Annotated in this window: 92 protein-coding genes and 4 tRNA genes (2 of these 96 only partly in view); 21 read left to right on the top strand and 75 right to left on the bottom strand. The window is 67.6% G+C overall.

Annotated elements, in window-relative coordinates; translation table 11 throughout:
• The 17 genes from tuf (V7Z98_RS08945) to V7Z98_RS09025 all read right to left on the bottom strand — a co-directional run.
• Window positions 1-203, bottom strand: partial view of an elongation factor Tu gene (gene tuf, locus V7Z98_RS08945; protein ID WP_334157704.1) — the 5' portion only. 988 nt of this gene lie to the left of the window's left edge; only the first 203 of its 1,191 coding nucleotides appear in the window; its start codon is at window positions 201-203; the stop codon falls past the left edge of the window.
• Between the two features lie 29 nt (window positions 204-232).
• A complete protein-coding gene (fusA, locus tag V7Z98_RS08950; protein ID WP_334157705.1) occupies window positions 233-2,329 on the bottom strand; it encodes an elongation factor G in 2,097 nt (698 codons plus the stop codon).
• A gap of 22 nt (window positions 2,330-2,351) precedes the next feature.
• The gene (gene rpsG / locus V7Z98_RS08955; protein WP_054619994.1) at window positions 2,352-2,822 is read right to left on the bottom strand and encodes a 30S ribosomal protein S7; all 471 of its coding nucleotides are present in this window, start codon (window positions 2,820-2,822) and stop codon (window positions 2,352-2,354) included.
• A gap of 33 nt (window positions 2,823-2,855) precedes the next feature.
• Window positions 2,856-3,233, bottom strand: coding sequence for a 30S ribosomal protein S12 (gene rpsL / locus V7Z98_RS08960; RefSeq protein ID WP_334157706.1), 378 nt, complete (start codon window positions 3,231-3,233; stop codon window positions 2,856-2,858).
• A gap of 151 nt (window positions 3,234-3,384) precedes the next feature.
• Window positions 3,385-7,602 carry a DNA-directed RNA polymerase subunit beta' gene (rpoC, locus tag V7Z98_RS08965; RefSeq protein WP_334157707.1) on the bottom strand — a complete coding sequence of 1,406 codons (4,218 nt, stop codon included), beginning with the start codon at window positions 7,600-7,602 and terminating at the stop codon, window positions 3,385-3,387.
• Window positions 7,603-7,715: 113 nt separating this feature from the next.
• Window positions 7,716-12,080, bottom strand: coding sequence for a DNA-directed RNA polymerase subunit beta (gene rpoB, locus V7Z98_RS08970; protein ID WP_334157708.1), 4,365 nt, complete (start codon window positions 12,078-12,080; stop codon window positions 7,716-7,718).
• A 246-nt stretch (window positions 12,081-12,326) separates the two neighbouring features.
• Window positions 12,327-12,704 (bottom strand): 50S ribosomal protein L7/L12, encoded by a 378-nt coding sequence (gene rplL / locus V7Z98_RS08975; protein WP_334157709.1) that lies wholly within the window; start codon window positions 12,702-12,704, stop codon window positions 12,327-12,329.
• A 63-nt stretch (window positions 12,705-12,767) separates the two neighbouring features.
• A complete protein-coding gene (gene rplJ, locus V7Z98_RS08980; protein WP_334157710.1) occupies window positions 12,768-13,271 on the bottom strand; it encodes a 50S ribosomal protein L10 in 504 nt (167 codons plus the stop codon).
• A gap of 280 nt (window positions 13,272-13,551) precedes the next feature.
• Entirely contained in the window at window positions 13,552-14,250 is a 699-nt protein-coding gene (gene rplA, locus V7Z98_RS08985; RefSeq protein WP_334157711.1) for a 50S ribosomal protein L1, read from the bottom strand.
• Window position 14,251: 1 nt separating this feature from the next.
• Complete coding sequence (gene rplK / locus V7Z98_RS08990; RefSeq protein WP_334157712.1) at window positions 14,252-14,683, bottom strand: 50S ribosomal protein L11; 432 nt, start codon at window positions 14,681-14,683, stop codon at window positions 14,252-14,254.
• Window positions 14,684-14,814: 131 nt separating this feature from the next.
• The gene (gene nusG / locus V7Z98_RS08995; RefSeq protein WP_334157713.1) at window positions 14,815-15,348 is read right to left on the bottom strand and encodes a transcription termination/antitermination protein NusG; all 534 of its coding nucleotides are present in this window, start codon (window positions 15,346-15,348) and stop codon (window positions 14,815-14,817) included.
• Window positions 15,345-15,698: a preprotein translocase subunit SecE gene (secE, locus tag V7Z98_RS09000; RefSeq protein ID WP_334157714.1), complete on the bottom strand. Its 354-nt coding sequence runs from the start codon at window positions 15,696-15,698 to the stop codon at window positions 15,345-15,347. Before secE ends, nusG begins: the two co-directional genes overlap by 4 nt.
• A gap of 19 nt (window positions 15,699-15,717) precedes the next feature.
• Window positions 15,718-15,793 (bottom strand) — tRNA-Trp (locus V7Z98_RS09005).
• A 63-nt stretch (window positions 15,794-15,856) separates the two neighbouring features.
• Window positions 15,857-17,047 carry an elongation factor Tu gene (gene tuf, locus V7Z98_RS09010; RefSeq protein ID WP_334157704.1) on the bottom strand — a complete coding sequence of 397 codons (1,191 nt, stop codon included), beginning with the start codon at window positions 17,045-17,047 and terminating at the stop codon, window positions 15,857-15,859.
• Between the two features lie 40 nt (window positions 17,048-17,087).
• Window positions 17,088-17,162: transfer RNA gene (locus V7Z98_RS09015), tRNA-Thr, on the bottom strand.
• Between the two features lie 28 nt (window positions 17,163-17,190).
• A tRNA-Gly gene (locus tag V7Z98_RS09020) sits at window positions 17,191-17,264 on the bottom strand.
• A 93-nt stretch (window positions 17,265-17,357) separates the two neighbouring features.
• Window positions 17,358-17,442 (bottom strand) — tRNA-Tyr (locus V7Z98_RS09025).
• Between the two features lie 315 nt (window positions 17,443-17,757).
• On the opposite strand from V7Z98_RS09025, the gene V7Z98_RS09030 reads away from it, so the two are divergent.
• The 4 genes from V7Z98_RS09030 to V7Z98_RS09045 all read left to right on the top strand — a co-directional run bounded on the left by V7Z98_RS09030 (window position 17,758) and on the right by V7Z98_RS09045 (window position 27,130).
• Window positions 17,758-19,164, top strand: a complete 1,407-nt coding sequence (locus V7Z98_RS09030; protein WP_334157715.1) for an FAD-binding oxidoreductase — start codon at window positions 17,758-17,760, stop codon at window positions 19,162-19,164.
• Between the two features lie 58 nt (window positions 19,165-19,222).
• The gene (locus V7Z98_RS09035) at window positions 19,223-22,150 is read left to right on the top strand and encodes a bifunctional diguanylate cyclase/phosphodiesterase (protein ID WP_334157716.1); all 2,928 of its coding nucleotides are present in this window, start codon (window positions 19,223-19,225) and stop codon (window positions 22,148-22,150) included.
• Window positions 22,151-22,408: 258 nt separating this feature from the next.
• Window positions 22,409-26,035 (top strand): indolepyruvate ferredoxin oxidoreductase family protein, encoded by a 3,627-nt coding sequence (locus V7Z98_RS09040; protein WP_334157717.1) that lies wholly within the window; start codon window positions 22,409-22,411, stop codon window positions 26,033-26,035.
• Window positions 26,036-26,251: 216 nt separating this feature from the next.
• Window positions 26,252-27,130, top strand: coding sequence for a class I SAM-dependent methyltransferase (locus tag V7Z98_RS09045; RefSeq protein WP_334157718.1), 879 nt, complete (start codon window positions 26,252-26,254; stop codon window positions 27,128-27,130).
• A 70-nt stretch (window positions 27,131-27,200) separates the two neighbouring features.
• Here V7Z98_RS09045 and V7Z98_RS09050 read toward each other — a convergent pair whose 3' ends face one another.
• Window positions 27,201-27,851 (bottom strand): response regulator transcription factor, encoded by a 651-nt coding sequence (locus V7Z98_RS09050; protein WP_293263487.1) that lies wholly within the window; start codon window positions 27,849-27,851, stop codon window positions 27,201-27,203.
• 128 nt (window positions 27,852-27,979) lie between these two features.
• On the opposite strand from V7Z98_RS09050, the gene V7Z98_RS09055 reads away from it, so the two are divergent.
• Complete coding sequence (locus tag V7Z98_RS09055; RefSeq protein WP_293263488.1) at window positions 27,980-28,510, top strand: PhaM family polyhydroxyalkanoate granule multifunctional regulatory protein; 531 nt, start codon at window positions 27,980-27,982, stop codon at window positions 28,508-28,510.
• Window positions 28,511-28,696: 186 nt separating this feature from the next.
• Here V7Z98_RS09055 and V7Z98_RS09060 read toward each other — a convergent pair whose 3' ends face one another.
• From V7Z98_RS09060 to V7Z98_RS09100, 9 genes are all read right to left on the bottom strand, one after another.
• Window positions 28,697-29,596, bottom strand: coding sequence for an AEC family transporter (locus V7Z98_RS09060; protein WP_334157719.1), 900 nt, complete (start codon window positions 29,594-29,596; stop codon window positions 28,697-28,699).
• Window positions 29,597-30,001: 405 nt separating this feature from the next.
• Window positions 30,002-31,204: a CaiB/BaiF CoA transferase family protein gene (locus tag V7Z98_RS09065; protein ID WP_334157720.1), complete on the bottom strand. Its 1,203-nt coding sequence runs from the start codon at window positions 31,202-31,204 to the stop codon at window positions 30,002-30,004.
• A 94-nt stretch (window positions 31,205-31,298) separates the two neighbouring features.
• Complete coding sequence (locus tag V7Z98_RS09070) at window positions 31,299-32,531, bottom strand: phenylacetate--CoA ligase family protein (RefSeq protein WP_334157721.1); 1,233 nt, start codon at window positions 32,529-32,531, stop codon at window positions 31,299-31,301.
• Window positions 32,532-32,691: 160 nt separating this feature from the next.
• Window positions 32,692-33,522 (bottom strand): ABC transporter ATP-binding protein, encoded by an 831-nt coding sequence (locus V7Z98_RS09075; protein WP_293263492.1) that lies wholly within the window; start codon window positions 33,520-33,522, stop codon window positions 32,692-32,694.
• Window positions 33,523-33,592: 70 nt separating this feature from the next.
• Window positions 33,593-34,915 (bottom strand): ABC transporter substrate-binding protein, encoded by a 1,323-nt coding sequence (locus V7Z98_RS09080; protein WP_334157722.1) that lies wholly within the window; start codon window positions 34,913-34,915, stop codon window positions 33,593-33,595.
• 120 nt (window positions 34,916-35,035) lie between these two features.
• Window positions 35,036-36,112 carry a branched-chain amino acid ABC transporter permease gene (locus V7Z98_RS09085; RefSeq protein WP_334157723.1) on the bottom strand — a complete coding sequence of 359 codons (1,077 nt, stop codon included), beginning with the start codon at window positions 36,110-36,112 and terminating at the stop codon, window positions 35,036-35,038.
• Window positions 36,113-36,142: 30 nt separating this feature from the next.
• Entirely contained in the window at window positions 36,143-37,057 is a 915-nt protein-coding gene (locus V7Z98_RS09090; RefSeq protein WP_293263495.1) for a branched-chain amino acid ABC transporter permease, read from the bottom strand.
• 24 nt (window positions 37,058-37,081) lie between these two features.
• Window positions 37,082-37,864: an ABC transporter ATP-binding protein gene (locus V7Z98_RS09095; RefSeq protein WP_293263496.1), complete on the bottom strand. Its 783-nt coding sequence runs from the start codon at window positions 37,862-37,864 to the stop codon at window positions 37,082-37,084.
• 105 nt (window positions 37,865-37,969) lie between these two features.
• Window positions 37,970-39,937, bottom strand: coding sequence for an AMP-dependent synthetase/ligase (locus tag V7Z98_RS09100; protein ID WP_334157724.1), 1,968 nt, complete (start codon window positions 39,935-39,937; stop codon window positions 37,970-37,972).
• A 294-nt stretch (window positions 39,938-40,231) separates the two neighbouring features.
• On the opposite strand from V7Z98_RS09100, the gene V7Z98_RS09105 reads away from it, so the two are divergent.
• On the top strand, window positions 40,232-40,906 hold the full coding sequence (locus V7Z98_RS09105; RefSeq protein WP_293263498.1) for a Crp/Fnr family transcriptional regulator: 675 nt from the start codon (window positions 40,232-40,234) through the stop codon (window positions 40,904-40,906).
• Window positions 40,907-40,916: 10 nt separating this feature from the next.
• Here V7Z98_RS09105 and V7Z98_RS09110 read toward each other — a convergent pair whose 3' ends face one another.
• The 7 genes from V7Z98_RS09110 to V7Z98_RS09140 all read right to left on the bottom strand — a co-directional run bounded on the left by V7Z98_RS09110 (window position 40,917) and on the right by V7Z98_RS09140 (window position 49,740).
• Window positions 40,917-42,659, bottom strand: a complete 1,743-nt coding sequence (locus V7Z98_RS09110; protein WP_334157725.1) for a GGDEF domain-containing protein — start codon at window positions 42,657-42,659, stop codon at window positions 40,917-40,919.
• Window positions 42,660-42,978: 319 nt separating this feature from the next.
• Window positions 42,979-44,007 carry a TRAP transporter substrate-binding protein gene (locus V7Z98_RS09115; protein ID WP_293263500.1) on the bottom strand — a complete coding sequence of 343 codons (1,029 nt, stop codon included), beginning with the start codon at window positions 44,005-44,007 and terminating at the stop codon, window positions 42,979-42,981.
• Window positions 44,008-44,115: 108 nt separating this feature from the next.
• Window positions 44,116-44,955: an HpcH/HpaI aldolase/citrate lyase family protein gene (locus V7Z98_RS09120; RefSeq protein ID WP_334157726.1), complete on the bottom strand. Its 840-nt coding sequence runs from the start codon at window positions 44,953-44,955 to the stop codon at window positions 44,116-44,118.
• Between the two features lie 24 nt (window positions 44,956-44,979).
• A complete protein-coding gene (locus tag V7Z98_RS09125) occupies window positions 44,980-46,170 on the bottom strand; it encodes a CaiB/BaiF CoA transferase family protein (RefSeq protein WP_334157727.1) in 1,191 nt (396 codons plus the stop codon).
• A 28-nt stretch (window positions 46,171-46,198) separates the two neighbouring features.
• Entirely contained in the window at window positions 46,199-47,560 is a 1,362-nt protein-coding gene (locus tag V7Z98_RS09130; protein WP_334157728.1) for an MmgE/PrpD family protein, read from the bottom strand.
• Between the two features lie 22 nt (window positions 47,561-47,582).
• On the bottom strand, window positions 47,583-48,779 hold the full coding sequence (locus V7Z98_RS09135; RefSeq protein ID WP_334157729.1) for an acyl-CoA dehydrogenase family protein: 1,197 nt from the start codon (window positions 48,777-48,779) through the stop codon (window positions 47,583-47,585).
• A gap of 103 nt (window positions 48,780-48,882) precedes the next feature.
• Entirely contained in the window at window positions 48,883-49,740 is an 858-nt protein-coding gene (locus V7Z98_RS09140) for an FAS1-like dehydratase domain-containing protein (protein WP_293263508.1), read from the bottom strand.
• Between the two features lie 154 nt (window positions 49,741-49,894).
• Here V7Z98_RS09140 and V7Z98_RS09145 point away from each other — a divergent pair, with 154 nt between their 5' ends.
• The 3 genes from V7Z98_RS09145 to V7Z98_RS09155 all read left to right on the top strand — a co-directional run bounded on the left by V7Z98_RS09145 (window position 49,895) and on the right by V7Z98_RS09155 (window position 53,238).
• Complete coding sequence (locus V7Z98_RS09145; RefSeq protein ID WP_293263510.1) at window positions 49,895-50,863, top strand: LysR family transcriptional regulator; 969 nt, start codon at window positions 49,895-49,897, stop codon at window positions 50,861-50,863.
• Window positions 50,864-51,088: 225 nt separating this feature from the next.
• Window positions 51,089-52,468 (top strand): DUF1615 domain-containing protein, encoded by a 1,380-nt coding sequence (locus V7Z98_RS09150; protein ID WP_334157730.1) that lies wholly within the window; start codon window positions 51,089-51,091, stop codon window positions 52,466-52,468.
• Window positions 52,469-52,560: 92 nt separating this feature from the next.
• Window positions 52,561-53,238 (top strand): acyl carrier protein phosphodiesterase, encoded by a 678-nt coding sequence (locus V7Z98_RS09155; protein ID WP_334157731.1) that lies wholly within the window; start codon window positions 52,561-52,563, stop codon window positions 53,236-53,238.
• A 785-nt stretch (window positions 53,239-54,023) separates the two neighbouring features.
• Here V7Z98_RS09155 and V7Z98_RS09160 read toward each other — a convergent pair.
• Complete coding sequence (locus V7Z98_RS09160; protein WP_334157732.1) at window positions 54,024-55,061, bottom strand: serine/threonine protein kinase; 1,038 nt, start codon at window positions 55,059-55,061, stop codon at window positions 54,024-54,026.
• A gap of 154 nt (window positions 55,062-55,215) precedes the next feature.
• Between V7Z98_RS09160 and V7Z98_RS09165 the strand changes: the two genes are divergently transcribed.
• Window positions 55,216-56,073, top strand: a complete 858-nt coding sequence (locus V7Z98_RS09165; RefSeq protein WP_334157733.1) for a D-hexose-6-phosphate mutarotase — start codon at window positions 55,216-55,218, stop codon at window positions 56,071-56,073.
• A gap of 40 nt (window positions 56,074-56,113) precedes the next feature.
• On the opposite strand, the gene V7Z98_RS09170 is transcribed toward V7Z98_RS09165, so the two are convergent.
• Entirely contained in the window at window positions 56,114-56,344 is a 231-nt protein-coding gene (locus V7Z98_RS09170) for a hypothetical protein (RefSeq protein WP_293263520.1), read from the bottom strand.
• 112 nt (window positions 56,345-56,456) lie between these two features.
• Between V7Z98_RS09170 and ylqF the strand changes: the two genes are divergently transcribed.
• A complete protein-coding gene (gene ylqF, locus V7Z98_RS09175; protein ID WP_334157734.1) occupies window positions 56,457-57,407 on the top strand; it encodes a ribosome biogenesis GTPase YlqF in 951 nt (316 codons plus the stop codon).
• 112 nt (window positions 57,408-57,519) lie between these two features.
• Here the strand turns inward: ylqF and V7Z98_RS09180 are convergent, their stop codons facing one another.
• Window positions 57,520-58,551 carry a class I SAM-dependent rRNA methyltransferase gene (locus tag V7Z98_RS09180; RefSeq protein WP_293263524.1) on the bottom strand — a complete coding sequence of 344 codons (1,032 nt, stop codon included), beginning with the start codon at window positions 58,549-58,551 and terminating at the stop codon, window positions 57,520-57,522.
• A gap of 132 nt (window positions 58,552-58,683) precedes the next feature.
• On the opposite strand from V7Z98_RS09180, the gene V7Z98_RS09185 reads away from it, so the two are divergent.
• Window positions 58,684-59,544 (top strand): class I SAM-dependent methyltransferase, encoded by an 861-nt coding sequence (locus V7Z98_RS09185; RefSeq protein WP_334157735.1) that lies wholly within the window; start codon window positions 58,684-58,686, stop codon window positions 59,542-59,544.
• Window positions 59,545-59,568: 24 nt separating this feature from the next.
• Here V7Z98_RS09185 and V7Z98_RS09190 read toward each other — a convergent pair whose 3' ends face one another.
• From V7Z98_RS09190 to V7Z98_RS09205, 4 genes are all read right to left on the bottom strand, one after another.
• On the bottom strand, window positions 59,569-60,666 hold the full coding sequence (locus tag V7Z98_RS09190; RefSeq protein WP_334157736.1) for a GGDEF domain-containing protein: 1,098 nt from the start codon (window positions 60,664-60,666) through the stop codon (window positions 59,569-59,571).
• Between the two features lie 121 nt (window positions 60,667-60,787).
• Entirely contained in the window at window positions 60,788-61,399 is a 612-nt protein-coding gene (locus V7Z98_RS09195; protein ID WP_334157737.1) for a YitT family protein, read from the bottom strand.
• A 63-nt stretch (window positions 61,400-61,462) separates the two neighbouring features.
• Complete coding sequence (locus tag V7Z98_RS09200) at window positions 61,463-63,250, bottom strand: GGDEF domain-containing protein (protein WP_334157738.1); 1,788 nt, start codon at window positions 63,248-63,250, stop codon at window positions 61,463-61,465.
• A complete protein-coding gene (locus tag V7Z98_RS09205) occupies window positions 63,250-64,329 on the bottom strand; it encodes an extracellular solute-binding protein (RefSeq protein WP_334157739.1) in 1,080 nt (359 codons plus the stop codon). The genes V7Z98_RS09200 and V7Z98_RS09205 overlap by 1 nt, the downstream gene beginning before the upstream one ends.
• A 352-nt stretch (window positions 64,330-64,681) precedes the next feature.
• Here V7Z98_RS09205 and V7Z98_RS09210 point away from each other — a divergent pair, with 352 nt between their 5' ends.
• Window positions 64,682-65,191, top strand: a complete 510-nt coding sequence (locus tag V7Z98_RS09210; RefSeq protein WP_293263536.1) for a hypothetical protein — start codon at window positions 64,682-64,684, stop codon at window positions 65,189-65,191.
• Window positions 65,192-65,291: 100 nt separating this feature from the next.
• Complete coding sequence (locus tag V7Z98_RS09215; protein WP_293263538.1) at window positions 65,292-65,492, top strand: SlyX family protein; 201 nt, start codon at window positions 65,292-65,294, stop codon at window positions 65,490-65,492.
• Window positions 65,493-65,904: 412 nt separating this feature from the next.
• On the opposite strand, the gene V7Z98_RS09220 is transcribed toward V7Z98_RS09215, so the two are convergent.
• Window positions 65,905-67,848 carry a peptidase U32 family protein gene (locus tag V7Z98_RS09220; protein ID WP_334157740.1) on the bottom strand — a complete coding sequence of 648 codons (1,944 nt, stop codon included), beginning with the start codon at window positions 67,846-67,848 and terminating at the stop codon, window positions 65,905-65,907.
• A gap of 196 nt (window positions 67,849-68,044) precedes the next feature.
• Window positions 68,045-69,127: an acyltransferase family protein gene (locus V7Z98_RS09225; protein ID WP_293263542.1), complete on the bottom strand. Its 1,083-nt coding sequence runs from the start codon at window positions 69,125-69,127 to the stop codon at window positions 68,045-68,047.
• Window positions 69,128-69,519: 392 nt separating this feature from the next.
• On the opposite strand from V7Z98_RS09225, the gene V7Z98_RS09230 reads away from it, so the two are divergent.
• The 3 genes from V7Z98_RS09230 to V7Z98_RS09240 all read left to right on the top strand — a co-directional run bounded on the left by V7Z98_RS09230 (window position 69,520) and on the right by V7Z98_RS09240 (window position 71,150).
• The gene (locus V7Z98_RS09230; protein WP_293263544.1) at window positions 69,520-69,804 is read left to right on the top strand and encodes a hypothetical protein; all 285 of its coding nucleotides are present in this window, start codon (window positions 69,520-69,522) and stop codon (window positions 69,802-69,804) included.
• Window positions 69,805-70,005: 201 nt separating this feature from the next.
• Window positions 70,006-70,461, top strand: a complete 456-nt coding sequence (locus V7Z98_RS09235) for an HIT family protein (protein ID WP_293263546.1) — start codon at window positions 70,006-70,008, stop codon at window positions 70,459-70,461.
• On the top strand, window positions 70,461-71,150 hold the full coding sequence (locus tag V7Z98_RS09240; protein WP_334157741.1) for a phosphatase PAP2 family protein: 690 nt from the start codon (window positions 70,461-70,463) through the stop codon (window positions 71,148-71,150). Before V7Z98_RS09235 ends, V7Z98_RS09240 begins: the two co-directional genes overlap by 1 nt.
• Window positions 71,151-71,223: 73 nt before the next feature.
• On the opposite strand, the gene ettA is transcribed toward V7Z98_RS09240, so the two are convergent.
• From ettA to V7Z98_RS09260, 4 genes are all read right to left on the bottom strand, one after another.
• Window positions 71,224-72,888, bottom strand: a complete 1,665-nt coding sequence (gene ettA, locus V7Z98_RS09245) for an energy-dependent translational throttle protein EttA (RefSeq protein ID WP_293263550.1) — start codon at window positions 72,886-72,888, stop codon at window positions 71,224-71,226.
• Window positions 72,889-73,172: 284 nt separating this feature from the next.
• Window positions 73,173-73,382 (bottom strand): zf-HC2 domain-containing protein, encoded by a 210-nt coding sequence (locus tag V7Z98_RS09250; RefSeq protein ID WP_293263552.1) that lies wholly within the window; start codon window positions 73,380-73,382, stop codon window positions 73,173-73,175.
• Window positions 73,376-73,963, bottom strand: a complete 588-nt coding sequence (locus V7Z98_RS09255) for a sigma-70 family RNA polymerase sigma factor (RefSeq protein WP_334157742.1) — start codon at window positions 73,961-73,963, stop codon at window positions 73,376-73,378. Before V7Z98_RS09255 ends, V7Z98_RS09250 begins: the two co-directional genes overlap by 7 nt.
• On the bottom strand, window positions 73,960-74,478 hold the full coding sequence (locus V7Z98_RS09260; protein WP_334157743.1) for a peroxiredoxin-like family protein: 519 nt from the start codon (window positions 74,476-74,478) through the stop codon (window positions 73,960-73,962). Before V7Z98_RS09260 ends, V7Z98_RS09255 begins: the two co-directional genes overlap by 4 nt.
• A 250-nt stretch (window positions 74,479-74,728) precedes the next feature.
• Between V7Z98_RS09260 and V7Z98_RS09265 the strand changes: the two genes are divergently transcribed.
• Window positions 74,729-75,517: a hypothetical protein gene (locus tag V7Z98_RS09265; protein ID WP_334157744.1), complete on the top strand. Its 789-nt coding sequence runs from the start codon at window positions 74,729-74,731 to the stop codon at window positions 75,515-75,517.
• Window positions 75,518-75,549: 32 nt separating this feature from the next.
• Here V7Z98_RS09265 and V7Z98_RS09270 read toward each other — a convergent pair whose 3' ends face one another.
• The 4 genes from V7Z98_RS09270 to V7Z98_RS09285 form a co-directional block, all read right to left on the bottom strand.
• Entirely contained in the window at window positions 75,550-76,215 is a 666-nt protein-coding gene (locus tag V7Z98_RS09270) for a bactofilin family protein (protein WP_334157745.1), read from the bottom strand.
• Window positions 76,216-76,590: 375 nt separating this feature from the next.
• On the bottom strand, window positions 76,591-79,857 hold the full coding sequence (gene icmF / locus V7Z98_RS09275; RefSeq protein WP_334157746.1) for a fused isobutyryl-CoA mutase/GTPase IcmF: 3,267 nt from the start codon (window positions 79,855-79,857) through the stop codon (window positions 76,591-76,593).
• Window positions 79,858-80,054: 197 nt separating this feature from the next.
• Entirely contained in the window at window positions 80,055-80,345 is a 291-nt protein-coding gene (locus V7Z98_RS09280) for a hypothetical protein (protein WP_293263564.1), read from the bottom strand.
• A gap of 233 nt (window positions 80,346-80,578) precedes the next feature.
• On the bottom strand, window positions 80,579-81,271 hold the full coding sequence (locus V7Z98_RS09285; protein WP_334157747.1) for a pyridoxamine 5'-phosphate oxidase family protein: 693 nt from the start codon (window positions 81,269-81,271) through the stop codon (window positions 80,579-80,581).
• Between the two features lie 98 nt (window positions 81,272-81,369).
• Here V7Z98_RS09285 and pdxR point away from each other — a divergent pair, with 98 nt between their 5' ends.
• Window positions 81,370-82,881 carry a MocR-like pyridoxine biosynthesis transcription factor PdxR gene (pdxR, locus tag V7Z98_RS09290; RefSeq protein ID WP_334157748.1) on the top strand — a complete coding sequence of 504 codons (1,512 nt, stop codon included), beginning with the start codon at window positions 81,370-81,372 and terminating at the stop codon, window positions 82,879-82,881.
• A 16-nt stretch (window positions 82,882-82,897) separates the two neighbouring features.
• Here the strand turns inward: pdxR and V7Z98_RS09295 are convergent, their stop codons facing one another.
• Complete coding sequence (locus V7Z98_RS09295) at window positions 82,898-83,314, bottom strand: hypothetical protein (RefSeq protein WP_334157749.1); 417 nt, start codon at window positions 83,312-83,314, stop codon at window positions 82,898-82,900.
• 214 nt (window positions 83,315-83,528) lie between these two features.
• Here V7Z98_RS09295 and V7Z98_RS09300 point away from each other — a divergent pair, with 214 nt between their 5' ends.
• The gene (locus V7Z98_RS09300; RefSeq protein ID WP_334157750.1) at window positions 83,529-84,968 is read left to right on the top strand and encodes an aminotransferase-like domain-containing protein; all 1,440 of its coding nucleotides are present in this window, start codon (window positions 83,529-83,531) and stop codon (window positions 84,966-84,968) included.
• Window positions 84,969-84,973: 5 nt separating this feature from the next.
• On the opposite strand, the gene V7Z98_RS09305 is transcribed toward V7Z98_RS09300, so the two are convergent.
• From V7Z98_RS09305 to V7Z98_RS09415, 23 genes are all read right to left on the bottom strand, one after another.
• Window positions 84,974-85,552, bottom strand: a complete 579-nt coding sequence (locus V7Z98_RS09305; RefSeq protein WP_334157751.1) for a chemotaxis protein CheW — start codon at window positions 85,550-85,552, stop codon at window positions 84,974-84,976.
• A gap of 237 nt (window positions 85,553-85,789) precedes the next feature.
• A complete protein-coding gene (locus tag V7Z98_RS09310; protein WP_293263576.1) occupies window positions 85,790-86,362 on the bottom strand; it encodes a chemotaxis protein CheW in 573 nt (190 codons plus the stop codon).
• A gap of 10 nt (window positions 86,363-86,372) precedes the next feature.
• Window positions 86,373-88,526, bottom strand: coding sequence for a HAMP domain-containing methyl-accepting chemotaxis protein (locus tag V7Z98_RS09315; RefSeq protein ID WP_334157752.1), 2,154 nt, complete (start codon window positions 88,524-88,526; stop codon window positions 86,373-86,375).
• Window positions 88,527-88,637: 111 nt separating this feature from the next.
• Window positions 88,638-90,809 carry a chemotaxis protein CheA gene (locus tag V7Z98_RS09320; protein WP_334157753.1) on the bottom strand — a complete coding sequence of 724 codons (2,172 nt, stop codon included), beginning with the start codon at window positions 90,807-90,809 and terminating at the stop codon, window positions 88,638-88,640.
• Window positions 90,796-91,116, bottom strand: coding sequence for an STAS domain-containing protein (locus V7Z98_RS09325; RefSeq protein ID WP_334157754.1), 321 nt, complete (start codon window positions 91,114-91,116; stop codon window positions 90,796-90,798). The genes V7Z98_RS09320 and V7Z98_RS09325 overlap by 14 nt, the downstream gene beginning before the upstream one ends.
• A gap of 10 nt (window positions 91,117-91,126) precedes the next feature.
• Complete coding sequence (locus tag V7Z98_RS09330) at window positions 91,127-91,495, bottom strand: response regulator (RefSeq protein ID WP_334157755.1); 369 nt, start codon at window positions 91,493-91,495, stop codon at window positions 91,127-91,129.
• Between the two features lie 10 nt (window positions 91,496-91,505).
• Window positions 91,506-92,684: a methyl-accepting chemotaxis protein gene (locus tag V7Z98_RS09335; protein WP_334157756.1), complete on the bottom strand. Its 1,179-nt coding sequence runs from the start codon at window positions 92,682-92,684 to the stop codon at window positions 91,506-91,508.
• The gene (locus V7Z98_RS09340) at window positions 92,681-93,040 is read right to left on the bottom strand and encodes a response regulator (RefSeq protein ID WP_293263588.1); all 360 of its coding nucleotides are present in this window, start codon (window positions 93,038-93,040) and stop codon (window positions 92,681-92,683) included. Before V7Z98_RS09340 ends, V7Z98_RS09335 begins: the two co-directional genes overlap by 4 nt.
• Before the next feature lie 222 nt (window positions 93,041-93,262).
• Window positions 93,263-93,892: a response regulator gene (locus tag V7Z98_RS09345; protein WP_293263589.1), complete on the bottom strand. Its 630-nt coding sequence runs from the start codon at window positions 93,890-93,892 to the stop codon at window positions 93,263-93,265.
• The gene (locus tag V7Z98_RS09350) at window positions 93,889-95,436 is read right to left on the bottom strand and encodes a hybrid sensor histidine kinase/response regulator (protein WP_334157757.1); all 1,548 of its coding nucleotides are present in this window, start codon (window positions 95,434-95,436) and stop codon (window positions 93,889-93,891) included. Before V7Z98_RS09350 ends, V7Z98_RS09345 begins: the two co-directional genes overlap by 4 nt.
• Window positions 95,437-95,639: 203 nt before the next feature.
• Entirely contained in the window at window positions 95,640-97,487 is a 1,848-nt protein-coding gene (gene glmS, locus V7Z98_RS09355) for a glutamine--fructose-6-phosphate transaminase (isomerizing) (protein ID WP_334157758.1), read from the bottom strand.
• A gap of 15 nt (window positions 97,488-97,502) precedes the next feature.
• Entirely contained in the window at window positions 97,503-97,955 is a 453-nt protein-coding gene (locus V7Z98_RS09360) for a hypothetical protein (RefSeq protein ID WP_293263592.1), read from the bottom strand.
• Window positions 97,956-98,019: 64 nt separating this feature from the next.
• Window positions 98,020-99,414 (bottom strand): bifunctional UDP-N-acetylglucosamine diphosphorylase/glucosamine-1-phosphate N-acetyltransferase GlmU, encoded by a 1,395-nt coding sequence (glmU, locus tag V7Z98_RS09365; protein ID WP_334157759.1) that lies wholly within the window; start codon window positions 99,412-99,414, stop codon window positions 98,020-98,022.
• Window positions 99,415-99,555: 141 nt separating this feature from the next.
• Window positions 99,556-100,263 carry a YEATS-associated helix-containing protein gene (locus tag V7Z98_RS09370; protein ID WP_334157760.1) on the bottom strand — a complete coding sequence of 236 codons (708 nt, stop codon included), beginning with the start codon at window positions 100,261-100,263 and terminating at the stop codon, window positions 99,556-99,558.
• A 176-nt stretch (window positions 100,264-100,439) separates the two neighbouring features.
• Window positions 100,440-101,912, bottom strand: coding sequence for a glutamate synthase subunit beta (locus V7Z98_RS09375; protein WP_293263595.1), 1,473 nt, complete (start codon window positions 101,910-101,912; stop codon window positions 100,440-100,442).
• Window positions 101,912-106,600, bottom strand: coding sequence for a glutamate synthase large subunit (gene gltB, locus V7Z98_RS09380; RefSeq protein WP_334157761.1), 4,689 nt, complete (start codon window positions 106,598-106,600; stop codon window positions 101,912-101,914). Before gltB ends, V7Z98_RS09375 begins: the two co-directional genes overlap by 1 nt.
• A 271-nt stretch (window positions 106,601-106,871) precedes the next feature.
• Window positions 106,872-107,957: a 3-dehydroquinate synthase gene (gene aroB / locus V7Z98_RS09385; protein ID WP_334157762.1), complete on the bottom strand. Its 1,086-nt coding sequence runs from the start codon at window positions 107,955-107,957 to the stop codon at window positions 106,872-106,874.
• Window positions 107,939-108,505, bottom strand: coding sequence for a shikimate kinase (locus V7Z98_RS09390; protein ID WP_291488182.1), 567 nt, complete (start codon window positions 108,503-108,505; stop codon window positions 107,939-107,941). Before V7Z98_RS09390 ends, aroB begins: the two co-directional genes overlap by 19 nt.
• 70 nt (window positions 108,506-108,575) lie before the next feature.
• Window positions 108,576-110,654 carry a type IV pilus secretin PilQ gene (pilQ, locus tag V7Z98_RS09395; protein WP_334157763.1) on the bottom strand — a complete coding sequence of 693 codons (2,079 nt, stop codon included), beginning with the start codon at window positions 110,652-110,654 and terminating at the stop codon, window positions 108,576-108,578.
• Complete coding sequence (locus V7Z98_RS09400; RefSeq protein ID WP_334157764.1) at window positions 110,654-111,205, bottom strand: pilus assembly protein PilP; 552 nt, start codon at window positions 111,203-111,205, stop codon at window positions 110,654-110,656. Before V7Z98_RS09400 ends, pilQ begins: the two co-directional genes overlap by 1 nt.
• Window positions 111,202-111,861, bottom strand: a complete 660-nt coding sequence (locus V7Z98_RS09405; RefSeq protein ID WP_291488188.1) for a type 4a pilus biogenesis protein PilO — start codon at window positions 111,859-111,861, stop codon at window positions 111,202-111,204. The genes V7Z98_RS09400 and V7Z98_RS09405 overlap by 4 nt, the downstream gene beginning before the upstream one ends.
• Complete coding sequence (locus V7Z98_RS09410; protein ID WP_334157765.1) at window positions 111,858-112,448, bottom strand: PilN domain-containing protein; 591 nt, start codon at window positions 112,446-112,448, stop codon at window positions 111,858-111,860. The genes V7Z98_RS09405 and V7Z98_RS09410 overlap by 4 nt, the downstream gene beginning before the upstream one ends.
• Window positions 112,445-113,524, bottom strand: coding sequence for a pilus assembly protein PilM (locus V7Z98_RS09415; protein WP_334157766.1), 1,080 nt, complete (start codon window positions 113,522-113,524; stop codon window positions 112,445-112,447). Before V7Z98_RS09415 ends, V7Z98_RS09410 begins: the two co-directional genes overlap by 4 nt.
• A 239-nt stretch (window positions 113,525-113,763) precedes the next feature.
• Between V7Z98_RS09415 and V7Z98_RS09420 the strand changes: the two genes are divergently transcribed.
• Window positions 113,764-115,343, top strand: the 5' portion of a protein-coding gene (locus V7Z98_RS09420) for a penicillin-binding protein 1A (RefSeq protein ID WP_334157808.1). 655 nt of this gene lie beyond the right edge of the window; only the first 1,580 of its 2,235 coding nucleotides appear in the window; it begins with the start codon at window positions 113,764-113,766; its stop codon lies beyond the right edge, outside the window.

A 115,343-nucleotide genomic window follows, 5' to 3' on the forward strand; every position in this document is an offset into this window, starting at 1 on the left:
ACGTGAGCGGTGTTGATGGTGATGCCCCGGGCCTTTTCTTCCGGAGCAGCGTCGATCTGGTCGTACGCCTTTGCTTCGCCACCGAACTTCTTCGACAGAATGGTGGTGATCGCCGCCGTCAGCGTGGTCTTGCCGTGGTCAACGTGACCAATCGTGCCAACGTTCACGTGCGGCTTCGTACGTTCGAACTTTTCCTTAGCCATTACGCTTCCTTATCTTTCAATAAACTGGATTACTTCTTGTTGCTGATGACAGCATCAGCAACGTTCTTGGGGGCTTCCACGTAGTGCTTGAACTCCATGGAATAGGTGGCGCGGCCCTGGGTCAGGGAGCGCAGCTGGGTGGCGTAGCCGAACATTTCGGCCAGCGGCACTTCGGCCTTGACTTCCTTGATCCCGCCCGGCAGGTCGTCCATACCCTGGACGATGCCACGGCGGCTGGACAGGTCGCCCATCACGTTGCCCATGTACTCTTCGGGGGTTTCCACCACCACGGCCATCATCGGCTCGAGCAGAACCGGGCTGGCCTTGCGCATGGCGTCCTTGAAGGCCATCGAAGCCGCCATCTTGAAGGCGTTTTCGTTGGAGTCCACGTCGTGGTAGGAACCGTCGAACAGGGTGACCTTGACGTCCACCACCGGGAAGCCGGCCAGCACGCCGTTCGGCAGGGTTTCCTGCAGGCCCTTGTCCACCGCGGGGATGTACTCGCGGGGCACCACACCACCCTTGATGGCATCGACGAACTCGTAGCCCTTGCCGGCTTCGTTCGGCTCCAGCTTGATCCAGACGTGGCCGTACTGACCGCGGCCGCCGGACTGCTTGACGAATTTACCTTCCTGTTCCACCGCCTTGCGCACGGCTTCGCGGTAGGCCACTTGGGGAGCACCCACGTTGGCTTCCACGCCGAATTCGCGCTTCATGCGGTCGACGATGATCTCGAGGTGCAGCTCGCCCATGCCGGAGATGATGGTCTGACCGGACTCTTCGTCGGTGCGCACGCGGAAGGACGGATCTTCCTGAGCCAGACGGTTGAGGGCCAGGCCCATCTTTTCCTGGTCGCCCTTGGTCTTCGGCTCGACAGCCACGTGGATCACGGGGTCGGGGAATTCCATGCGCTCGAGGATGATCGGAGCGTCCGGATCGGACAGGGTCTCCCCGGTGGTCACTTCCTTCAGGCCCACGCAGGCGGCGATGTCGCCGGCGCGCACTTCCTTGATCTCTTCGCGATCATTGGCGTGCATCTGCAGCAGACGACCGATCCGCTCCTTACGACCCTTGATCGGGTTGTAGATGGTGTCGCCGGAGTTCAGCACGCCGGAGTAGACGCGGATGAAGGTCAGCTGGCCGACGTACGGGTCGGTCATCAGCTTGAAGGCCAGAGCGGAGAACTTGGCGCCATCGTCAGCCGGACGGGTGTCGGGATCGCCGTTTTCCTTTTCGCCCTGCACCGGGGGAATGTCCACCGGAGACGGCAGGAACTGGATCACCGCGTCGAGCATGCGCTGCACGCCCTTGTTCTTGAAGGCGGTGCCGCACAGCATCGGCTGGATTTCGCAGTTGATGGTGCGGGTGCGCAGGCCGATGACCACGTCCTCCTCGGAGAGCTCGCCCTCTTCCAAGTACTTGTTCATCAGGTCTTCGCTGGCTTCGGCAGCCGCTTCAACCATCTGGGCGCGCCATTCCTCGGCCTTCTCCTTGAGGTCGACCGGGATGTCTTGGTACTCGAACTTCATGCCCTGGGAAGCTTCGTCCCAGATGATGGCCTTCATCTTGAGCAGATCGACCACACCGGCGAAGGTATCCTCAGCGCCGATCGGCAGCACGACGGGCACAGGATTCGCCTTCAGGCGCATCTTCATCTGGTCATAGACCTTGTAGAAGTTGGCACCGGAACGGTCCATCTTGTTCACGAAGGCGAGACGGGGCACCTTGTACTTGTTGGCCTGGCGCCACACGGTCTCGGACTGGGGCTGCACACCACCTACGGCGCAGTACACCATGCAGGCACCGTCCAGGACGCGCATGGAACGCTCCACCTCGATGGTGAAGTCCACGTGCCCCGGAGTGTCGATGATGTTGAACCGGTGCTCAGGGAGGGACATGTCCATGCCCTTCCAGAAACAGGTGGTGGCGGCGGAGGTGATGGTGATACCCCGCTCCTGCTCCTGCTCCATCCAGTCCATGGTGGCGGCGCCATCATGCACTTCACCCAGCTTGTGGTTCACGCCGGTGTAGAAAAGAATCCGCTCGGTAGTGGTGGTCTTGCCGGCGTCGATGTGGGCGCTGATACCGATGTTGCGGTAGCGCTCGATGGGAGTCTTGCGAGCCACGATTTAACCCTAGTGGTAAAGATTAGAAGCGGAAGTGGGAGAAAGCCTTGTTGGCTTCAGCCATCCGATGCACTTCGTCGCGCTTCTTCACGGCGCCGCCACGGCCTTCGGCCGCTTCGAGCAGCTCGTTAGCCAGACGCTGACCCATGGACTTCTCTGAACGCTTGCGAGCAGCGTCGCGCAGCCAGCGCATGGCCAGGGCCATACGGCGGGACGGACGGATTTCCACGGGGACCTGGTAGTTGGCACCGCCGACGCGGCGGCTCTTCACTTCGACCATGGGACGGGCGTTGCCGAGGGCCGCCACGAACACTTCGACCGGGTTCTTGCCACCCTTGGTCTCGATCTGGGAGAAAGCACCATAGACGATGCGCTCGGCAACAGACTTCTTGCCGGACTGCATGATGGTGTTGATGAACTTGGAGACGTCCTGATTACCGAACTTGGGATCGGGCAGAATCTCACGCTTGGGGACTTCGCGACGACGAGGCATCTTGCTTCCTTCGATTGAATATGAACCGACCGCTTAGGCGGCTTTCGGGCGCTTGGCACCGTACTTGGAGCGGGACTGCTTACGGTCCTTGACGCCCTGGGTGTCGAGGGAACCGCGCACGGTGTGGTAACGCACACCCGGCAAGTCCTTCACACGGCCGCCACGGATCAGGACCACGGAGTGCTCCTGCAGGTTGTGGCCTTCACCGCCGATGTAGGAGATGACTTCGTAGCCGTTGGTCAGACGGACCTTGCACACCTTACGAAGCGCGGAGTTCGGCTTCTTCGGGGTGGTGGTGTAGACACGGGTGCAGACGCCACGCTTCTGCGGGCAGGACTGCAGCGCCGGGACCTTGCTCTTGGTGACTTCCGCCACGCGCGGCTTGCGCACGAGTTGGTTAATGGTCGGCATAGTTCAATTCCCAAAAAGCCGCGCGGCGGCAGACACCGCACGGCACAGGCTTATTTTCCTAAGCAGAAGCAATGGTTAGCCTCTGCCGACAAAGACCGCAGATTCTATTTTTTTTCAACCCCCCAGTCAACGAAGGGACTGGGGGCCGAAATCATACATCCATCTGCGGAGCGTCTCCAGCGGTAGTTTCCACCGCCGCGGGAGTTTCCTCTTCGAGGGAACGGTCCGCCGCCAGGTCGTCCCCGGCGGACTGAGCCTTCCGGGTACGGTGGTAAGCGAGACCGGTGCCGGCCGGGATGAGACGGCCGACGATAACGTTTTCCTTGAGGCCGCGCAGCTCGTCGCGCTTGCCCATGATGGCCGCCTCAGTGAGCACCCGGGTGGTTTCCTGGAAGGACGCCGCCGAGATGAACGAGTCGGTGGACAGGGAGGCCTTGGTGATACCGAGCAGAACCGGCTCGAAGACCGCGGGCTGCTTGCCCTCGGCCATCATGCGGTCGTTGGCGATCAGCACCTCGGAACGCTCCACCTGCTCGCTGCGGATAAAGCCGGTGTCACCCGAGTCGGTAACCTGGACGCGACGCAGCATCTGGCGGACGATCACTTCGATGTGCTTGTCGTTGATCTTCACACCCTGCAGACGGTACACGTCCTGCACTTCGTCGGTGATGTAGCGTGCCAGCTCCTCGACACCCTTGAGGCGCAGGATGTCCTGCGGATCGGGTTCGCCGTCCACGATGGACTCGCCCTTGTTCACCACCTGGCCATCGTGCACCAGGACATGCTTGTCCTTGGGGATCAAGTAGTCGTGGGCCTGGCCTTCCAAGTCGGTGATCACCAGGCGCTGCTTGCCCTTGGTGTCCTTACCGAAGGAGATGGTGCCGGTGACTTCCGCCAGCATGCCGGCGTCCTTGGGGGTACGGGCTTCGAACAGCTCGGCCACCCGCGGCAGACCACCGGTGATGTCACGAGTCTTGGCCGATTCCTGGGGAATACGGGCCAGCACCTCGCCGCCGCCCACCAGCAGGCCGTCGGTCACGGTGATGATGGCGCCTACCGGGAAGGAGATAACCACCGGCTGCTCGGAGTTGGCGATCTTGACTTCCTCGCCGTTGCCGTCGATCAGCTTGACCTGGGGACGCAGCCCCTTGGACTGGGCCTTGCCGCCGCGCTTCGGATCGATCACCACCAGGGTGGACAGGCCGGTCACGTCGTCGATCTGCTTGGCGACGGTGACGCCCTCTTCCACGTTCTCGAACTTGGCGGTACCGGAGTACTCGGTGATGATGGGACGGGTGTGGGGGTCCCAGGTCGCCAGCTTGGTGCCGGCCTTGACCTGCTTGCCTTCGTCCGCCTGCAGCACGGCACCGTAGGGCACCTTGTGGCGCTCGCGCTCGCGGCCCATGTCGTCGGCGATGATGATTTCGCCGGAACGGCCGACCACCACTTTTTCACCCTTGTTGCTGGTGACGTAGCGCATGGTCGAGGTGAAGCGCACGGTACCGTTGGACTTGGCTTCGACGTTGTCGGCCACAGCGGCACGGGAGGCCGCGCCACCGACGTGGAAGGTCCGCATGGTCAGCTGGGTGCCCGGTTCGCCGATCGACTGGGCAGCGATCACACCCACGGATTCACCGGTGTTCACCAGGGAACCGCGGCCCAGGTCGCGGCCGTAGCACTTGGCGCACAGGCCGTAGCGGGTTTCGCAGGTGAGCGGAGTGCGCACCTTGACCTCGTCGATGCCCAGGCGATCGATCAGATCGCAGGTATCCTCGTCCAGCAGCGTGCCGGCAGCGATGGCAACTTGCTGGGTCTCGGGATCGAGCAGGTCGTCGGCGGTGACGCGGCCGAGGATGCGCTCGCGCAGCGGCTCGATCACTTCACCGCCCTCGATCAGGGCCTTCATGACGAAGCCGTTGGCGGTGCCGCAATCGTCCTCGGTGATCACCAGATCCTGGGTCACGTCCACCAGACGGCGGGTCAGGTAACCGGAGTTGGCGGTCTTCAGCGCGGTATCGGCCAGACCCTTACGGGCACCGTGGGTGGAGATGAAGTACTCCAGCACGTTCAGGCCTTCGCGGAAGTTCGAGTAGATCGGCTCTTCGATGATCGAGCCGTCCGGCTTGGCCATCAGGCCCCGCATACCGGCCAGCTGCTTGATCTGGGCGGCGGAACCCCGGGCGCCGGAGTCGGCCATCATGTAGATGGAGTTGAAGGACTCCTGCTTGACCTTGGCGCCGGCGCGGTTGATCGTCTCTTCGAAGGAGAGCTGGTCCATCATCACCTTGGCGACCTGGTCGCCGGCACGGCCCCAGATGTCCACCACCTTGTTGTAGCGCTCGCCCTGGGTCACCAGGCCGTTCTTGTACTGCTCTTCGATCTCGCGCACTTCCTCACGGGCGGCGCCGATGATCTCGTGCTTCTGGGTCGGCACGCGCATGTCGCCGGCGCAGAAGGAGATACCGCCGCGGGTAGCGAGGCGGAAGCCGTTCTGCATCAGCTTGTCGGCGAACACCACGGTTTCCTTCAGGCCGCAACGGCGGAAGGATTCGTCGATCAGCTTGGAGATCGCCTTCTTCTTCAGCGGCTGGTCGATGGCCTTGAAGGGCAGGCCCTTGGGCAGGATCTGGGAGAGGATGGCGCGGCCGACGGTGGTCTCGACGCGCACCAGGCGCTCGGACCAGCCGCCTTCGGCGGTCTTGTCGTAGTGCTTGAGGCGCACCGCAATCTTGGAGTGCAGCTCCACTTCCTTGGCCGCGTAGGCACGCTCGACTTCGGCCACGTCGGCGAAGAACATGCCCTCGCCCTTGGCGTTGATGCGCTCACGGGTGGCGTAGTAGAGGCCGAGCACGATGTCCTGGGAGGGGACGATGATCGGGTTGCCGTTGGCGGGGGACAGCACGTTGTTGGAGGCCAGCATCAGGGTGCGGGCTTCCATCTGCGCTTCCAGGGACAGCGGGACGTGGACGGCCATTTGGTCGCCGTCGAAGTCGGCGTTGAACGCCGCGCACACCAGCGGGTGCAGCTGGATGGCCTTACCTTCGATCAGGGTCGGCTCGAAGGCCTGGATGCCCAGACGGTGCAGGGTCGGCGCCCGGTTGAGCATGACCGGGTGTTCGCGGATCACGTCTTCCAGGATGTCCCACACCACGGGTTCCTGGGATTCCACCATCTTCTTGGCTTGCTTGATGGTGGTGGCCAGGCCGAGCACTTCCAGCTTGTGGAAGATGAAGGGCTTGAACAGCTCCAGGGCCATCAGCTTGGGCAGGCCGCACTGGTGCAGGCGCAGCTGCGGGCCCACCACGATCACGGAACGGCCGGAGTAGTCGACGCGCTTACCGAGCAGGTTCTGACGGAAGCGGCCGCCCTTGCCCTTGATCATGTCGGCCAGGGACTTCAGCGGGCGCTTGTTGGCACCGGTCATGGCCTTGCCGCGACGGCCGTTGTCGAGCAGGGAGTCCACGGATTCTTGCAGCATGCGCTTTTCGTTGCGCACGATGATGTCCGGGGCCTTCAGCTCGAGCAGGCGCTTCAAGCGGTTGTTGCGGTTGATGACGCGGCGGTACAGATCGTTCAGGTCGGAGGTGGCGAAGCGGCCGCCGTCCAGGGGCACCAGCGGACGCAGGTCCGGGGGCAGCACGGGCAGCACTTCGAGGACCATCCAGTCGGGCTTGATGCCGGACTTCTGGAAGCCTTCGAGGATCTTCAGGCGCTTGGCGATCTTCTTGTTCTTGGCCTCGGAACCGGTGGTTTCCAGTTCCTGGCGCAGCCTCTCGACATCGCGGTCCACGTCAATGGTGCGCAGCAGCTCGCGCACGGCCTCGGCGCCCATCAGGGCCTGGAATTCGTCGCCGTATTCCTCGACCTTGGCCAGGTAGTCATCCTCGGTCAGCAGCTGGCCGCGTTGCAGCGGGGTCATGCCGGCCTCGACCACCACGAAGGCTTCGAAGTAGAGGACGCGCTCGATGTCGCGCAGGGTCATGTCCAGCACCATGCCGAGACGGCTGGGCAGGGACTTGAGGAACCAGATGTGGGCGACCGGCGAGGCCAGCTCGATGTGGCCCATGCGCTCGCGGCGCACCTTGGCCAGGGTCACTTCGACGCCGCACTTCTCGCAGATCACGCCGCGGTGCTTGAGGCGCTTGTACTTGCCGCACAGGCACTCGTAGTCTTTGATCGGTCCAAAGATCTTGGCGCAGAACAGGCCGTCCCGCTCCGGCTTGAAGGTGCGGTAGTTGATGGTTTCCGGCTTTTTGACTTCGCCGAAGGACCAGGAACGGATCTTCTCGGGGGACGCGAGACCGATGGTGATCGCGTCGAATTCCTCTTCCTGGGTTACCTGTTTGAACAGATCCAGCAGTGCTTTCATTGCTCACTCCTTGGAGGGGTGAATACTACAAATCCGGTGCCAATCAGGCCTTGTCGGTAGACAGGGCGGTACGGGCCGGCGTTCTTGGCTAAAACGCCGGCCCGGGGCGATGCTTAGTAGCGCTCCAGGTCCATGTCGATCGCCAGGGAGCGGATTTCCTTCACCAGCACGTTGAAGGATTCCGGCATGCCCGCATCGATGCGGTGCTCGCCCTTGACGATGTTTTCGTAGACCTTGGTCCGGCCGTTCACGTCGTCCGACTTCACGGTCAGCATTTCCTGCAGCACGTAGGACGCGCCGTAGGCTTCCAGGGCCCACACTTCCATTTCGCCGAAACGCTGGCCGCCGAACTGGGCCTTGCCGCCCAGGGGCTGCTGGGTCACCAGGCTGTAGGGGCCAGTGGAACGGGCGTGCATCTTGTCGTCCACCAAGTGGTGCAGCTTCAGGAAGTGCATGTAACCGACGGTCACCGGACGGTCGAAGGCTTCGCCGGTGCGGCCGTCGAACAGCACCAACTGGGTCTTGTCGGTCCACTCGCGGCCGGTCTGGGGATCGACCATCTTGCGGAAGCCCAGGCGCTCGGTGCGCTCGTCATCACTCGGGAAAGCGAAGTCGAGCATGGTGCGGATGTCCTGCTCCTTGGCGCCGTCGAACACCGGAGTGGCGAACGGCAGGCCACCCTTGAGGTTCTCGGCCAGCTCCAGCACTTCGGCGTCGTTCAGAGACTTGATCTCCTCGGACTTGCCGCCGGCGTTGTAGACCTTGTCCAGGTAGGCGCGGACCTCGGCAGCGTTGCGCTCTTGGCGCAGCATCTCGTCGATGCGCTTGCCGATGCCCTTGGCCGCCCAGCCCAGGTGGACTTCGAGAATCTGGCCCACGTTCATCCGCGACGGCACGCCCAGCGGGTTCAGCACGATGTCGACGGGGTTGCCGTCGGCCATGTGCGGCATGTCTTCCACCGGGGTGATCTTGGAGACCACGCCCTTGTTACCGTGACGGCCGGCCATCTTGTCGCCGGGCTGCAGGCGGCGCTTGACGGCCAGGTAGACCTTGACCATCTTCTGCACGCCCGGGGGCAGCTCGTCGCCCTGGGTGAGCTTCTTGCGCTTCTCTTCGAAGGCGACGTCGAAGTCCTTGCGGGTCTGCTCGATGCCTTCGCGCAGGCCTTCCAGCTGCTGGGCGACTTCTTCGTCGGCCATGCGGATGTCGAACCAGTGGTGCGGATCGATGGTGTCCAGGTAGGCCTGGGTGACCTCGGTACCGCGGGCCAGCTTCTTCGGACCGCCGTTGGCGACCTTGCCCATCAGCAGGCGGCCGACGCGCTCGAAGGTGTCGCGTTCGACGATGCGCATCTGGTCGGCCAGATCCTGCTTGTAGTGGCGCAGGTGCTCGTCGATGATCGACTGGGCGCGCTTATCGCGCTCGATGCCCTCGCGGGTGAACACCTGGACGTCGATCACCGTGCCGGCGATGCCGGAGGAAACGCGCAGGGAGGTGTCCTTAACGTCGGAGGCCTTCTCGCCGAAGATGGCGCGCAGCAGCTTCTCTTCGGGGGTCAGCTGGGTTTCGCCCTTCGGCGTCACCTTGCCCACCAGCACGTCGCCGGCTTCGACCTCGGCACCGATGTAGACGATGCCGGACTCGTCCAGGCGGGACAGCTGGGCTTCGCCCAGGGACGGGATGTCGCGGGTGATTTCCTCGGGTCCGAGCTTGGTGTCCCGGGCGACCACGGTCAGTTCCTCGATGTGGATCGAGGTGTAGCGGTCTTCGGCCACCACGCGCTCGGAGATCAACACCGAGTCTTCGAAGTTGAAGCCGTTCCAGGGCATGAACGCGATTAGCATGTTCTGCCCCAGTGCCAGCTCGCCCTTGTCGGTGGAGGCGCCGTCGGCCACCACGTCGCCCTTGGCGATACGATCGCCGCGCTTGACCATGGGCCGCTGGTTGATGTTGGTGTTCTGGTTGGAACGGGTGTACTTGGTCAGGTTGTAGATGTCCACGCCGACTTCGCCCGGCACGGTTTCATCGTCGTTGACCCGGACCACCACGCGGGAGGCATCCACGTAGTCCACCAGACCGCCGCGCAGCGCCTGGACGGCGGTGCCGGAGTCCACAGCCACGGTGCGTTCGATGCCGGTGCCGACCACGGGCTTTTCCGGGCGCAGGCAGGGCACGGCCTGACGTTGCATGTTGGCGCCCATCAGCGCGCGGTTCGCATCGTCGTGCTCGAGGAACGGCACCAGGGAGGCGGCCACGGACACGATCTGGGACGGGGCCACGTCCATGTACTGGACCTGGTCCGGCGAGGCCAGCATGAATTCGCCACGGTTCCGGCAGGACACCAGTTCACCGATCAGGGTGCCCTTGGCATCGACTTCGGCGTTGGCCTGGGCGATCACGTACTGGCCTTCCTCGATGGCGGACAGGTACTCGATCTCGTCGGTGACGCGCAGATCCACCACCTTGCGGTAGGGGGTCTCCAGGAAGCCGTAGTCGTTGGTCCGGGCGTAGATGGCCAGGGAGTTGATCAGGCCGATGTTCGGGCCTTCCGGCGTTTCGATCGGGCAGACGCGGCCGTAGTGGGTCGGGTGCACGTCGCGCACTTCGAAGCCGGCACGCTCCCGGGTCAAGCCGCCCGGGCCAAGGGCCGACACGCGGCGCTTGTGGGTAATCTCGGACAGCGGGTTGGTCTGGTCCATGAACTGGGAGAGCTGGCTGGAGCCGAAGAACTCCTTGATCGCGGCCGAGATCGGCTTGGCGTTGATCAGGTCATGGGGCATCAGGTTGTCGGACTCGGCCTGGGACAGGCGTTCCTTGACGGCGCGCTCGACGCGGACCAGGCCGGCGCGGAACTGGTTTTCGGCCAGTTCGCCGACGCAGCGCACGCGGCGGTTGCCCAGGTGGTCGATGTCGTCGATGTCGCCGCGGCCGTTGCGCAGTTCCACCAGCAGCTTGATCGATTCGACGATGTCGCGGGGCGACAGGGTCAGCTGCTCGCGCACCTCGTTGGCCACGCCCAGACCCTTCAGCTTGGCGGCCAGGGCGTCGGCCTCTTCCCGGGTCAGGTTCTCGGCAGCGGCACGGGGGCCGTACTGCATCTCGGCCAGGGTGTCGCGGATGTTGCCTTCCTTGGCGCCGGTGGCTTCGACCAGGGCGTTCACCACGGCGGTCTGGGCGTCAGCCTTGCCCGGCACATGGGTCATCATCACCTTGTATTCGACCACGTCCTTGCGGCTGAGGCGGCGGTTGAACTTCATGCGGCCGACGGCGGACAGGTCGTAGCGCTCGTCGGAGTAGAACAGGCCCTGGAACAGAATCTCGACGGCTTCCTCGGTGGGCGGCTCGCCGGGGCGCATCATGCGGTAGATGGCGACGCGGGCGGCCTGCTTGGAGGCGGTTTCGTCGGAACGCAGGGTCTGGGAGATGAAGGCGCCCCGATCCAGGTCGTTGGTGTACAGGGTCGGGATGGCGTCGATGCCCGACTCGAGCAGCTTGGCGAGCAGGGACTCGGTGATCTCGTCGTTGGCGTTGGCCACCACTTCACCGGTCTCGGTGTCGACCACGTTGCGGGCGACGGTGCGGCCGACCACGAAGTCCTCGGGCACGGCGATGCGCTTGATGCCGGCGGCGTCAAGGTCGCGGATGTGCTTGGCGGTGATGCGCTTGTCCTTGGGGACGATGACCTTGCCGGTGCGGTCCACGAAGTCGAAGCGGGCCACTTCGCCGCGCAGGCGCTCGGGTACCAGTTCGAATTCCAGGCCGCCCTTCTTGGTGACGTGGAAGGTGTCGAATTCGAAGAAGTTGGCCAGAATCTCCTCGGCGTTCATGCCGATGGACTTGAGCAGGGTGGTCACCGGCATCTTGCGGCGACGGTCCACGCGGAAGAACAGGGTGTCCTTCGGATCGAACTCGAAGTCCAGCCAGGAGCCGCGGTAGGGGATCACGCGGGCGGAGAAGAGCAGCTTGCCCGAGGAGTGGGTCTTGCCGCGGTCGTGCTCGAAGAACACGCCGGGGGAGCGGTGCAGCTGGGAGACGATGACCCGCTCGGTGCCGTTGATGACGAAGGAGCCGGTGGTGGTCATGAGCGGCAGTTCGCCCATGTAGACTTCCTGCTCCTTGACTTCCTTGATGGTGTCGGGGGTTTCCCGGTCCATGATCACCAGGCGCACGCGGGCGCGCAGGGCGGAGGCGAAGGTCAGGCCGCGCTGTTGGCATTCCTTGACGTCGAAGGTCGGCTCGGCCAGGTTGTAGCTGACGAACTCCAGACGAGCGTTCCCGGAATGGGAGACGATCGGGAAGATGGAGGAGAAGGCGGCCTGCAGACCCTGGTTGAGGCGTTTGCCGGGATGCACGTCCGCCTGCAGGAAGGACGTGTAGGACTCCAGTTGCGTCGCGAGGAGGAAGGGCACATCGAGCACGCCGGAACGCTTGGCGAAGCTCTTGCGGATGCGCTTTTTCTCGGTGAAGGAGTAGGTCATGGTCGCTCCGAGAGACTGAAATCGGGAATCCGCCGACGGCTTGCACCGCCCTGCGGCCGGCCCGCAAAGGGCCGCTCATGGTGAAACAGACAAACGGGAGAGCGTGGCACGGGCTGCTCCGCCCTCTCGTTTAACCGCTCGTACTGCACCTGCTGCTGCAAAAACCGCTTCCGGGAAAAATCTTTTCCAGAAAGCGCAAAAGGGCTGACGGCAAACGCCGCCAGCCCAAACACCCGGAAAGCGAGATTACTTGATCTCGACCTTCGCGCCGGCGTCTTCCAGCTGCTTCTTGATCGCTTCGGCGTCGGCCTTGGCGATGGCTTCCTTGACGGGCTTCGGAGCGCCGTCCACCAGGTCCTTGGCTTCCTTCAGGCCCAGGCCGGTCACAGCACGCACCACCTTGATCACTTCAACCTTCTTGTCGCCGGCGCCGGTCAGGACCACGGTGAACTCGGTCTGCTCTTCAGCAGCGGCAGCGGCACCGCCGCCAGCGCCCGGAGCGGCCACGGCCAGGGAGGCAGCGGAAACGCCGAACTTCTCTTCGAACGCCTTGACCAGGTCGTTCAGGTCCATAACGGTCATCGCGCCGACGGCTTCGAGGATGTCTTCTTTGGTGATAGCCATTTAAATCACTCCTAATTCGGAATTCAGTTGAGTTCTGTCGATAAGCTGAACAAGGGCCGGCCGTTAGGCGGCGGCGCCTTCTTCTTCGCGCTTCTTGGCGAGTGCGGCCAGGGCGCCGGCGAAGCCGGAGACCGGGGCCTGCATGATGCCCAGCAGCTTGGCCAGCAGCTCTTCGCGGCTGGGGATGGAGGCGAGCGCCTGCACACCGGCCTTGTCGAGCGCGTTACCGGCGTAGCAGCCAGCTTTGAGCACGAGCTTGTCGTTGGTTTTTGCGAAGTCGTTGAGCACCTTCGCCGCAGCGACCGGATCCACCGAGATGCTATAGATCAGCGGGCCGGTCATCTGGTCGGCGAGCGGGGCGAACGAAGTGTCCGCCACGGCGCGGCGCACCAAGGTGTTCTTCAGCACACGCAGGTACACGCCAGACTCGCGGGCCTTCTTGCGCAGCACGGTGAGATCGCCCACCTCGATGCCACGGTATTCAGCCACGACGATGGTCTGGGCGTTGGCAACCTGGGCCGACACCTCAGCTACGACGGCTTTCTTTTCGTCGAGATTCAGACTCAAGGTCTTTCCTCCTTTCAAGTCCACACACGGCAGGGTTCGCAAGAACCGCCACCGCACCCACGGCGACCTGAACCAGGAGCGCTGCCGGGGCGTCGCTGCCACGGCAAAAATCCTGTTTCGGGAACACCGTCTGCGCAGGCCGCGGGTCTTACGACCCGCCATTAAGCAGTCCCGTCGCCGGGCCCGCGCCTGCGGTCTTTGACGATCTGCCGCCCAAAAGGCGACAGCCCAAAGTACAAAACGGAGCTGCCTTCCGGCAGCTCCGCACAATCGTTACAGCTTACTGCGCCAGCAGGGAGGCGGCATCGACGCGAACGCCGGGGCCCATGGTGCTGGAAAGGGCGATCTTCTTCAGGTACACGCCCTTGGCGGCAGCGGGCTTGGCCTTTTGCAGCGCATCGATCAGCGCGCGCAGGTTCTGCTCCAGCTTGTCGGCTTCGAAGGAAGCGCGGCCGATGGTGGCGTGCACGATACCGGCCTTGTCGGTGCGGTACTGAACTTGACCGGCCTTGGCGTTCTTCACCGCAGTGGTCACGTCCATGGTCACGGTGCCAACCTTCGGGTTCGGCATCAGGCCACGGGGGCCGAGAATCTGGCCCAGGGCGCCCACCACGCGCATGGCGTCGGGGGTGGCAATGACCACGTCGAAGTTCAGGTTGCCAGCCTTGACCTGCTCGGCCAGGTCGTCAAAACCGACGACTTCGGCACCAGCGGCCTTGGCGGCCTCGGCCTTGTCGCCTTGGGCGAACACGGCGACGCGCACGGACTTACCGGTACCGGCGGGCAGCACCACGGAGCCACGGACCACTTGGTCGGACTTACGGGGGTCCACACCCAGGTTCACGGCCACATCGACGGACTCGTTGAACTTGGCGGTGGCGGTTTCCTTGACCAGGGACAGGGCGTCGGCCAGGGCATAGGCCTTGTTCCGGTCGATCTTGCCCGCCAGGGCTTTTTGCTTCTTGCTCAGCTTGGCCATGTTAGAGACCCTCCACCGTGATACCCATGGACCGGGCGGAGCCGGCGATGGTGCGCACCGCCGCTTCCAGGTCGGCGGCGGTCAGGTCGGGCGACTTGGTCTTGGCGATTTCTTCGCATTGGGCGCGGGTGATCTTGCCCACCTTGTCGGTATGGGGCTTAGCAGAACCCTTCTGGATGCCGGCGGCCTTCTTGATGAGGATGGTGGCCGGCGGAGTCTTCATCACGAAGGTGAAGGACTTGTCCGCATAGGCGGTGATCACCACGGGGATCGGCAGGCCGGGCTCGACGCCTTGCGTCTGGGCGTTGAAGGCCTTGCAGAATTCCATGATGTTGAGGCCGCGCTGACCCAGCGCGGGACCGATCGGGGGCGAGGGGTTCGCCTTGCCCGCCGGCACTTGCAGCTTGATAAAGCCGACGATCTTCTTGGCCATGATGGCTCCTGTTTCGTGAGTCTTAACGCGACTTCAGCCCCATACGGGGCTTACTCTCGCTCCTCTTCCGGGAACTTGCCGGCGCCGATTGCTCGACGCCGCGGGGGCCCGGCCCCAAATCCTTACTGCGGTCAGGCCTTTTCGACTTGGCCGAAATCCAGTTCCACCGGGGTGGCGCGACCGAAGATGGTGACCGAGACGCGCAACTTGCTCTTCTCGTAGTTCACATCCTCGACGCTGCCGTGGAAGTCGGTGAACGGGCCTTCCTTGACGCGAACCACTTCGCCGATCTCGAAAAGGATCTTGGGACGGGGCTTCTCCACCCCTTCCTGCATCTGCTGCAGGATCTTCTCCACTTCCTTCTCGGTGATCGGGGTGGGCTTAGTGGCCGTACCGCCGACGAAACCGGTGACCTTGGCGGTGCTCTTCACCAGGTGCCAGGTGTCGTCGTTCATTTCCATTTCGACGAGCACGTAGCCGGGGAAGAACTTCCGCTCGGTGATGCTTTTCTGGCCACCCTTCATTTCCACGACTTCTTCGACGGGAACAAGAATCTGACCAAAGAGGTCCTGCATGCCGCTACGGGCGATGCGGTCCACCAGCGCCCGCTGAACGCTCTTTTCGAAGCCCGAATAGGCGTGAACCACGTACCAGCGCTTGCTCATGATTTCTTCCATCCCAGAATCAGGTCGTACAGCGCCCATTCCAGGCTTTTATCCGTCACCCAGAGGAAGATCGCCATGACGACGACAAAGGCGAACACCGCCCCAGTCATCTGCAGGGTTTCCTTGCGGGTCGGCCATACCACCTTGCGGGCTTCGAGGGCCGCCTCTTGGGCAAAAACGAAAAAACGCTGCCCCGGTTCGGTATACCAGGCCAGCGCAGCAGCGGCAGCCACACCGACCAGCACCGCCAGGATGCGGATGATCAGCGCCTGCTCGGCCAGCAAATAAAAGCCGACCACGCCGGCCGCGAGGAGCGCGATCGCCAGCGCAAATTTGAGCTTATCGGCCATTGTGATCGTTCTGTAAAGTTGGCAGGGGCAGAGGGTCTCGAACCCCCAACCTTCGGTTTTGGAGACCGACGCTCTGCCAATTGAGCTATGCCCCTGCAGCAGAGACTACAAAGCGCCCCGGGGTTGGACCGGGACGCTTACTAACTACCGATCAGCGATTACTCGATGATCTTGGAGACGACGCCGGCGCCGACGGTGCGGCCGCCTTCGCGGATGGCGAAGCGCAGACCTTCTTCCATGGCGATCGGGCAGATCAGCTTCACGGTCATCTGGATGTTGTCGCCCGGCATCACCATCTCGGTGCCTTCCGGCAGGCTGATGGCACCGGTCACGTCCGTGGTCCGGAAGTAGAACTGGGGACGGTAGTTGTTGAAGAACGGGGTGTGACGGCCACCTTCGTCCTTGGACAGAACGTACACTTCACCGGTGAAGTGGGTGTGCGGGGTGATGGAGCCCGGCTTGGCCAGCACTTGGCCGCGCTCGACTTCTTCACGCTTGGTGCCGCGCAGCAGCACGCCGACGTTGTCACCGGCCTGACCTTGGTCCAGCAGCTTGCGGAACATTTCCACGCCGGTGCAGGTGGTCTTGACAGTGGGCTTGATGCCGACGATTTCGATTTCTTCGCCAACCTTGACGATGCCGCGCTCGACACGGCCGGTCACCACGGTGCCGCGGCCGGAGATGGAGAACACGTCTTCGATGGGCAACAGGAAGGGCTTGTCCACAGCGCGCTCAGGCGTCGGGATGTAGCTATCCAGGGCGTCGGCCAGGGCCAGGATGGCGGGCTCGCCGATTTCGGACTGGTCGCCTTCCAGGGCCTTCAGGGCGGAGCCCTTGACGATGGGGATGTCGTCGCCCGGGAAGTCGTACTTGGACAGCAGGTCGCGCACTTCCATTTCCACCAGCTCGAGGAGCTCGGCGTCGTCGACCATGTCGCACTTGTTCAGGAAGACGATGATGTAGGGCACGCCGACCTGACGGGCCAGCAGGATGTGTTCGCGGGTCTGCGGCATGGGGCCGTCAGCAGCGGAACAGACCAGGATGGCGCCGTCCATCTGGGCGGCACCGGTAATCATGTTCTTCACGTAGTCGGCGTGACCCGGGCAGTCCACGTGGGCGTAGTGACGGGTCGCGGTTTCGTACTCGACGTGAGCGGTGTTGATGGTGATGCCCCGGGCCTTTTCTTCCGGAGCAGCGTCGATCTGGTCGTACGCCTTTGCTTCGCCACCGAACTTCTTCGACAGAATGGTGGTGATCGCCGCCGTCAGCGTGGTCTTGCCGTGGTCAACGTGACCAATCGTGCCAACGTTCACGTGCGGCTTCGTACGTTCGAACTTTTCCTTAGCCATTTCAGCCCCTCAAATTTCGAGACAAAAGAGTGAAAAACCGTGGTGCCCATGGGCAGGATTGAACTGCCGACCTCTCCCTTACCAAGGGAGTGCTCTGCCACTGAGCTACATGGGCGATCCAACAAAACCTTGTTACCGCGCGCTGGAGCGGGTGAAGGGAATCGAACCCTCGTCATAAGCTTGGAAGGCTTCTGCTCTACCATTGAGCTACACCCGCCCAATTTCCAGCTTGGTTCCGAGAGAGCCTGACAACGGGCTTTTCGGTCTTCACCCTGCAACACGATCGACACCGATCGCGCCGCAAGCGGTTTGGTGGAGGAGGAAGGATTCGAACCTTCGAAGGCAGTGCCGTCAGATTTACAGTCTGATCCCTTTGACCGCTCGGGAACTCCTCCGGATCGAAACGGCTAATTGCATCTACCTGGCTTTGCAGCCAAGTAGTCGTTCGAGCCGAGAGGCAGAATTATAGCAACAATTCCTCCGACGTCTACTCTTTTTTGGCTTTCCTTCCCTTCCCGGGGCAGCGCTCCCCTTTTTGTCGCTTTTCCCCATGCGGAAGACGTCGGACACCCGTTGCAACCACCTTTCGGACACGTCCTTTTCAATCCTCGTAGAATGGCGCCCATAGCCAACGCGGCGCGGACGGGTGGCCGAAAGTACACCTTCCCGGCGACGCCGCAGCTCCCCCAACAAGTTGAAACGCTTCGATTATGACCTCGCACCAGCAGAATCCCGCTTCTCCGCCCCCGGAAGCCCTCATCGCCGCCCTGCGCGCCCGTTTCGGCGAACGCTTTTCCCAGGGCGAATCGGTCCGCCTCCAGCACGGCCGCGACGAGTCGGTGCACACGCCGATGCTGCCCGACGGCGTCGTCTTCGCCCAAAGCACCTCCGAGGTGGCCGACGCCGTGGCCCTGTGCCACGCCCATGGCGTGCCGGTGATCCCCTACGGCACCGGCAGTTCGGTGGAAGGCCACGTCCTCGCCCCCCGCGGCGGTATCACCATCGACCTGGCCGGCCTGAGCCAGGTCAAGCACATCCACGCCGAAGACCTGACCGCCACGGTGGAAGCCGGGGCCACCCGCACCCAGTTGAACGCTGCCCTCAAGGGCACCGGCCTGTTCTTTCCCATCGACCCGGGGGCCGACGCCTCCCTGGGCGGCATGGCCTCCACCCGAGCCTCCGGCACCAACGCCGTGCGCTACGGGACCATGAAGGAAAACGTGCTGCAACTCACCGTGGTGCTGCCCGACGGCCAGGTCATCAAGACCGGCAGCCGGGCGCGCAAGTCGTCGGCGGGCTACGACCTGACCCGCCTGTTCGTCGGCGCCGAAGGCACCCTGGGCATCGTCACCGAACTGACGGTGCGCCTGTACCCGGTGCCCGAAGCCATTTCCGCCGCGGTGTGCGCCTTCCCCAGCGTGGATGAGGCGGTCAACACGGTGATCGAGACCATCCAGCTTGGGGTTCCGGTGGCCCGGGTCGAACTGCTCGACGCGGTGACCATGGGTGCCATCAACCGCTTCTCCAAGACCGACTACCCGGAATCCCCCACCCTGTTCTTCGAGTTCCACGGTTCCGAGGCCGGGGTGGCCGAACAGGCCGAGACGGTGCAGGCCCTGGCCGCCGAGCACGGCGGGCAGAACTTCCAGTGGGCGGCTCGCCCCGAGGACCGCACCCGCCTGTGGCAGGCCCGCCACGACGCCTACTTCGCCTGCCTGCAGATGCAGCCGGGCTGCCGCGCCTTCCCCACCGATGTGTGCGTGCCGATCTCGCGCCTGGCCGAGTGCATCCACGCCACCAACGAGGATATCGCCCAGGTCGGCCTCAAGGTCGCCCTGTTCGGCCACGTCGGCGACGGCAACTTCCATCTAGTGGTACTGGTCGATCCGGACAGCGAAAAGGACATGGCCGCCGCCGAATGGCTCAACGAGCGGGTGGTCGGCCGCGCCATCGACATGGAAGGCACCTGCACCGGCGAGCATGGCATCGGCCTGGGCAAGCAGCAGTTCATGGTGCGGGAGCACGGCCAGGGCGCCGTGGACCTGATGCGCGTACTCAAGCGCGCCATCGACCCGGCCGACCTGATGAACCCGGGCAAAATCCTGCCCGCCGCCTGAACGGCTGCCGTCAGCTCCATACTTCGACACTCCAACGCGCCGACACGCCACCACCGCCGTGAAGCCCACCCGCCTCCAGCCGATCCTCCACCCGGCCGCCCTCCAGGTCGCGGTGGGTTATGCGTTGGCGGCCCTGGCCTGGATCGCATTGTCGGACTATGTGGTGGACCTCTTCGCCCCCCCGACCGCCAGCGGCGGCTGGCAAAGCCTCAAGGGCGGCGCCTTCGTCCTGCTCACCTCCCTGCTCCTCTACCGGCTGGTCCGCCATCAGTTGGTCCGGCGCGACGAGGGGGCGCCCCTGCCGCCCCAGCAACTGTGGCGCCCGGTGCTCTACTACCTGGTGTTCGCCGCCGCCCTGGGCGGGCTGGCCTTCAGCGTCTACCGCACCGCCGAGCAGGCCATCGACGATACCGTGGCCCGGGACCTGGAGGCGGTGGCCCAGCTCAAGACCAGCCAGCTCGTCCGCTGGCTCGACGAGCGGCAGCGCGACGCCCAGAGCATCGCCCTCAACCCTTTGTTCGTCGCCGCCCTGGAGCGCTGGCGCCACACCCCTGGCGGCCCCCGCCAGGCGGTGGACGACACCCTGCGAATGCTGCGCGACACCCTGGGCTACCAGGAAATCCACCTGTTCGCTCCAGACGGCCGAACCCTGCTGGCCAGCACCGGCAGCGAACCCCCAGGCCCCGACGATCTGCCGGCCGGCCTTCCCGGCCTGAACCGGCACCGTGCGGCGCTGACCGACTTCCACTACCGCGGCAGTGGCACGACCCGGCGCATCGCCCTGGACCTGTCGCTGCCCATCGCCGCCACCGACGGCCGGCCCCTGGCCATTCTCCAGCTGGAAATCAATCCCGAACGGGATCTGTACCCGGTGCTGCGCCAATGGCCCACCCCCAGCCGCTCGGCGGAGACCTTGCTGGTGCGGCGCGACGACGGCGACGACATGGTCTATCTGGGCGACACCCGCCTCAGCCACGACACCGCCCTGCGCTTGCGCCACTCGCTCAAGGACGACTGGCTGCTCGCCGTCCGGCTGCTCCTGGGCGCCACCGGCCCCCAGCGGGCCCTCGACTACCGCCGCGTGCCGGTGATCGGCGTCGGCAGCCTGATCCCCGACACCCCCTGGCTGCTCATCACCAAGATCGACATCGGCGAGGCGTTCGCCCACCTCACCCTGGTCGGGCGCATCACCGGGCTGGTACTGGCCTCCCTGCTGCTCGCCGCCGCCCTGGTCGGCATCGCCTCCTGGCGCAGCCTGCTGGCCCGCCACCATACCGCGCAGGAGCGCCAGCGCCTGCAACAGGAAGCCCTGCGCAAGCACTACGACCTGCTCTCCAAACACGCCAACGACATCATTTACCTGGCCGACAGCCAGGGCCGCCTGGTGGAATGCAACGACCGGGCCCTGGCCGCCTACGGCCGCAGCCGCGAAGAGTTCCTCACCCTCAACCTGAGCGACCTGCGCACCGAGCAGACCCGCCCGGAACTGACCGGGGTGCTCGACCGGCTGTGGCGCGAGCACCACCTGCTCTACGAAACGGTGCACCAGCGCCGTGACGGCACGCCCTTCCCGGTGGAAGTCAGCGCCCGGGCCCTGGCCATCGAGGGCGAGACCTTCCTCCACGCCGTAGTGCGCGACATCAGCGAGCGCAAGGCGGCCGAGGCGCGCATCGACTACCTGGCGGGCCACGACCCCCTCACCGGCCTGCCCAACCGCAGCCTGCTGGCGGACCGGGCCAGCCTGGTGCTGGACCTGGCCCACCGTTCCGGCAGCCAGGTGGCCCTCGTCTACCTGGACCTGGACCGTTTCCAGGCAATCAACGACACCCTGGGCCACAACCTGGGCGACCGGCTGCTCCAGGAAGTGGCCCAGCGCCTGGAAGCCCAGATCCGCTCGGCGGACACCCTGGCCCGCCTGGGAGGCGACGAGTTCGCCCTGCTCCTGCCCGACACCGACGCCGACGACGCCGCTCACATCGCCGGCAAGCTGCAACAGGCTCTGCGCACCCCCATCGCCCTGGACGGCCACACCCTGCGGGTGTCGATCAGCCAGGGCATCAGCCTCTACCCCCTGGACGCCGACGCCTACAGCGACCTGGTGCGCAACGCCGACGCCGCCCTGCTCGCCGCCAAGAACGCCGGCCGCAACGGCTACCGCTTTTACGAGGCGGCCATGAACGCCCGCATCGCCGAGCAGCTGGCCCTGGAGATGGACCTGCGCGACGCCCTGGAGCACGACGCCCTGCACCTGCACTTCCAGCCCCAGTTCGACCTGGACGACGGCCGCCTGGTGGGGGCCGAGGTGCTGGCGCGCTGGACCCACCCGGACCACGGCCCGATCTCGCCGGCCCGCTTCATTCCCCTGGCCGAGGAAACCGGCCTGATCCTGCCCCTGGGCAACTGGGTGCTGCGCCAGGCCTGCCGCCAATGGCGCACCTGGAGCGACGCCGACCTGATGCCGCCGCCCCTGGCGGTGAACCTCTCCGCCGCCCAGTTCCAGTCCCAGGGACTGCCCGAGGAAGTGGGCGGCATCCTGGCCGACGCCGGCATGGCCGCCGCCAACCTGGAACTGGAACTGACCGAGAGCATCGTCGCCGAGGACGCGGCCCGGGCCGAGGCCACCATGCGTCGCCTCGCCGCCCAGGGCATCCGCCTCTCCATCGACGATTTCGGCACCGGCTATTCGAGCCTGGCCTACCTGCGCCGCTTCCCCCTCGACAAGCTGAAGATCGACCAGTCCTTCGTCCGCGACCTGGCCAATCCCGGCGGCAGCGACGTGATCGTCATCGCCATCATCCAGCTGGCCAAGGCTCTGGGCCTGGCGGTGATCGCCGAGGGGGTGGAGACCCCCGCCCAGGGCGATTTCCTGCGCCTGCACGGCTGCGACGAGGTGCAGGGCTACCTGTACGGGCGCCCCATGCCGTCGGCCGACTTCGCCACCCTGCTCGCCGCCCGCCGACCGGCCGCCCGCACCACCGCGCCCTGACCCCGCCGGGGCGTTTCCAGCGGCTCCTGCCGCCCCCCCATCCCGGGCCGCGACCGGCGCGAAGTTCTACCCATAAGTCCCCTCCCCGTCTCCCCCTGCTGCGACGCAACGTTACGGCGCCGGCGAAGTCCAATAAAGTGATCCCCGCCGCACACCCGCGGCATCCACACAATGGCCGGCGGGGCCCACAAGGCCCCGACCGAATCGCTAACCCCCGCCGCCCGTCGCTCACGGGACGGATCACCGGAGGAGACACCCATGAGCGATCTCTCGTCCTTCACCCTCGAGGACAAATACACCGCCACGTCCGGCCGGATCTACTTGACCGGCATCCAGGCCCTGGTCCGCCTGCCCATGTTGCAGCGGCTGCGCGACGAGGCCGCCGGGCTCAACACCGCCGGTTTCATCTCCGGCTACCGGGGCAGCCCCCTGGGCGCCCTCGACCTGACCCTGTGGAAGGCCCGCCCCCACCTGGAACGGCACCACGTCGTCTTTCAGCCCGGCATCAACGAGGACCTGGCCGCCACCGCGGTGTGGGGCAGCCAGCAGGTCGGCCTGAGCCCGGGGGCCCGCTACGACGGGGTGTTCGGCATGTGGTACGGCAAGGGGCCCGGGGTGGACCGCTGCGGCGACGTGTTCCGCCACGCCAACGCCGCCGGCAGCTCCCGCTACGGCGGGGTGCTGGTGGTGGCCGGCGACGACCACGCCGCCAAGTCATCGACCCTGCCGCACCAGACCGAACACCTGTTCAAGGCGGTGATGATGCCGGTGCTCTACCCGGCCAACGTCCAGGAGTACCTGGAGCTGGGCCTGCACGGCTGGGCCATGAGCCGCTACTCGGGCTGCTGGGTGGCCTTCAAGGCCCTGGCCGACACGGTGGAGACCTCGGCCTCGGTGAACGTGGACCCGCTCGGCGTGGACATCCGCCTGCCCACCGACTTCGCCCTGCCCGAGGGCGGCCTCAACATCCGCTGGCCCGACCCGCCCCTGCTCCAGGAAGCCCGCCTCACCCAGCAGAAGCTCTACGCCGCCCTGGCCTACGTGCGCGCCAACAAGCTCAACCGGGTGGTGCTCGACTCCCCGGCGCCGCGCCTGGGCATCCTCACGGCCGGCAAGTCCTACCTGGACGTGATGCAAGCTCTCGACGAACTGGGCATCGACGCCGAACTGGCGGCCCAGATCGGCCTGCGCGTGTTCAAGGTGGCCATGGTCTGGCCCCTGGAGTCCGACGGGGTGCGGCGCTTCGCCGAAGGGCTGGAAGAGATTCTGGTGGTGGAAGAAAAGCGCCAGATGCTCGAATACCAGCTCAAGGAGGAGCTGTACAACTGGCGCGAAGACGTGCGCCCGCGCATCGTCGGCAAGTTCGACGAAAAGGGCGAATGGGCCCAGATTCCCAAGGCCAACGGCATCGTGGACCACGGCGAATGGCTGCTGCCGGCGGCCGGCGAGCTGTCGGTGGCGCGCATCGCCCAGGTGATCGCCCAGCGCATCGAGCGCTTCTTCACCTCACCGGTGATCGAGGCGCGGCTGAAGCTGATCGAGGCCAAGCAGAAATCCCTGGAAACTCCCCTGGTGCTGGCCGAGCGCAAGCCCACCTTCTGCTCCGGCTGCCCGCACAACACCTCGACCAAGGTGCCCGAGGGCTCCCGCGCCGTGGCCGGCATCGGCTGCCACTACATGGCCACCTGGATGACCGACCGGCCCACCACCACCTTCACCCACATGGGCGGCGAGGGCGTGCCCTGGGTCGGCCAGGCGCCCTTCACCAACGAGAAGCACATCTTCGCCAACCTGGGCGACGGCACCTACTTCCACTCCGGGATTCTGGCGATCCGCCAGGCGGTGGCAGCCAAGGTGCCGATCACCTACAAGATCCTCTACAACGACGCGGTGGCCATGACCGGCGGCCAGCCCCTCGACGGCACCCTGACCGTGCCCCAGCTGACCCGCCAGCTGGAGGCCGAGGGCATCGCCAAGATGGTCATCGTCACCGACGAGCCGGAGAAGTACGACGGTGTCACCGACCTGGCCACCCCGGGCGGGCAACCGATCCCGGTGCGCCACCGGGACGAGCTGGATGCGATCCAGCGCGAACTGCGCGAGTATCCGGCCCCCTCGATTCTCATCTACGACCAGACCTGCGCCACCGAGAAGCGCCGCCGGCGCAAGCGGGGCAAGATGATCGACCCGCCCAAGCGCGCCTTCATCAACGAGCTGGTGTGCGAAGGTTGCGGCGACTGCTCCCGGGAATCGAACTGCATGGCGGTGGTGCCGGTGGACACCGACTTCGGCCGCAAGCGGGCCATCGACCAGTCCGCCTGCAACAAGGACTTTTCCTGCCTGCGCGGCTTCTGCCCCTCGTTCGTCACCGTGGAAGGCGGCACCTTGAAGAAGGGCCGCGCCGTGGCCGGCACCGAAGCCCCTTTCCCCGAGCCGCCCCAGCCGACGCTGCCGGACACCACCCGGCCCTTCAACCTGCTGGTGACCGGCGTCGGCGGCACCGGGGTGGTGACCCTGGGCGCCCTGATCGGCATCGCCGCCCACCTGGACGGCAAGGGCATCTCGGTGCTCGACATGACCGGGCTGGCGCAAAAGTTCGGCGCCGTCTTCTCCCACATCCGCATCGCCGACCGGCCCGAGGACATCCACGCCACCCGCATCGCCACCGGCGAGGCGGATGCGGTGCTGGGCGGCGACCTGATCGTCACCGCCGGCAGCGAGGCCCTGGCCAAGATGCTCAAGGGCACCACCCGGGTGGTGGCCAACGTGGCCGAGACGCCCACGTCCGACTTCCTGCTCGACCCGGACTGGCAGCCCCCCACGGAAAAGCTCGACCGGCGCCTGGAAGACACGGTGGGCGAGGACAACGTCTGGTTCCTCGACGCCCAGAAGCTGGCCACGGCCCTGATGGGGGACGCCCTATACACCAACATGTTCCTGCTCGGCTACGCCTGGCAGAAGGGCCTGATCCCCCTGACGCTGCCGTCCCTGCGCCGGGCCATCGAGTTGAACGCCACTACGGTGGACAAGAACCTGTCCGCCTTCCTGTGGGGCCGCCGCGCCGCCACCGACCTGGCGGCGGTGCAGCGCATCGCCGAGCCGCCGGAGGTGGTGCACCTGCATCCGTCCCAGTCTCTGGACGACTTGGTGCAAAGCCGCGCCGCCTTCCTCACCGCCTACCAGAACGCCGCCTACGCCGAGCGCTACCGTCGCCTGGTGGAACGGGTGCGCGCCCTCGAAGGGCCCCTGGGCGGCAGCGCCCTGAGCGAGGCGGTGGCCCGCTACTACTTCAAGGTGCTGGCGATCAAGGACGAGTACGAAGTGGCCCGGCTGTACACCGACGGCACCTTCACCGAGCGCCTCCAGGAAGTGTTCGAGGGGGTACCGGGCAAGGACTACCAGGTGCATGCCTACCTGGCTCCGCCCCTGTGGGCCAAGCCCGACCCGATCACCGGCAAGACCCGCAAGCACCGCTACGGCCCGTGGATCTGGCCGGCGCTGCACGTCCTGGCCCGGCTGCGCTTTCTGCGCGGCACCGCCTTCGACGTCTTCGCCCGCAGCGAGGACCGGCGCCAGGAACGGCAGCAGCTGGCCGACTACGAGGCCGACGTGGAACTGATCCTGGAGCGGCTGGCCGGTGCACGGGGCGACGGCGCGGCGGAGGCGCGGGAATCGTCCTGGGAAAGCACCCGAGAAAGCGCCCAGGCCGCGGCTCTGGCCCTGGCGCGCCTGCCGGAAAAAATCCGCGGCTACGGCGCGGTGCGCGCCGCCAGCGCCAGGCCGGTGGCCGAGGAGCGGGTCCGGCTGCGGGCCGCCCTGACGGCGCCGGCCCAGCCCCAATCCCGGACCGGCCGGCCGGTGCCGGTGCGGGTGGTGGCGGCCTGACCCCGCCGCAACGGGCTCCCCGGCCGGCGCCGGGGAGCCCGGGCCCGCATCGTCCGCCGGATTGTCGGGCGAAAGCGTCGGGCGGTGTCGTGACCGGCCCTGCGGATGTGGGATCGCCCATCGGCAGAGCACACCGGGTAGCGCCGCCCGGCTTCCGCCTTCTCCGCCGACGGGGCACGCACGGTCCGCCAAGCGGCCCGGGTACAATCGCCCCCCATGTCCGCCCCTCCCCTGCCCCCCGCCGACGCGCCCGCTACGTCCGACGCCTCTGCGTCGCCTGACGCCCCCGACGCTGTCGAAACTGCCGAAATCGCCGACGGCGCCTCCGCCGAGGCCGCCCCCTACCCGACGCCGCGCCGCCAGCTGGCGCTCCAGGGCGGCGCCATCTTCCTCGTGCTGTGCATCGCCGTGCCCGCCTTCGGCCTGGGGAGCACGCCCTGGCCCTGGGGCGGCATCGCCCTGGCCATTGGCGCCACCGCCTTCGTCCTGGCGGTACTGACCCGCCAGCCCTGGTGGTGGAAAGCCATCCACGCCGTGTTCTTTCCCCTGGCCTGGAGCGTGGCCCACCTGGGCATCGACCCGGGCTGGTTCCTGCTCGCCGCCATCCTGCTGCTGCTCGTCTATCGCGGCGCCCTCACCGGCCAAGTGCCCCTGTTCCTGTCCAACCGGGCGACGGTGCACGCCCTGGCCGAGCGTCTGCCGCAAGGCGCCCGGGTGGTGGACCTGGGAGCCGGCATCGGCAGCGTGGTCTTTCCCCTGGCCCGGCTACGCCCGGACCTGCGCCTGACCGGCATCGAGAACGCGCCCCTGACCTGGTTCGCCGGCCGCCTGCGCCGCACCCTGTCGCCCCGCACCCGGGTGGACTGGCGCTATGGCAGCCTGTGGGATGCCGCCCTAGGCGACTACGACGCGGTGTACGCCTTTCTCTCCCCCGCCCCCATGCCGGCCCTGTGGGACAAGGCGCGGGCGGAGCTGCCCCCGGGCGGGCTCCTGGTATCGAACAGTTTTGCCGTGCCGGACGTGGCCCCGGACGAAGAGATCGTGGTGGCCGACGGCAGCCGGCAGCTGTTCGTGTACCGGGTGGCCCCCGCCTGAGCGGGCCGGCGGCATGCAATAAGAAAAGGGGGCCTCGGCCCCCTTTTTCATTGTGCAGCGACGGTCTGGCCTACAGGCGGATGCCGTAGCGGCTGGCGGTAACCAGGGCCTGGGTGCGGCTGGAGACGCCCAGGGCCTTGAAGATGGCGGTGATGTGAATCTTCACCGTGCCCTCGGAGAGGCCGAGGATCTGGGCGATGTCCCGGTTCGACTTGCCCCGGGCCATCAGGCCGAGGACCTCGGCCTGGCGTTCGGTGAGGCCGTAGTCGGCCGGCGAGGCATCCTTGCCCACCTGGCCGGGGGGCACGTCCACCTGGCCGCGCTGCACCGGCGGGCGGCTGGGGGTGAAGATCTGGCCTTCGAGCACCAGGCGCAGGGCGGCCAGCAGGGCCTCGGAAGAATAGGACTTGGGCACGAAGCCGGAAGCGCCGACCTTGAGCGCCCGGGTGACGGTGTGGGTGTCGTCGTAGGCCGAGACGATCACCACCGGCAGGGCCGGGAAGCGATCGCGGAACATGGTCAGGCAGCTCAGGCCCTCGACCCCGGGCAGGGCCAGGTCGAGCAGCACCAAGTCCAGGTCAGGGTTGGACTCGACCAGGGACATGCCGAGCACGCATTCGCCGGCCTCCAAAACCTTCACTTCGTCGTCGAGCTGGCGCACCACATTGGCCAGTCCTTCACGGACGAGAGCGTGGTCTTCGATGACGAGCAACTTGAGCATGGTTCCCCCGGGACGGCCTATTCATGACGTTCGGCTGGCCGCGATTGTATCACCTCGCACACCCCATGCTCGGCCCCGTAATGGTTGGGTTAATATGACAATTCCCATCACAGAGGAGGCCCGTCATCATGTCAGACCCCATCTCCGCTTCGGATCCCATGGAGTTCATGCGCAACATGTGGGGGCAGCTCGGCTTCTCCCTGCCCGGCATGGTCGCACCGACCCTGGATGTGGACGAACTGGAAAAACGCATCAAGGACCTCAAGGCGGTCGAAGGCTGGCTGCGCATGAACCTGTCGATGCTGCAACTGACCATCCAGGGCCTGGAAATGCAGCACTCCACCCTGGGCGCAGTGCGCGCCATGGGCACCATGGCCAAGGCCAACACACCCCAGTCCACCGGCGAGAACGGCGCCGGCGGCGAGGCCGCCCAGGCCTTCACCGCCGCCGCGACCCAGGCCGCCCTGTGGCCCCTCAACCTGATGAGCCAGATGCAGGCCCAGGTCCAGGACCACCTGGAACAGCACTTCGCCAACGAGCCGGCCCCGGCCGAGCCCGCCGCCGCCAAACCGGCCCAGGCCGCCAGCGCCAAGAAGGCGGCGCCGCGCAAGCCTGCCGCCAAGGCGGGCAGCAAGTCCGGAGGCGGCAAGGCCGGCTGAATCCGCCGCCACGGCGGCACCTGCGCAATGACGAAAGCCCGGGCGTGCCCGGGCTTTTGCTTTGGCGGAACCGATACCCGCCGGCGCCCAGGCCAACGCCTCAGGCCGCTGCCGGGCATGGCACATGACACGGCGGAGGTCGACAACGACGGCGGACGGCGGACGACGGCGTCCGCCGTACTCCCCTCAGCTCCCCGCCAGCCAGCCGGCCCACAGGGGCATGGTGAACATGGAGGCCACGGTGGTGGCGGAAATCAGCCAGGCCACGCTCTGGCCGTCACCGCCCATGCGCATGGCCAAGATGTAGGCCGACGAGGCGGTGGGCAGGGCGGCGAACAGCACCGCCACTTGCAGGTTGAGGCCGTCCAGGCCCAGGGCCCGGCCGAGCAGCAGGGCGGCCACAGGCAGGGCGAACAGTTTGACCGCCACCAGGTAGACGCCGGCGCCGCGCAGGGGCGTGCCGCCGCGAAAGCGCAGCGCCGCCCCCACCGCCATCAGGCCCAGGGCCACTGAGGCGTCCCCCAGGCGGCCGAGGAAGACCTGCAAGGGCTTGGGCGGGACGAAACCCAGCAAGTTGAGGGCCAGGCCGGCCAGGGTGGCCCAGATCAGGGGGTTGCGGGCGATCTCGCGCCACACGTTGGCCTCGGCGTGGCGGGCCAGCATCCACACCGCCACGGTGTTGGCCAGGGGCACGGCGCAGCCGGTGACCAAGGCCATGGTGGCGATGCCCGGGGCGCCGAACAGCAGCCCGGCGCTGGCCAGGGCCACGTAGGTGTTGAAGCGGAAGCTGCACTGGAAGACCGAGGCGAACACCATCGGCGTCGGGCGGAACACCGGCCGCACCAGGGCGCCCAGCACCATCCCCACCCCCATCGCCAGGTAGGCGGTGAGCACCAGGGGCGCGGCGGCCCCCAGGTCCAGGGGGGTCTTCATCACCGCGTTGACCAGCAGGGCGGGGAAGAGGACGTAGTAGACGACCTTTTCCAGGCCGGTCCAGAAGTGGTCGCCCAGGTGCAAGTGGCGGCGCAGGCCGTAGCCGAGCAGGATCAGGGCGAAATCGGGAAGGAGCAGGAGAGCGGCGGACATGGGGCGATTCTACGCAATGCGCGTCCCGGGGACACACCGGCCGATGGACGGAGATCGGCCATGGGCGCGGCGTTCGGCCAGGTCGGCGCACCACGGGGGGCATCCGCCCGGCTGACGGTGCGGGCCTGTGGTGGCGGTGACAAGCGGTGACAAGCGGTGGCAGCCGGTCCGGCGGCCCGGGCCTGTGCTGCCGGACCGGCGGCGCCATGCAGGCGTGGCGCCGCACCGATCCATTAATTTTCTTCAAGTGTCGTGAAGCGCCAGCCGCCGAACTCAGCGACTGGCGCGGACCTTTGATTTCCTCCCGACCGGATACTTGAATATTTTTAATATATCGCCCGGCCGGGCGGGTAATCCGGCACTGAGCGACCGCCAACCTCTGGCGTCCTACCGCCGACCGGCGTCCTAAAGGATGCCCTGGGCCAGCAGGCCGTCCACCTCGTCCATGGCGAAGCCGGCGTCGAGCAGGATGGCCCGGCTGTCCTGGCCCGGGGCCGGCGGTTCCCCTCCGGCGGTCAGGCGCATCCCGTCCATGACGAAGGGGGAGGCGGCGGCGCCGCTGCGCAGCTCGTCCCCGGCCAGCCCCCGGGCCTGGAACTGGGGCAGGTGCAGGGCTTCCTCCGGGGTCAGCACCGGGGTGACGCAGGCGTCCACCGTGGCAAAGCGTTCGGCCCAGTGGGCCAAGGGGCGGCTGGCGATCAGGTCGGCCACCGCGGCGCGCAGGGCGTCGCGCTCGGTCCCGTCCAGATGCTGCTGGCCGGCCCACTCGGGCCGCTCCACGGTGGCGCAGAAGGCCGCCCAGAACTTGGCTTCCAGGGCGCCCACCGCCAGGTGGCGGCCGTCCTGGGTGGCGTAGACGCCGTACCAGGGCAGCCCGCCGGTGAGCATTTCCTCGCCCCGGGGCGCGGCGGCGCCGGCCTCGGCGAGCAGGGGGGTCATGTGGTGGGTGAGCACCACCTCGGCCATGGCCACGTCGAGCATCCGCCCCTGGCCGCTCTGCCGGGCGCCGTAGAGGGCGGCGACGATGGACAGGGCGGCCGGCAGGGCGCCGCCGAGCAGGTCGCCGATTTGCAGGCTGGGAATGGCGGGCTGGACGGCGCCGGTGCTGGCGGTGCGCTCCAACACGCCGCTCACCGCCAGGTAGTTGAGGTCGTGGCCGGCCAGGTCGCGCCAGGGGCCGTCCTGGCCGTAGCCGGTGATGGCGCAATAGACCAGGCGCGGATTGACAGCCTTGAGCGCCTCGTAGCCCAGGCCGAGGCGGTCCATCACTCCGGGGCGGAAGCTTTCCACCAGCACGTCGGCGGATTCGGCCAGGCGGCGCAGCACGGCCTTGCCCAGGGGATGCTTGAGGTCCAGGCGCAGGGCGCGCTTGCCCCGGTTGAGGGCGCGGAAGAAGCGGCTGTCGGCATCGCGCAAGCCAGGAGGCGGCGGGCCCATTTCCCGGGCGTAGTCGCCGGCGCCAGTGTCCTCGATCTTGACGATCTCGGCCCCCAGGTCGGCCAGGTGGCGGGTGGCCAGGGGGCCGGGCAGCAGCCGGGTCAGGTCGAGGACGCGCACACCGTGCAGCGGGGCGGCGGCGGATGATGTGGGGGAGGAAGGGCGGGTCACGGCAGCGACTCCAGGCAGGGCCGGATGAAAAACCCCGGGACCGCAGCGATGACGGGCCCGGGGTTGCGGAAAGGCATGGAAGGGCGGAGCGGGATCAGTCGTACTTGCGGGCGTCCTCGATCACCTTGCCGTCGTTGGGCAAGGCGCCGGGGGCGGCCAGGACGACCTCGCCGCGCAGCTTGGTGATGTCGCGCACGCTGCCCACCAGGGCTTCGGCCAGGCCGTCGGGCCGGCTGTCGACCTCGCAATGCACCACCATGTTGTCCTGCCCCGTGGCGTTGTCCACCACGATGCGGGCGCGGCGCACCTCGGGGTGGCGCTTGACCAGGGCCGCCACCTGGGAGGGATGGACGAACATGCCCTTGATCTTGGTGGTCTGATCGGCGCGGCCCATCCAGCCCTTGATGCGGGTGTTGGTGCGGCCGCAGGGAGAGACGCCGGGCAGCACCGCCGACAGGTCGCCGGTGGCGAAGCGGATCAGCGGGTAGTCCGGGTTGAAGGTGGTCACCACCACCTCGCCCACCTCCCCTTCGGCCACCGGGTCGCCGGTGCCGGGGCGGACGATCTCGACGATGATGTCTTCGTCGATGACCATGCCTTCCATGGCCGGGGTCTCGTAGGCGATCAGCCCCAGGTCGGCGGTGGCGTAGCACTGCAACACCTGCAATCCCCGCTCCTGGAAGCTCTTGCGCACCGCCGGCAGCAGGGCCTCGCCGGACACCAGGGCCGTCTTCAGGCTGGAGATGTCGGCGCCCTGCTCGTCGGCCTTGTCGGCAATGATCTTGAGGAAGGACGGGGTGCCGACGTAGCCGGCCGGGCGCATCAGGGTGATGGCCTCGACCTGCTGGTCGGTCTGCCCCACCCCGGCGGGGAACATCGGACAGCCCAGGCGGGCGATGCCGCCGGCGAAGATGAAGGCCCCCGGGGTGAAGTGAAAGGAAAAGCAGTTGTGCACCAGGTCGCCGGGGCGAAAGCCGGCGGCGTAGAGGGCCCGGGCCATGCGCCAGGGGTCCTGGCCCTTGCCTTCCGGCTCCAGGATCGGCCCGGGGGAGCAATAGACGTGGCGCAGGTTGCCAAGCGGCGTGGCGGCCAGGCCGCCAAAGGGCGGGGCCGCCTTCTGCCGCTCGATCAGGTCGGACTTGTGGATCACCGGCAGGGCGGCCAGGGCCGCCCGGTTGTGGATATCGGCCGGGTCGATGTCGGCCAGGATCTCGGCGAAATAGGGGGCGTGGGCCTTGGCATGGGCCACCTGGCGTGGCAGGCGGTCGAACAGGGAACGCTCCCGCTCGGCGAGGTCGCGGGTTTCGAGAGAGTCGTAGTGGGGCATGGCAGCCTCGCGAAACGAAAGGGTTGGGCCGGTGCTGGTTGGGGGATGCGGGGTCTGGCGACGGCTTTCGCGGCGAACCGGGTCCGCTCCGGCGGCAACAGGGGAGCCACGGGCCGGCCGCTGCCGGACCCGGGGCGCTGCGCCGTGCCGCGGGAGGGGATCAGGAAAGCCAGCGCTTGCGCCGGCGGTAGTGCTTGACGTCGCGGAAGCTCTTGCGCCCGGCGGAGGACAGGCCCAGATAGAACTCCTTGACGTCCTCGTTGCTGCGCAGCTCTTCGGCGGCGCCTTCCATGACGATGCGCCCCGATTCGAGGATGTAGCCGAAGTCGGCGTAGCGCAGGGCCACCATGGTGTTCTGCTCGGCGAGCAGGAAGCTGACGTTTTCCCGGGCGTTGAGGTCCTTCACGATCTCGAAGATCTCCTCGACGATCTGGGGCGCCAGGCCCATGGAGGGCTCATCGAGCAGGATCATTTCCGGGCTGGCCATCAGCGCCCGGCCGATAGCGCACATCTGCTGCTCGCCGCCGGAGGTGTAGCCGGCCTGGGACTTGCGCCGGGTCTTGAGGCGCGGGAAGTAGTGGTAGACCTTCTCCAGGCTCTCGTTGAGCTGGCCCCGGGAAATGGACTGGGTGTAGGCCCCGGTGAGGAGGTTCTCCTCGATGGTCAGGTGGCCGAAGCAGTGGCGCCCTTCCATCACCTGGATGACGCCCTGGCGCACCAGGTCGGAAGGCGTCAGCTGGTCCACCCGGGAGCCCTTGAATTCGACGCTGCCCTTGGTGACGTCGCCCCGTTCGGCGCGCAGCAGGTTGGAGATGGCCTTCAGGGTGGTGGTCTTGCCCGCGCCGTTGGCGCCGAGCAGAGCGACGATCTTGCCCTTGGGCACGGTCAGGGAAACCCCCTTCAACACCAGGATCACGTGGTCGTAGATGACCTCGATGTTGTTGATGCTCAGGTAGTCGGCACCGGGTACTGCGGCAATGTGTGCGGTCATGTGTCGTCCCGTTTCACAGGTGGCGGGGCGGGCGCGGCGCCCGGGGGCGCCGCGCCGCTTTCCTCGCGGCTTACTTTTCCTTGGAGCAGTCGCGCGGGGTGATGCCCTTTTCCTTGGCGTACTGCTTGGCCGAGGCTTCGAACAGCGGGTGGATCAGGGACTTGTTGCCCTCGATCCAGTCGGACACGGGTACCCACTTGGCGCCGTCCCACTGCTGGATCTTCACCTTGCCGGAACCCTCGTGGTTGCTGCAGGAGGTCTTCACCTCGGGCAGCAGGCCGGTGGCGCCCAGGGTCTTGATGCGGGCGTCGGTGACGTTGAGGTTCTCAAGACCCCAGCGCACCTGCTCGCCGCTCATGGACTTGCCCTTGCCGTACTTTTCCTGGGCCTTGTAGATGGCCTCCACCGACACCACGGCGGCGGATACGCCGCGGTTGTAGAGGATGGTGCCGAGCTTGGACTTGTCCTTCAGGTTGCCGTGGCCGCCGGCATAGACCACCTTCTCGATGTCGGCGATGAGGGGCACGCTCTTGCCGGCCACGTTCCAGGTGGCGGACATGTAGCCCTTGGCGGCGTCGCCGGCGGGCACGGTGTCCTCCTCGGAGCCGGCCCACCAGGAGCCGACGATCTTGTCGCGGGGGTAGCCCACCTTCTGGGCGGCCTTCAGGGCGGTCTGGTTCATCACGCCCCAGCCCCAGAAGATCACGTAGTCGGGCTTTTCCTGGCGGATCTTGAGCCACTGGGCGCCCTGCTCGTTGCCCGGGTGGGCCACGGGGATCTGCACCAGGTTGAACTTGTTCAGGCGGCTCTCGGCCTCCAGGGCGACGATCGGCTCCTTGCCGTAGGCGGAGTCGTGGTACAGGAAGACGATCTTCTTGCCGTCCAGGCTGCCCTTTTCCTTGTCCTTGAGGAACTTGACGATGGCCGAAGCCTGCATCTGGTAGGTGGTGATCAGGGGGAAGGCGTAGGGAAAGACCGAGCCGTCCACCGCATCGGTACGGCCGTAACCCATCATCGCCAGGGGCAGCTTGTCCTGGGCGGACTTGTCCACCAGGGCGTAGGAGATGCCGGTGGACATGGTGTGGATCGGACCGGCAGAAACCTTGGCCTTGGACTTGAGGCGCTCGTAGCACTCGACGCCCTTGGCGTTGTTGTACTCGGTTTCGCACTCTTCCCAGGTGATCTTCACCCCGTTGATCCCGCCGTTCTTCATGTTGACGTAGTTCAGGTAGTCGATGAACCCGCCGTAGAAAGCCTCGCCGTTGGCGCCGTAGGGGCCGACGCGGTAGGAGGGGATGGGGAAGAACTGGTCGTCGGCCATAGCAGCGCCGGGAGCAGCAAACACGGCGGCCACGGCAGCGGCGCAGGCAACGGATTTGAATTGCTTGAACATGATGTGTCTCCTCTTCGTTGGTATGGAACTACACGGCGGAGGGGCCGCCCCTTCGATACGGATTCGCTTTCGGCCGGCCAACGCGGCGGTGCGACGCCGGCCGGTTGAAGCGAAGCCGTATCAGTGGGGGAAAGGCCACAGCCGCAGTTTCTCCTTGGCGATCTGCCACAGACGGGCCAGCCCGTGCGGCTCGACGATCAGGAAGAACATGATGAGCGCGCCGAAGATCATCGTCTGGATGTGGGAGATGGACGCCCCATCCACCGGCAGGCTCAGGGTTTCGGACAGGGCCGGCAGCAGCACGTCGAGCAGCACCGGCAGCAGCAGGATGAAGGCTGCGCCGACGAAGCTACCGAGGATGCTGCCCACCCCGCCGATGATGATCATGAACAGGATCTTGAACGACAGCTCCAGGGAGAAGCCGTCCGGCTCCACCGAGCCCAGGTAGCAGAAGGCGTACAGGGCGCCGGCCACGCCACAGTAGAAGGAACTGACGGCGAAGGCGGTGAGCTTGGTGCGCATGATGCGAAAGCCGATCACCTCGGCGGCCACGTCCATGTCGCGCACCGCCATCCAGGAGCGGCCGACGTTGCCGCGCACCAGGTTCTTGGCGGCCAGGGCCAGCACCACGACGATGCCCAGCACCAGCAGGTACTTGTCCTGGGGCGAGTTGAATTCGTGGCCGAAGATGATGATCTTCTGCGCCGAGATCACACCGGAGGAGGAGTTGTTGGACAGCCAGGGGAACTTGGTCAGGCACCAGACGATGAAGAACTGGGCCGCCAGGGTCGCCACCGCCAGGTAGAAGCCCTTGATGCGCAGGGACGGCAAGCCGAACAGGATGCCCACCCCGGCGGCGACGACGCCGCCGAGCAGGAAGGACACCAGGATCGGAATGCCCTCGATGCGCAGCTGGAAGTTGTAGGCGGCGTAGGCGCCCACCGCCATGAAGGCGGCGGAGCCCAGGGACAGCTGGCCGGCGTAGCCGGTCAGGATGTTCAGCCCCAGGGCCGCCAGGGCGAAGATCAGGAAGGGAATGAGGATGGCCGAGAACCAGTATTCGCTGGCGAACATCGGCACCCCGAGGAAGGCCACGGCCAGCAGCACGGCCATGCCGATGCGGTCCTGGCGGATGGGCAGAATCTGCTGGTCGGCCCCGTAGCTCGTCTTGAACTGACCGGCTTCACGATAAAACATGGGTTGTCTCCGTCTTGTTCTGGGGGTCGATCACACGCGGTCGATGTGCTTCTCGCCGAACAGGCCCTCGGGCCGCACCAGCAGGAAGAGCAGGGCCAGCACGTAGGGGAACCAGCCTTCGATGCCGCCGAAGTTGCCGCCGAACATGGCCTGCATCACCGGAGGGATGTACACCTCGGCGAGCTTCTCGCTGGCGCCGATGATCAGGCCGCCGACGATGGCGCCGGGCACCGAGGTGAAGCCGCCCAGGATCAGCACCGGCAGGGCCTTCAGGGCAGTGAAGGTGAGGGCGAACTGGACGCCGTTGCGGGCACCCCAGAGCATCCCCGCCACCAGGGCGACGAAACCGGCCACGCCCCAGACGATGGCCCAGATGCGTTCCAGCGGGATGCCGATGGACAGGGCGGCCTGGTGGTCGTCGGCCACGGCGCGCAGGGCGCGGCCGACCCGGGTGTATTGGAAGAACAGGGCCAGGCCGGTGACCAGCAGGCCGGCGATCAGCGCCGCCACCAGGTCGAAGCGGGAGACCACGATGCCCAGGCTGTCGAGCACGCTCTCGATCGGCTCGTCCACGATGCCGATGTCCAGGCCGCGCACCGAGTGCCCCCACACCAGGGGCGCGAAGCCCTCGACGAAAAAGGTCAGGCCGATGGTGGCCATGAACAGGGAGATGGGCGTCTGGTTGACCATCTTGCGCAGCACGAACTTCTCGGTGGCCATGCCGAACAGCAGCATGATGAAGAAGGCCAGGATCAGGGCCAGCCACAGGGGGGCGCCCTTCTCCATGCAGCCGACCACCGACAGGGCGGCGAAGTACACCATCGCCCCCTGGGCGAAGTTGAACACGCCGGATGCCTTGTAGATCAGCACGAAGCCCAGGGCCACCAGGGAGTACATCACCCCGGAGAGCAGGCCGCCGATGAGGATTTCAAAAAAGAACTGCATGGTGTCCGTCCTCTTTCCTATGTCTCAGTGCTGGGTGCCCAGGTAGGCGGCGATCACCTCGGGATTGTTCTTCACCTCGTCGGGCACGCCGTCGCCGATCTTCTTGCCGTAGTCGAGGACCACCACCCGGTCGGAGATGTCCATCACCACGCCCATGTCGTGCTCGATCAGGACGATGGTGGTGCCGAACTGGTCGTTCACGTCGAGGATGAAACGGCACATGTCCTGTTTCTCTTCCACGTTCATGCCGGCCATGGGCTCGTCGAGGAGCAGCAGGTTGGGCTCGGCGGCCAGGGCCCGGCCCAGTTCGACCCGCTTTTGCAGGCCGTAGGGCAGGCGGCCCACCGGGGTCTTGCGGATGTGCTGGATTTCGAGGAAGTCGATCACCTCTTCCACCTTCTTGCGGTGCTCCAGCTCCTCGTTGCGCGCCCGGCCCCAGAAGAAGGCCTGCTCCACCAGGGTGGCCTTCATCTTCAGGTTGCGCCCGGTCATCAGGTTGTCGAGCACGCTCATGCCCTTGAACAGGGCGATGTTCTGGAAGGTGCGGGCGAAGCCCTGGCCGGCGGCCTCGTAGGGTTCCATCTTGCGACGCTCCTCGCCCCGGTAAATGATCTTGCCCTCCTGGGGGTGGTACACGCCGTTGATGACGTTGAGCATGGAGCTCTTGCCCGCGCCGTTGGGGCCGATGATCGAGCGGATTTCGTGCTCGCGGATGTTGAAGCTGATGTCGGTCAGCGCCTTCACGCCGCCGAAGCGTAGCGAGATGTTCTGCAGGTCAACAATGACCTCGCCGATTTGTCGAGCCACTGTGGTGTCTCCTCCGTGGCGGCGGTAGCGGCCGTCCCCTTTGGGCCGGCCGGTCCGCCGTGATGAACTCGGATGTGCGGATCGGGAAAGGATCGGAAGGGGCGCTCAGGCGGCCTGGCGCTGCGGCACCGCGAACACCTTGGCGTCGCCGATGCGCAGGTCGGCGGCCACCATGCCGGTGCGCCCGTCCTCGAACTTGACCTGGGTTTCGATGTACTGGCTGGCGCGGCCGGCGTAGAAGGCCTCCACCAGCACCCCGTACTTTTCGGCGATGAAGCCGCGGCGCACCTTGCGGGTGCGGGTCAGCTCGTCGTCGTCCGGGTCCAGCTCCTTGTGCAGCACGAGGAAGCGGGCCACCTGGGAATCGGCCAGCATCGGGTCGTGGATCAGCTCCGCGTTCACCTTCTCGATGCACTCCTGGATCAGGGCGTACACCTCGGGCTTGGCCGCCAGGTCGGTGTAGCCGGCGTAGGCAATGCCGCGCTTCTCGGCCCAGTTGCCCACCGCCTCCATGTCGATGTTGATGAAGGCGCACACCTGGCCCCGGTTGTGGCCGAAGCACACCGCTTCCTTGATGTAGGGGAAGAACTTGAGCTTGTTCTCGATGTAGTTGGGGGCGAACATCGCGCCGTTGGCCAGCTTGCCCACGTCCTTGGCCCGGTCGATGATCTTCAGGTGGCCGTCCTCGTCGAAGAAGCCGGCGTCGCCGGTGAGGAAGTAGCCGTCGGCGTCGATCGACTCGGCGGTGGAATCGGGCCGCTTGTAGTACTCCTTGAGCAGCATCGGCCCCTTGACCAGGATCTCGCCCTTGTCGGAGATCTTCACTTCGACGAAGGGCCCGGGCTTGCCCACGGAATCGAGCTTGATCTCGCCGCTGGGCTGGAGGCAGACGTAGGCGCAGGTTTCGGTCTGGCCGTAGAACTGCTTGAGGTTGATGCCGATGGAGCGGTAGAAGCGGAACAGGTCCGGGCCGATCGCCGCGCCGGCGGTGTAGCCGACCCGGATGCGGCTCAGGCCGAGCACGTTCTTGAGCGGGCCGTAGACCAGCACGTTGCCCAAGGCGTAGAGCAGGCGGTCGCCGCCGCCCACCGGCTTGCCGTCCAGGATGTCGGCGCCGCAGCGCTTGGCCACGTCCATGAAGAAATGGAACATGCGGCGCTTGATCGCTCCGGCGTCCTCCATGCGGATCATCACCTGGGTGAGCAGGTTCTCGAAGATGCGCGGCGGGGCGAAGTAGTAGGTGGGCCCGATCTCGCGCAGGTCGGACATGACCGTGTCGGACGATTCGGGACAGTTGATGGTGAAGCCCGCCACCAGCGCCTGGGCATAGGAGAACAGGTGGTCGCCGACCCAGGCCATGGGCAGGTAGGAGAGCACTTCCTCGTCGGCGGTCAGCGCGTCGAACTGGCAGGCGCCCTTGGCGGCGCTGATGAAGGCGTGGTGGGTCTGGCAGACGCCCTTGGGCTTGCCGGTGGTGCCCGAGGTGTACAGCATCACCGCCGTGTCGTCGCTCCGCCCCTTGTCGATCTCGGCGGCGACCACCCCGGCGTGGGCGGCGTTGTACTCGCGGCCCAGGTCCATCGCCGCTTCGACGAAGTGCAGGTAGGGCTGGTCGTAGTGGCGCATGCCCCGGGGGTCGTCATAGACGATGTGGGCCAGGGCCGGCAGGCTGTCGCGGATCTCCAGCAGCTTGTCCACCTGCTCCTGGTTCTCGGCGAAGGCGAAGGTCACGCCCGCGTCCAGCAGGGCGAACTGCATCTCGGTGGCCACCGCGTCCTGATAAAGGGGCACGGGCACCGCGCCCAGGCACTGCACGGCCAGCATGGCCTGGTACAGGCGCGGCCGGTTGTCGCCGATGATGGCGACGTTGTCGCCGCGTTGCAGGCCCAGCTTAGCCAGGCCGCCGGCCAGGGCCACCACCTGTTCCCGGGCATCCTCCCAGGTCCAGGTCTGCCAGATGCCCAGGTCCTTTTCCCGCATGGCGGGCTGGTTGCCCCGGACCCGGGCATGGTGCATCAACAGTCGGGGAAAGGTGTCGAGCCCTTCCACTGCCTTGCTCGCCTTGTCAGGCATGGTCGTCTCCTCCGTTGCCACCTCACCGCGCCAGACCTCGCCGGGCGGTTGGAACAATTCGGGGGCGGGTGGGGCGGCTTGTCTGCCGCGCCGGCCGTTTTCGGTCTCACCCGCCGGTGTCGTTGCTGCCGGAAGCCTGTATCCGTGCCGGTCCTGCCTTGGGCCATGTTAGGCGCGGGGCCTGACACGGCACTTACGGCATAGTAAAACCATTTACCGAAACAGCTTCTGGGAACGCAGTCTAGTGACAAGTGGCGCCTATAATTGTCGTCTGGCTGACATTTGCGAAAAAAAATGCAAACGCTCAAAGAAGCAATCCGAGGTGCCGTCTGGGCGAGGGAACTGGACGAGGAAGCCCTGGCCCGCGTCGAGGCGGGCACCGTCGAACGCAAGATTCCCGCCGGCGGTTTCGTCTGCCATCGCGGCGAACCCACCGAGCACTGGATCGGCGTGGTGGAGGGGCTGGCCAAGATGAGCAGCCACTGGATCACCGGCAAGACCATGACCTTCACCGGCGTGCCCACCGGTGGCTGGTTCGGCGAGGGCTCCCTGCTCAAGCGCGAAATCCGCAAGTACGACGTGCTGGCCCTGCGCGAATCCCGGGTGGCCTACATGGGGGCGGGCACCTTCTACTGGCTGCTCGACCACAGCATTCCCTTCAACCGCTTTCTGCTCACCCAGCTCAACGAGCGCCTCGGCCAGTTCATCGGCATGGTGGAGTACGAGCGCATGCTCGACACCGATGCGCGCATCGCCCGCTGCATCGCCGCCCTGTTCAACCCGGTCCTGTACCCGGGCACCGGCGCCGAGCTGGGGATTTCCCAGGAAGAAATCGGCTACCTGGCCGGGGTTTCCCGGCAGCGGGTGAACCAGGGACTGAAGGTCCTGGAGGACGCGGGCCTGCTCTCCCTCAACTACGGCAAGGTCACCGTCCTCGACGTGGACGGCCTGCGCCGCTTCGGGCTCTGAAGCCCCCGGATCAGCCGGCCGGGCCGGCCACCTGGACCCGGTTGCGGCCTTCCGCCTTGGCGGCATAGAGGGCCTCGTCGGCGGCCTGGAAGAGGCGCCGCCAGGCCCCTTCCCCGGGCGGGCATTCGGCCACGCCGAAACTGCAGGTGACCGGCACCGCCAGCCCCTCCTCCACCGCCACCGGGCGGGACTCCACCGCTTGGCGCAGCTTTTCGGCCTTGGCCCGCAGGGTGGGCAGCCCGGGGCTGGGCTGGGCGAGGAAGGCGAATTCCTCGCCGCCGTAGCGCACCAGGATGTCCGAATCCCGGGTCAGGGCCTGGATGCGCCGCGCCACCTCCTGCAACACCCGGTCCCCGGCCAGGTGGCCGTGGGTGTCGTTGATGCGCTTGAAGTAGTCGATGTCGAACAGGATCAGCCCGGCCGGCGGCCCTTCGGCCTCGGGCAGGGACAGGTCCTCGCCGAACTGCTCCAGGGCGCGGCGGTTGAAGAGGCCGGTCAAGGCGTCGGTCTCGGCCTGACGGCGCAGCCGCTCGCTCAGCACCTGCCGTTCCCGGTCCCGGGCCAGGGCCTCGCGCTGGCGCAGGCGCAGCACGGCGATAGCCTCGAACAGGGCCGACATTTCCCGCCCGGGCGCCGGCGACGCCGGCACTTCCCGGGTATCGCCGGCGGCCAGGGCAATGATTTCCTCCCGGGCGCGCAGCAGCGGGCGGAACACCTGGCGGTCGGCACCGAGCAGCAGCACCAGCAGCACCACCAGGCTGACCAGCGCCGCCAGCAGGGACAGCAGCATCTCGTTGCGCGCCGCGTCCCGGGCCTCCACAGCCCGGGCCATAGTGAGAACGATGACCCGGTCGCGCAGGGTTTCCAGGGGGCGGAAGTCGGGCACGATGCGCTCGGTGAACTGGCCGGCGCTGAGCGGATAGGGCCGCCCCGCCATGCTCGCCTGCAGTACCTCGTCCACCAGCCCCAGGGCCGTGCCCAGGCGACGCCGCACCTGATCCAGGAGGCGCACCGCGCCGGCGTCGTGGAGCAGCACGTCCACGTGCTGATCGAGGGTCGTGCCGATCTGCTCGACCCGGCCGCGCAGACGGCTCACCGCATGGCGCTGCACGGGGTTGAGGGGCTGGGCGGTGATCAGGGCCGGCACCAGCTCGGAGCCGATGCGCCCGGCGTTCTCGCGCAAATCGCCCATCAGGCGGGCGATGATCACCGAGCCGGCCATGCGGCTGTCGTTGTCGATGACCCGGGCGCCGGTGGCGTTGACCACGGGGGCCAGGGCATCCACCACGGCGAACATGCCGCCGATGGCCTGGCGGATCTGCTCGGCACTGCGCTCGCGGCGCGACAGAGCGGCCACCCGGTCCACCTCGCGGCGGGCCTCCGTCAGTTGCTCGCGCAGCCGGGGCAGTGCCTCCAGGGCGGCGCGGCCGGCCTCGTCGCGGCCGTCGATGTTCTCGGCCAGATCCCGCGTCAGTTCGTTCAGGGCCAGGTCGGCGCTTTCCCGGTAAGTATGCAGGCGCGCCAGGTAGGCGCTGTCGGGATCGTTGCCGTCGCCCATGACACTGTTGGACGGTCCCCGCTCGGCGGAGATCAGGTTGGCGACCCGCAGGGCGGCGTGGAACACTTGGAGGCGTTCGAGGCTGCGGGCGTTACGGCGGTAATCCTGGAACGAGGGTGATACGACCTGGGCGGCCAGCGTCAGCGCCCCGAGCACGATCACCGCGGCTCCCAGGCGAAGCTTGCGGCTGAGCATTGCGAATCCGATTCCGGTATCCACCTCCCCGGGTGGTCTTGGCCCTGTGGGCTCTTCTTTGGCTAGGTGCATCTGTCTAATTTCGGGCGCCATTCTCCCTGAAAACCACTGCGTTCCCCTGACAAAAAAGAGCCCCCACACTCGCTCACTGCGCTTCGCTCGCGGCCCCCCAGGGGGCGTTTTTGTCTTGGGGCGGCCCGGCGATAAAAAAAACGGCCCCAGGGGGGCCGGGCGCCAGCGAGGCGCGGAGGGGTAGGTCGTCGGCGCGGCGCGCCGGAAAACCCGGCCCGCCGCCGCCACACCGTTCTACCGGAGGAAACTACTGTTTGAAGCCCAGGGCGGCGGATTCCTTGTAGATCGCCTCGATGGTGTCCTTGCCGACGCGGCCGGCCATTTCCTTGTGCACCGGCAGCAGGGCCTGGCGCCAGGCTTCCCGCTCCTTGTCGGTCAGGGTGATCACCTTGACCCGGCCGGACGCCTGGATCTTGCGCAGGGCCTCGTCGTTCTCCTGCTGGGCGATGGCGTTGGTGTACTTGGTGGCGTCCTTCATCGCGCCTTCGAGGATGGTGCGGATGTCGGGCGGTAGGCCGTCCCAGAACTTCTTGTTGGTGATCACCGCGTAACCGATGTAGCCGTGGTTGGACACGGTCATGTCCTTCTGCACCTCGTGGGTCTTCTGGGTCCAATAGTTGGACGGGGTGTTCTCGGTGCCGTCCACCACGCCGGTCTGCAAGGCCTGGTAAACCTCGGAGAAGGCCATCACCTGGGGCAGGGCGCCCAGGGCGCGCATCTGGGCCTCGAGGATTTTCGAGGACTGGATGCGCATCTTCAGGCCCTTGAAGTCCTTCACTTCGCGCAGGGGCCGGTTGGCGCTCATTTCCTTGAAGCCGTTGTCCCAGTAGGCCAAGCCGACGATGCCCTTGGGTTCGAGCTTCTTGAGCATGGCCTGGCCCACCGGGCCGTTGGTCACCCGGTCGAGCACCGCGGCGCTGGGGAAGATGAAGGGCAGGTCGAAGACCTCGAATTCCTTCACGCCCAGGGGGCCGAACTTGGACAGGGACGGGGCGAGCATCTGCACCGAGCCGAGTTGCAGGGCCTCGACCTCTTCCTTGTCCTTGTACAGCTGGCTGTTGGGGTACACCTCGACCTTGACCCGGCCGCCGGTACGCTCTTCGGCCAGTTGCTTGAAGCGCTCGGCCCCCTTGCCCTTGGGGGTGTCGGGCGCCACCACGTGGCTGAACTTGATGACGATCGGGTTGGCGGCGGTCTGGGCCAGGGCCACGGCGGGAAGCGCCGCGGCCAGGGCCAGGGTGACGGCGGTCTTGCGGATGGTGTTCAGTATCTTCATGGTCTCCTCCGTTTATGCACGGTTGTTTTAGGCTGGGTTGGGGTTGAGGGTGCTGCGGGAACAACAGGTGCTACTGGTTCTACTGGTGCTACTGGTACTGCGAAAAACTCAGGACGCCAGGGCGGCGGCGACGAGCAGGCGTTCGGCCCGGGCGATCACCGGGGCGTCGATCATGCGGCCGTCCACCACCGCGGCGCCGCCGCCGGCGGCCTCGGCCGCGGCGATCACCGCCTTGGCCCAGGCCACCTCGTCGGCGCTGGGGGTAAAGGCCTCGGTGACCGTGCCCACCTGGTTGGGGTGAATCAGCAGCAGGGCGCCGTAACCGTGGTTGCGCGCCCGGTTGGCGTAATAGGACAGAGCCTCGCCGTCGCCGATGGCGGTGAACACGCCGTCCACCGGCAGGGGCAGGCCGGCGCGGCGGCTGGCCAGAACAATCATGGCCCGGTAGGGAAGGAAGACCAGTTCCTCACGGTCGCTCTCGTCCGGGGTCAGGCTCAAATCCACCGCCAGGTCGAGCTTGCCGAACACCAGGCGGGTCGTGCCCGGGGCGGCGGCGATCTCGGCCAGGGCGTCCATGCCGCGGCCGGTCTCGACGATGGGCAGCACCGGCTTGCCGCTGACCCGGTGGCAGTGGCTCACCGCGTCGGCGGTCTCGGCCTTGGGCAGGAGCAGACCGGCCACCCCCGGGTGGCGGCAGGCGGCCAGGTCAGCCTCCATCCAGGCGGTGCCGGTGCCGTTGATGCGCACCACCACGGCGGCCTGGGGATTGGCGTCGAGCCAGGCGGTGAGCAGGCCCCGGGCGGTGTCCTTGTCGGCGGGGGCCACCGCGTCCTCCAGATCGACGATCACCACGTCGGTGCCGCTGGCCAGGGCCTTGGCGATGCGCTCGGGGCGCGAGGCGGGGACGAACAGGAAGGTGCGGGCGTCGGCCAGGGAAGTCTTGAGCATGGGGTTCTCCGGGTATCCAGGGGGTTAGACCACGCCCTTGGCGTGCAGGTCTGCGGCCCGCCCGGCAAAGCCCAGCTCGGCCAGGATGGCGTCGGTGTGGGCGCCCAGGGCGGGGATCGGGTCCATGCGCGCCGGACGGTCCGGGCCGGTTCCCGGGGGGTAGAGGGCAGGCAGCGGGCCCACCGGCGAGTCCACCGTGGTCCAGCGGCCCCGGGCCTTGAGCTGGGGGTGCTCCCACAGGTCGGCCATGGTGTTGACGTGGGCGTTGGCGATGTCCGCCGCGTCGAGCTTGGCGATCACCGCCTCGGCGCTGCTGCCGGCGAACTCGGCCACGATCAGGTCGTGCAGCTCGGTGCGGTGGGCGGTGCGGGCGGCGTTGTCCACGAAGCGCGGATCGGTCTTGAGGTCGGGGCGCTCCAGCACCTTGTCGCAGAAGGTGGCCCATTCGCGCTCGTTCTGCAGGCCGAGCATGACGGTACGGCCGTCGCCGGCCTTGAACGGGCCGTAGGGGTAGATGGTGGCGTGGGCGGCGCCGGAGCGGCGCGGCGGCTGCTGGCCCTTGTAGGCGTAGTAGAGGGGGAAGCTCATCCACTCCATCATGGTGTCGATCATCGCCACCTCGACGCGCCGCCCCCGGCCGGTGCGGGCCCGCTCCAGCAGGGCGGCGAGGATGCCCGAATAGGCGTACATGCCGGCGGCGATGTCGGCCACCGAGATGCCGGACTTCACTTCTTCTTCCGGGGTGCCGGTCACCGAGAGGAAGCCGCCCTCGCTCTGGATCAGCAGGTCGTAGGCCTTCTTCTCGGTGTACGGGCCGCCGTCGCCGTAGCCGGAGATATCGCAGACGATCAGGCCCGGATAGGTGGGCGAGAGGGCCTCGTAGGACAACCCCAGGCGGGCGGCGGCGCCCGGCGCCAGGTTCTGCACCAGCACGTCGGCCTTGGCCAGGATGGCTTCCAGGATGTCCCGGGCCTCGGGCTGCTTGAGGTCGAGGCAGAGGCTTTCCTTGGAGCGGTTCACCCAGACGAAATGGGAGGCCAGGCCATCGACGCGGCGGTCGTAGGCCCGGGCGAAATCGCCCACGCCGGGACGCTCGATCTTGATCACCCGGGCGCCCTGGTCGGCCAGGTGGCGGGTGGCCAGGGGCGCGGCGATGGCGTGCTCCAGGGAGACGACGGTGACGCCCTCGAGGGGCAGATTGGTTGCGGCGGTCATGGTCAATCCAGAAATACGGTGGAGCGGATCAGAACAGGGAAGCGAGGGAAGAGGCGTCGTGCAGGCCCCACACCCGGGCGATCAGGGCGTTGGCTTCGACCTCGCTGGCGGCGCCGGAGAAACGCGCCAGGCGGCGGGCCTTGTCCTCCAGCTCGGCACGGGAAAGCGGATTGCCCGGGTCGCCCTTGGGCTCGTCTAGGGCGCCGCGCAGGGTGCGGCCATCCACGGTGGTGACCTCGACCCGGCCCAGCCAGCGGCGCGGATAGGCGCCGTCCACTTCCGGGTCCAGCGCCATGCGCACCTTGGCGCGGAACTCGGCGACGCGAGGGTCGGTCAGGGCGTGGTCGCGGAATTCCTCCAGGCCGGCCTTGCCATGGACGGCGATCAGGCCGAGCACGGTGCCCATGGAAAACTTGGCCTGGTGCACCGTCACTGGCACGTCCACCGCGCCGAGCACGTCGATGGCGCCCTGGTGCACCCGGGCGGTGACGGCGGCGATGTCGGAGGCGGCCAGCCCCTCGCGCTGCATCAGGTCGAGCAGGGCGTCGGCGGCCGGGTGGGTGTGGCGGCACGACGAGTGGAACTTGAACGAGGTTTCCAGCAGGGCCCAGCGGCTACCCAGGCGATCCACCAGGCGGGCCGGGTCGGCGTCCGAGGACATGCCGGCGGCCAGGCCCTGGGCGCCTTCGAGAATGCGCCGGGCGCCGGTGACGCCGGACTTGGCCAGGTAGGCGACGGCCAGGCCGTTGGCGGCAGCGTGGGCGGTGTGCAGTTGCTTGGAATCGGCGGCGTCGCGCAGGAACTCCCACAGGCCGGCGGCCTGGGTGCCGGCGGAGCCCAGGGCGTTCACCATTTGGGCCGGGGTCAGGTCGAGCAGGCGGCCCACGGCCACGGCGGCGGCCAGGGTGCCGACGGTGGCGGTGGTGTGGAAGATGCGGTAGTGGGAGCGGCCAAGGAACTCGCCGATGCGGATGCCGGCCTCATAGCCGGCCACCGATGCGGCGATCAGCTCGGCGCCGCTCTTGCCCAGGTCCTGGGCCGCCGCCAGGGCGGCGGGAAAGACCACGGTGGCCGGGTGCAGCACCGAGCTGTTGTGCAGGTCGTCCTGCTCCACCAGGTGGGACGAGGCCGCATTCACCCAGGCGGCGAAGAAGGCCGAGCTGCGCGCGCGGCTGACCAGGATTTCCGCCGCCCCGCCGGCCGGGCCCATGGCCCGGGCGAAGCCCTCGAACTGGGGAATCGGATGCAGGCCCTTGGCGGCCAGGGCCGAGGCGGCCCAGTCGAGGAACAGTTCCTCGGTGCGGGCGACCACCGCCGGAGGCAGCTGGTCGTAGCGCAGGCCGGCAACGAATTCGGCCAGTTCTTGGGTGTAGGCGCGGGGAGCGGTCATGGCGTGTCCTCGGGTCTCGGGGTCAGAAGGAGCGGGGCAGACCCAGCAGGTGCTCGGCCACGTAGGACAGGATCAGGTTGGTGGAGATCGGCGCCACCTGGTACAGGCGGGTCTCGCGGAACTTGCGCTCGATGTCGTATTCGCAGGCGAAGCCGAAGCCGCCGTGGGTTTGCAGGCAGGCGTTGGCCGCCTCCCAGGAGGCCTTGGCGGCCAGGTGCTTGGCCATGTTGGCGGCGGGGCCGCAGGCCAGGCCGGCGTCGAACTGGGCACAGGCCCGGTAGCGCATCAGGTTGGCGGCCTCGATCTCCATGTGGGCCTCGGCCAGGGGGAACTGGACGCCCTGGTTCTTGCCGATGGGGCGACCGAACACCACCCGCTCGTTGGCGTACTTCACCGCCCGGTCCACGAACCAGTAGCCGTCGCCGATGCACTCGGCGGCGATCAGGGTGCGCTCGGCGTTGAGCCCGTCGAGGATGTACTTGAAGCCCTTGCCCTCTTCGCCGATCAGGTTCTCTTCCGGGATCTCCAGGTTGTCGAAGAACAGCTCGTTGGTCTCGTGGTTCACCATGTTGGGGATGGGACGCACGGTCAGGCCCTTGCCGATGGCCTCGCGCAGATCGACGAGGAAGATCGACATGCCCTCGGTCTTCTTGGCGCACTGGTCCCGGGGCGTGGTGCGGGCCAAGAGGATCATGTAGTCGGAGTGCTGGATGCGGCTGATCCACACCTTCTGGCCGTTCACCACGTAGCGGTCGCCCTGCTTCACGGCGGTGGTCTTGAGCTGGGTGGTGTCGGTGCCGGTGGTGGGCTCGGTCACGCCCATGGACTGGAGGCGCAGCTCGCCGCTGGCGATCTTGGGCAGCAGCATCTGCTTCTGGGCGTCGGAACCGTGGCGCAGCAGGGTGCCCATGTTGTACATCTGGCCGTGCACCGTGCCCGAGTTGCCGCCGCAACGGTTCACCTCTTCGAGCACCACCGAGGCCTCGGTCAGGCCCAGGCCGGAACCGCCGTACTCCTCGGGGATCATGGCGGCCAGCCAGCCGGCTTCGGTCAGGGCGTTGACGAATTCCTCGGGGAAGCCGCGGGCCTCGTCCACCTTGCGCCAGTACTCGTCCGGATAGTGGCTGCACAGGTCGCGCACCGCTTCGCGGATTTCCATGTGGGTTTCGTTGAGGTTGAAGTTGAGGAAGGGGGTCATCGGGGCGCTCATTTCGGTCATGTCGGCTGCCGCCTCTGGGCGGTCGGGATCTGTTGGGGTTGGGGTGTCGTCGTTATGCGTTGTTATGCGTCGTTACTCGTCGTTCTGGCCGGCAAGTCTTCGCTTACTCGGCAAACGTCACGTCGGCCTTCATCGTCAGCCGGCCGGCGCAGTCGGTCCACAGCTTGGCCTGGCCCGGGCCGGTGATCTCGCCGCAGACGTCGAAGGTCTGGTTGTCGTAGATCGGCCCCACGGCGCGGAAGGCGAAGCCGGTGACGCGCTTGCCCGGGTTGGCCTGCTGAAAGCCCTGCAACAGCAGGGTGGCGGTGAGGGGACCGTGCACCACCAGGCCGGGATAGCCCTCTTCCTGGGTGACGTAGGGGTAGTCGTAATGGATGCGGTGGCCGTTGAAGGTCAGGGCCGAGTAGCGGAACAGCAGCACGCTGTCGGGCTTGCACAGCTGGCGGAACTGGCCGGGGGCAGCGGCCGGGGCCACCTCGCCGCCCGGGGGCGTGCCCTTGGGGGCCGGGTTGCGGTAAACGATGTCGTGCTCTTCTTCCACCGCCAGGCCGTTGGCGCCGGAAATGGCGTGGTGCACGGTGACGAACACCAGGTCGCCGGCCTTGCCGCTCTTGCGCTCGGCGCGGATCAGGCGGGAGACGCGGGTGACGGCCTCGCCGACCATGAGGGGCTGGTGGAAGGTCAGGCGGCCGCCGGCCCACATGCGGTTGGGCAGCTCCACCGGAGGCAGGATGCCGCCGGCGGCGCCGCGGCGCGGGTGGCCGTCGGTGCCCAGTTCGGACTGGCGGGCGGCGGGGGTGAAATAGACCCAGTGCCACAGGGGCGGCAGCTCCCGCTCCGGCGCGGCGGGCCAGTCCAGGGTGGCGGCCAGGGCGATCACCTGGCGCGGGTCGATGCGATCCTCGCGGGTTTCGCTACGGCCGATCCAGTCGGCCAACGTGTCGGTGGCGGCGGTGCTCATCTTGTCTCCTCGGTCCTGCTGGCCCCGGTCCGGGGCGCGGTGTGGGACGCATCATCGCCGCCGCCCCCTGCCGCTACAATTCACCATTTCGAGAGCCTGCCTTCGGCATTGCCGAATCGCAGTGCAACATCGCCCGCTGCTTTCCGGATTCGCCATGCACTTCGACCTGACCGACCTGCGCCTGTTCATCCACGTCGCCGAGAGCAAGAGCCTGACGCGGGGCGCCGAGCGCAGCCACCTGTCCCTGCCCGCCGCCAGCGCCCGGGTCAAGGAACTGGAAAACCAGGCCGGGGTGCGCCTGCTCTACCGGGCGCCCCGGGGCGTGGCCCTGACCCCGGCGGGGCAGAGCCTGCTCCAGCACGCCCGCATCCTGCTCGCCCAGATCGAATACCTGAAGGGTGACCTGCAACGCTTCGGCGAAGGAGTCACCGGCCACATCCGGGTGTTCGCCAACACCACCGCGGTCACCGAATTCATGCCCGAGGTGCTGGCCACCTTCCTCAACGACCACCCCCAGGTGGACGTGGACCTGCAAGAGCGCCTCACCGGCGAGATCATCCGCGGCGTGCTCGACGGCACCACCGACCTGGGCATCGTCTCCGGCCCGATCGACGACGCCGGGCTGGAAAAGCACCACTTCTCCACCGACCGGCTGGTGCTGGCGTTGCCCCTGGGCCACCGCCTGGCCGGCGCCGGCAAGGTGCATTTCGCCGACACCCTGGAGGACGACTTCATCGGCCTGCACGAGGGCAGCACCTTGCAGACTTTCCTCAACCAGCTGATGCGCGACGTGAAGCGCCAGCTGCACATCCGCGTCCAGGTCAGCAACTTCGAATCCCTGTGCCGCATGGTGGAGGCCGGGGTGGGCATCGGCGTGGTGCCCGAATCGGCGGGCATCCGCCACAGCCGGACGATGAAGCTGGTGCTCAAGGAGCTGGACGAGCCCTGGGCCCTGCGCGAGCGCTACGTGCTGACCCGCCAGGGCGCCGCCCTGCCCAGCTTCACCCAGGCCCTGATCGACACCATCCTGCGCCTCAACCGGACCCTGGCCGCCCCCGGCGGCACAGCCCCGGCAGTCGCCAAGGCCAAGCCGCCGCGCCGCCCCAAGGCCGCCAAGGCCTGACCGGAAACCCAAGCGGGGCGCGGACCTTCAGCCCCCCTACCCGGAGCGCCGCGCGGGGCGTGGAGTTCCGGGCCACCTGGCTGGAAACGCCCGACTGGCGCGGGGCTCCAGCCCGGGCTTTTGAACCCTCCCCCGCCAGCGCCGGCGCCCCGGCACAGGAGTACACTGGCGCCCATCCCCCGGGCCCGGCCCGGGCCTGCCGTCCGCCCCCCGCCTGTCCGCACCGTGCCCCACTCCGCTTTCGGCCGTCCGGCCGCCGCCTGCCGCAACTCCCGCGACTCCTGCGACGCCAGCCTTTCCCCCGCTACCCCCCCTGCCCCCCCACCCCTGCTGCGCCGCCTTCCCCTGCTGCTGGCCCTGGGCCTGGCCGCCTGTGCCGCGTCGCCCCCGGCGCCGGTGGTGACGCCGGGCCGCCCTGCCACGCCGCCGGCTGCCAGCGCCCCCACCCCCGCTCCGGTATCGGGCGCCAGCGTTACCCCGGTGCAGCCGCCGCCGGCGGTGAGCGCCGTGCCCCTGCCGCCGCCCCCCGCCACCTCCGTGCCGGCCGCGCCCGCCGTACCGCCGCCGGACCCGGCGGCCCTGGAGCGGGAAGCCCGGGCCCAGGCGCTGCGCCTGCTGCCGGCGGGCATCGCCGACCGGGCCGGCTGGGCCGGCGACATCGCCGCCGCCCTGGTGGCCCTGCGCCTGCCGGCCAACCCGGCCAACCTCTGCGCCACCATCGCCGTGATCGAGCAGGAATCGAGCTTTCAGGCCGACCCGGCAGTGCCCGGGCTGAACAGGATCGCCTGGAAGGAAATCGAGGCGCGGCGCAGCCGCTACGGCATTCCCAAGCTGGTGCTGGAGGCCGCCCTGGCCAAGACCTCGCCGGACGGGCGCAGCTACAAGGCGCGTATCGACGCCCTGAAGACCGAGCGGCAGATGAACGAGCTGTTTTCCGACATGATCGCCGAGCTGCCCGCCGGCCGGACCCTGCTGGCCGACTACAACCCGGTGCGCACCGGCGGGCCGATGCAGGTCAGCGTCGAGTTCGCCAAGACCCAGGTGCGCGAGAAGCCCTACCCCTACGCCCGCCCAGGCATGGACGTGCGCCGCGAGGTGTTCACCCGGCGCGGCGGGGTGTATTTCGGCATGGCCATCCTGCTCGACTACCCCGCGTCCTACACCCAGGCGGTCTACCGCTTCGCCGATTTCAACGCCGGGCGCTACGCCAGCCGCAACGCCGCCTTCCAGGCCGCCGTGGCCAAACTGGCCGGCAAGCCCCTGGACCTGGACGGAGACTTGCTGCGCTACGACAAGGGCCAGCCGTCCGCCGCCCCCAGCGCCACCCGCAACGCCCTGGTCGGCCAGGCCCGGCGCCTGGGCATGAATGCCGCCGCCATCGACCGGGACCTGGCCCTGGAAAAGACCTACGGCTTCGCCCAGACCCCTCTCTACCAGCGGGTCTACGCCCTGGCCGACCAGGCCGCCGGCCGCCCCCAGCCCCGGGAGGCCCTGCCGCGTATCGACCTGAAGAGCCCGAAGATCCAGCGCAAGCTCACCACCGAATGGTTCGCCCGCCGGGTGGACGGTCGCTACCAGCAATGCCTGGCGCGCAGCCAGGCGTGAGGGCGGGATTCGTGGGATTCATTGAATTCACGGGATTTGCGGGCGCGGAACTCGCCGGGTTCATCCCCCTCCCGTAGGCCAGCACCACCGCCATGAACTACCTCGCCCACGCCGTCCTCGCCGGCCCGGACCCGCTGCTGCGCCTGGGCGGGCTGATGGGGGATTTCGTCAAAGGGCCCCTGCCGCCCGGCACGGCAGGGATTGCAGGCGCCGCGCCCCTGCCGGAGCGGCTCATCCTCGGACTGCGCCTGCACCGGGCCATCGACGCCTATGCCGAGACCCACCCGGCCTTTCGCGCCAGCCGCGCCCGGGTCAGTGCGGAACGGCGCCGGGTGGCCGGGATCATGGTGGATCTGTTCTACGACCACTTCCTCGCCCGGGACTGGGCGGCGTGGCCCGCCGCCCCCGGTTTTGCCGCCTTCGGCCACAACATCAACGTGGCACCGGCCGGTAGCGGCCTGGCGGCCTACAGCGCCGCCACCTACGCCCTGTTCGACGCCCACGCGGCCTTGCTGCCGCCCCGGCTGGCGGAGGTGGCGCCCCTGATGGCGGCCCACGACTGGCTCGGCTCCTACGCCGAGGCGGCGACCATCGCCTTGGCTCTGGACCGCATGGCGGCGCGGCGTTTTTCCCGCCCCACGCCCCTGGCCGGTGGCGGGGCCGAACTGCTGATGGACTATGACGGGTTCGCGGCGGACTTCCGCGCCTTCTTCGCCGACGCCCTGGAGTTCGCCCGCCAGTGGCGGGAACGGGAAGGGCTGGCTGACTGAGCAGGGCATGGGGGATTACCGATGGAGCCCTAGGCCCCCGTCAAACCCCGCGCCAATAAACGATCTCCAGGCAGGCATCGCCGAACCCCGCGCCAGTAGCCGAGATTGAAGGCACGATCATGGAGAACAAGTATTGGAGCGGGTCTTCAGCCTCCCTAGCCTGGAGCCTTAGTGGGGCACTGCTCAGTGCTGCCCTCACTGGGCGCCTCAGCAACCGGAAGCGTTGTATTTCGCCTGGACGGCGAGCCACTTTCTGTCCGGCGACAGAAAGTGGCCAAAGAACGCCCGAACTGTACAGTGCGCTCCCCCGCCGGCAGGCCGATGAAACTGGCCTACCGGTACCCTGCGCTACTCGCCCGGGACGGGGGCTGCGGAACTCGGCCTACGGCCTCAGACAGTCCTCGCCCTTTCCCGTCCCGGCCTGCGTTGCTCGGCGGGGGAGAAGGGCACAGGGGGCGCACGGTTTTGGCACTTCCCGGAAAGCCACGGCTGGCGGGGTGTTTGAAGGCATGCCTTCGGATAACAGCGCCAGTATTAGCTTTCCTGGCATACACCTTGTAGCGCGAGTATTGGCGGGGGTTTCCAGGCCTTACGCAAAAATTTTGCACTGCATACGCGCCGACCATCCTGCTGCGTTCTCTGCGCCTCTGCAAACTCAGCGTTGAAAGCGGTTCAGCCGGTTTTCTTGGTGCTCCCTTGGTTTCCTGGATGCTTTGGAGGTGCGCTTTTCAGTGCTTGGCACGTCGCGTCGATAATTCCCTTCCCCCCTGGTGCCACGCCCGCAGTTACGCCCCCCACAGGGCCGGTTCGGCCATGGCCAGGACCTGCTGTTGCAGCTCGCCGATGCGCGCCTGCCAGTAGGCGTGGGTGTTGAACCAGGGGAAGGCGGCGGGAAAGGCCGGATCGTTCCAGCGCCGCGCCAGCCAGGCGCTGTAGTGCAGCAGGCGCAGGGTGCGCAGGGCTTCCACCAGGCGCAGCTCCCGGGGGTCGAAGTCGCAGAAGTCCTCGTAGCCGGCCAGCACGTCGGCCAATTGCCGGGACATTTCCTGGCGGTCGCCGGAGAGCAGCATCCACAGGTCCTGCACCGCCGGGCCCATGCGGCTGTCGTCGAAGTCCACAAAGTGGGGCCCGGGGGCGTCGCCCTCGTCGTTCCACAAAATGTTGCCGCCGTGGCAGTCGCCGTGCAGGCGCAGCCGGCGCACTTCGCCGGCCCGCTCGAAGGCCCGGGCCACCCCGTCCAGGGCGGCATCGGCCGCATCGCGCCAGGGGGCAAGCAGGTCGGCGGGGAGGAAGTCGTGGCCGAGCAGCCAATCCCGGGAGTCGTAGCCGAAGCTGCCGATGTCCAGGGCCGGCCGGTGCTGGTAGTCGGCCACCCGGCCGACGGCGTGGATGCGGCCGAGAAAGCGGCCGATCCATTCCAGGGTGGCCGCATCGCCCAGTTCCGGCGCCCGGCCGCCGCGCCGGGGAAACAGGGCGAAGCGGTGGCCGGCGTGGTGGTGCAGGGTGGCGCCATTCAATTCCAGGGCGGCCACCACCGGGATTTCCCGGGCCGCCAGCTCGCTGGCGAAGGCGTGCTCTTCCAGGATGGCGGCGTCGCTCCAGCGCTGAGGCCGGTAGAACTTGGCGATCAGGGGCGGGGCGCCGGGAGGCTCGTCGATGCCCACCTGGTAGACCCGGTTCTCGTAGCTGTTGAGTGCCAGCAGGCGCCCGTCGGGCACCAGGCCGACGGATTCGAGGGCGTCCAGGATCAGGTCCGGCCCCAGGTCGGCGTAGGGAGTGCCGGCGGCGGAGGCGGCGGGAAGGTGGTCGGCGGGAGGGGTCATGGAGTCATGGTCAAGGTCTCGTTGTCAGCTGCCTAGGATACCGCGACGGCGGTACACTGCCGCTCCTGCCCGACCCGCGCGCCGCCCGACCAGCCCCTGGCATCCGGCGGCGCGCCCGTTCCACATCAGCGCCCCATCCTCCCAGAGCCTTGCCATGACCACGCCTGCTTCGATCACCCCCTGCGATTTCCACGGCACCCCGGCCCTGCGCCTGACCAGCGGCGACGGCGCCACGGCGGTGGTGTCCCTGCTCGGCGGCCAGCTGCTGTCCTGGGTGCCACCGGGGGAAAAGGAACAGCTGTTCGTCGGCGAACGGGCCGTCTTCGACGGCTCCAAGCCGATCCGCGGCGGCGTGCCGGTGTGCTTTCCCCAGTTCGCCGACCTGGGCGGGCTGCCCAAGCACGGCCTGCTGCGCACCCGCCGCTGGGAGGTGAGCGACCAATCCCAGCACAACGGCTGCACCCTGGTGTCCCTGGTCTGCGGCGACGACGCCGCCAGCCGGGCCCAGTGGCCCCACGCCTTCCGCGCCGAGCTGACGGTGGCGATCGAGGGCGAACGCCTCGACCTGGAACTGTCGCTGACCAACCCGGGGGAGGCGCCCTTCGCCTTCACCGGCGCGCTGCACACCTACCTGAAGGTGGCCGAGGTGGAGGAGGTGTCCCTGGAAGGCCTGTACGGCCTGGACTACCTGGACAAGCTCAAGGATGCCGCCCCCACCCGGGAGACGGCCCCCAGCCTGGTGGTGGACCGGGAGGTGGACCGCATCTATTACGACTGCGCCCGGCCCCTGCTGCTGCGCGACGAGCAGCACACCCTGGGCATCAACGCCGAGGGCTTTAGCGACGTGGTGGTGTGGAATCCCTGGGAGGGCGCCGAGGCCCGCTTCCCCGACCTGGCGGCCAAGGATTTCCGCCGCTTCCTGTGCGTCGAGGCGGCGGTGGCCCGCCAACCGGTGACCGTGGCCCCGGGGGAGGAATGGTGGGGCCGGCAGACCGTGGTGGTGCTGTCCTGAGCCACCGCACCCAGCGGTAGCGCCTAGGCCAGGCGCGGACCTATTCCTTGCGCTGGTTGAGCTTGGCCAGCTGGCGCAGGTTGTAGCTGGTGTAGGTGAAGGCGCCGGCGGCGACGATGGCCTGGACCACCAGGGGGCCGTCGAAGGCGGTGCCGTTGGCCAGGGCCGAGATGCACGAGCCGCCCAAGATCACCGTGGCGAACAGACCGCCGGCGATGCGGATCTTGGCGAAGAGCTTTTGCTGCGGGAGGGTGGGCTTCTGCAGGGCCATAGGTAACAAGGGTCGGAGCAAGAGTCGAAAAGGTCGGAACGCGTTGTGCGGCGGGTCGCGGGGCAGGATGGGGGATAATAAGCAAATCCCGAAAATTTCCTAGTCCAAATTCATGTCCATCCAGTGGTTCCCCGGCCACATGACCTCGGCGCGCAAGAAAGCCGCCGAGACCATGGCCAACACCGACGTCGTCATCGAGGTGGTGGACGCCCGCCTGCCCGAGGCCAGCAGCAACCCCATGATCCACGAGCTGCGCACCTTCCGTAACCGGCCCTGCCTGAAGCTGCTCAACAAGGTGGACCTGGCCGACCCGGAGGCGACCCGCGCCTGGATCGCCTATTACAACGCCCAGGACGGGGTGAAGGCCTTCGCCATGTCGGCCAAGAAGCCCGCCGACGTGGCCCGCATCACCGGCCTGTGCCAGCAACTGGCCCCCCACCGCAACGACCCGACCAAGCCCCTGCGCATGATGATCATGGGCATCCCCAACGTGGGCAAATCGACCCTGATGAACGCCCTGTTGAAGCGCAAGGTGGCGGCCGTCGGCGACCAGCCGGCGGTGACCAAGATGCAGCAGCGCCTCGACCTGGGCAAGGGCATGAGCATCACCGACACCCCGGGCATGCTCTGGCCGCGCATCCCCTACGCCAGCGACGGCCTGATGCTGGCCGCCAGCCACGCCGTGGGCACCAACGCCTACATCGACGAGGAAGTGGCAACCTTCCTCGGCGACTTCCTGCTCGACCGCTACCCGGCCCTGGTGGCGGCCCGCTACAAGCTCGCGCCGGCGGACCTGGCCGGCCTGGACGGCCCCGGCCTGATCGAGCTGGTGGCGCGCAAGCGCGCCTGCCGCAAGATGGGCAAGGGAGGCGGCGACTGGGACCTGGAGAAGGCGGCGGTGATCCTGCTCACCGACTACCGCAGCGGCGCCATCGGCCGCATCACCCTGGAAACCCCGGAATCCCGCGCCGCCATGATCGCCGCCGCCCCGGCACCGGAGCCAGAAGCAGCCGACGAGGACGGCGAGGAGCGCCCGGACGCGGGCAACGGCGGCAACGGCTGATCCGGCTGATCCGGCCACGCCCACAAGCACACAGGCCCCGTTTCCGGGGCCTGTGTGCTTTGGAGCGCCCGGTGATCCGGGCGCGCGGGAAGGGGCTGCGGGCGCTGCCGGCTCAGACCCGCAGCAGCAGCATCTTCAGCGGCGGCTGACCGTCGTAGCTGGGGAAGTCGGCTTCCGGGGCGATCCACTCGAACTCGCGGATTTCCCGGCCGGCCTTGCGCGCGCTGCGTTGCAGCTGGTCGAGCCAGGCGTCCCGGTCCACCTGGGCCACGTTGTTGCAGCAGATCAGGGTGCCGCCGGGGGCGGTGCACAGCAGGGCCGGCTTGAACACGGCGGAATAGTCGTTGACCAGGTCCACCACGCCGAAGGGGCTCTTGGCATAGCGCGGCGGATCGAGAAAGACCAGGTCGAAGGTCTGGGGCTCCAGCTCGGGGAAGGGCGGTAGGCGCTTGCCGCGCACCATCTTGGGCTGGCCGATGCCGGACAGCTGGCGGGCGGCGGCGAAGACGTCGCTCTTGATCAGGCGGGGCCGGGTGGCCAGCTCGTTGCGCTTGGCGTTTTCCTTGGCGACCTTGAGGTTGGCCTCGGCGAAATCAACGTTCACCACGAAACGGGCCCCGGCCTTGGCGGCGGCCAGGCCGACCCCGCCGGTGTAGGCGAACAGGTTGAGCACCGACTTGCCCGCAGCCTCGGCCATCACCCGGCGCCGGCCGGCGCGCAGGTCGAGGAACAGCCAGGGGTCCTGGCCGGAATGGCGGGCCTGGATCAGGTAGGTGATGCCCAGCTCGTGGGCTTCCCGGGGCAGTTCCGCCGCCGCCTGGCGCTCCGCCGGCAGGGGGTTGGCGATGCGCGAGTTGCCCTGGCTGCGGTCGTTCCAGATCACCGTCAGGCCGGGCAGGGCCGTGGCGTAGAAGGCTTCCAACTCGGCCAGGTCGGCCTCGCCCAGGGGGCGGTGGAAGGTCTGCACCAGCAGCAGGTCGCCGTAGCGGTCCACGGTCAGGCCCGGCACGCCCTCGACGCTGCCGTGGAACACCCGGTAGGTATCGGTGCCTTCGGCGTGGAGCCGGGCCATCAGTTCGGCACGGGCGGTAAGCGCCAGTTGCAGGCGGTCGGACAGGGGGGCGTCGAAAAGGGAATCGGACATGGGCGCTCGGAAAAAGAGTGGGCGGGGCGCTTCGGTGGACCCGGAGCGCTTGCGCCGCAAGGGCGCCATTCTACCGGCAGCGTAGAATGCGGCCCTCTGCGTTTTTTCCGGCACCCCGTGCCCCGCCCCGCCGTGACCGCTGCCCCGATCCCCGAAATCAAGCCCGGCCAGTCCATCGAGCTGCTCAAGGAGCTGCACATCCTGACCCGGGACGGCAAGCTCAACCAGGACACCCGGCGCAAGCTGAAGCAGGTGTACCACCTTTACCACTTCATCGAGCCCCTGCTCGACGAGGTGACGGCGGCCCCGGCAGACCCCGCAGGCGCGGACGACGCCCCCGCCCGGGACTTCACCCTGGTGGACCACGGCGCCGGCAAGTCCTACCTGGGCTTCATCCTCTACGACCTGTTCTTCAAGTCCCGGGAGGTCGGCCGCATCGTCGGCATCGAGACCCGGGCCGAGCTGGTGGAAAAATCCCGGGCCCTGGCGCAGCGCCTGGAGTTTGCCCGCATGGCCTTCCACGCCCTGACGGTGGAGGAATCCATCGATTCGCCCCTGCTGCCCGGCACGGTGGACGTGGTGACGGCGCTGCACGCCTGCGACACCGCCACCGACGACGCGATCCGTTTCGGCCTGGCCAAGGAAGCCCGCTTCATGGTGCTGGTGCCCTGCTGCCAGGCGGAAGTGGCCAGCGTGCTGCGCCGGCACAAGAACGAGTCCTTCGCCAAGACGCCGCTCTCGGAACTCTGGCGCCACCCCATCCACACCCGGGAATTCGGCAGCCAGCTGACCAACGCCCTGCGCTGTCTGCAACTGGAAGCCCACGGCTACCAGGTGACGGTGACCGAGCTGGTGGGCTGGGAGCACTCGATGAAGAACGAGCTGATCATCGCCCGGCGCACCGGCGCCCCCCGGCGCAACGCCCGGGAGCGGTTGGAACAAATCCTCGACGAGCTGAACCTCACCGACCTGGGCGGCCGCTTCCTGGCCTGACAGAGCGCCGGCCCGCGCCGGTGTCTAGGCGGCCCCGTTGCCCTCGGCTGCGCTCGCAGCGGCCCGCTTGGCCGACTGCTTGGCCTCGTACATGCGGGCGTCGGCCTGGCTGATCAGGGCGTCGGCCAGGTCGTATTCCCCCGGGCCGGTCTGAACCGAGCCGACGCTCAGGGTGATCCCCGGCAGCTGGTCGGCAATGGCGTTGGCCAGACGGCGGCAGAAGCCGGCTTCTGCCTCGGCCTCGGTGCAGTTGGGCAGGATGGCGCAGAACTCGTCGCCGCCGTAGCGGAAGTACATGTCCTCGCCCCGGCCGACGCTGCGCAGCACCTCGCCCACGTTGCGCAGCACCTCGTCGCCGCGCAGGTGGCCGAAGTGATCGTTGATCATCTTGAAGTCGTTCACGTCCAGGTAGACCAGGGTCACCGCCTCGTTGCGACGCTGGGCGGCGCGCAGGACGCCGGGCAGCGTCTCGCTCAGATAACGCCGGTTGTAGATGCCGGTGAGGGAGTCGGTGCGGGTCAGGGCCTCCAGCTCCTGGGTGCGCTGGCTGACCTTTTCCTCCAGGCTGCGGGCGTAACGGTCCGACTTGTTCTTGGCCGTCTCGATCTCGGCCACCAGGCTGCGGATGTAGGTTTCGAACACCAGGGTGACGTCGAAGATCACCAGCTTGTCCAGGGCCTCCAGCACCCCCCGGCTGCCCGCCCCGGCGCCCAGGGCGTCCACCAGGGTCCGGATGAGCAGCCCCTTCAGCTCGTGGATGCCGGAAAGGTAGAGGCGCGGCTCGACGCCGATGCGCTTGTGCACCATGCCGATGCGCAGGCGGTTGTTGACGTACTCCACGTCGTAGAAGCCGCTGAACAGGTCGAGGATGTAGCGCCGCTGGGCGGTGCGCAGGCGCCCCAGAGTGTCGGCGTCGCCGATCAGCAGGGCGATCTCGTCCACGCTGGTCTGGGCCCGGTAGAAGGCGTCCACCAGGTCGTCGATGCGCTCGGCGATCACCGGCAGACAGGCCGCCAGGGCGCTGGCGTGCTCCGGGGTGAAATTGAGCAGTTGCTTGCGGTACTCGATGTCGAGTTCGCTGATGTGCATCTGCTCAAGCAGAGTTTGCTCGGTCTGCTGCATGGCCCCATCCTCGATGCGGTTCGGCCGCGCCGGCACGCCTTGCGCCGACAGACGGCCACAACCCGATCATCATAAACAAAGCCCCTGCCGGCGCAATGACCATGCGCGGGCAACCCGGCGGCTACATGCCCACGTAGCGCCCGGGCTTGTGATTGACCGCAATGACCAGGTTGAGCGCCATCGCGCCGATGACCGAAATGCCCACCAGGCCGACGGGCCGGATCAGCAAGGCCGCGCCGACGATGGCCAGGTCCGCCGCCATCTGCACCTTGCCGGCCCGCCAGCCCCGGGTTTCCTGCAGGTAGATGGCGAGCACCCCCAGGCCGCCCAGGCTGGCCTTGTGCCGCACCAGGATGAGCAGGCCGATGCCGGTGAGGAAGCCGCCCATGATCCCGGCGAAGAGCGGGTCGAGCCGGTCGAAGTGGATCAGGTGGGGCAGCAGCTCGCTGTACAGCGACAGCAGCGCCACGGCGGCGAAGGTCTTGACCGTGAACACCCAACCCAAGGTGCGCACGGCGAAGAAGTAGAAGGGCAGGTTGATGACGAAGAACAGGACGCCGAAGGACCAGTCGCTGGCGTAGTGGGCGAGGAAGGCCAGGCCGGCGGTGCCGCCGGTGAGCAGCCCGGCGTGGCGGAAGAAGACGACGGACAGGGCAACGAACAGGGGGCCGACCAGGAGGGCCTGGATGTCCTCGGCGAGGGTATGGCGGACGGGGGGGATGGAGGCGGTCACGACGGCGAAACGGTAAAAGGCGGGGCCGGCAGGGGAAGGCGACAGGTGGATGCCGGCGGGACGCTATTCTACGGCAGGGGGCGCGGCCACCGGGACCTCTCCCGCCGGCCAGGCCGGGGTGTCGTGGAAGCGGTAGTTGTTGCGCCCCTGGTGCTTGGCCCGGTACATGGCGATGTCAGCCGAATGGAGCAGGGAGGCGGCGTCGGCGCCGTCCTCAGGATAGCGGCTGATCCCCATGCTGGCCTGGACCACCAGGCTCCGGTCCGCCACTTGCAGGGGCAGCTGGAAGCGCTGCAACAGTTTCTCGGCCACCAGGGCCACGTCCCTGGGGTCCGCCACCGTGTCGAACAGGATGACGAACTCGTCGCCCCCCAGCCGCGCCACCGTGTCCGTCTCCCGCACCGAGGCGCACAGCAGGCGGGCCGTCTCGCGCAGCACCTCGTCGCCCACCCCGTGGCCCAGGCTGTCGTTGATTTCCTTGAAGCAGTCCAGGTCGATGAACAGTACCGCCAGGGTGCCGCCCTTGCGCCGGGCGGTGGCCACCGCGTGCTCCAGGCGATCGGTGAAGAAGCGCCGGTTGGGCAGGCCGGTGAGGGGGTCGTGGCGGGCCAGGTGGTCGAGCCGGCTGCGGCTCTCGTACAACTCGGCCAGGTGGGCACCGATCTGGGTCTGCATCTCGCCGAAGCTGCGGGCCAGGGTGCCGAACTCGTCGCGCCGCGCCAGGGGCAGCTCGCCCATGACGTGCTCCCGGGAAAAGCGCTGGGCCGCCGCCACCAGCATGTTCAACGGCCGGAGCACCGCCCGGGAGACCAGGGCGGCCACCGCCACGGCCAGCAGGCTGAAGGCCAGCACCAGCTGCCAGGTGGTCTGCCCCAGCAGGCGGGATTCGGCCAGGACGGTCTGGATCGGCTGGGACAGGCCCAGAATGACGAAGCGCCCTTCGCTCGGCACGCCGATGGGCAGGCGCATGAAGGCGGCCACGGCGTCGGCGGGCACCGGACCGACGCTCTGCTCGCCCCGGGTGACCACGGTCTTGGCCTTGTGGTCGAGCAGGTCCTGGACCGCCGGGTAGGTGTCCTGGACCAGCACCCGGCGGCCCCGGTCGAAGCCGAAGGTCAGGTCGGCCTCGGGGTGCATCAGGAAGTCGCCCCGCTCGTTGGTCAGGTAGAGCCAGAAATCTTCCGGCAGATCGGCCTTGAGCAGGTCGAACAGGCCGTTGACGTCGATGTTGACCACCGCCACGCCCCACACCTGGCCGTCCGCCCCGGCTACCGGGGTGGCGACCTGGAGGGAGGGCTTGTTCAGCCCGGCGTGGGCGCCCTGCTCGTGGTTGATGACGATGGGCGAGAGATAGACCTGGCCCGGGGTCAGCTCCAGGGTGTGGAAGACGTAGGGGTAGTAGCCCTTTTCCTGGAGCAGCGGGCCGTCCAGGCGCACCAGGCGGCCGTCGTCCCGGTCCACCCGGACCACTTCCCGGCCGTGGTGGGCAGCGCCGATCAGGCGCACCTGGAAGTACTCGGGATGGACGCGCAGCAGGGCGGAGAAGGTTTCCGCCAGATCGTCCCGGGCCCCGCCGTTCCGGTCGCCCTGGACGACCCGGCGGGTGGCCGGGGCCTGGGCGAGCAGGCGCACATCGTCGGCCACCCCGGCCAGGGCCACCACCAGGCGGCGGCCGAGCACCTGGGTGGCGGTCAGCAGTTCCCGCTCGGCGGCGTTCACCAGCAGGTTGCGGCTCTGGCTGTAGGAGTAGTAGCCGGTCAGGCCCGTCGCCAGGATGGCGAAGGCCGCCAGCAGCAGGCCGAGCTTGGCGCCGATACCCAGGCGGCCCAGAAGGTCGGGCAGGGGGCGCATCAGAAGCGCTCCGGGGTGTCGCCGGCGATGATGCGCCGCCACAGGGCGGCCCGCCGGCCGGCGTCCTCCACCGGTTCGAGCCAGACCAGGCCGGCGCCGGGGGGCAGGTGGGACGGCTCGCGCAGGGTGTTGGCCAGGCCCTGGCGGGCGGTCAGGGCGGTGCTCACCGGCTCTTCCAGGGTGTAGTTGATCCAGGCCTCGGCCAGGCGCGGGTTGTGCGCCCCCCGGGACACGGCCCAGCAGTCGAGCCAGGCCAGGGCGCCTTCCCGGGGAATGGCGTAGCCCACGTCGAAGCCGGCCTTTTTCAGCATGGCCAGCTGCTGGGTGCCGTAATTGGCGAACATCAGGGCGATGCGGTTGTCGCGGAACAGTTCCACCGCCTCTTCCGGCGAGGTGTAGAAGGTGCGCACGTTGCGGCGCAGGGCCACCAGCCGGTCCACCACCTTGCGGAAATCGGCCTCGGGAATACGGAACGGCGTCTTGCTGCCGAGAGACTGGGCCGCCAGGGAGAAGTTGTGGCTGCTGCCGTTGTAGGCCAGCACCCGGCCCTGGAAGCGCGGGTCCCACAGGGCGCCCACCGTGGCGGGGGGCTCCGGCACCTGCTTGCGGTCGTAGATCAGCCCCATCTCGGAATAGGTGTAGGGGATCGCATAGACCTGGCCGCGGCGCACCACCCCGGGCAGGGAGGCCAGGTCGCGGAAGCGCGGCAGCTGCTGGCGGGTGTTGGGGATGTTGGCCAGGTCGAGGGGCTGGACCAGGCCGTCGTCGATAATGCGGCGCAGTTCGGCGGTATTGGCCGCCAGCACGTCGAAATCGCCGCCCCGGTTGGCGCGCAGGCGGCTCCACAGGGCATCGTCGGATTCCACCAGGGTCACTTCGACGCGCACGTCATGGCGCTTTTCGAAAGCCCGCACCAGATCGGCGTCGGCATAACCGGGCCAGGCCAGGATGCGCAGGGTTTCTCGGCCCTGGGCGGCCGCCCAGGTGGAAAACAGGGCCAGTCCCAGGACGGCCAGCCCCAGCTGGATCAAACGGAAGCCCCGGGCGGCGGGGCGGCAAATCAGGTGCGGGAGCGGCATGTCGGGGCGACTCGGGTTGGTACGGCGGCTGCGCTGGGCGCCGCCGCTTGTTGTTGTCGGTGCATCTTCACTTTTTTCCCGGCAAATTGCATCTCATTGTCCTGAACCGTCCCTGACGCCCAGGCGGCATTTTTTGCCACCGGCCGCCGGCCCCCTCCCCTGCATCCCGTCGCCTCCCCGCAGCAGCGGCCCCGGACTCCGTTCCCGAACCAGGCCCCGCGAGCCAGCGGCAGCGCCGCCTCACGCAGCGGCACGGGCCAAAACAATGCCGATCGCATGATCGATCGCGGCAGTGCAGGCACTTTGGCATGAAGGTTGCTGAAACGTTCCGGACTTTTTTCAGGAACCGCCCATGTTCAGCACCGCGAGCATCCTCGCCGGTATCGGCGTGCGCGCCGTGGCCTCGGTGGCCTCCTCCATCGCTTCGGCGGTGGGAGCTTCCGGCGACAGCGCCGAAACGCCCTCTTCGGCGAAAATCACCATCAGCAGCGAGGCCAAGGCCGCGCTGCAAAGCGCCAGCGCCCGGGACAAGACCCAGCAGGAACTGCGCGACGCCGTCCAGAACGACCCGCAGCTGGCGGAGCAGCTGGCCCGCGCCATGGCCTACACGCCGGACCGGCTGTCGGTGCGCAACGACCAGAATGACTGGGCCAACAGCCGCTACGCCAACGGCACCCCGGTGACCGACGGCAACTACCAGTCGTCCATGAACAGCCAGATTTCCGCCGCCCAGCAGCAGCGCATCGCCCTGTACGAAAACGAGCGGGCCAAGGGCACCCCGGCGGCGCAGATCTACGACAAGCTCCAGGCCTTCAACGCCAGCCTGTCCAACGACTACCGGGTCGCCACCGGCCTGGCCTGACCGGCCTGGCTGAGGGCGGGCGGCAAATTTTGCCGCCACACCCGTACCGGCCCGGCGGCGGCGCAGCTACAATCGCCCCCTCCCCCGCCCCGGAGCCACCATGGACGCCCGCCTCACCGAGCTGGAAATCAAGCTCGCCTACGCCGAAGACCTGCTGGAAACCCTCAACCTGACGGTGTTCCGCCAGCAGGAGCAGATCGAGCAGCTGCAACGCCAGCTGCGGGAACTGCACCAGCAGATGCACAGCGCCTCCCCCGGCGAAGCGCGCAACCTGCGCGACGAGATTCCGCCCCACTATTGATGGCGCCGGCGGCGGACCGCCGGCCGAGGCGGAGCCGCCATCCCCCCCCTGCACCATGCGCAGCGCTTGCCGCCATCGGCCGCCGCCCCGGCATTGCCGGGATTTTCCCTTGCCGGGATTTTCACATTTCCCCGTGCGCCGGCCCGACCGTCACTCAAATAAAACCGAAGGCTGAACAAGCGTCCAGCGCCAAAGTCCCCGACAGTCGCTGAGTTTGCCGATGTGCCCACCTTAAGCCTTCGGGAAAACCGAAGGCTTAAGCCACGCGCTGTTGGCCCCGGTCCGGGCCTTGCCCGTTCCAAAGCACGACGTTCCCGGCCGGCTTGCACAGCATTGGCCGCATCGGTCAGATCGGCCAGTCAGAAGGCACACGGCGGGAAGCCCCGCCCCAGCCGCCCCGGCGCAGCGCCCCTCAGCGGGCGACCAGGGAGATCACCCGGTTCTTGCGCAGCTTGCCGACCACGTGCATCTCGCATTTGACGCAGTCGAAGCGCAGGGTCAGGCGCTCGTTGTTGTTCACCAGGGTCAGGGGGTCGGCCTTGATGCCCTTCACTTCCTTCGGGCACAGGTTGAAGTCGTGGCGCAGGCAGTGCTTGGTGATCATCAGCGACACCGCGCCGGTTTCCTCGTTGGCTTCAAAGGCCGATTCGATCAGCCGCACCCCGTGCTTGGCGTAGAAGGCCCGGGCCTGGTCGTTGTACACGTTGCCCAGGTAGGTGAGCTCGTCATCCGGATAGGGCACCGGCGGCTCCACCGGCACGGCCCGGGGCGGGCGCGCGTAGGCGGCGGCGCGGGCCGCGTCCAGGGCCTCCACCGCCTCGCGGCGCAGGCCGTTGAGCACCCCGGCGGGGAGGAACCAGGGCTGGGACAGGGTCACCGCGATGGCCTCGGGGGCGGCGGCATAGAGGGTCGTCCCCAGCTTGCCCAGGTTCTCGCGGATGGTGGCCAGGGCCCGCTCGCCGTTCTGGGCCGGCTCGTGGGGATGGACCACGGCGGCCGAAGCGCTCACCCCGTCCTCGTCGGTCAGGGTCAGGGAAAAACCGTCCGGGGTCTCGGCAAAGGCCAGGCGCACGTCCACCCGGCGCTCGGCGGATTTCTTCTCCAAAGCCCGCTCGAAGGCCTGGTCCCGGTTGCGGTAAAGCTCCCGGCCCGCTTCCAGGGCCTCGGGCACTTCGCTGACGAACAGCCGGTACGATCGGGAATCGTGCTGTCCGCCCGCCAGGGGCTCGGCGCGATTGATCCGCAGCCCCACCAGTTCGCCTTCGTTGTCGAAGAAGGACAGGCCGTCGCCGTTGTGCAGGGGGTCGATGCCGGCGTCGATCTCGGCCTCGAACCAGCCCAGGCCGATCTCGCCGACGGCGCCGATGCGGGTGCCCGAGAACTTGGGCGTATCGAAGGCGCCGATGTCGTGCTGGCGGCCGTTCACGAAGTAGTCGGTGGAGCCCCGGTTGAAGGTCTTTTCCGGCTGGGGGGTGAAGGTGTAGGTGCAGCGCCCGGCGGAAGCGCGCCGGTAGCGGTCCGGCGCCGCCGCCAGGATGCCGTCGAGCAGGGTGCGGTAGTGGGCGGTGATGTTCTTGACGTAGGACAGGTCCTTGAGCCGCCCCTCGATCTTGAACGAGGAGATGCCGGCATCGGCCAGGGCGCGCAGGTTGGCCGACTGGTCGTTGTCCTTCATCGACAGCAGGTGCTTGTCCTGGGCGAGCAACTGGCCGTCGGCCCCTTCCAGGTCGTAGGGCAGGCGGCAGGCCTGGGAGCAGTCGCCCCGGTTGGCGGAGCGGCCGGTGTGGGCGTGGCTGATGTAGCACTGGCCGCTGTAGGCGACGCACAGGGCGCCGTGCACGAAGAATTCCAGGGCCACGTCGGTGCCGGCGGCGATCTTGCCGATCTGCTGGAGGGTCAGCTCCCGGGCCAGGACGATCTGGGAAAAGCCCACGTCCTGGAGGAAGCGGGCTTTGTCGACCCCGCGGATGTCGGTCTGGGTGCTGGCATGCAGCTGGATCGGCGGCAGGTCCACTTCCAGCAGCCCCATGTCCTGGAGGATGAGGGCGTCGGCGCCGGCCTCGTAGAGCTGCCAGGCCAGGCGCCGGGCCGGCTCCACCTCGTCGTCGCGCAGGATGGTGTTGAGCGCCACCAGCACCCGGGCGTTGTAACGGTGGGCGTGGGCGGACAGCCGGGCGATGTCGGCCACCGTGTTGCCGGCGTTGGAGCGGGCGCCGAAGGCCGGGCCTCCGATGTACACCGCGTCGGCCCCGTGGTTGATGGCCTCGATGCCGAAATCGGCGTTCTTGGCCGGGGCGAGCAGTTCGAGGGGGCGGGCGGCAGCCTGGGCGGCCGGGGCGGGGAAAGCAGCGGACATGGCGGACATCGTGGCAACGCCCGGCCGGGGCCGGGCGGGGGAGACGGTGGAAAGGATGGAAAGGGCGGGAAGCGGAAAGAAGCGGACGGAAACCGCCTGAAAAACGAAACGGCCGGTCCGTAGGGGACCGGCCGACAGGGTACCAGCCTGGGGCGGGCGCCGCACGGCCACCGGAATCCGGCGGCGGGGCGGCGCCTCAGCGCACCCGGCTTTCCACCAGGCGGAAGAAGAAGGCGCCGACGGCCACGCTGATGGCCCAGGCGAGCATCAGGCCGATGGCGCTGGCGGTGGGGTTGCGCGGCGCCAGGTGGGGAATCACCGCGTTCATCACCATCAGCACCGGGAAGTGGAAGAGGAACACCGAGTAGGAAATCTTGCCCAGGTAGGCCAGGGGCTTGACGTCCAGCCAAGCCTCCAGGGCGCCGGTGCGCCGGCCCACGCCCAGGGCCAGGGCCACCGCCAGGGCCACGGCGATGCGCAGGCGGAAATCCACCGCCAGGGCGGCCACCACGATGGCCGCCAGCAGCGTCAACCACACATAGGAGCGCCGTTCGTCGGCGGCCCAGTAGGCCAGGGCGCCCATGGCGTAGGAGCCGAAGAAGTAGATGGCCCACTCGTCCCACACCTCGTTGCGGTTGAAGTGGAACAGGGACACCACCGCCAGCACGCCCACCAGCACCGGGGTCAGGCGGCGCACCTGGCCGGCCACGGCGCCGGCCTTGCGCGACAGCCACAGGGTGAGAACCATCAGGGCGAACAGCTGGAAGTCGATGGCCACGTACCAGACGCCGGCGGACAGGGCCTCCTGGTTGAGCAGGCCGTTCAGCAGCAGGGCGTGGGCGGCAAGCTGGGGCAGGGTCGGGGCGTTGGGCACCCAGCCGTCCCACAGCCACAGCCGGGCCAGGGCGGCACAGGTGATGCCGACCCCCAGGGCCGCCAGGTAGGGCAGCACCAGGCGCCGGTAGCGCTTCCAGATCAGGAGCAGGGGGCGCTCCACCGTGGGCTCCCCGGTGGGGGCCAGTCCCTTGGCGGCGAGGAAGCCGCCGATGACGAGAAAGACCTGGACCGCCACCCGGGCGTAGTCGTACATCCAGTCGAGCAACTGGGGCGCCAGCTCCCGGGCCGATTCGGACAGGGGCCCGTAGCTGGAGAGGTGGTGGAGCACGATCAACTGGGAGGCGATGGCCTTGAAGGCGTCGATCAAGGGCATGCGCCGCTCGGCGCGGCGCGGGGCGCTTTCCGGCAGTTGGCTGGGGATGACGGCGGGTACGGCGGACATGGCGTAAACGGCAACGCCCCGGCCGGCGTGCGGCAGGGCGGGGATTCGGTTCAGAAAATCGGAGGAATCGGACGTGTTGCTTGCGCGGCGCGATCCCGGGCCTGGGGCGCCGTGGATCGGTCAGGACGAATGATGCGCCCTCCCGGCGCCCCCCGAAAGGCCCGGAAGTTCTCTTTACGTTTTGCAACACATTGTTTTGGCGCAGGATTATGCCGCCAACTGGCGGCGAAATCCAGGGATTTCGCCGGGAAATTGCCGCAATGCAGCAGCAACTCCCCCACACCGGGGCGGAAATATTTCACGCTCCGCGTAAATATCGCGTCAACTTCCCGGCTCGTGCCGCGTTATTCGCCCCATGGTGAGCAATCACCGCACATCCAACGGAGATAGCAATGGGTAGCCTTAGCAACGAATCCTTCGACGACTTTCTGGATTCCCTGAAGCGCGCCGGGGTCGTCATCAGCAACGAACGCGAGCTGCGCGAGCGGCTGGCCGAGGCCCAACGCTGGCGCTACGCTTTCACCACCCTTGCTTCCAACGGCCGTCAGATCGGCATCCGCTTCGAAGACCAGGGCCAGGGCGTGAACGAAGCCGAAATCCACCGCACCTTCACCGCCTTCCAGTTCCCCGAGCGCTCCGAAGCCCTGTTCGCCGCCAGCCTCAAGGCCGAACACTAAACCGCACCAACCCCTCTTCCCGCCGCCTGGCCGTCCTCGATAGCCAGGCGGCGCGTCTGCCCAAGGCCCGCCCCTCCTGGAGCGGGCCTTGGCGTTTTCGGCCGCCGCTCCGCATGGCGGGCGGCGATAGCCGTAAGTGGTCACTCTCCTTTATGCTCGCGTCTTCGGCCCACTGCCCACCTTACGCACAGGAGAGTTTCCATGCCGATGTTCGTCGACACCTCGCCCCCGGGCGAATGCATCTTCTGCCGTCTGGTGGCTGGCGAGATCCCCGCCTCCACGGTGTATGAGGACGACCAGACCATCGCCTTCCTCGACATCGGCCAGGTCAATCCCGGCCACGTGCTGGTGGCGATCAAGCGCCACGCCGCCACCCTGTTCGACCTGACTCCGGACGAGGCGGCCGCCGCCATGCGCACCGCCCAGCGCATCGCCCACGCCATCCAGGCCGCCTTCGATCCGCCCGGCCTGAGCCTGTTCCAGGCCAACGGGGTGGAAGGCAACCAGACCGTGTTCCACTTCCACATCCACGTCCTGCCCCGCCACGCCGACGACGGCATCGAACTCAGCTGGCCGCGCAAGGACCCGCCCCGGGCCGCCCTGGACGATTACGCCGCCCGGCTGCGCGCCGCCCTGGGCAGCGGCCAGGGCGCGTGATGGCCGCCAGCAGCCTTCTCGCCGCCTCCGGCTCCCTGCGCGGCCGCCCCCTGCTGGCGGCCATGTTCCGCCTGTGGTGGCTGAAGGCCGCGGGCACCACGGTGTTCATCACCCTGTTCTTCGTCGCCTACGTGCACCTGCTCAAGAACCCGAGCGGCGTCGTCACCGAAATGCCGGTACTGTGGCTGGATGAGGCCGTGGGGGTGCAGACCCTGGCCCTGCCGCTGTACCTGTCGCTGTGGGTCTATGTTTCCCTGCCCACCCTGCTGCTGTTCACCTTTGCCGAACTGGCCGCCTTCGGCCTGGCCGCAGCCCTGCTCTGCCTGTTCGGCCTGGCCTGCTTCTATTTCTGGCCCACCGCCGTACCGCCGGCCAACATCGACTGGGGCCAGTACCCGGGCTTCGCCTTCATGAAAGGCATCGACGCGGCAGGAAACGCCTGCCCGTCCCTGCACGTGGCCACCGCAGTGTTTTCCGCCTGCTGGCTGCAAGCCCTGCTGCACCGCATCGAGGCCCCGGCCTGGCTCAACCAGGCCAACTGGCTGTGGTGCCTGGGCATCGCCTATTCGACCTTGGCGACCAAGCAGCACGTGGCGGTGGACATGGTGGCCGGTATCGCCCTGGGCGGCGTGGCCGGCCTGCTGTCGCTGCGCGCCTGTGCCGACCGGCTGGCCCGCTACCGGCCGTAGCTGTTGTTCCGACTCAAACAAAAAACCCGCCAACTGGCGGGTTTTTTGTCGCAACGTCTGCGTACCGGCGCGATCAGCGGCTGATCGGCTTGTAGCGGATGCGCTTCGGCTTGGCCCCTTCCTCGCCCAGGCGCTTGCGCTTGTCCTCTTCGTATTCCTGGTAGTTGCCCGGGAAGAAGGTCCATTGCGAGTCGCCCTCGGCGGCCAGGATGTGGGTACAGATGCGGTCGAGGAACCAGCGGTCGTGGGAGATCACCAGGGCGCAGCCGGCGAATTCGAGCAGGGCGTCTTCCAGGGCGCGCAGGGTTTCCACGTCCAGGTCGTTGGAGGGTTCGTCGAGCAGCAGCACGTTGCCGCCGGCCATCAGGGTCTTGGCCAGGTGCAGCCGGCCCCGCTCGCCGCCGGAGAGGTTGCCCACCAGCTTCTGCTGGTCGCCGCCCTTGAAGTTGAAGCGGCCGATGTAGGCCCGGCTGGGCATCTCGAACTTGCCGATCTGCAGGATGTCGCGGCCCTCGGCCAGCTCGTCGAAGACGGTCTTGCTGCCGTCCAGGCAATCCCGGCTCTGGTCCACGTAGGCCATCTGCACGGTGGGGCCCACCACCACTTCGCCGGAATCGGGCTGCTGCTGGCCGGTGATCATCTTGAACAGGGTCGATTTACCGGCGCCGTTGGGGCCGATGATGCCGACGATGGCCCCGGGCGGGATGGCGAAGCTCAGGTTGTCCATCAGCAGCTTGTCGCCGAAGGCCTTGGTGACGCCGTTGAACTCGATCACCTTGTCGCCCAGGCGCTCGGCCACGGGGATGAAGATTTCCTGGGTCTCGTTGCGCTTCTGGTGCTCCACCGAGGACAGTTCCTCGAAGCGCGACAGGCGGGCCTTGCTCTTGGCCTGGCGGGCCTTGGGGTTGGAGCGCACCCACTCCAGCTCCTGCTTCATCGCCTTCATGTGGGCGTCCACCTGCTTCTGCTCCTGCTCCAGGCGGGCTTCCTTCTGCTCCAGCCAGCTGGAGTAGTTGCCCTTCCAGGGGATGCCGTGGCCCCGGTCCAGTTCCAGAATCCACTCGGCGGCGTTGTCGAGGAAGTAGCGGTCGTGGGTCACCGCCACCACGGTGCCGGGGAAGCGGGTGAGGAACTGTTCCAGCCATTCCACCGACTCGGCGTCCAGGTGGTTGGTCGGTTCGTCGAGCAGCAGCATGTCGGGCTTGGACAGCAGCAGCTTGCACAGGGCGACGCGGCGCTTCTCGCCGCCGGACAGGTGCTCGATGGTGGCGTCCCAGGGCGGCAGGCGCAGGGCGTCGGCGGCGATCTCCATCTGGGTTTCCACGTCGCTGCCGGCGGTGGCGATGATCGCCTCGTAGCGGGCCTGCTCCTCGGCCAGCTTGTCGAAGTCGGCGTCGGGCTCGGCGTAGGCGGCATAGATTTCTTCGAGCTTCTGGCGCGCTTCGAGCAGTTCGCCCAGGCCGGATTCGACCTCTTCCTTGACCGTCTTGGCCGGGTCGAGCTGGGGTTCCTGGGGCAGGTAGCCGATACGCACGCCAGCCAGGTGCTGCACCTCGCCTTCGTATTCCTTGTCGGCGCCGGCCATGATGCGCAGCACCGTGGATTTGCCCGCGCCGTTCAGGCCGAGCAGGCCGATTTTGGCGCCGGGGAAGAACGACAGGGAAATGTCCTTGATGATTTGCCGCTTGGGCGGCACGACCTTGCTCACGCGGAGCATCGACATCACGTATTGGGCCATTGCGGGTTTCCGGTTGGTGCGAAAGGCGGGAATTATGGAGGAAAGCGCCGGGGGATTCACCCCGGCCCCGCCCGCGGGGCCCGTTCCGCACCGGCCGCCGGGGGCGCGACATCCACGCCGCACGCCCAAACCCAAGGCAGGACGGGCGTTTCCGGGCAGCCTTGGACAAACACCGCCACTGGCGCGGACCTTCGGCATACCCTCGCCAGGATCGAGGACTGGCGCGGCTTTCCACGGTGCAACATAGCGGCGCCATGCCACTCCCGCCGTCGCCCCTCCACGTTTCACGTTTCGCCGTCGTCCCGCGGCCCCGCCTCGTCCCGCCACGCCCCCAGACGCCGGGTGGCGGTGCGCAGGACGTCGATCTGGCGTTCGAAGTTGCGGCAGCCGGAGCAGATCGCCAGATGCAGGCGCAGGGCCAGCCGGGCGGGCACGCCCAGTTCCCGCTCCTGGGCATCGGACAGCAGCCGGGTCGCCTCCTTGCAGTTCAGCATGACATTCCCCCCTCGCCGGCAAACCAGCGCTCCTGTAGGCAGAGGCGCAGGCTCATGCGCGCCCGGTGCAGAACTACCCAGCAGTTGGCTGCTGTAATCGACAATTCGCCGCAGATTTCCCGCGTATCGAAGCCCAGGTACTCCCGCATCATGAACACCCGGGCGGTGTTTTCCGGCAGGCGGGTCAAGCACAGCCGAAACACCTCCCAGAATTCGGCCCGGGACAGGGCCGCTTCCGGATCGCCCCAGGCCGCCGGGCGCTCCTCGGCGCGCCAGTGCCCGTCCGGGCGGAACAGGTCGTCGAAGGCGTCCTCGGGAATCTCGTCGATCTCGGCCAGGGGCTGGGGCTGGCGCACCCGCTGGCGGATGGCGTCCACGATCTTGTGGCGCAGGATGCCGAACACCCAGGTGCTCCACTGGGCCCGGCCGGCGAATCCGGCGCCGTCGCGGCAGGCGGCCAGCAGGGTTTCCTGCACCGCATCCTCGGCCGCCGCCTCGTCGCGCAGTTGCAGCACGGCAAAGCGCAGCAGGTCGCGGCGCAGCCCGACCAGGTCCGCAGCAGCGGGCGCCGGAACGCTCATGCCTCGCCCCGGGCCGGGTAGTCCTTGGCGATGACGAAATCCAGGGCCTTGAGCACGTCGGCGAACCCCGGCCGGGCAAAGGGCATGGTCTGGATGGCCGCCCAGTAAAGAGTGCCGTCGGGGCGCACCAGAAAGAGACCAGGCTCGGTGAACAGGGCCGGCTCCTCGATGCCGATGGAGGTAGCGCCTCGGCCGGTGGAAACGTACAGCCCCCAGGCCCGGCCGGTGGCGATGGACAGGCCGTAACCCAGGGCCAGGCCCTCCAGCCGCCATTCCCGGTGCGTATCCCGGGCCCGGGCTTCGTCGTCGGCGGAAACGGCCAGCACGTCCACGCCCCGGGCGGAGAATTCGGGCAGCAGACGGACCAGCTCCTGGAGATAGGCGCGGCAGATGGGGCAGTGGCGCCCCCGGTAGGCCACCACCAGGGTGAAGCGCTCCGGGCGCCGGTCGGCAAGGCGCCAGAGGGAACCGTCCACCGTCGCTACGGCCAGGTCGGGGACGGGGTGGCGGGGCATGGGACGAGGGCAAAGATCGGTCATCGAGGGGCTCCGTGGCATTGTCGTCAGGGGCGCGCGGCAGAAGGCCGGCGCCGCCCGTTTGGAGAGGCTAAATCAATCTGTCGTTCCCCCGGCGCAATTCCTTACACCCTGCCAGCGGCGAGATGGCGGCTCCCCCCGTGTGCCGCCCTTTGCCCTCCCTCGGCGCATTGGGCACAATCCTGCCCTCGCGGCGCCGTGGGTGCCGCCCGTCTTTTGTGATTGCGCCATGACCCTGCCCGCCGACACCTTCGCCCCCCTGGCCTCCCGGGAGCTGCAAACCTACGCCGCTCGCCTCGTCCAGGATGCTTTCGCCCGCCTGTTCCGCCTGTCCCTGGAAGGCAACGAGGCGGAGTGGCGCGCCGGCGCCCGGGAAATCGCCGCCCGTGCCGAGGAATGGATCGCCGCCGCCGAGGGCGGCCGTGACGGGGAGGCCGGCATCCTGCGCCGCGCCATGCTGCTGGCCGGCCTGGACCAGTGGGGCCTGGCCTACGCCCAGATCTTCGGCCCCTCGGCCATGGCCGGGCTGAGCGAGCTGGTGGGGCTGCTGCGCGACGCCCTGGACCCGGCCGGCGAGGGCCGCTGCCAGGCCGCCTTCAGCGCCCTTCAGGACAACGAGGGCGATGCCATCGACTTCAAGGTCGGGCTGCGCCGCGACCTGCACCTGGCCATCTGGCACGCCATGATCGCCAGCGAAGAGCGGGACGAGGCATTCGCCATCCTCAGCCAACTGGGCGGCATGATGGCAGCCCTGACCCGGACCATGCCGGAAGTGGGCTGGCGGCTGGTGGCCGATGCCCTGGCCCACATCCAGATCCGCTGCCTGGCCCATCGGCTGGCCAGCGACGGCCTGGGCCAAGAAACCACCCAGGCGCTGTTCGGCGCGCTCAGCCGGGAACTGCCGAAACCCCAGTGGGAGCAGATCATGGCCCAGGCCACCCAAGCCGTGCTGGGCTGGCAGGAGGCCAGCCGCGGCGCCGCCGGGGAGACCGGCGCCGCAGGCCAGACCCTGCACTGACCCCGGCCCGGGCGGGAGCAGCAGGGCGCCCGTCACGCATCCGTGCCGGCCTTGGCCGAACCTGCGGCCGGAGCGGACGGCGAAAGGCTCGAAACGGACGCACCGGCGGAAGCGGCCCGGGTCAGTACCGGGGTGTCGGCGTCTAGGGACTTGATGTCGCCGGACAGCTCGCCGCCCTCGTCGATGAGAATCTTGCCGTAGCGGATGGTGCCGCTGACCCGGCCGGTTTCATGGATCACCAGTTGCTGGCGGGCGGTCAGTTCGCCCTCGAAGGTGCCGTACACCTCGGCCACGTCGATGCTCACCTTGCCGCTGAACACCCCCTTTTCGGCGATGTGCATGACCCGGCTGTCCATGGTGGCCTCGACCCGGCCTTCCACCACCAGGGTGTCGCAGTCGAGGATTTCCGCCCCCTTCAGCTTCACGTCGGGGCCGACGATCAGGCGGTTGCCGCCCACTGCGTCGGTCAGCCCCGGCTTGGCGGCGGACTTGCCCGCATCGGGCGCATTCAGCGGGCTGCTGGCGGTGGCCGGCCCGGCGGGAGCCCGCCCGGGAGTGCCGAGGGGCGGCAGGCCGGCCGGCGCCACCACCGCAGCGCCAGAGGCGCCGGACAGGCGGGTGTCCCGGGGGGCCAGGGCGTCGTTGCGCAGGGGGGCGGTTTCCTCGCGTTTGCCGAAGAAGCTTTGCTTGTTGAGCATGGAAGGTCCTTAAGGTGGAGTGGCAAAGTCGAACCGTCGCGGCAGCCGCCGCAACGCCATCCCGACCTATGGCAAGCAGCGTGCCACTTCACGCCAAGCCCCGCGTTTACAGCGGTTCACCTCACGATTGCCACCCGATCGCCGACGATAGGCACAAATAGTGTCGGGCCAGCCCGACGCCGAATCCATGCATCCGGCCTAGTTGCTGTTTTTTCGCGGATTTTCCTGTCGGGCCAGAGCGACAGACAGAACGCTCACGACCGCCCGGGCGCCGCCCCCATCCAGAACAAAAAAGAAACGGCCACGGGGGCTGACGCCGCCGTGGCCGAATAACTACCGAGGGACACAACTAATCGGTCGGATGCGACCTTCGGGTCACATGTTGCGCCGGTACTGGCCGCCCACGTCGTAGAGGGCGGTGGTGATCTGCCCCAGGGAACAGACCTGGACCGCATCCACCAACACCTCGAACAGGTTGCCGTTGGCGATGGCCGTCTGTTGCAGACGTTCCAGCATGGGGCCGGATTGGGCCTGGTGGCGGGACTGGAAATCGCGCAGGCGCTGGATCTGGGACTGCTTTTCCTCCTCGGTGGAACGGGCCAGCTCGATCTCCACCTGGGCGCTGCCCTTGGGATTGAGGAAGGTGTTCACGCCGATGAGGGGCAGCGAGCCATCGTGCTTCTTGTGCTCGTAGTGCAGCGACTCCTCCTGGATCTTGCCGCGCTGGTAGCCGGTTTCCATGGCGCCGAGCACCCCGCCGCGGGCGGCGATGGCCTCGAACTCCTTGAGCACCGCCTCTTCCACCAGGTCGGTCAGCTCGTCCATGATGAAGGCGCCCTGGTTGGGGTTCTCGTTCTTCGCCACGCCCCATTCCCGGTTGATGATGAGCTGGATGGCCATGGCGCGGCGCACCGACTCCTCGGTCGGGGTGGTGATGGCCTCGTCGTAGGCGTTGGTGTGCAGGGAGTTGCAGTTGTCGTAGATGGCAATCAGGGCCTGCAACGTGGTGCGGATGTCGTTGAAATCCATCTCCTGAGCGTGGAGCGACCGGCCCGAGGTCTGGATGTGGTACTTGAGCTTCTGGCTACGCTCGTTGGCGCCGTACTTGTTCTTCATCGCCACGGCCCAGATGCGCCGGGCCACCCGGCCGATCACCGAGTATTCCGGGTCCATGCCGTTACTGAAGAAGAAGGACAGGTTGGGGGCGAAGTCGTCGATGTGCATGCCCCGGGCCAGGTAGCTCTCCACGTAGGTGAAGCCGTTGGCCAGGGTGAAGGCCAGCTGGGAGATGGGGTTCGCGCCCGCCTCGGCGATGTGGTAGCCGGAGATCGACACCGAGTAGAAGTTCTGCACCTTGTTGTGCACGAAGAACTCCTGGATGTCGCCCATCATCTTCAGGGCGAACTCGGTGGAGAAGATGCAGGTGTTCTGGCCCTGGTCTTCCTTGAGGATGTCGGCCTGCACGGTGCCGCGCACGGTGGACAGCACCCACTCGCGGATCTTCTCGGCCTCGTCCTCGGTGGGCGCGCGGCCGTTGTCGGCCTTGAACTTGTCGATCTGCTGGGCGATGGCGGTGTTGAAGAACATCGCCAGGATGATCGGCGCCGGGCCGTTGATAGTCATCGACACCGAGGTGGACGGGGCGCACAGGTCGAAGCCGTCGTAGAGCACCTTCATGTCGTCCAGGGTGGCGATGGACACGCCGGAGTTGCCGATCTTGCCGTAGATGTCGGGGCGCTCGTCCGGGTCGCAGCCGTACAGGGTGACCGAGTCGAAGGCCGTCGACAGGCGGTGGGCCGGCATGCCCTCGGACACCTTCTTGAAGCGGCGGTTGGTGCGGAAGGCGTCGCCCTCGCCGGCGAACATGCGGGTCGGGTCCTCGCCCTCGCGCTTGAAGGCGAACACGCCGGCGGTGTAGGGGAAGGAGCCGGGCACGTTCTCGCGCATCAGGAAGCGCAGCACCTCGCCGTCGTCGCCGAACTTGGGCAGCACCACCTTCTTGATCTTGGTGCCGGAGAGGGATTCGGAGACCAGCTTGGTGCGGATTTCCTTGTCGCGGATCTTCACCACGTACTCGTCGCCGGAATAGGCCTGTTGCATCTCGGGCCACTGCTCCAGCAGCTTCTTGGCCTTGGGATCGAGCTGGCCGTCCTTCCAGGTCAGCACCTCGTCCACGTCGGCCACCGGCTTGTCACAGCCCTTGAGCAGATCGCGGGAGATGCGCAGGGACTGGCGTTCCCGGGCCAGCTTGACCTGCTCGTCGGTGTGGGCGTGGTAGCCGCGCAGGGTCTCGGCGATCTCGGCCAGGTAGCGCACCCGCTTGGGCGGCACGATGGCCTGCTGGTAGGAGGACTGCTTGGCCGCCACCTTGGGCAGTTTGCCCGGCTGAAGGGTCAGCCCCAACTCGGCCAGGCGCTCGATGAGAGCCTGGTACAGGGCGGTGACGCCGTCGTCGTTGAAGTGGGCGGCCATGGTGCCGAACACGGGCATGGCGTCGGTGGGCTCGGCGAAGCGCTCCCGGTTGCGCTGGTACTGCTTGCGCACGTCGCGCAGGGCATCCTCGGCACCCTTGCGGTCGAACTTGTTGATGGCCACGAAGTCGGCGAAGTCGAGCATGTCGATCTTCTCCAGCTGGCTGGCGGCGCCGAACTCGGGGGTCATCACGTACAGGGAGGCGTCCACGTGGGGGACGATGGCGGCGTCGCCCTGGCCGATGCCGGAGGTCTCGACGATGAGCAGGTCGAAGCCGGACACCTTGCAGGCGGCGATCACCTCGGGCAGGGCGGCGGAAATCTCGCTGCCGGTGTCCCGGGTGGCCAGGGAGCGCATGTAGATGTTGGCCCCCTCGATGGCGTTCATGCGGATGCGGTCGCCCAGCAGGGCGCCGCCGGTGCGCTTGCGCGACGGGTCGATGGAGACGATGCCGAGCTTGAGCTGGTCGTCCTGGTCGAGGCGGAAGCGGCGCACCAGCTCGTCGGTGAGCGACGATTTACCGGCGCCGCCGGTGCCGGTGATACCCAGGGTCGGCGTGGCGGTCTGGGCGGCAGCCTCGCGCAGGGCGGCCTTCACATCCTCGCCGTAGGCGCCGTTCTCCAGGGCGGTGATGACCTTGGCCAGGGTGCGCCGGTCGCCGGAGCGCAGCCCGGCCAGCACGGCCTCGACGCCCTGGGGCGCGGCGGCGGTCAGGTCGTAGTCGGAGGTTTCCACCACCTCGTTGATCATGCCCTGCAAACCCAGGGACTGGCCGTCGCCGGGGGAGTAGATGCGGGTCACGCCGTAGTCGTGCAGCTCGGAAATCTCGGAGGGCACGATCACCCCGCCGCCGCCGCCGAACACCTTGATGTTCTCGCCGCCGTGCTGGCGCAGCAGGTCGATCATGTACTTGAAGTACTCGACATGGCCGCCCTGGTAGGAGGTGATGGCGATGCCCTGCACGTCTTCCTGCAGCGCCGCGTTGACGATGTCGCCCACGGACCGGTTGTGCCCCAGGTGGATCACCTCGGCGCCGGTGGATTGCAGGATGCGGCGCATGATGTTGATCGAGGCGTCGTGGCCGTCGAACAGGGCGGCGGCGGTGACGAAGCGCACCTTGTGGCGGGGCTTGTAGGGGACGAGCTTGTGGGCAACGGAAAGGTCGGTCATGGGCGAGGTTCCGGAAGGCAAGCACTGCGGTCGAACCGGGCCGCCATCCTGCACGGGGCGGCCGCAACGGGCGGGCCCGGGAAATCCGGGCCGGAGAGTGATGGCACCTTAGCTAACGTTGACGTCAACGTCAACTTAACCGAACCGCAAGCCATCGCACTTCCTGCAACCCGCAGCCGGCGCGGTCGGGACGGTTTTCAGGGGGTCGGGGTCAGGCCCGAACCGTGATGGGGCGCGGTACGGCCGGCCGGCGCATGGCCGTGGTCGGCCTGGGGGCGCTGGGGCAGCATGAACCAGGTGAGCAGGCTGGAGCCGGCGCAGATCAGCCAGAACAGGAAGAAGCCCAGGGAATAGGTGGCGTAGGACGACATTTCCACCGTCCCGCCGAGGAAGTACAGCTGCTGCGGGTTGATCACCCAAAAGAAGAGGAATTCGGCGACCGCCGCGGCAACGAAGGATGGCCACAGCACCCAGATGACCTTGTTCATGGAACGCCTCCCGTCAGGTTGTGGGGTACTGGGTATGACCGGACAGGCGGCGCGGAAGTTGCGCCCGACGCTGCCGATCCGGCAACGATTGGACGGCTCCCGAAAAGCGGCCAAGCCAAACCCCGCGCCAGATAATGGTTTCCGGGCAGTGGCTGCAAAGAACAAGGCAGGGTGCGGCTTTCCAGGCACACCTGCTGGAAACGCCCGCCCTGCCTTGGCTTCCGGCTGGTGCCTCAGCGATACCGCTCCGGCAGCGGCGGCACCGCCAGGCCGGCGCACTCCGCCTCGGGGCGGGGCTCGCCGGCCACCACCCGCAGGGGCACCACCCCGGCCCAGGCCGGCCGCTCCAGATCCTGGGGCAGGTCCTTGGGCGGGCCGCTGCGCACCTTGGCCGCCGCCTCGTCCAGGGAGATGCGCAGCAAGGCGGTGCCAGCCAGTTCCTTGTCGTCCGGCGGCCGCACCTGGGAAGCGCGCCCGGGCACCGCGTGGTCGAGGAACGCCGCCAGGGACGCGGCCTTGGCCGCCGGATCGGCCACCTCCTCGAAGGTGCCGTAGATCACCACCGAGCGGTAGTTCATCGAATGGCGCAGGGCCGAGCGTGCCAGCACCAGGCCGTCCATATGGCTGATGGCGACGCAGGCGGTGCCGCCGGTCAGCACCTCCACCAGCCGCGACGCCCGGGCGCAGTGAATGTACAGGTGGCTCCCCTCGCGCCAGCAGGCGGTGGGAATGCAATGGGGCACGCCGTCCTGGACGAAGGCCAGGTGGCAGACCAGAGCCGCGTCCACGATGGCATTGACGCTCTCCCGGTCATAGGCGGCCCGCTCCGGATGGCGGCGCACCCGGGTGCGCTCCGAAGGGGCGTCGGTGCCGCGGCGGGGCGGCGTGGTCGACGTGGGTAGCGAGGAGGAATCGGTCTCGGACATGGCAGTGCTTTCACGGATGGAACGATGAGGTGCCCAGCCTAACGCCCCTGTGGCACCATAACGAGAACCAGAATTTGCACAGACGATAGAACCACGCGATGGACTACGCCCACCTCCTCGACCACCTGAAAACCGCCGTATCCCCGGACGGGCCGCGCCGCCAGGGCCTCTACGCCGCCCTGCGCGGCGCAGTCCTGGACGGTCGCCTGCCCCCCGGCACCAAGCTGCCCGCCTCCCGCGCCCTGGCGGCGGAGCTGGCCCTGGCACGTAACACGGTGATCCACGCCTACGAGCAACTGGTGACCGAGGGCTACCTGGTGGCCGACCGGCGCGCCACCCGAGTGGCGCCCCTGCCCCTCGGCATGGCCGGCGACCCGGCGGACATCCGTCTGCCGCCGCCCACCACCTCTGCCCTGCCCCCTCTGGCCCACCGGGCCGCCCGCATCAATGCCCGGCGCCACGGCCTGGACGGGCCGCCCCGCCCCTTCTCGCCCGGGGTGCCGGACCTGGGGCGCTTTCCCTTCGCCGCCTGGCGCGCCTGCCTCGACGCGGCCTGGCGCGACGCCACCCCGGCCCAGCTGCACTACAGCCCGCCCGGGGGCGATCCCCTGCTGCGGGAGGCCATCGCCCGCCACCTGGCGGTATCCCGGGGGGTGCGCTGCACCCCGCAGCAAGTGGTGGTCACCCCGGGCATCCAGGGCGCCATCGCCGTGTGCGCCTGGCTGCTGGCCGAGGCCGGCGCCACCGCCTGGCTGGAGAACCCGGGCTACCCGGGCGCCCGCAGCGCCTTCGCCTGGGCCGGCCTCGACGTGCGCGGCATCGCCGTGGACGGCCAGGGCCTGGCCCCCACCGCCGCCGACTGGGACGAGGCGCCGCCCCGGCTGATCTACCTGACCCCGGCCCACCAGTACCCCCTGGGCACCGTGCTCAGCCTGGAGCGCCGCCTGGCCCTGATCGCCCGGGCCAGGCAATGCGGCGCCTGGCTGCTGGAGGACGACTACGACGCCGAATTCCGCTACGAGAGCCGCCCCCTACCCGCCCTGCAAGGGCTGGACACGGACGCCCCGGTGCTCTACCTGGGCACCTTCAGCAAGACCCTGCTGCCCGGACTGCGCCTGGCCTACGTGGTGGCCCCCGAGGCCATCGCCGCCGACCTGGGCCGGGCCGTCACCGACCTGCTGCGCCCGGGCCAGGGGGTGGAACAGCGCGCCCTGGCGGATTTCATCGCCAAGGGCCGCTTCGCCGCCCACCTGCAACGCATGCGCCGCCTCTACGCCGAGCGTCAGGCCCTCTTGCGCCGCCTGCTGGCCGAACGCCTGCCGGCGGTGGCCGGGCTGCCCGCCACCGTCACCGGCGGGGCAGCGGGCCTGCACCTGACCCTGGCCCTGCCCCCGGACCTGCCGGACCGGGCCGCCGTCGCCACCCTGGTCCAGCGCGGCCTGGACCCTCGCCCGGTGAGCGCCTACTGCCTGGCCGGCACCGCCCCGGCCGGGGGCAACGGCCTGGTGCTGGGCTACGGCAATACCGACGCGGCGATCCTGCCGGCGGCGGTGGAACAGCTGGCCGCCGGCCTGGCCGACGCCCGCGGCGCGCAGCGGCGCCGGCCCTGACCGACCTTAGCCAGCCTCAGCCCCGCAATCCGCCCACCAGGCGCACCCATAGCCGGGCCAGCCAGCCCGGCAGCAGCGGTGGCGGCACCGGAGCCGGCGCATCCCGCAGGGTCAGCACCAGCCGGCCGCCCCCGTCCGCCGCCACGGTCTGCCAGCCAGCCACCTGCACCACATGGACCGTGCCCGGGGCGAGGCGGTAGCGCACCCGGCAATACTGTTCCGCCACCCAGCGCGGCGCCCCGATCAGGGCGCCCCGGCCAGACTGGACGTGCACCACCGCCCCGGCCCGCAGGGCGATACGCAGGGACTGGCCCGGGGCCAGGATATGGACGACCGGTTCGGGGATCGCCGGCGCGGGCGCCGGGCCGGCGTCGGCCAGGCGGGCAGCCGGCGTGGCTCCCGCTCCGGCCGGGGGAACGGGCCTCGAACGCAACGGGACGACGGACGCGGGACAAGGGCAGGGGCGGGCAGACATGGCGGAATCTCCGGAAACAGGAGACTCCAGCCTAATCGGCCACCCCCGGCGCCGACAGGCACACGGCCGGACAGAATCGGGCGCAACAGGGGCCGGTTCTACACTCTGTTCCGCAACAAACCGGCCGTATCTGTTCTGTATCGCCCAGCGCGCCCGGTCCATAATCGGCCCCATGGACGCACCGCCCCTCTACCGCCAGATGGCCGACCATTACCGCCAGGCCATCGCCGCCGGCGCCCTGGTCCCCGGCGACCGCATGCCCTCGGTGCGCGCCCTCATGGCGCGCCACGGGGTGAGCCTGTCCACCGCCCTACAAACCTGCCGGCACCTGGAAAGCCTGGGGCTGCTGGAGGCCCGCCCCCGCTCCGGCTACTTCGTCCGTCCGCCCCGGCGCGGCAGCCTGGCGCCGGTGGAGGAACCCTGCCCCACCCTGCCCGACCCGGCCCAGTACATCGGCATCCATCAGAAGGTTTCCGCTATTCTGGCCCGGGGCCAGGCCCGGCCCGACGCCCTCAACCTGGCGGTGGCCTGCGGCGCCCCCAGTCTGTATCCGGCGGCGGCCCTGCAACAGGCGGCGATGCGCGTCCTGCGCCGCCAGCCGGCCCTGTTCGGCACCGCCGTGCCCTTCAACGGCGCTCCGGCCTTCCGCGCCGCCCTGGCCCAGCAGGCCCTGGCATCACGCATGACCCTGGGGGCCGACGACATCATCGTCACCCACGGCTGCGTCGAGGCCCTCAACCTGGCGCTGCGCGCCGTGGCCCGTCCCGGCGACGTGGTGGCGGTGGAAACCCCCACCTTCTATGGCCTGTTGCAGATCCTGGAGAACCTGGGGATGCGCGCCCTGGAGATTCCCACCAGCCCCCAGACCGGCATTTCCCTGGAGGCCCTGGACTTGGCGGCGGATGCCTACGCCAACATCAAGGCGGTGGTGGTGGTGCCCAACCTGCAAAACCCCCTCGGGGCGATCATGCCCGACGCCCACAAGGCGCGCCTGGCGGCCTGGGCCGAGGCCCGGGGCATTGCCCTGATCGAGGACGACACCTACGCCGCCCTGGGCAACGACGATGCCCCCCTGTCGGCGCTGAAGGCCTTCGACGCCACCGGCAACGTCATCCACTGCGCCTCGCTGCACAAGACCCTGGCCCCGGGCATGCGCCTGGGCTGGATCGCCCCCGGCAAGTGGAAGCCCCGGGTGGAAATGCTCAAGTACGCCCAGTCCCGGCCCAACGAGGCCCTGCCCCAGTTGGCGGTGGCGGAGTTCATGGGTTCCGGCGGTTTCGAACGTCACCTGCGCCGGCTGCGCGTTCAGTTGCGCGAACAGCGCGAGCGGTTGGGCGAGGCGGTGGCCGCCTATTTCCCCGCCGGCACCCGGCTCAACGTGCCGCCGGGGGGCTTCGGCCTGTGGATCGAGCTGCCCGGGCAGTTGCCCTCGGAACGGCTGTTCGACGCGGCCCTGGACGAAGGCATCCGGGTCTCGCCGGGGGTGATGTTCGCCAACTCGGGACGCTTCGACCATTTCCTGCGCCTGAGCTGCGGCGCCCCCTGGAGCCAGGCGCTGGACGAGGGCATCCGCCGCCTCGGCGGGGTGGTGGCCCGGCTGGCCGGAGCTTGAACGGCTCAGTGCAGCCGGCGGGCGGACGCCGCCGCCCCTTTCCCGCTGGCGGCGTCGGACAGGCTGTCCGTCTCGCCTTCCAGCCAGGCCAGCACTTCCGGGGCGATCACCCGGGCCGGATCGAGCAGGATCAGTTCGCCCCAATCCATGCACGCCCGCCCCCGGACCACGGCGGCATCGGCGCCGGGGCGGCCCGCCGCCAGGGGTTCGATGCGGCCCGGCGCCAGGTCGAGTGAATCCCCCACGGCATCGACCAGCAGGCCGGCCAAAACCGATTCGTCCCGCCGCCGCGCCGCCACCACGACCACCCGGGAAGCGATGCCCGGCTGGAGCGGCCGCCCCCCCAGGAGGGGATGCAGGTCGAGCACCGGCACCAGGGAGTGGCGCAGCTTGATTGCGCCCCTCAGCAGGGGCGGCAATCCGGGCGCGACAATCAGTTCGCCGTGGGTCACCACTTCGCGCACCTGGTCCCGGGGCACGGCGCAGACGTCGTCGCCCAACTGGAAGCAGAGGCAGGCCAGCCCGGCGCCCTCGCGGCGGGCCGGGGCGGCGATTGCATGATGGCGGATCAGGGTACGGGTCATGGCGGTTCTCCTCGGCGCAACCCGAATCCGGGAATGGCCCGGCCGGGACGGCGATGTCGCCATTACACCCGGCGGGGCGCCGCTGCACCGTCGGCGAAGGCGGAATCCAGGCTAGGCGGCGGCTGATCCTGCTGTCGGGAAATTCCTACCCGGCCGGACGCCGCAGACACGCAACGCAGACACGAAAGCGGCAAGGCCCGAAGGCCCTGCCGCTGCGTGGTTGGACGATCCCGCCGTTCAGGCCGGCACGGCGTCCGCATCGCGCGGGGCCGATTCTCCGACCACCGGCATTTCCGTACCGCCTCCGACGGAGAGGGCCTCCAGTTCTTCCAGGGCCAGTACCCGATCCAGGTTCAGGATCAGGATGAAGCCCTGGTCCATCTTGGCCATGCCGCGGATGAAGTCGGTGCGCAGGCGGGTGCCGAAGGATGGCGGCGGCTCGATGCGGGAATCGGGGATGTCCAGCACCTCGTTGACCGCATCCACCAGGACGCCGACCACCTGGACTTCGGCCTCCCGGACCACCTCGACGATGACGATGCAGGTGCGCCGCTCCACCTGGGTGGACTCGCCGCCGAAGCGGCGGCGCAGGTCAACCACCGGCACCACGGCGCCGCGCAGGTTGATCACGCCGCGCACCGAGGCCGGCATCATCGGCACCGCCGTCAATTGGCCGTACTCGATGATCTCACGCACGTTGAGGATGCCCACGGCGAACACCTCGCTGCCCAGCTGAAAGCTCAGGCACTGGGTGGCATCGCCGCCCTCGGGCCGGGCGATGCCGATCTGGCTGTTGATCTGGGTGCTCACGGCGCGCTCCTCAGAACAGGACGAAGTCGCCACTGGCCGCCGCTTCCAGGCCCGGCTGATGACGTGCCTCAGCCTGGGCGCGGCGATTGCCGGCGGCCCGGGACAAGGAGATGACGCTGGCGTTGCCGTGGCCGGTATTGAAGAAGCCCATCAGCTGCTGCAACTGCTCGGCCTGGCCGGTCATTTCCTCGGCGGTGGCTGCCAGCTCCTCGGATGAGGCGGCGTTCTGCTGGGTGGTCTGGGTCAGCTGGGACATGGCCCCGTTGATCTGGCCCACGCCCAGGGCCTGCTCCTTGGAGGCGGCGGTGATTTCCTGCACCAGATCGGAGGTCCTCTTGATCGACGGCACGATCTCATCGAGCAGCTTGCCCGCGTGCTCGGCCAGGGACACGCTGTTGCCCGCCACCTGGCCGATCTCCTGGGCGGCCACCTGGCTGCGTTCGGCCAGCTTGCGCACCTCGGCGGCCACCACGGCGAAGCCCTTGCCGTGTTCCCCGGCTCGGGCCGCCTCGATGGCGGCATTGAGGGCCAGCAAGTTGGTCTGGTAGGCGATGTCGTCGATGATGCCGATCTTGGCGGCGATCGACTTCATGGCCGCCACCGTGTCGGTGACCGCCTTGCCGCCATCGACGGCCTGGGCCGCGGCCTTGCTGGCGATGGTGTCGGTGACCTCGGCGTTCTCGGTGTTCTGGTTGATCGAGCTGCTCATCTGCTCCATGGAGGCGCTGCTCTCCTCGACGCTGGAGGACTGCTGGGCGGCGGCGCTGGACAGGGCCTGGGAGGTGGTGGAGATCTGCTCGCTGGCGTTGGTCAGGGCATCGGCGGCGCTGCGCACCTCGGTGACCACACCGCCCAGGCGCTCGACCATGCTATTGACGCAGTCGCGCAGCTCCTGGAGCTTGCCCTGGTAGTTGGTGGCGATGCTCTGGGTCAGGTCGCCCTGCTCCACCGCCGCCAGTACGCGCATGGCCTCGTTGAGGGGGCCGATGATGGCGTCCAGGGTGTCGTTGATGCCCGCCACGATCTTGCGGAAGTCGCCCTCGTGCCGAGCAGCGTCGGCCCGGATATCCAGGCGCCCCTGCATGGCGGCGGCGGCCAGGGTCGACGTGTCCTCGATCAAGGCCTTCAGGTTGCTGCGCACCTGTTCGACGGTGTCGTTGATGAAAGCCTTCTTGCCCGGGAAGCGGGCCAGGGGCGCATCGAAGTTGCCGCGACCGAATTCGGCGATGCAGGCCATGGTCTGCTTCTTGACCGCGATGTGGCCTGCCACCATGCCATTGACCCCCTCGGCCATGGTGCGGAATTCGCCCTGGAAGCGCTCGACACGGATCACGGCGTCGATGTCGCCCTTGTCGTGCTCGCTGCTGACGTGGTTCATCTCATTCAGCAGCGACTGGATCGTGCCTTGCATGGCGGCCATGCTGGCCAGAAGGGAGGTTTTGTCTCCACTTTGCAGAGCCACTTCCTCGCTCAAGTCTCCCTTGGCAATCCGTCCAACGCAGGCTGCCGCGTAAGCAGGATCGCCCCCAAGCTGGCGCAACACGGTACGGCTGACGAGCCATCCCAGTCCCACCACGGCCCCCAGGGTCACCAGGCTGATGATGATTGCCTGCATCACCGCCGCCCCCAGCACCTCTTGGGCCTCCGTAGCCGACCGGTGACCAATTTCCAGGTTGTAGTCGAAGTGCTCGCGCATGGCATCGTCAAGCTTGCCAATCACGCCCAGGTTCGCCATCACCAGGTCGCGAGCTTGCGCCGACTTCCCCTCCCGGGACAACGCCAGGGCCTGGTCGCGCAGCGTCAGGTAGGCTGACAGCGCAGTCCGATCCGCTTGCAGCAGTTGCCGGTCCTTGTCGTCGGCAACCAACGGCTCATAGGCTTTCAGCCCGTCTTCCACCTTGGTCAGGCTGGTGCGAATCTGCCCTTCCAACTCGGCCTTGTAGCCTTTGTCGTCCTGGGCAATGTGCTGCCACAACTGGGCGCGCATCATTGCCAGGGGTTCATAGGCCCGCTGCAGCACTTGCAGGCTGGGGGTCACGTTGATGTTGGTGAAGTTGGCGATGGTGAACACCCGGTTGATCTGGATGACGGCCAGGCCGGCAAGCAGGATGAGGCCGACGGCAGCCGAGGCGATCAGCAAGATGAGGCGTTGTTTCATGGTCATGATGCGCTCCTTGGGAAGCAGAATGCGGATGGATTCGGGTCACATGGGGAAAGCAGGGGGCGGGCGGGTGGAGGGGTGGAAGGTGGGGTCAGGCGGCACATGGGACGTCTCCTAGCCGAGGCGGCCCAGGCGGCGGGCTTCCTGATCGGCGGCCTGCTGCACCAGGGGCGGCACGTCGAGGATCAGGGCCACTTCGCCGCTGCCCAGGATGGTGGAGCCGGCGATGCCGCGCAGATGGCGGAACATCTGGCCGAGGGGTTTGATGACGGTTTGGAATTCGCCGAGCAGGCGGTCAACCACCAGGCCGGCGCGGCGGTTGCCGTACTTCACCACCACCACGTTCTGCCGCCCGCCGGAGGATTCCAGGTCAAGCAGGTGGCCCAGGTTCAGGCAGGGCAATGCCTCGCCGCGCAGGTCCAGGTAGTGGCTCGGCTGGGCGCGTTGGTCGCAGGCCGGCAATTCGACGCATTCCTGAACCAGGTCCAGGGGCACTACGAAGGGGCTGCCGCCAACCTGGATGAGGAAGCCGTCGATGATCGCCAGGGTGAGGGGCAGGCGGATGCGCATGGTGGTGCCGGCACCCTCGCGGCTGTCGATGTCGATGCTGCCGCGCAGGGCGGCGATGTTGCGCTTGACCACGTCCATGCCGACACCACGGCCGGACAGGTTGGTGACCTGGTCGGCGGTGGAAAAGCCCGGCTCGAAGATCAGGGCGAACACTTCCCGGTCGTCGAGCACCTGGCCCGGGGCCACCAGGCCCCGCTCCCGGGCCTTGGCCAGGATCTTGTCGCGCTTGAGGCCACCGCCGTCGTCGGCCACTTCGATGACGATGCTGCCGGACTCGTGGTAGGCGTTCAGCCCGAGCCGCCCCCGGGCCGGCTTGCCGGCGGCCAGGCGTGCCTCCGTGGGCTCGATGCCGTGGTCCATGGCGTTGCGCACCAGGTGCATCAGGGGGTCGCCGATCTTTTCCACCACGGTCTTGTCGAGTTCGGTCTCGGCGCCGGTGATGACCAGCTCGATGTCCTTGCCCAGTTCCCGGGAAACGTCGCGCACCACCCGGGGGAAGCGGTTGAAGGATTCGCCGATCTCCACCATGCGCAGGGACAGGGCCCGGTCGCGGATGACCTCGACCTGGCGCTCCACCAGGGCCACCGCTTCGATCAGGGCGCCGTTGCCGTTGCGCTGGGCGAGCAGCCCGGCGGAAGCCCCGGCGATGACCAGTTCGCCGACCTGGTTGATCAGCTCTTCGAGCTTGTCGGCATCCACCCGGACGAAGCGGCTGGCGGCGGGCTTGCTGTCCCGGACCTTGGCCTGCTTGTCCAGGGCGGCCTGGACCAGGACGGGGGGAACCCCCGCCTCCTGGGTCAGGATTTCGCCCAGGCGCGGCGGCGCGGCACGGCGCTGCCGATCCAGGGCCCGCTCCACCTCGGCCGCCGTCAGGGCGCCGCTGTCCACCAGGATTTCGCCCAGCCGGTCGGTGCCCTCGGGGGCCTCTGCCATGAGCCGCAGGTAGTCGCCCAGGGCCGCCCGGGGCGGCAGGATGGCGATGCGGCAGTCGTCGCGGACGAAATCGAAGGTGCTATCGATGGCCTCCCGGCTGGCGTCACTGAGAAAGTCCAGTTCGAAGCCCAGGTAGCAGCACTCCGGGTCCATCTCGTCCGCCGGGGGCAGCCTGTCCCACAGGGGCGTGATGTGCGTGATGGTGCCCAGGGTGCCCAGGTAGCGCAGGAAGGCGCTGGGGTCCATGCCCAGCTTCATCACGTCGGGGCCGAAGCGCAGGGAGATGTGCCAGGCCTGGTTATGCGCTCGCTCCACCTCTTCTTCTGCCGCCAGGCGGGACGGCTCATCCGTCGCGGGCGCCGTGGTGGCCACGGTGGCGCCCGTATCGCCGCAATGGGACTGGAGGGCCGCCACCAGATCGACGCGCCGTGCCGCATGGGCGGCGGCCGTGTCTTCTGCCAGCGTCTCGCCGGCGACCTGGCCGACCATCAGTCCAAGCTGGTCGCCGCACTCCAGGAGCAGGGCGATCAATGCGCCATTCACCGCCACCTGGCCGCTGCGCACCCGGTCGAGCAGGGTTTCGGCCACATGGGCGAAGGCCACCAGCTCGTCCAGGCTGAACAGGCCAGCGGAGCCCTTGATGGTGTGGATGGCGCGGAACGTGGCGGCGATGGCTTCGCCGTCGGCCGGGTCCTGCTCCAGGGCGAGGAGGGAATCCTCCATGCCGAGCAGCAGTTCCCGAGCTTCGGCGACGAAGGTCTGCAGGACTTCATCCACGTTCATGGCCTTCTCCCGGCTGGGTCAGGCCGAAGGCCTTGCGCAGCCCGTACAGTTCGATCAGCCCCGACACCGCCGGACTGCATTCGGCCAGGGTCAGGCGGCGGTTTTCGGCCCGGGCCTGGCGGTAGAGCAGCAGCAGCAGCTGAATGCCGACGGTGTCGATCTCGTCCACCTCGGCCAGGTCGAGTTGCACCTCGGGGCCGGCGCACAGGGACAGCAGCTGGGCCTTGACCCCGGCGGCGTAGATGTTGAACTCGCCCTGGAAGCGCAGGCGGGTGGTGCCGCCCTCGTTGTGGCAATGAATTTCCATGACCGTCTCCTCAGGGCTGGACCAGCTTGGCCACCGCCAGCAGCATCTGGGCGGGCTGGAAGGGCTTGACCACCCAGGCCTTGGCGCCGACGGCCTGGCCCTTCTGCTTCATGGCCTCGCCGGCCTCGGTGGTGAGCATGATCACCGGGGTGAAACGGTGCTCCGACAGCTTCTTCAGCTCGGCAACGAAGGTCAGGCCATCCATCACCGGCATGTTCACGTCGCTGATGATCAGGTGGGCCTTGTGGGCCTTGAGCTTGTTCAGCCCGTCCTGGCCGTCGCAGGCTTCCACGGTGTCGTAGCCGGCCCCCTTGAGGGCGATGCTGACGACCTGCCGCAGGGACGCGGAGTCGTCCACGATGAGAATGGTCTTTGCCATGGTGTTGCTCCTAGAAGAAGGTGATTTCGGATTCAGCCGGGGTCGAGCCGGTTTGGCCGCCATGGGCGGCGTGCTGCTCGACCGTGGTGTAGGTGCGGGCCAGGTCGGCCAGCCAGGCGCGGGCGTCCAGATGGCGGTCCCCCTGGGCGAGGAAGCTGCCGAGCTTGTCCATGTCGTTGCGCACGTGGCCGAGCATCTGGCCCACCCGGTCCTGGAACTGGAGGGACACCAGGGCGTCGGAGACCTCGGCCTGGATGCCCTGGTTTTCCTGACGCAGGGTGTCGGTGGCCATGGAAAGGTCGGCGGTGATGTCGTGGAAACGCTCCAGGATGCGGCCCACCGATTCCCGGGCCTGGTCCAGGGTCTGCTCATCCACCTGGGCCCCCAGGTCGGCAGCGCTCAGGGTGCCGTCGATGGTCGAGGTGACCAGTTGGACCTTTTCGGCGATCTGTTTGCCGGCGATGGCGGATTCGTTGGCCAGTTCGCGCACCGCGTCGGCCACCACGGCGAAGCCACGCCCCACCTCCCCGGCCCGGGCGGCCTCGATGGCGGCGTTGAGAGCCAGCAAGTTGGTCTGGCCGGCGATGCGTCCGACGCTGGCCGCCATCTTTTCCAGCTCGCCAATCACGTCGGCGAGGCGAGCCAATTGGTCGAGCATGGCCCGCTTGCTGTCCATCAGGCGGGTCAGGGCCGCGAGGATGTGGTCCAGGTCCTGGCGGCTCACTTCGAGCACCGGCAGCAAGCCGCCGCCCACCGAGGAATCGGTGGTCTGGGTGGTTTTGCCGAGGCGCTGGACGATGCCGGCGAAGCGTGCGGACAGGTCGCCGATGGCCGACTCGCTCTGGGTGCGCGCCAGTTCGATCTGCTGGGACCAGGTGGGCAGGATGCTGCCTTGGACCCCGTCGACCCGGGCTTGCAGGCTCTCTTGTTCTTCCCGGTTGTTCGCGGCGCGGACCTCCAGTTCGGATTCGAGCTTGAGTCGGGCATCGATCAGGCGGCGGGCCCGGACCTGGCTCCAACGGGCGGCGGCGGCACCGCCGGCAAACAGGACGCCGGCCGCGGCGATCGCCAGAGGGTCGCCCCAGCGGCAAGCCAGGAGCCCGGCGGCGGAAGCCAGCCCCAGGGTCGCGGGGGGCAGCCAGAAAGATGCGAGGCTGGGGGCACGGGTGCTGGGGATAGCGGAATTCATGACCGGTCCTCCACCAGGCCGCGCACTGCCTGGGTGAGCTGTTCGAAATCGACGCTCTTGTCGAAGAAGAAGTCCGCCCCGGCGGTGGTGCAGCGGCGGCGGAACCCCAGGTGGTTGGAGAAGATGGCCACCACGGTGGCCGGGGACTCCAGCTTGATTTTGGTGAGCAGGGCGATGCCGCTGCCGTCGGGCAGGTCGAGGTCCAGGATCACGCACTGAGGATGGAACAGACGGAAGTAGCGCAGCCCTTCGGCCAGGTGGTCGGCCACGGCGATTTCCATGCCCGGCAGGGGGGCCAGGGCCAGACGGAGGCGCTCGCTGATCAGCTTCGAGTCTTCGACGATGAGGGTTTTCATGGGGCTGTTTCCAAAGGCGTGCGGCGATGACTGCATTACAGGCCAATGGACGCCCCGGCGCCGTCGGCAACGGCGGAACGTGGGCTAGGGAGCGGCTGAATCTCCTGTCGGAAAATTCCTACATGGCACCCCGCAAACAAAAAACCCGCCGGGGCAACCGGCGGGTTTTTCGTTTGCGGATAGTGAGGATGCCGGCGCCGCCGGCCCGCCCTGGCTTGCGCCCTACTCCTGGGCCAAGCCGTGGCGCAGGGCGTAGCGCACCAGGTCGGCGTTGTTGTCGATGGCGAGCTTTTGCATCAGGCGGGTCTTGTGGGTGCTCACCGTCTTGGCGCTGACGTGGAGCCGATCGCCCACCTCGGCCAGGGACAGGCCGCCGCTCAACAGTTGCAGCACCTCGAATTCCCGGTCGGACAGCACTTCGTGGGGCGGTGCGTCCTCGGGGGCGCCGAACACCATGGCGTCGACCAGGTCGGGATCGATGAAGCGGCCGCCGCCCGCTACCTTGCGCACCGCCGCCAGCAGAATGGCCGGATCGCTATCCTTGGTGACGTAGCCGGCCGCGCCGGCGCGCAGCGCCCGGGACACCAACTGGCTCTCGTTGTGCATGCTGAGTACCAGAATCGGCACCTGGGGCGCCTCGCCGTGGGCACGGCGGATCAGGTCCAGCCCGCTGAGGCCGGGCATGGACATGTCCATCAGCAGCAAATCCACCCCGCCCTGGCGCAGTTGGGCCAGGACTTCGCTGCCCTGGCTGGCCTCGGCGCAGACTTGCAGGTCCGCTTCGGCGGTGATGAGCTGCTTGAGGCCGCCACGCACGATGCTATGGTCGTCGGCGATCAGGATACGGATCATGGCGCCACATCCTCCCGGGGGATGGTGATGTACAGGGTGGTGCCCCGGCCGGGCACGCTGTGGATGCGCAAGGTGCCGCCCAGAGCCTCGAGGCGTTCGCCCATGCCCACCAGGCCAAAGGAATTGGGCCGGACCAAGGATGGGTCGAAGCCCTTGCCGTCGTCGGCAATGCTTAGTTCCACTTGCTGGTCGCCCAGGTGAAACCGGACGGTCACCGAGCTGGCCCCGGCATGGCGCATCACATTGGTCAGCGACTCTTGGACAATGCGGAATAGGGCCGTGGCCCGGCCATCGTCCAGGGACTCCTCGCCGCTGGCGCCGAACGTGCAGACGATGCCGGTGCGCTGGCGAAAATCATCGGTGAGCCATTCCAGGGCCGGCACGATGCCCAGGTTGAGCATGGCCGGACGCAACTGGCTGGCCACTTGGCGCATTACTCCAACGGTGTCGTCGAGCAACTTCTGGATGGTTTCCAGGCGCCGGCCGATGTCTGGCGAGACTTCGCCCAGGTCGCGGCGCAGCAGGCTCACATCCATCTTCAGGGCGGTAAGCAGGGAGCCCTGCTCGTCGTGCAGCTCCCGGGCGATGCGCTTGCGCTCTTCCTCGACCGCCTCTCCCCAATGGGCGGCCAGTTCGCGCAGGCGCTGGGAGGATTCACGCAGTTCCTGCTCCATGCGCTTGGTTTCGGTCAGATCGAGTACGAAGGACACGCCGCGTTCGACCTCTCCATCCAATCGTGCGCTGCCGACCAGGACCGGGAAACGGGTCCCGTCGACCCGCAGGCAGGTCTTCTCATAAGGCAGGATGGCCTGGCCCTCCGCCATGGCGGCCCGGGCACGCCGGGTGATTTCATGGCATTCCGGCGCCACCAGCCGCTCCCAGGAGACCTCTCCGGCCAGAACATCCTCACGGCGCAGGCCGAACAGTTCCAGGAAGGCCGTATTGGCATCGATGACGCGGTTATCTCGCCCCCAGAACATGACGCCAATGATGTTGGCGTCCACCAGGTAGTGGATCAGGGCATTGCGCTCCTGCAAGGCGACTTCGGCCTGGCGGCGTTCGGCAACCTCGGCACTGAGGCGCCGGTTGGCGGCCTCCAGCTCGGCGGTGCGCTCCCGCACCCGCTCTTCCAGGTCGCGGCGCAGGGCCTGCAAGGTGAGGTGGGTGGCGATGCGGGCCTGCACCTCTTCGCTCTTGATCGGCTTGGCGATGTAGTCCACCCCGCCGCTGGCAAAGGCCTTGACCCGGTCCTCCACCGCGCTGGCGGCGCTGATGAAGATTACCGGAATGTCCGCGCAGCCCGGCTCGGCCTTGAGCCGGGCACAGGTCTCGTAGCCGTCCATGTCGGGCATGCAGATGTCGAGCAGGACCAGGTCCGGACGGCCCTGGGCCACGGCAGCCAACACCGCGGCGCCGTCGTTGACGGCCAGCACCGTATAGCCCCAGCGCTCCAGCAGCCGGACAAGCAGGTGCCGGTCCAGCGGCGAATCATCCGCCAGCAGGATCGTACCCGACGGGTTGGGGACTGCGCTTGTCTGCGTCACGTTGCCCTCCTGAAACCCTGCCGTGCCCATGCGTGCTGGGACCGACAGCCAACTACATACTGTAGCGGATGGAAACCACATGCAACCTGACTAATACTGTCATGGAAAGCGGGCCGCCGGCATGGCCCAAGAAAAAGCCCGGCATGGCCGGGCTTTTCGGGAGGCTGGAGATAAACGGCGGCCGGTGGAAGGCCGCCAGGCGGTCACTCCACGGTGACCGATTTCGCCAGGTTGCGCGGCTTATCCACGTCGGTGCCCTTGACCAGCGCGGCGTGGTAGGCGAGCAGTTGCAGGGGCACCACGTGCAGCACCGGGGAGAGCTTGCCGTAATGCTCGGGCAGCTGGATCAGGTGCACCCCGTCGGCCTCGCCGGCCCCCAGGTCCACCCGTGCGTCGGCAAAGACGTACAGCTCGCCGCCCCGGGCGCGCACTTCCTGGAGGTTGCTCTTGAGCTTTTCCAAGAGTTCGTCGTTGGGGGCCACGGCGATCACTGGCATATCCCGGTCCACCAGGGCCAGGGGGCCGTGCTTGAGCTCGCCGGCCGGGTAGGCTTCGGCGTGGATGTAGGAGATTTCCTTGAGCTTCAAGGCCCCTTCCAGGGCGATCGGGTAGTGGATGCCCCGACCCAGGAACAGGGCGTGGCGCTTGTCGGCGAAGTGCTCGGCCCAGGCCTGGATGGCCGGTTCCTGCTCCAGCACGGCGGACACGGCGGCGGGCAGGTGGCGCAGGGCGTCGATTTCCCGGGCCTCGTCCGCGGCGGTAAGGCGGCCCTTGGTCTTGGCCACAGCCAAGGTGAGCAGGTAGAGGGCGGCAAGCTGGGTGGTGAAGGCCTTGGTGGAGGCCACGCCGATCTCGGGGCCGGCCCGGGTGATGAAGCGCAGGGCCGATTCGCGCACGATGGCCGATTCGGGCACGTTGCACAGGGCCAGGGTATGGGGCTGGCCCAGGGCCTTGGCGTGCTTGAGGGCGGCCAGGGTGTCGGCGGTCTCGCCGGACTGGGAAATGGCCACCACCAGCTGGCGCGGATTGGGCACCGAGGTGCGGTAGCGGTATTCGCTGGCGATCTCCACGGTGCAGGGCACGCCGGCGATGCTTTCCAGCCAGTAGCGGGCGGTCAGGCCCGAGTGGTAGCTGGTGCCGCAAGCCAGGATCAGCACGCTGTCGATGTCGCGCAGCACGGCCTCGGCCTCGGCACCGAACAGGCCGGGCTGGACCGATTTGGCGGCGCCCACCAGTTCCAGGGTGTTGGCCAGGGCGTCGGGCTGCTCGAAGATTTCCTTCTGCATGTAGTGGCGGAAGCGCCCCAGTTCCACGGCGTCGGCGGACAGCTGGGAAAGCACGGCGGGGCGATCCACCGGAGTGCCGTCGGAACGCAGGACGCGGTGGCCGGCCGGGGTCAGCTCGGCCACGTCGCCGTTTTCCAGGTAAACCATGCGCCGAGTCACCTGGAGCAGGGCGGAAGCGTCGGAGGCAGCGTAGTTGCCGTCGTCGGCCAGGCCGAGCAGCAGCGGCGAGCCTTCCCGGGCGACGATCACCCGCGTCGGGTCTTCCTCGCGCACCACGGCGATGGCGTAGGCGCCCTTCAGCTGACGCACCGTGGCACACACGGCGGCAAGCAGGTCGGCGGAGCCCTTCAGCTCGCGCTGCACCAGGTGGGCGATGACCTCGGTGTCGGTGTCCGAGGTGAACACGTAGCCCTGGGCCTGCAATTCGGCCTTGAGGCCCTCGTAGTTCTCGATGATGCCGTTGTGCACCACCGCCAGCCCGCCAGAGATATGGGGGTGAGCGTTGCGCTCGCAGGGCACCCCGTGGGTGGCCCAGCGGGTATGGGCGATGCCGGTTTCGGCAGCCAGGGGGGGCGCGCCTTCCGGCGCGGCTAGGGCGGCCAGTTCGGCCACCCGGCCGACGGCGCGGCGCCGTTCCAGATGGGCGCCGTTGATCACCGCCAGGCCGGCGGAGTCGTAGCCTCGGTATTCAAGCTTGCGCAGCCCTTCGAGAAGGACGGGAACGATGTTGCGGCCGGTGGCCGCGGCGGCGACGATGCCACACATGGGGATTTCTCCTGCTTACTTGGCGGGGGTGGCGGCTTCGGCGGCGCCGGTTGCCGGAGCGAGGTCGCCGGCCTGGGCGGCGCCGGTGGGCAGATTGCCCTTCAGGGCCTCATCGACGGCGCGCTTGGCGAAGGTGGGGCCGGTGCCGTAGAGCAGCCCAACGCCCAGGGCGGCCAGGGCCAGGCCGAACAGGAGCTGCTTGCCGGGGCGGGCATTGTCGCTCCAGCGCTTGACGCAGAAGGTGACGGCACCGGCCAACGAGATCGCGAACACCCCGGCACCGGGCCGCCAGCCATAGACCATGCAGGCGATGGCGGCGAGCAGGGGGGCCAGGATGAACAGGCGCCACTTCCAGCCGAAAGCGAACGAGGTGACCAGACTGTCGGTGTAACCGACCAGCACCAGCACCAGCCCGGAAGCCACCGAGACGGCGACCACCAGGACGAACAGGGTGAACCAGATATCCATGGAAAAAGTCCAGGTTGCGAATGATGAGTGGGAGAAGGCCAAAGCCCGGCGACACCGGGCCGGGTCAGTCCTTCTTGGCCGCCTTGACCGGGCGCACCCAGTTGGGCACGGTGGTCTGGCGAGCGCGGGAGACGGTGAGCAGGCCGGCCGGCGCGTCCTTGGTCAAGGTGGTGCCGGCGCCCAGGGTGGCGCCCTTGCCGACCCGCACCGGGGCTACCAATTGGGTGTCGGAGCCGATGAAGGCGTCGTCCTCGATCACCGTGCGGAACTTGTTGGCGCCGTCGTAGTTGCAGGTGATGGTGCCGGCGCCGATGTTCACTCGTTCCCCCACGTCGGCGTCGCCCACGTAGGCCAGGTGGTTGGCCTTGGAGCCGGCGCCGATCACGCTGTTCTTGACCTCGACGAAGTTGCCGACGTGAGCCTCGGCCCCCAGGCGGGTGCCGGGACGCAGCCGGGCGTAGGGGCCGACGATGGCGTCCGGGCCGACCACGCAGTCCTCCAGGTGGCAAAAGGCGGCGAGACGGGCCCCGGCCTGGACGGTGACGTTCTTGAGCACGCAGTAGGGGCCCACGTCCACCGCCTCTTCCAGCACCACCTTGCCTTCGAACACAGCGCCGACGTCGATGGCCACGTCGCGGCCGCAATTGAGCTCGCCGCGGATGTCGATGCGCGCCGGGTCGGCCAGACGCACCCCGGCTTCGAGCAGGCGCCGGGCCAAGTGGCCCTGCCAGCTGCGCTCCAGCTCGGCCAGCTGAACCTTGCTATTGACGCCCAGGACTTCCCACTCGGCGGCGGGATGGGCGGTGTGCACCGGCACACCTTCAGCCACCGCCAGGGCGATCACGTCGGTCAGGTAATACTCGCCCTGGGCATTGTCGTTGGACAGGCGGCCCAGCCAGTCGCCCAGACGGGCCGTGGGCAAGGCCAGGATGCCGGTGTTGACCTCGTCGATGGCCTTTTCCGCCGGGCTCGCGTCCTTTTCCTCGACGATGTGGGTCACCCGGCCGGCGCCGTCGCGGACGATGCGGCCGTAGCCGGTGGGGTTGGCCAGGCGCACCGTGAGCACGGCCAGCCCGTCGCCGGCGGCGCGCACCAGGCGTTGCAGGGTTTCAGCCTGGATCAGGGGCACGTCGCCGTAGAGCACCAGGGTCACCGGCGCCGCGCTCAGGTGGGGCACCGCCTGGGCCACGGCGTGGCCGGTGCCGAGCTGGGGCGATTGCAGCGCCCAGGCCAGGTCCGGCGCCTCCAGGGCCGCGCGCACCACCTCGCCGCCATGGCCGTGCACCACGGTGATGCTCTGGGGCGCCAGGGAGCGGGCGGTGTCCAGCACGTGGGCGGCCAGGGCCTTGCCCGCCAGGGGATGCAGCACCTTGGGCAGGTTGGAGTGCATGCGCTTGCCCTGGCCGGCGGCCAGAACCACCACGTTGAGGGCGGGCAGGGGGGAATGGGAGGCAGACACGAGGGGCGGGCTCTCAAAAAAACAACCCGGCAGGGCCGGGGTTATCCGCCGGACAGGTCAGCCGGCGGTGCTGCGGTTCGGACGTATTTTCGCGCAGAAGGGGGGCGCCGCGCCAGGAAAGACGCCACGCCCGCCGGGGCATCAGGCCGACTTGCGCTCCTCCTGGGCACCCAGGACCTCGTCGAGCACCTGCTTGCCCCGCTGGGAGACGAACCAGTGCAGCACGCTCTTGTCGTTGATGCGCGCCTCAATCAGCCCCAGGGCCTTGAGGGCGGCGAGCCGGCCGCTGATCTGCTCCCGGGGCAGGCCGGTCTTGTCGGCCAGGCCGGCCAGGTTGCCGTAGACGAAGTTTTCCTCGTTGATGGCGCGCAGAATGCCCACGTCCTGGTAAGAGAGGCTGTTGGCATCGTTCTCGGCGCTTTCCGGGGTCTTGTCCGCCTGCGGCGGCGGGGCGGTGTTCAGGTCGCGCAGGGCGCCGACGTCGCTGCGCATTTGCTCCAGCTGGCTGAACAGGCGCTGGGTGACGTTTTCGACGAAGCGGCGGGTGGCCACCACGTAGAGCACCGAGAAGCCAGCGAAGACGAACAGGTCCAGGGGGCGGGTGCGGGCCGACTCCAGCAGGTTGGACGAGATCATGTTGAGGAAGAGGGGCACGGTCAGCGCCGCCACCACCCCGAGCAGGGCATAGCGCCCCCGTTCCGGCGCCGCGCCCCGGGGCCGGTCGGCGAGAAAGGCGTTGGCCAGCCCGCCGAGCAGGCCGGTGACCACGATGATGGCCAGGATGGCCATCAGGTGAGGGTCGGCCAGCCCTGACGGCTGAGCGACCTGAAGTGTCGTTTGCAGTTCCATCGAAACCCCCAGAACTAAATTCCGGCCTACAGCCGGGTCTCCTCGGCGGCGGTTCATGCCGCCGCGCCGTTTCGTTTCTACGATCAGCGCATAACTATGCCACAGTCCGGCCCATGAAAAACCCCGCCCGGGCACGGGGCCGGGGCGGGGTTGCACGGGCCTTGTGCGGACGCCGCTCAGCGGGGCAGCGAGGTCGCGCCCATGAGGAACTGGTCCACCTCGCGGGCGGCCTGACGGCCTTCGCGGATGGCCCACACCACCAGGGACTGGCCACGGCGCATGTCGCCGGCGGCGAACACCTTGTCCACGTTGGTGGCATAGCAGCCCTCACCGTCGGTGCTGGCCTCGGCGTTGCCGCGGGCGTCCTTCTTCACGCCGAAGGCGTCGAGCACGCCGCCCACCGGGTTGGTGAAGCCCATGGCGAACAGCACCAGGTCGGCCTTGAGTTCGAACTCGGAGCCCGGCACTTCGCTCATCTTGCCGTCCTTCCACTCCAGGCGGACCGCCTTGAGGGCGCGGACGTTGCCGTTGCCGTCGTCGATGAACTCCTTGGTGGCCACGGCGAAGTCGCGGGAGCAGCCTTCTTCGTGGGACGAGGAGGTGCGCAGCTTGATCGGCCAGTAGGGCCAGGTCAGGGCCTTGTTCTCCTGGGCCGGCGGCTGGGGCATCAGTTCGAACTGGGTCACGGACAGGGCGCCGTGGCGGTTGGAGGTGCCGACGCAGTCGGAACCGGTATCGCCGCCGCCGATCACCACCACGTGCTTGCCCTTGGCGGAGATGGGGTTGGCGCCGTCACCGGCCACTTCCTTGTTCTGCGGGATGAGCAGCTCCAGGGCGAAGTGCACGCCCTTGAGGGCGCGGCCCGGGACCGGCAGGTCGCGGGGCACTTCGGAACCGCCGGTGAGCAGCACGGCGTCGAATTCCTTGTCCAGCTGGGCCGGGGTCACCACCTCGGTGGCATCGTTGATGATGCCGGCGGGCACGTCGGCCTTGCTGCCGGCCACCAGCACCTTGGTCTTGAAGGTGACGCCCTCGGCTTCGAGCTGGGCGACGCGGCGGTCGATGGTGCTCTTTTCCAGCTTGAAGTCGGGAATGCCGTAGCGCAGCAGGCCGCCGACCCGGTCGTTCTTCTCGAACACGGTCACGGCGTGGCCGGCGCGGGCCAGCTGCTGGGCGGCCGCCAGGCCGGCGGGGCCGGAACCGACCACCGCCACCTTCTTGCCGGTCTTGGCCGCAGCGGGCTGGGGCTTCACCCAGCCGTTTTCCCAGGCCTTGTCGATGATGGCGTGCTCGATCGACTTGATGCCCACCGGCTCCTCATTGATGCCCAGGGTGCAGGCGGCCTCGCAGGGGGCGGGGCAGATGCGGCCGGTGAATTCCGGGAAGTTGTTGGTGGAGTGCAGGACGGCGATGGCCTCTTCCCACTTGTTGCGGTACACCAGGTCATTCCAGTCGGGAATGATGTTGTTAACCGGGCAGCCGTTGTTGCAGAACGGAATGCCGCAGTCCATGCAACGGGCGCCCTGGATGGCCGCATCCTTGTCGTCCAGGCGGGCGACAAACTCCTTGTAGTGCTTGAGCCGGGCCTCAACGGGCTGATAAGCCTCGGAGAGACGCTCGAACTCCATGAATCCAGTCGGCTTACCCATTACGCGGCCTCCAGTTGGTTCTCACGTTGCGCCTTGAGCTTCGCCAGGGCCTTGGCGTACTCGGTGGGCATGACTTTGACGAACTTGCAGCGGTAATCGCTCCAGCTGGCCAGGATTTCCTTGGCACGAGCGGAACCGGTGGCCGCGGCATGCTTTTCGATCAGGGACTTGAGCAGGGCCTCGTCGGCCATGGCCAGGTGGCGGATGTCCACCTTGCCGTGACCGGACAGGTCGCCACCCGGGCCGAATTCGCCCAGGGCGTCGGCGGCGGCCTCTTCCTCGGGCACCGGCTCCAGGGCCACCTGGGCCAAGTTGCAGCGGGACTGGAAGTCGCCTTCCAGATCGAGGACGTAGGCCACGCCGCCGGACATGCCCGCGGCGAAGTTGCGGCCGGTCTGGCCGAGCACGACGACGGTGCCGCCGGTCATGTATTCGCAGCCGTGGTCGCCCACGCCTTCCACCACCGCGGTGGCGCCGGAGTTGCGCACGCAGAAGCGTTCGCCGGCCACGCCGTTGAAGAACACCTCGCCGTCGATGGCGCCGTACAGGACGGTGTTGCCGACGATGATGTTCTCGGCGGTGTTGCCGCGGAAGGCTTGCGGAGCCTTGATGACGATGCGGCCGCCGGAGAGGCCCTTGCCGACGTAGTCGTTGCCTTCGCCGGTCAGCTCGAAGGTGACACCGTGAGCCAGGAAAGCACCGAAGCTCTGGCCGGCGGTACCGGTCAGGTTCACGTGGATGGTGTCGTCGGGCAGGCCGGCATGGCCGTAGCGCTTGGCCACCTCACCGGACAGCATGGCGCCGGCGGAGCGGTTGACGTTGATGATCTTGGACTCGATCACCACCTTCTCGCCCTTTTCCAGGGCCGGCTTGGCCTGCTCGATCAGGGTGTGGTCGAGGGCCTTCACCAGGCCGTGGTCCTGGGTCTCGGCGTGGAGGCGGGCCACGTCGTCGCCCACCGCCGGGATGTGGAAGATCTTGGTGAAGTCGAGACCCTTGGCCTTCCAATGCTCGATGCCATCCTTCATGTCGAGGAGGTCGGCACGGCCGATGATCTCGTCCAGGGTGCGCACACCCATCCAGGCCATCAGTTCGCGCAGCTCTTCGGCGACGAAGAAGAAGTAATTGACCACGTGCTCGGGCTGGCCGGTGAACTTCTTGCGCAGCGCCGGATCCTGGGTGGCCACGCCCACCGGGCAGGTGTTCAGGTGGCACTTGCGCATCATGATGCAGCCTTCCACCACCAGCGGCGCGGTGGCGAAGCCGAACTCGTCGGCGCCGAGCAAGGCACCGATCAGCACGTCGCGGCCGGTCTTCATCTGGCCGTCCACCTGGACGCGGATGCGGCCGCGCAGGCGGTTGAGCACCAGGGTCTGCTGGGTTTCGGCCAGGCCGAGTTCCCAGGGGGTGCCGGCATGCTTGATGGAGGACAGGGGCGAGGCACCGGTGCCGCCGTCATGGCCGGCGATCACCAGGTGGTCGGCCTTGGCCTTGGAGACGCCGGCGGCCACGGTGCCCACGCCCACTTCGGACACCAGCTTCACGGAGATGGAGGACACCGGATTCACGTTCTTCAGATCGTGGATCAGCTGGGCCAGGTCTTCGATGGAGTAGATGTCGTGGTGCGGCGGGGGGGAGATCAGGCCGACGCCGGGCACGGAGTGGCGCAGGGCGCCGATGTACTCGGAGACCTTGTGACCGGGCAGCTGGCCGCCTTCGCCGGGCTTGGCACCCTGGGCCATCTTGATCTGGATCTGGTCGGAGTTGGCCAGGTACTCGGCGGTGACGCCGAAGCGGCCGGAGGCCACCTGCTTGATCGCGGAGCGCAGGGAATCGCCGTCCTTCAGCTCCAGGTCGCGGGCGATGCGGCCGGCGCCGATGATCTCGGACAGCATCTGGCCGCCCTTGACAGGCTTGAAGCGGTTGGCATCCTCGCCGCCCTCGCCGGTGTTGGACTTGCCGCCGATGCGGTTCATCGCCACGGCCAGGGTGGTGTGGGCTTCGGTGGAGATGGAACCCAGGGACATGGCGCCGGTGGCGAAGCGCTTGACGATGTCCTTGGCGGATTCGACTTCCTCCAGGGGCACCGGAGCGCCGGCCTGCTTGATCTTGAACAGACCGCGCAGCGTCAGGTGGCGCTTGCTCTGGTCGTTGATGATCTTGGCGTACTCCTTGTAGGAGTCGAACTTGCCGGAGCGGGTCGAGTGCTGCAGCTTGGCGATGGCGTCCGGGGTCCACATGTGCTCTTCGCCGCGGATACGGAAGGCGTATTCGCCGCCGGTCTCGAGCATGTCGTCCAGGACCGGGTCGTTGCCGAAGGCGGCACGGTGCACGCGCAGGGCTTCCTCGGCCACTTCCTTGAGGCCGATGCCTTCCACCTGGGTGGCGGTACCGGGGAAGTAGCGCTTGACGAAGTCGGAGGCCAGGCCGATGGCTTCGAAGATCTGGGCGCCACAGTAGGACTGGTAGGTCGAGATGCCCATCTTGGACATGACCTTGTTCAGCCCCTTGTTGACGGCCTTGATGAAGCGCTTCTGAGCCTCGTAGGCGGACACTTCGCCGGGCAGGCCCTTGGCGATCTCGGCCAGGGTGTCCATGGTCAGCCACGGACAGACGGCCTCGGCGCCGTAACCGGCGAGCAGGGCGAAGTGGTGGGTTTCGCGGGCGGAGCCGGTATCGATCACCAGGCCGGTGGAGGTGCGCAGGCCAGCCTTCACCAGGTGGTGGTGGACGGCGGCACAAGCCAGCAGGGCGGGGATGGCGGCCCGGCTGGCGGTCACGCCGCGATCGGACAGGATCAGCACGTTGTAGCCGTCGGCCACGCTCTTCTCGGCGGCGGCGCAGACGGCCTGGAGGGCCTTGTCGCAGCCTTGCTCGCCTTCGGCGGCGGAGAAGGTGATGTCCAGCACCAGGGACTTGTAGCGGCCGTCGCTGGACTTGTCGATGGCGCGCAGCTTGGCCAGGTCGTCGTTGGTCAGCACCGGCTGGTGCACTTCCAGGCGCAGCGGCGGGTTGGTTTCATCGACGCCGAGCAGGTTGGGCTTGGGGCCGATGAAGCTGGTCAGGGACATGACGATTTCTTCGCGGATCGGGTCGATCGGCGGGTTCGTCACCTGGGCGAACAGCTGCTTGAAGTAGTGGTAGAGCGGCTTGTCCTTGTTGGACAGCACGGTCAGCGGGCTGTCGTTGCCCATGGAGCCGGTGGCTTCTTCGCCGGCGGCGGCCATCGGCTGCAGGATGAACTTGATGTCTTCCTGAGTGAAGCCGAAGGCTTGCTGCAGGTCGAGCAGGGACACGGCGGACGGCGCCACGGGCTCGGCCTTGGGCAGGTCGGCGAGGAAGTAGCGGGACTGCTCGATCCACTGGCGGTAGGGCTTGGCCGAGGACAGGGACTGCTTCACCTCGGCGTCGTCGATGATGCGGCCCTGCTCCAGGTCGATGAGGAACATCTTGCCCGGCTGCAGGCGCCACTTCTTGGCGATCGACTCTTGGGGGAAGGTCAGCACGCCCATTTCCGAGGCCATCATCACCAAGCCGTCGTCGGTCACCAGGTAGCGCGCCGGGCGCAGGCCGTTGCGGTCCAGGGTGGCGCCGATCTGGCGGCCGTCAGTGAAGGCCACCGCGGCAGGGCCGTCCCACGGTTCCATCAGGGCGGCGTGGTATTCGTAGAAGGCGCGGCGCTCTTCGTCCATGAGGGGATTGCCGGCCCAGGCTTCGGGGATCAGCATCATCATGGCGTGGGACAGGCTGTAGCCGCCCATCACCAGCAGTTCGAGGGCGTTGTCGAAGCAAGCGGAGTCGGACTGGCCGTCCACGATCAGGGGCCACAGCTTGTCCAGGTCTTCCTTCAGCCACTGGGAGGACATGGCCTTCTGGCGGGCCTTCATCCAGTTCACGTTGCCGCGCACGGTGTTGATTTCACCGTTGTGGGCAATCATGCGGAAGGGGTGGGCCAGATCCCAGGTGGGGAAGGTGTTGGTGGAGAAGCGCTGGTGCACCAGGGCCAGGGCAGAAACGACGCGGGAATCCTGCAGGTCCAGGTAGTACTCGCCCACCTGGTGGGCCAGCAGCATGCCCTTGTAGTTGATGGTGCGGGAGGACAAGGACGGGATGTAGAACTGCTTGCCGTCGTCCAGCTTGAGCTTGCGTACTTCGTGCTCGACCCGCTTGCGGATGACGAACAGCTTGCGCTCGAAGGCATCCTGGTCGCCCAGGTCGGCGGACTTGGCGATGAACGCCTGGCGCATCATCGGCTCGATGTCGCGGGCAGCTTCGGCCAGGCCCCGGTTGTCGCGGGGAACGTCGCGCCAGCCGAGCAGGGTCTGGCCTTCTTCGAAGATCACCCGAGCGATCACCGATTCGCAAGCGGCGCGGCCGTTGGCGGACTGGGGCAGGAAGACGATGCCACAGGCGTACTCACCGGCCTTGGGCAGCGTGATGCCCAGCTTGCCGGCTTCGTCGCGCAGGAAGGCATCCGGCATTTGAATGAGGATGCCCGCGCCGTCGCCGAGCAGCGGGTCGTAGCCAGTGGCGCCACGATGGTCGAGGTTCTTCAGGATCTGCAGACCCTGCTCGACGATCGCGTGACTCTTTTGGTTTTTGATGTGGGCCACGAAACCGACGCCACAGGCATCCTTTTCGTTGACCGGATCGTACAAACCCTGCGCCGCAGGGACAGCCGATTGCATCACGCTTTTTCCTTCATCAAACATCTCGCAAACCCCCTAATGTTTGGGCGGGCGAGCAGGTTGACAGCAAATCAGGGGCGGCAAAAAAGCCGGGCTCAGACGCTCCCGGCTTTTGTATCCGCTTTCCCGACGAAAGTGGTCAGTCGTTTTCACAGACGAACCGCAAACTATACGCCGTTAGAACTAGGCGATCAAGGCATTGCGGCGCAACAATTTCACGGTCGCCGCACACGCTCTTCGCTCCGTGCCAACGCCCCGCCCCGCAAGGGTTTCAGGCAGCCACCCGGGCCGCGATGGCCGCCCGGATTTCCGCCTCCGGCGCCGCATCGCTGAGCACCGCCCGACCGAGCCGCTCGAGCAGCACCAGGCGCAGGCGCCCGTCCTGGACCTTCTTGTCGTGGCTCATCAGTTCCAGGTAGCGCTCCGCCCCCAGATCAGGGCCGCACACCGGCAGGCCGGCCGCGCGGAACAGGGCCTCGATGCGTTGCACGTCGGACTCGCCCAACCAGCCGAGACGGCGGGACAGCTCGGCCGCCATCATCGTGCCGGCAGCCACCGCCTCCCCGTGTAGCCATTCGCCGTAACCCAGTCCGGTTTCGATGGCATGGCCGAAGGTATGGCCCAGGTTGAGCAGGGCCCGCTCACCGGCTTCCTTCTCGTCGGCGGCCACCACTTCGGCCTTGTGCTCACAGGAACGGCGCACCGCGTAGGCCAGGGCCCCCTTGTCGCGGGCGAGCAGGCGCGTCATGTTGGCTTCCAGCCAAACCAGGAATTCCGGATCGCGGATCAGGCCGTACTTGATGACTTCGGCCAACCCGGCGGCCAGCTCCCGATCGGGCAGAGTATCCAGGGTGTCCAGATCGGCCAGCACCAGCTTCGGCTGGTAGAAGGCGCCGATCATATTCTTGCCACGGGGGTGGTTGATGGCGGTCTTGCCGCCCACCGACGAATCCACCTGGGAGAGCAGAGTGGTGGGGATCTGGATGAAGGGCACACCCCGCTGGTAACACGCTGCCGCAAAACCGGTCATGTCGCCGATGACACCGCCCCCGAGGGCGATCAGGGTCGTCGAACGCTCGGCATGCTGTTCCAGCAGCACATCGAAGATCCGGTTCAGGGTCGGCCAATCCTTGTAAGCCTCACCATCGGGCAGCACGATCTCGATCACCGCCACGCCCGCCTGGCGCAACGCGGCGGCCAACCGGCTCAGGTACAGAGGGGCCACGGTTTCGTTGGTGACCACGGCCACGCCGGCTTTCTTGACGAAGGGCAGGATCGGCGCCACATCGTCCAGCAGGCCGGTGCCGATGTGGATGTCGTAGGCGCGATCGTCCAGGGCTACGCGCAGGGGTTGCATGAAGAAGCCTCGTGCTCGGAATCGGGAAATTGCCGGGTGAGTTCGCGCAGCAGGAACTGGGCGACCGCCTGGGCGCTGGGCCCGGGGGATTCGACCACTAGATCGGCCACTTCGCGATACAGGGGATCGCGCTGAGCGTGGAGCTCGCGCAGGCGCCCAAGGGGGTCGGCCACTTGCAACAGGGGGCGGTTGCGGTCGTGGCGGGTGCGCTCGAATAACAGTTCCGGCGACGCCGCCAGGTAGACCACGAAGCCACCTCCCTTGAGGTTGGCCCGGTTTTCCGGATTGAGCACGACGCCCCCTCCGGTGGCCATCACCACCGGGCATTCCTGGGTCAGGTCGGCGATGGTCTGGGCCTCGCGGCGGCGAAACCCGGCCTCGCCCTCGATCTCGAAGATGATGGGAATAGCGACACCGGTACGGGCCTCGATTTCGTGATCCGAATCGATGAACCGCTTGTGTAGGCGCCGGGCAAGCAGACGGCCGACCGTGGTCTTGCCCGCACCCATCAGCCCCACCAGGTAAATATTGTCAGGAAATGGCTTCACGCCGGGATTTTAGCAGGAATGAAAAACGCCCCGGCCGGCAGAAGCCACCCGGGGCGCACGAGGCCCGCGCTCAGCGCAAGGTCAGGGATTCGCTGATGATCTTGGGCGTGATGAAGACCAGCAGTTCCGTCTTGTTGTCCTGCTTGTCCTCGTGGCGGAACAGGAACCCGATCAGGGGCAGATCGCCGAAGAAGGGGATGCGGGTGGTGCTGTTCAGGATGGTTTGCTGATAGATACCGCCGATCACCACCGTCCCGCCGTTTTCCACCAGCACTTCGGTCTTAACGTGCTTGGTGTCGATGGCCACACCGGCACCGGTCGTGATGGTGGTATTCGGGGTGTCCTTGTTCACGTCCACCGACAGGGTGATGCGGCCGTCCGGCGTGATTTGCGGCTTCACCTTGAGCGACAGGTTGGCCTTACGGAAGCTGATCGACGTCGCCCCGGAACTGGTGGCCTGCTGGTAGGGGATTTCTACCCCCTGTTCAATCAGGGCCTCAACCTGGTTGGCCGTGACGACCCGGGGACTGGAGATCACCTTGCCCCGACCATCGGCCTCGAGGGCGGAAATTTCCAGATCGAGGAAACGAGACGCATTGGAATTGTAGAGCACGAAGGACAATGCCCCCGCCGCCGAACCGCCGATGTTGGATGCCGGCAGGTTCACGTTGAAGTCCTTGCCCAGGGTCGGTTGGGTCGTCGTCTGGTTGGCGAAGTAGGCGGTCTGGTTGAGGTTGCCGCCGGTGATGATGTTCGGCCCACCGGGCAACTTCTGCTGCGTGCCGAATCCCAGCCGTGCACCGAGGCTACGGTTGAAGGTGTCCTGGGCTTCGACGATCTTGGCCTCGATCATCACCTGGCGCACCGGCTTGTCCACTGTGGCGATCAACCGACGCACTTCCTCCTGGCGGGACGGCGTATCGCTGACGAACAGGATGTTGGTGCGCGGATCGTAGGAAACCTTGCCCTTCTTCGACAGGTGGTCGGTCAACAGCTTGAGTACTTCAGAAGCCTTGGCGTAGTTGAGCTGGTAGCTCTCCTGGTTGATCGTTTCCAGGTCGCCGATCTGCTGCCTAGCCTCCAGGTTGAGCTTCTCCCGGGTGGAGATCTCGTCCTGCGGTGCAATCAGGATGACGTTGCCGTTGCGCCGCATGTCCAGCCCCTTCTGCTGGAAGATGATGTCCAGCACCTGGTCCGCCGGTACATCCTTGAGCACCAGGGTGGTGGTGCCCGTCACCGTTTCACTGATCACGGCGTTGAGCCCCAGTTCCTCGGCCATCACCCGCAGCAACTGGCGTACGTCGCCATTGTGGTAGCTGATCGAAACCTTGGGCCCCTGATAACCAAGCTTGCTTCCTTGCACCAGCTTGTTCGGGTTTTCGACGATCTGTTTGACCTCGACGACGAACTGGCTTTCCGCCTGATAGGCGTTGTGCTCCCACAGGCCACGGGGCGTGATGGTGAGCAGGACGTTGTCACCCTTCTGGGTTGCAGTCACCGCCGTCACCGGCGTGCCAAAGTCGGTCACGTCAAAACGGGTGCGCAGGGATTCGGGCAGACTCGCCTTCTGGATTTCCACCACCAAGCCCGTACCCTGCTGCCGGATGTCGATACCCACGTCCGGATCGGACAGATCCACCACCACGCGCCCCTCACCATCCTTGCCACGACGGAAGTTGATATCGCGCACCGCATGCCTGGCGTCGGTCGCCCGGGCTTCGGTGAAACGGGTCTGGCCCACCGCAGCGGCGCCGCGGGCGATCGGTCGCAGGCTTACCAATAACGCGTTGCCATCCAGCCGGGTCTGATAGGTCATCGACTGGTTGAGGTTGAGCACCAGCCGGGTCTTGGCCGGGGTTTCCACCAAATTGACGCTCAGCAGGTCACCCTCGTTGAGCACCTGGGAATTGCGCCCCAGACCATTGGCGACTCCTTGCAGGTCGAGGGCGATGCGTGCCGGGTTGGCCACGGCGAAACCGACCGGAGGAGCCGCCAGGGGCTCGCGGAAGGTCAGCTTCATCAGGACTTCGCCCCCCTGCTGGGTGACGTTGAACGACTCGATCCGGTTCTGCCCGTCCGCCGCGCCCGCAGCGGGTGCCAGCAGCACCGCGGCGGCGGCAACCAGCACTCTTAGCCACTTGCGAATCATTATTTCCCCTCCCTCGTATCCTGCAGCAAGAGCGTGTTGCTCCGCTCCACCCAGTCTCCCGTGGAGTCCTGGACGAGCTCCCGCACAGCCACTTCGCTTTCCTTGATTTCCGTCACGATGCCAAAGTCCTGGCCCACGTAGTCGCCGATCCGCACCTGCTTGATCTTCTGGTCGAACTGGACGACGGCGTAGGGCGTCTTGCCGATCTTCAGGTAGCCGATCATGCGCAGCGATTCGAGGGGCACCCGCTCCAATTCGTTGTTGCGCGCATCCCGGGCCTCGAAGTCCGGGGAGAACTTGCTCGGCCCCGAGCCCTTGCGACCTTCCGGCTCCAGCTTGGCAACGCGGAAGGGGTCGAGGGTACCGCCCGGATCGTAGGTCGCCGGCTCGTAGGGCTTCACCGCCGGCAGCGGCGGCACCCGACCGCGCAGATCCTTGCCGCTTTCTGCCATCCAGGCCTTCAGGTCGTCGTGGTTGTTGGAGCACCCTGCCGCCAGGACGAGGGCGCCGAGCACGGCGCAGGCGGCCGGCCAAGTCGGCATGCGGCTCATTTCTTGGCTCCCTTGGCCGCCTTCTTCTGGGCCGCCACCTCGTTATCGTCCAGGTAACGGAAGGTCCGCGCCGTAGCGTCCAGGACCAGCCCGCCATCCTTCGGCTGGGGCGTGATGCTCATGTTGCTCAGGGTGACGATGCGCGGCAGCTTGGCGATGTCGGCGGCAAAAGCGCCGAAGTCGTGGTAATTGCCGATCAGCTTGAGTTGGATCGGCAGCTCGGCATAGAAATCCTTCAGGGCTTCGCTGCCCGGCTTGAACAGCTCGAATTGCAGCCCACGCCCCAGGCCGGCCTGGTTCACTTCGACCAGTAGCGACTCCACCTCGGCCTTGTTGGGCAACTGCTTGAGCATGGCGCCGAAGGAACGGTCGATCTCGCTGAGTTGCTGGGTGTAGAGCTCCAGGTTCACCGACTGCTTCTTCTTGTCCAGGTATTCCTGCTTGAGCTTATCCAGTTCCTGCCGCTTACCGTCGAGTTCGGTCAGCTGATCCGACCAGACGAACCACCAGCCGGCCACCAGCAGGGCGATGAAAATACCCACCAGCACCGCCACCCGCGGCACCAGAGGCCAGGCACCGGGGTCGTTGGGGTTCAGGTTGCGGAACTGGGCCGCGAGGTCCTGGACGTCGATCTTGGGAAGCTCGAACGAGGTCATGGCTTGTCCTTCGCCGCCACCAGCTTGGCATCCGAAGCATTGGCATCGGGGCGGGTGATGAATACCGTCATGCTGAACTCGGAAAGGCGCCGTTTGTTGACATCCACCGCCTTGATCTCGATCAGCGCCGGACGCTCCAGCCAGGGCGATGCCTCGAGGTTGCGCATCAGGGTGGACACCCGGGCGTTGGACTGGGCATAGCCCCCCAGGGTGACTTTCTGCCCTTCCTGCTTCATCAGCTTGAGATAGACCCCATCCGGCACCTGCTTGGCCAGCTCGGAGAGCAGCAGCACCGGCTCGGCCCGGTCGAGTTGCAGGGATTCGATCACCTGCTTGCGCGCCAGCAGGGCCTGGGTCTGCTCCTTGAGGCGCTTGATCTGCTCGATCTGCTTGTCGAGGGTGGCGACCTCCTGCTTGAGGAAGGCGTTCTCCTCTTCCTGCGAGGAGATGTAGCCGGAGATCACGGAGAACACCAAGACGATGATGACCACGGCCAGGGCCGCGGCCAAACCGGCCAGGCTGTAGAACTGCTGGCGCCGCGCCTTGCGCTTGGCTTCCCGGTGGGGGAGCAGGTTGATCCGGATCATGCGTCGAACCTCCGCATCGCCAGGCCGCAGGCCACCAGCAGGGCGGGGGCGTCGTTGGCCAGGTTCTTGGCCCGCACCTTGTCCGACACCGGCATGCCGGCAAAGGGATTGGCGACCTGGGTATTGACCTGGGTGCGAGCAGCCACCGCCTCGTCGATGCCCGGAATCACGGCACAGCCGCCGGCCAGGACGACCTGGTGCACCTGGCTGTACTGGGTCGAGGTGAAGAAGAATTGCAGGGCCCGGGACACTTCCAGGGCCAGGTTCTCGACGAAGGGTCGCAGCAACTCGCCCTCGTAGTCGTCGGGCAGGGTGCCGGCGCGCTTGGCCGACTCCGCCTCGTCGAGGGGCATGCCGTAGTGGCGGGAAATGTCCTGGGTCAGCTGGCTGCCGCCGAAGGCCTGTTCCCGGGTATATACCGGCTGGCCGTTGCGCAGCACCGTGAGATTGGTGACGTTGGCCCCCACGTCCACCAGGGCGATGATCTGGTTCTGCCCGCCGTCGGACAACTGGCGCTCGACGAAGGAAAAAGCCGCCAGGGTGGCGTAGGATTCCACGTCCATCACCACCGGCTTGAGCCCGGCGCTCTCGGCCACGGCCACCCGGTCCTCAACCTTTTCCTTGCGCGAGGCAGCGATCAGCACTTCGACCTCGTCCGGCGACGACGGCGCCTCGCCGATGACCTGGAAGTCCAGGTTCACCTCTTCGAGGGCGAAGGGAATGTACTGGTTGGCCTCGGACTCCACCAGGACTTCGAGTTCTTCTTCGCGCTGGCCGGCCGGAACGATGATCTTCTTGGTGATCACCGCCGCCGCCGGCAGGGCCATGGCCACGTTGCGGGCGGTGGAGTTGAGGCGCCGCCAGGCTTTCTTGACGGCATCCGAGACGGCGTCGAGATTGACCACGTTGCCATCGGCCACTGCATCCTTGGGCAGAGGCTCGATGGCATAGCGTTCGACGCGGAAGTCGCTCTTGCCCAAAGCGGACAGCTCCACCATTTTCACGGCGGAGGAACTGATATCCAGGCCCACCAAGGGCTGCGCCTTGGGGCTGAATAGAGAGAGGTCGAGCCGCAAACCGATTCCCCCTGAAATGTTTCTTAGGAAACTATTTCAAAAATTTTCTTTAAAAATTAACCGCTTGCAGCTGATACAAATAATTTACGTCAAATGCTAGCAACAAGGCATGGAGGTGTAAAGCGATTTTTGGCTTAACGGCTGCCTCCGTATAATTGCCCCACCTCACTGGAACCATTCTCATCGTGTCAAACGTCTCGCGCTGGATTCTGTACCCGCTGCTCCTCATCGTCAGCCTGATGGTGGTGGGCGCCGCCCTGGTGGGCATCGTCGTCACCATGGCCTATCCCAACCTGCCCTCCCTGGAGGCCCTAACCGACTACCGGCCGAAGATCCCCCTGCGCATCTACAGCGCCGACGGCCAGCTGATCGGCGAATTCGGCGAAGAACGGCGCGCCGTGGTGCGCATCCAGGACGTGCCAGCGGTCATGAAGCAGGCCATCCTCTCCGCCGAGGACGAACGCTTCTACCAGCACGGCGGGATCGACACCCTGGGCATCCTGCGCGCCGCGGTGGCCAACCTGACCTCCGGCGGCAAGCGCCAGGGCGCCTCCACCATCACCATGCAGGTGGCGCGCAACTTCTACCTGTCGTCGGAAAAGACCCTCACCCGCAAGCTCTACGAGGCCCTGCTCTCGTTCAAGATCGAGCACAGCCTGAGCAAGGACCAGATTCTCGAGCTGTACATCAACCAGATCTACCTGGGCCAGCGCGCCTACGGCTTCGCTTCCGCCGCCCAGATCTATTACGGCAAGCCCATCAAGGACTTGACGGTGGCCGAGGCGGCCATGCTCGCCGGCCTGCCCAAGGCGCCCTCCGCCTACAACCCGGTGGCCAACCCCAAGCGTGCCCGGCTGCGCCAGCAGTACGTGCTGCGCCGCATGCACGAACTCGGCTTCATCACCGACAAGCAGCAGCAGGAAGCCCTGGAACAACCGCTGGTGGTCAAGCGCGACGCCAACGCCTTCGCGGTGCACGCCGAGTACGTCACCGAAATGGCCCGCCAGATGGTGGCCGAGCGCTTCCCCGACGATGTCTATACCCGGGGTTACAAGGTCATCACCACCCTCAACACCGCCGACCAGGAAGCCGCCTATAACGCCCTGCGCCGCGGTGTGCTCGACTACGACCGGCGCCACGGCTACCGGGGCGCCGAGGCCTTCATGGACATGAAGGACGTGAGCGGCGACAACGACGAGGCCTTCGACGAATTCCTCGCCGACCACCCGGACAGCGACGACCTGGCCGCCGCCGTGGTGCTGGCCGCCGACGCCAAGCAGATCAAGGTGTACAAGCGCGGCGGCGAAATCCTCACCCTCACCGGCGATGCCATCAAGTTCGCCCAGCGCATGCTCGACGAGAAGGCGCCCCCCAACAAGCGCCTGCGCCGCGGTGCCCTGGTGCGCCTGGCCAAGGCCGACAAGGGCGGCTGGCAGATCGCCCAGTTGCCCGAGGTGGAAGCGGCCTTCGTCGCCGTCTCGCCCAAGGACGGCGCCATCCAGGCGCTGATCGGCGGCTTCGACTTCAACCGCAACAAGTACAACCACGTCACCCAGGCTTGGCGCCAGCCCGGTTCCAGCTTCAAGCCCTTCATCTACTCGGCGGCTCTGGAAAAGGGCTTTACCCCGGCCTCGGTGATCAACGACGAGCCCCTCACCATCCCGGCCTCGCAAACCGGCAGCACCGCCTGGGAACCGAAGAACTACGACGGCAAGTACGAGGGCCCGATGCGCATGCGCACCGCCCTGGCCAAGTCGAAGAACCTGGTGTCGATCCGCATCCTCCAGGCCATCGGCACCCACTATGCCCAGGACTACGT

It is taken from the genome of Oryzomicrobium sp. (genome assembly GCF_036820405.1).
Classification (GTDB): domain Bacteria; phylum Pseudomonadota; class Gammaproteobacteria; order Burkholderiales; family Rhodocyclaceae; genus Oryzomicrobium.

Excerpts from the sequence above, each read along its gene's own strand:
- rpsG (WP_054619994.1), bottom strand. The coding sequence starts at position 2,822 with ATGCCTCGTCGTCGCGAAGTCCCCAAGCGTGAGATTCTGCCCGATCCC.
- rpsL (WP_334157706.1), bottom strand. The coding sequence starts at position 3,233 with ATGCCGACCATTAACCAACTCGTGCGCAAGCCGCGCGTGGCGGAAGTC.
- rpoC (WP_334157707.1), bottom strand. The coding sequence starts at position 7,602 with ATGAAAGCACTGCTGGATCTGTTCAAACAGGTAACCCAGGAAGAGGAA.
- rpoB (WP_334157708.1), bottom strand. The coding sequence starts at position 12,080 with ATGACCTACTCCTTCACCGAGAAAAAGCGCATCCGCAAGAGCTTCGCC.
- rplL (WP_334157709.1), bottom strand. The coding sequence starts at position 12,704 with ATGGCTATCACCAAAGAAGACATCCTCGAAGCCGTCGGCGCGATGACC.
- rplA (WP_334157711.1), bottom strand. The coding sequence starts at position 14,250 with ATGGCCAAGCTGAGCAAGAAGCAAAAAGCCCTGGCGGGCAAGATCGAC.
- rplK (WP_334157712.1), bottom strand. The coding sequence starts at position 14,683 with ATGGCCAAGAAGATCGTCGGCTTTATCAAGCTGCAAGTGCCGGCGGGC.
- nusG (WP_334157713.1), bottom strand. The coding sequence starts at position 15,348 with ATGAGCAAGCGCTGGTACGTGGTTCACGCCTATTCGGGCTTCGAAAAG.
- secE (WP_334157714.1), bottom strand. The coding sequence starts at position 15,698 with ATGGCCGATAAGCTCAAATTTGCGCTGGCGATCGCGCTCCTCGCGGCC.
- tuf (WP_334157704.1), bottom strand. The coding sequence starts at position 17,047 with ATGGCTAAGGAAAAGTTCGAACGTACGAAGCCGCACGTGAACGTTGGC.
- V7Z98_RS09030 (WP_334157715.1), top strand. The coding sequence starts at position 17,758 with ATGACCTCGCACCAGCAGAATCCCGCTTCTCCGCCCCCGGAAGCCCTC.
- V7Z98_RS09040 (WP_334157717.1), top strand. The coding sequence starts at position 22,409 with ATGAGCGATCTCTCGTCCTTCACCCTCGAGGACAAATACACCGCCACG.
- V7Z98_RS09045 (WP_334157718.1), top strand. The coding sequence starts at position 26,252 with ATGTCCGCCCCTCCCCTGCCCCCCGCCGACGCGCCCGCTACGTCCGAC.
- V7Z98_RS09050 (WP_293263487.1), bottom strand. The coding sequence starts at position 27,851 with ATGCTCAAGTTGCTCGTCATCGAAGACCACGCTCTCGTCCGTGAAGGA.
- V7Z98_RS09055 (WP_293263488.1), top strand. The coding sequence starts at position 27,980 with ATGTCAGACCCCATCTCCGCTTCGGATCCCATGGAGTTCATGCGCAAC.
- V7Z98_RS09060 (WP_334157719.1), bottom strand. The coding sequence starts at position 29,596 with ATGTCCGCCGCTCTCCTGCTCCTTCCCGATTTCGCCCTGATCCTGCTC.
- V7Z98_RS09070 (WP_334157721.1), bottom strand. The coding sequence starts at position 32,531 with ATGCCCCACTACGACTCTCTCGAAACCCGCGACCTCGCCGAGCGGGAG.
- V7Z98_RS09075 (WP_293263492.1), bottom strand. The coding sequence starts at position 33,522 with ATGACCGCACACATTGCCGCAGTACCCGGTGCCGACTACCTGAGCATC.
- V7Z98_RS09080 (WP_334157722.1), bottom strand. The coding sequence starts at position 34,915 with ATGTTCAAGCAATTCAAATCCGTTGCCTGCGCCGCTGCCGTGGCCGCC.
- V7Z98_RS09085 (WP_334157723.1), bottom strand. The coding sequence starts at position 36,112 with ATGTTTTATCGTGAAGCCGGTCAGTTCAAGACGAGCTACGGGGCCGAC.
- V7Z98_RS09090 (WP_293263495.1), bottom strand. The coding sequence starts at position 37,057 with ATGCAGTTCTTTTTTGAAATCCTCATCGGCGGCCTGCTCTCCGGGGTG.
- V7Z98_RS09100 (WP_334157724.1), bottom strand. The coding sequence starts at position 39,937 with ATGCCTGACAAGGCGAGCAAGGCAGTGGAAGGGCTCGACACCTTTCCC.
- V7Z98_RS09105 (WP_293263498.1), top strand. The coding sequence starts at position 40,232 with ATGCAAACGCTCAAAGAAGCAATCCGAGGTGCCGTCTGGGCGAGGGAA.
- V7Z98_RS09110 (WP_334157725.1), bottom strand. The coding sequence starts at position 42,659 with ATGCTCAGCCGCAAGCTTCGCCTGGGAGCCGCGGTGATCGTGCTCGGG.
- V7Z98_RS09115 (WP_293263500.1), bottom strand. The coding sequence starts at position 44,007 with ATGAAGATACTGAACACCATCCGCAAGACCGCCGTCACCCTGGCCCTG.
- V7Z98_RS09120 (WP_334157726.1), bottom strand. The coding sequence starts at position 44,955 with ATGCTCAAGACTTCCCTGGCCGACGCCCGCACCTTCCTGTTCGTCCCC.
- V7Z98_RS09125 (WP_334157727.1), bottom strand. The coding sequence starts at position 46,170 with ATGACCGCCGCAACCAATCTGCCCCTCGAGGGCGTCACCGTCGTCTCC.
- V7Z98_RS09130 (WP_334157728.1), bottom strand. The coding sequence starts at position 47,560 with ATGACCGCTCCCCGCGCCTACACCCAAGAACTGGCCGAATTCGTTGCC.
- V7Z98_RS09135 (WP_334157729.1), bottom strand. The coding sequence starts at position 48,779 with ATGACCGAAATGAGCGCCCCGATGACCCCCTTCCTCAACTTCAACCTC.
- V7Z98_RS09140 (WP_293263508.1), bottom strand. The coding sequence starts at position 49,740 with ATGAGCACCGCCGCCACCGACACGTTGGCCGACTGGATCGGCCGTAGC.
- V7Z98_RS09145 (WP_293263510.1), top strand. The coding sequence starts at position 49,895 with ATGCACTTCGACCTGACCGACCTGCGCCTGTTCATCCACGTCGCCGAG.
- V7Z98_RS09155 (WP_334157731.1), top strand. The coding sequence starts at position 52,561 with ATGAACTACCTCGCCCACGCCGTCCTCGCCGGCCCGGACCCGCTGCTG.
- V7Z98_RS09160 (WP_334157732.1), bottom strand. The coding sequence starts at position 55,061 with ATGACCCCTCCCGCCGACCACCTTCCCGCCGCCTCCGCCGCCGGCACT.
- V7Z98_RS09165 (WP_334157733.1), top strand. The coding sequence starts at position 55,216 with ATGACCACGCCTGCTTCGATCACCCCCTGCGATTTCCACGGCACCCCG.
- V7Z98_RS09170 (WP_293263520.1), bottom strand. The coding sequence starts at position 56,344 with ATGGCCCTGCAGAAGCCCACCCTCCCGCAGCAAAAGCTCTTCGCCAAG.
- ylqF (WP_334157734.1), top strand. The coding sequence starts at position 56,457 with ATGTCCATCCAGTGGTTCCCCGGCCACATGACCTCGGCGCGCAAGAAA.
- V7Z98_RS09180 (WP_293263524.1), bottom strand. The coding sequence starts at position 58,551 with ATGTCCGATTCCCTTTTCGACGCCCCCCTGTCCGACCGCCTGCAACTG.
- V7Z98_RS09190 (WP_334157736.1), bottom strand. The coding sequence starts at position 60,666 with ATGCAGCAGACCGAGCAAACTCTGCTTGAGCAGATGCACATCAGCGAA.
- V7Z98_RS09200 (WP_334157738.1), bottom strand. The coding sequence starts at position 63,250 with ATGCGCCCCCTGCCCGACCTTCTGGGCCGCCTGGGTATCGGCGCCAAG.
- V7Z98_RS09205 (WP_334157739.1), bottom strand. The coding sequence starts at position 64,329 with ATGCCGCTCCCGCACCTGATTTGCCGCCCCGCCGCCCGGGGCTTCCGT.
- V7Z98_RS09210 (WP_293263536.1), top strand. The coding sequence starts at position 64,682 with ATGTTCAGCACCGCGAGCATCCTCGCCGGTATCGGCGTGCGCGCCGTG.
- V7Z98_RS09215 (WP_293263538.1), top strand. The coding sequence starts at position 65,292 with ATGGACGCCCGCCTCACCGAGCTGGAAATCAAGCTCGCCTACGCCGAA.
- V7Z98_RS09220 (WP_334157740.1), bottom strand. The coding sequence starts at position 67,848 with ATGTCCGCTGCTTTCCCCGCCCCGGCCGCCCAGGCTGCCGCCCGCCCC.
- V7Z98_RS09225 (WP_293263542.1), bottom strand. The coding sequence starts at position 69,127 with ATGTCCGCCGTACCCGCCGTCATCCCCAGCCAACTGCCGGAAAGCGCC.
- V7Z98_RS09230 (WP_293263544.1), top strand. The coding sequence starts at position 69,520 with ATGGGTAGCCTTAGCAACGAATCCTTCGACGACTTTCTGGATTCCCTG.
- V7Z98_RS09235 (WP_293263546.1), top strand. The coding sequence starts at position 70,006 with ATGCCGATGTTCGTCGACACCTCGCCCCCGGGCGAATGCATCTTCTGC.
- V7Z98_RS09240 (WP_334157741.1), top strand. The coding sequence starts at position 70,461 with ATGGCCGCCAGCAGCCTTCTCGCCGCCTCCGGCTCCCTGCGCGGCCGC.
- ettA (WP_293263550.1), bottom strand. The coding sequence starts at position 72,888 with ATGGCCCAATACGTGATGTCGATGCTCCGCGTGAGCAAGGTCGTGCCG.
- V7Z98_RS09250 (WP_293263552.1), bottom strand. The coding sequence starts at position 73,382 with ATGCTGAACTGCAAGGAGGCGACCCGGCTGCTGTCCGATGCCCAGGAG.
- V7Z98_RS09255 (WP_334157742.1), bottom strand. The coding sequence starts at position 73,963 with ATGAGCGTTCCGGCGCCCGCTGCTGCGGACCTGGTCGGGCTGCGCCGC.
- V7Z98_RS09260 (WP_334157743.1), bottom strand. The coding sequence starts at position 74,478 with ATGCCCCGCCACCCCGTCCCCGACCTGGCCGTAGCGACGGTGGACGGT.
- V7Z98_RS09265 (WP_334157744.1), top strand. The coding sequence starts at position 74,729 with ATGACCCTGCCCGCCGACACCTTCGCCCCCCTGGCCTCCCGGGAGCTG.
- V7Z98_RS09270 (WP_334157745.1), bottom strand. The coding sequence starts at position 76,215 with ATGCTCAACAAGCAAAGCTTCTTCGGCAAACGCGAGGAAACCGCCCCC.
- icmF (WP_334157746.1), bottom strand. The coding sequence starts at position 79,857 with ATGACCGACCTTTCCGTTGCCCACAAGCTCGTCCCCTACAAGCCCCGC.
- V7Z98_RS09280 (WP_293263564.1), bottom strand. The coding sequence starts at position 80,345 with ATGAACAAGGTCATCTGGGTGCTGTGGCCATCCTTCGTTGCCGCGGCG.
- V7Z98_RS09285 (WP_334157747.1), bottom strand. The coding sequence starts at position 81,271 with ATGTCCGAGACCGATTCCTCCTCGCTACCCACGTCGACCACGCCGCCC.
- pdxR (WP_334157748.1), top strand. The coding sequence starts at position 81,370 with ATGGACTACGCCCACCTCCTCGACCACCTGAAAACCGCCGTATCCCCG.
- V7Z98_RS09300 (WP_334157750.1), top strand. The coding sequence starts at position 83,529 with ATGGACGCACCGCCCCTCTACCGCCAGATGGCCGACCATTACCGCCAG.
- V7Z98_RS09305 (WP_334157751.1), bottom strand. The coding sequence starts at position 85,552 with ATGACCCGTACCCTGATCCGCCATCATGCAATCGCCGCCCCGGCCCGC.
- V7Z98_RS09315 (WP_334157752.1), bottom strand. The coding sequence starts at position 88,526 with ATGACCATGAAACAACGCCTCATCTTGCTGATCGCCTCGGCTGCCGTC.
- V7Z98_RS09320 (WP_334157753.1), bottom strand. The coding sequence starts at position 90,809 with ATGAACGTGGATGAAGTCCTGCAGACCTTCGTCGCCGAAGCTCGGGAA.
- V7Z98_RS09325 (WP_334157754.1), bottom strand. The coding sequence starts at position 91,116 with ATGGAAATTCATTGCCACAACGAGGGCGGCACCACCCGCCTGCGCTTC.
- V7Z98_RS09330 (WP_334157755.1), bottom strand. The coding sequence starts at position 91,495 with ATGGCAAAGACCATTCTCATCGTGGACGACTCCGCGTCCCTGCGGCAG.
- V7Z98_RS09335 (WP_334157756.1), bottom strand. The coding sequence starts at position 92,684 with ATGAATTCCGCTATCCCCAGCACCCGTGCCCCCAGCCTCGCATCTTTC.
- V7Z98_RS09340 (WP_293263588.1), bottom strand. The coding sequence starts at position 93,040 with ATGAAAACCCTCATCGTCGAAGACTCGAAGCTGATCAGCGAGCGCCTC.
- V7Z98_RS09345 (WP_293263589.1), bottom strand. The coding sequence starts at position 93,892 with ATGATCCGTATCCTGATCGCCGACGACCATAGCATCGTGCGTGGCGGC.
- glmS (WP_334157758.1), bottom strand. The coding sequence starts at position 97,487 with ATGTGTGGCATCGTCGCCGCCGCGGCCACCGGCCGCAACATCGTTCCC.
- V7Z98_RS09360 (WP_293263592.1), bottom strand. The coding sequence starts at position 97,955 with ATGGATATCTGGTTCACCCTGTTCGTCCTGGTGGTCGCCGTCTCGGTG.
- V7Z98_RS09370 (WP_334157760.1), bottom strand. The coding sequence starts at position 100,263 with ATGGAACTGCAAACGACACTTCAGGTCGCTCAGCCGTCAGGGCTGGCC.
- V7Z98_RS09375 (WP_293263595.1), bottom strand. The coding sequence starts at position 101,912 with ATGGGTAAGCCGACTGGATTCATGGAGTTCGAGCGTCTCTCCGAGGCT.
- gltB (WP_334157761.1), bottom strand. The coding sequence starts at position 106,600 with ATGCAATCGGCTGTCCCTGCGGCGCAGGGTTTGTACGATCCGGTCAAC.
- aroB (WP_334157762.1), bottom strand. The coding sequence starts at position 107,957 with ATGCAACCCCTGCGCGTAGCCCTGGACGATCGCGCCTACGACATCCAC.
- pilQ (WP_334157763.1), bottom strand. The coding sequence starts at position 110,654 with ATGATTCGCAAGTGGCTAAGAGTGCTGGTTGCCGCCGCCGCGGTGCTG.
- V7Z98_RS09400 (WP_334157764.1), bottom strand. The coding sequence starts at position 111,205 with ATGAGCCGCATGCCGACTTGGCCGGCCGCCTGCGCCGTGCTCGGCGCC.
- V7Z98_RS09405 (WP_291488188.1), bottom strand. The coding sequence starts at position 111,861 with ATGACCTCGTTCGAGCTTCCCAAGATCGACGTCCAGGACCTCGCGGCC.
- V7Z98_RS09410 (WP_334157765.1), bottom strand. The coding sequence starts at position 112,448 with ATGATCCGGATCAACCTGCTCCCCCACCGGGAAGCCAAGCGCAAGGCG.